The 111,371-nt window shown below is 61.2% G+C and carries 114 protein-coding genes and 2 tRNA genes (1 of these 116 running past the window's edge); 57 read left to right on the top strand and 59 right to left on the bottom strand.

Going from position 1 to position 111,371, the window contains the following annotated elements:
- The 7 genes in view from mraY to mraZ are tightly spaced (at most 57 nt apart) and all read right to left on the bottom strand, a layout consistent with a single transcriptional unit that may run on beyond the window.
- Positions 1-288: the beginning of a phospho-N-acetylmuramoyl-pentapeptide-transferase gene (gene mraY / locus Q0936_RS04835; protein ID WP_299140388.1), read on the bottom strand. The gene continues 795 nt to the left of window position 1, outside the view; 288 of the gene's 1,083 nt are visible here — the first part of the coding sequence; it begins with the start codon at positions 286-288; the stop codon falls past the left edge of the window.
- Between the two features lie 57 nt (positions 289-345).
- Positions 346-1,767, bottom strand: coding sequence for a UDP-N-acetylmuramoyl-tripeptide--D-alanyl-D-alanine ligase (gene murF, locus Q0936_RS04830; protein WP_299294024.1), 1,422 nt, complete (start codon positions 1,765-1,767; stop codon positions 346-348).
- Positions 1,764-3,239 carry a UDP-N-acetylmuramoyl-L-alanyl-D-glutamate--2,6-diaminopimelate ligase gene (locus Q0936_RS04825; protein WP_299294022.1) on the bottom strand — a complete coding sequence of 492 codons (1,476 nt, stop codon included), beginning with the start codon at positions 3,237-3,239 and terminating at the stop codon, positions 1,764-1,766. Before Q0936_RS04825 ends, murF begins: the two co-directional genes overlap by 4 nt.
- A 35-nt stretch (positions 3,240-3,274) precedes the next feature.
- Positions 3,275-5,062, bottom strand: a complete 1,788-nt coding sequence (locus Q0936_RS04820; protein ID WP_299294021.1) for a penicillin-binding protein 2 — start codon at positions 5,060-5,062, stop codon at positions 3,275-3,277.
- On the bottom strand, positions 5,059-5,406 hold the full coding sequence (locus Q0936_RS04815) for a cell division protein FtsL (RefSeq protein ID WP_299294020.1): 348 nt from the start codon (positions 5,404-5,406) through the stop codon (positions 5,059-5,061). Before Q0936_RS04815 ends, Q0936_RS04820 begins: the two co-directional genes overlap by 4 nt.
- Entirely contained in the window at positions 5,406-6,371 is a 966-nt protein-coding gene (rsmH, locus tag Q0936_RS04810; protein WP_299294018.1) for a 16S rRNA (cytosine(1402)-N(4))-methyltransferase RsmH, read from the bottom strand. The genes Q0936_RS04815 and rsmH overlap by 1 nt, the downstream gene beginning before the upstream one ends.
- Positions 6,372-6,373: 2 nt before the next feature.
- A complete protein-coding gene (gene mraZ / locus Q0936_RS04805; RefSeq protein ID WP_299294035.1) occupies positions 6,374-6,865 on the bottom strand; it encodes a division/cell wall cluster transcriptional repressor MraZ in 492 nt (163 codons plus the stop codon).
- A gap of 709 nt (positions 6,866-7,574) precedes the next feature.
- Between mraZ and Q0936_RS04800 the strand changes: the two genes are divergently transcribed.
- Positions 7,575-8,336 carry a hypothetical protein gene (locus Q0936_RS04800; protein ID WP_299298885.1) on the top strand — a complete coding sequence of 254 codons (762 nt, stop codon included), beginning with the start codon at positions 7,575-7,577 and terminating at the stop codon, positions 8,334-8,336.
- Here the strand turns inward: Q0936_RS04800 and Q0936_RS04795 are convergent, their stop codons facing one another.
- Complete coding sequence (locus Q0936_RS04795) at positions 8,337-9,410, bottom strand: Mrp/NBP35 family ATP-binding protein (protein WP_299298882.1); 1,074 nt, start codon at positions 9,408-9,410, stop codon at positions 8,337-8,339. It lies immediately after the preceding gene.
- A 225-nt stretch (positions 9,411-9,635) separates the two neighbouring features.
- On the opposite strand from Q0936_RS04795, the gene Q0936_RS04790 reads away from it, so the two are divergent.
- Positions 9,636-9,869, top strand: a complete 234-nt coding sequence (locus Q0936_RS04790; RefSeq protein ID WP_299140365.1) for a DUF1127 domain-containing protein — start codon at positions 9,636-9,638, stop codon at positions 9,867-9,869.
- 374 nt (positions 9,870-10,243) lie between these two features.
- Here Q0936_RS04790 and Q0936_RS04785 read toward each other — a convergent pair whose 3' ends face one another.
- Positions 10,244-12,673 carry an ATP-dependent helicase gene (locus Q0936_RS04785; protein ID WP_299377927.1) on the bottom strand — a complete coding sequence of 810 codons (2,430 nt, stop codon included), beginning with the start codon at positions 12,671-12,673 and terminating at the stop codon, positions 10,244-10,246.
- Between the two features lie 87 nt (positions 12,674-12,760).
- Entirely contained in the window at positions 12,761-13,249 is a 489-nt protein-coding gene (locus tag Q0936_RS04780) for a hypothetical protein (protein WP_299295322.1), read from the bottom strand.
- A 132-nt stretch (positions 13,250-13,381) separates the two neighbouring features.
- On the opposite strand from Q0936_RS04780, the gene Q0936_RS04775 reads away from it, so the two are divergent.
- The 5 genes from Q0936_RS04775 (at position 13,382) to Q0936_RS04755 (ending at position 20,709) form a co-directional block, all read left to right on the top strand.
- Entirely contained in the window at positions 13,382-14,521 is a 1,140-nt protein-coding gene (locus tag Q0936_RS04775; protein WP_299295326.1) for an alpha-hydroxy acid oxidase, read from the top strand.
- A 95-nt stretch (positions 14,522-14,616) separates the two neighbouring features.
- Complete coding sequence (locus Q0936_RS04770) at positions 14,617-15,165, top strand: superoxide dismutase family protein (RefSeq protein ID WP_299295320.1); 549 nt, start codon at positions 14,617-14,619, stop codon at positions 15,163-15,165.
- A gap of 145 nt (positions 15,166-15,310) precedes the next feature.
- A complete protein-coding gene (locus tag Q0936_RS04765) occupies positions 15,311-18,751 on the top strand; it encodes a pyruvate carboxylase (RefSeq protein WP_299140351.1) in 3,441 nt (1,146 codons plus the stop codon).
- A gap of 34 nt (positions 18,752-18,785) precedes the next feature.
- Positions 18,786-19,478 (top strand): phosphotransferase, encoded by a 693-nt coding sequence (locus Q0936_RS04760; RefSeq protein ID WP_299296046.1) that lies wholly within the window; start codon positions 18,786-18,788, stop codon positions 19,476-19,478.
- A 31-nt stretch (positions 19,479-19,509) separates the two neighbouring features.
- Entirely contained in the window at positions 19,510-20,709 is a 1,200-nt protein-coding gene (locus Q0936_RS04755) for an MFS transporter (RefSeq protein WP_299296044.1), read from the top strand.
- On the opposite strand, the gene Q0936_RS04750 is transcribed toward Q0936_RS04755, so the two are convergent.
- The gene (locus tag Q0936_RS04750) at positions 20,706-21,056 is read right to left on the bottom strand and encodes a nuclear transport factor 2 family protein (protein WP_299140342.1); all 351 of its coding nucleotides are present in this window, start codon (positions 21,054-21,056) and stop codon (positions 20,706-20,708) included. The two genes, Q0936_RS04755 and Q0936_RS04750, sit on opposite strands and share 4 nt — an antisense overlap.
- Positions 21,057-21,164: 108 nt before the next feature.
- Between Q0936_RS04750 and Q0936_RS04745 the strand changes: the two genes are divergently transcribed.
- A complete protein-coding gene (locus tag Q0936_RS04745; RefSeq protein ID WP_299296042.1) occupies positions 21,165-21,542 on the top strand; it encodes a VOC family protein in 378 nt (125 codons plus the stop codon).
- Here the strand turns inward: Q0936_RS04745 and Q0936_RS04740 are convergent.
- Positions 21,539-22,429: a YHYH protein gene (locus Q0936_RS04740; protein WP_299296040.1), complete on the bottom strand. Its 891-nt coding sequence runs from the start codon at positions 22,427-22,429 to the stop codon at positions 21,539-21,541. The two genes, Q0936_RS04745 and Q0936_RS04740, sit on opposite strands and share 4 nt — an antisense overlap.
- A gap of 21 nt (positions 22,430-22,450) precedes the next feature.
- Complete coding sequence (locus Q0936_RS04735; protein WP_299140333.1) at positions 22,451-22,837, bottom strand: hypothetical protein; 387 nt, start codon at positions 22,835-22,837, stop codon at positions 22,451-22,453.
- Between the two features lie 151 nt (positions 22,838-22,988).
- Between Q0936_RS04735 and Q0936_RS04730 the strand changes: the two genes are divergently transcribed.
- From Q0936_RS04730 to Q0936_RS04720, 3 genes are all read left to right on the top strand, one after another.
- Positions 22,989-23,063: transfer RNA gene (locus tag Q0936_RS04730), tRNA-Gly, on the top strand.
- Between the two features lie 353 nt (positions 23,064-23,416).
- Positions 23,417-23,647, top strand: coding sequence for a hypothetical protein (locus Q0936_RS04725; RefSeq protein WP_299296038.1), 231 nt, complete (start codon positions 23,417-23,419; stop codon positions 23,645-23,647).
- A gap of 18 nt (positions 23,648-23,665) precedes the next feature.
- Positions 23,666-26,833 (top strand): calcium-binding protein, encoded by a 3,168-nt coding sequence (locus tag Q0936_RS04720; RefSeq protein ID WP_299296037.1) that lies wholly within the window; start codon positions 23,666-23,668, stop codon positions 26,831-26,833.
- A 43-nt stretch (positions 26,834-26,876) separates the two neighbouring features.
- Here the strand turns inward: Q0936_RS04720 and Q0936_RS04715 are convergent, their stop codons facing one another.
- The 5 genes from Q0936_RS04715 to Q0936_RS04695 form a co-directional block, all read right to left on the bottom strand.
- Positions 26,877-27,062, bottom strand: a complete 186-nt coding sequence (locus Q0936_RS04715; RefSeq protein WP_299296036.1) for a hypothetical protein — start codon at positions 27,060-27,062, stop codon at positions 26,877-26,879.
- A 73-nt stretch (positions 27,063-27,135) separates the two neighbouring features.
- On the bottom strand, positions 27,136-28,458 hold the full coding sequence (locus Q0936_RS04710) for a HAMP domain-containing sensor histidine kinase (protein WP_299296035.1): 1,323 nt from the start codon (positions 28,456-28,458) through the stop codon (positions 27,136-27,138).
- A complete protein-coding gene (locus tag Q0936_RS04705; RefSeq protein WP_299296034.1) occupies positions 28,439-29,116 on the bottom strand; it encodes a response regulator transcription factor in 678 nt (225 codons plus the stop codon). The genes Q0936_RS04710 and Q0936_RS04705 overlap by 20 nt, the downstream gene beginning before the upstream one ends.
- Positions 29,097-30,416, bottom strand: a complete 1,320-nt coding sequence (locus tag Q0936_RS04700; protein ID WP_299296033.1) for a ferric reductase-like transmembrane domain-containing protein — start codon at positions 30,414-30,416, stop codon at positions 29,097-29,099. Before Q0936_RS04700 ends, Q0936_RS04705 begins: the two co-directional genes overlap by 20 nt.
- Positions 30,417-30,511: 95 nt before the next feature.
- A complete protein-coding gene (locus tag Q0936_RS04695; protein WP_299140313.1) occupies positions 30,512-30,751 on the bottom strand; it encodes an Lrp/AsnC ligand binding domain-containing protein in 240 nt (79 codons plus the stop codon).
- A gap of 150 nt (positions 30,752-30,901) precedes the next feature.
- Here Q0936_RS04695 and hisB point away from each other — a divergent pair, with 150 nt between their 5' ends.
- Entirely contained in the window at positions 30,902-31,489 is a 588-nt protein-coding gene (hisB, locus tag Q0936_RS04690) for an imidazoleglycerol-phosphate dehydratase HisB (protein WP_299296032.1), read from the top strand.
- Positions 31,486-32,127 carry an imidazole glycerol phosphate synthase subunit HisH gene (gene hisH, locus Q0936_RS04685; protein WP_299296031.1) on the top strand — a complete coding sequence of 214 codons (642 nt, stop codon included), beginning with the start codon at positions 31,486-31,488 and terminating at the stop codon, positions 32,125-32,127. The genes hisB and hisH overlap by 4 nt, the downstream gene beginning before the upstream one ends.
- Before the next feature lie 169 nt (positions 32,128-32,296).
- Here hisH and Q0936_RS04680 read toward each other — a convergent pair whose 3' ends face one another.
- Positions 32,297-32,605, bottom strand: coding sequence for a phosphoribosyl-ATP diphosphatase (locus tag Q0936_RS04680; RefSeq protein WP_299296030.1), 309 nt, complete (start codon positions 32,603-32,605; stop codon positions 32,297-32,299).
- Entirely contained in the window at positions 32,602-33,366 is a 765-nt protein-coding gene (gene hisF, locus Q0936_RS04675) for an imidazole glycerol phosphate synthase subunit HisF (protein WP_299140304.1), read from the bottom strand. Before hisF ends, Q0936_RS04680 begins: the two co-directional genes overlap by 4 nt.
- Positions 33,367-33,541: 175 nt before the next feature.
- On the opposite strand from hisF, the gene Q0936_RS04670 reads away from it, so the two are divergent.
- Positions 33,542-33,997: a DUF302 domain-containing protein gene (locus tag Q0936_RS04670; RefSeq protein WP_299296028.1), complete on the top strand. Its 456-nt coding sequence runs from the start codon at positions 33,542-33,544 to the stop codon at positions 33,995-33,997.
- 2 nt (positions 33,998-33,999) lie between these two features.
- On the opposite strand, the gene hisA is transcribed toward Q0936_RS04670, so the two are convergent.
- Positions 34,000-34,719 (bottom strand): 1-(5-phosphoribosyl)-5-[(5-phosphoribosylamino)methylideneamino]imidazole-4-carboxamide isomerase, encoded by a 720-nt coding sequence (hisA, locus tag Q0936_RS04665; protein ID WP_299140299.1) that lies wholly within the window; start codon positions 34,717-34,719, stop codon positions 34,000-34,002.
- Between the two features lie 134 nt (positions 34,720-34,853).
- Here hisA and Q0936_RS04660 point away from each other — a divergent pair, with 134 nt between their 5' ends.
- Positions 34,854-35,231, top strand: a complete 378-nt coding sequence (locus Q0936_RS04660; RefSeq protein ID WP_299140297.1) for a DUF2147 domain-containing protein — start codon at positions 34,854-34,856, stop codon at positions 35,229-35,231.
- Positions 35,232-35,290: 59 nt separating this feature from the next.
- Here the strand turns inward: Q0936_RS04660 and Q0936_RS04655 are convergent, their stop codons facing one another.
- The 3 genes from Q0936_RS04655 to rlmB all read right to left on the bottom strand — a co-directional run bounded on the left by Q0936_RS04655 (position 35,291) and on the right by rlmB (position 37,074).
- Positions 35,291-35,764: a CoA-binding protein gene (locus Q0936_RS04655; RefSeq protein ID WP_299296054.1), complete on the bottom strand. Its 474-nt coding sequence runs from the start codon at positions 35,762-35,764 to the stop codon at positions 35,291-35,293.
- Positions 35,765-35,994: 230 nt separating this feature from the next.
- Positions 35,995-36,288 (bottom strand): hypothetical protein, encoded by a 294-nt coding sequence (locus tag Q0936_RS04650; protein ID WP_299296052.1) that lies wholly within the window; start codon positions 36,286-36,288, stop codon positions 35,995-35,997.
- A 9-nt stretch (positions 36,289-36,297) separates the two neighbouring features.
- Positions 36,298-37,074, bottom strand: a complete 777-nt coding sequence (gene rlmB / locus Q0936_RS04645) for a 23S rRNA (guanosine(2251)-2'-O)-methyltransferase RlmB (protein WP_299296025.1) — start codon at positions 37,072-37,074, stop codon at positions 36,298-36,300.
- A 106-nt stretch (positions 37,075-37,180) separates the two neighbouring features.
- On the opposite strand from rlmB, the gene Q0936_RS04640 reads away from it, so the two are divergent.
- The 10 genes from Q0936_RS04640 (at position 37,181) to Q0936_RS04595 (ending at position 44,117) form a co-directional block, all read left to right on the top strand.
- Positions 37,181-37,264: transfer RNA gene (locus Q0936_RS04640), tRNA-Tyr, on the top strand.
- A 355-nt stretch (positions 37,265-37,619) separates the two neighbouring features.
- Positions 37,620-37,796, top strand: coding sequence for a hypothetical protein (locus Q0936_RS04635; protein WP_299140230.1), 177 nt, complete (start codon positions 37,620-37,622; stop codon positions 37,794-37,796).
- Positions 37,796-37,963, top strand: coding sequence for a hemin uptake protein HemP (locus tag Q0936_RS04630; protein ID WP_299140229.1), 168 nt, complete (start codon positions 37,796-37,798; stop codon positions 37,961-37,963). Before Q0936_RS04635 ends, Q0936_RS04630 begins: the two co-directional genes overlap by 1 nt.
- Positions 37,960-38,451 carry a hypothetical protein gene (locus Q0936_RS04625; protein WP_299140228.1) on the top strand — a complete coding sequence of 164 codons (492 nt, stop codon included), beginning with the start codon at positions 37,960-37,962 and terminating at the stop codon, positions 38,449-38,451. The genes Q0936_RS04630 and Q0936_RS04625 overlap by 4 nt, the downstream gene beginning before the upstream one ends.
- A 12-nt stretch (positions 38,452-38,463) precedes the next feature.
- Entirely contained in the window at positions 38,464-39,726 is a 1,263-nt protein-coding gene (locus tag Q0936_RS04620; protein WP_299296023.1) for an imelysin family protein, read from the top strand.
- Positions 39,727-39,747: 21 nt separating this feature from the next.
- A complete protein-coding gene (locus Q0936_RS04615; RefSeq protein WP_299296021.1) occupies positions 39,748-40,026 on the top strand; it encodes a bacterioferritin-associated ferredoxin in 279 nt (92 codons plus the stop codon).
- The gene (bfr, locus tag Q0936_RS04610; protein ID WP_299296019.1) at positions 40,001-40,486 is read left to right on the top strand and encodes a bacterioferritin; all 486 of its coding nucleotides are present in this window, start codon (positions 40,001-40,003) and stop codon (positions 40,484-40,486) included. The genes Q0936_RS04615 and bfr overlap by 26 nt, the downstream gene beginning before the upstream one ends.
- Entirely contained in the window at positions 40,473-42,011 is a 1,539-nt protein-coding gene (locus Q0936_RS04605) for a di-heme oxidoredictase family protein (protein ID WP_299377924.1), read from the top strand. The genes bfr and Q0936_RS04605 overlap by 14 nt, the downstream gene beginning before the upstream one ends.
- A complete protein-coding gene (locus tag Q0936_RS04600) occupies positions 42,008-43,018 on the top strand; it encodes an imelysin family protein (RefSeq protein WP_299296015.1) in 1,011 nt (336 codons plus the stop codon). Before Q0936_RS04605 ends, Q0936_RS04600 begins: the two co-directional genes overlap by 4 nt.
- Complete coding sequence (locus Q0936_RS04595) at positions 43,008-44,117, top strand: DUF1513 domain-containing protein (protein WP_299296050.1); 1,110 nt, start codon at positions 43,008-43,010, stop codon at positions 44,115-44,117. Before Q0936_RS04600 ends, Q0936_RS04595 begins: the two co-directional genes overlap by 11 nt.
- A 25-nt stretch (positions 44,118-44,142) precedes the next feature.
- Here the strand turns inward: Q0936_RS04595 and Q0936_RS20370 are convergent, their stop codons facing one another.
- On the bottom strand, positions 44,143-44,226 hold the full coding sequence (locus tag Q0936_RS20370) for a hypothetical protein (RefSeq protein ID WP_363323285.1): 84 nt from the start codon (positions 44,224-44,226) through the stop codon (positions 44,143-44,145).
- Positions 44,227-44,317: 91 nt separating this feature from the next.
- Between Q0936_RS20370 and Q0936_RS04590 the strand changes: the two genes are divergently transcribed.
- From Q0936_RS04590 to Q0936_RS04580, 3 genes are all read left to right on the top strand, one after another.
- Positions 44,318-44,677, top strand: coding sequence for an aminotransferase class I/II-fold pyridoxal phosphate-dependent enzyme (locus Q0936_RS04590; RefSeq protein ID WP_299296012.1), 360 nt, complete (start codon positions 44,318-44,320; stop codon positions 44,675-44,677).
- Positions 44,678-44,730: 53 nt separating this feature from the next.
- A complete protein-coding gene (locus tag Q0936_RS04585) occupies positions 44,731-44,865 on the top strand; it encodes a hypothetical protein (protein WP_299296010.1) in 135 nt (44 codons plus the stop codon).
- 113 nt (positions 44,866-44,978) lie between these two features.
- Entirely contained in the window at positions 44,979-46,535 is a 1,557-nt protein-coding gene (locus Q0936_RS04580; protein WP_299296008.1) for an endonuclease/exonuclease/phosphatase family protein, read from the top strand.
- 67 nt (positions 46,536-46,602) lie between these two features.
- Here the strand turns inward: Q0936_RS04580 and Q0936_RS04575 are convergent, their stop codons facing one another.
- The 5 genes from Q0936_RS04575 to Q0936_RS04555 all read right to left on the bottom strand — a co-directional run bounded on the left by Q0936_RS04575 (position 46,603) and on the right by Q0936_RS04555 (position 51,218).
- Positions 46,603-47,475 (bottom strand): ATPase, encoded by an 873-nt coding sequence (locus tag Q0936_RS04575; protein ID WP_299140207.1) that lies wholly within the window; start codon positions 47,473-47,475, stop codon positions 46,603-46,605.
- Between the two features lies 1 nt (position 47,476).
- Entirely contained in the window at positions 47,477-49,132 is a 1,656-nt protein-coding gene (metG, locus tag Q0936_RS04570; protein WP_299296006.1) for a methionine--tRNA ligase, read from the bottom strand.
- 66 nt (positions 49,133-49,198) lie between these two features.
- Entirely contained in the window at positions 49,199-50,317 is a 1,119-nt protein-coding gene (locus tag Q0936_RS04565) for a methionine adenosyltransferase domain-containing protein (protein WP_299296004.1), read from the bottom strand.
- 68 nt (positions 50,318-50,385) lie between these two features.
- Complete coding sequence (locus Q0936_RS04560) at positions 50,386-50,661, bottom strand: hypothetical protein (protein ID WP_299296002.1); 276 nt, start codon at positions 50,659-50,661, stop codon at positions 50,386-50,388.
- An 11-nt stretch (positions 50,662-50,672) separates the two neighbouring features.
- Positions 50,673-51,218: a GNAT family N-acetyltransferase gene (locus Q0936_RS04555; protein ID WP_299140200.1), complete on the bottom strand. Its 546-nt coding sequence runs from the start codon at positions 51,216-51,218 to the stop codon at positions 50,673-50,675.
- A gap of 374 nt (positions 51,219-51,592) precedes the next feature.
- Between Q0936_RS04555 and Q0936_RS04550 the strand changes: the two genes are divergently transcribed.
- The gene (locus Q0936_RS04550; RefSeq protein WP_299296000.1) at positions 51,593-55,246 is read left to right on the top strand and encodes a hypothetical protein; all 3,654 of its coding nucleotides are present in this window, start codon (positions 51,593-51,595) and stop codon (positions 55,244-55,246) included.
- A gap of 126 nt (positions 55,247-55,372) precedes the next feature.
- Here Q0936_RS04550 and Q0936_RS04545 read toward each other — a convergent pair whose 3' ends face one another.
- From Q0936_RS04545 to Q0936_RS04515, 7 genes are all read right to left on the bottom strand, one after another.
- Positions 55,373-56,419, bottom strand: coding sequence for a PucR family transcriptional regulator (locus tag Q0936_RS04545; protein WP_299295998.1), 1,047 nt, complete (start codon positions 56,417-56,419; stop codon positions 55,373-55,375).
- Entirely contained in the window at positions 56,416-57,873 is a 1,458-nt protein-coding gene (locus Q0936_RS04540; RefSeq protein ID WP_299295996.1) for a PucC family protein, read from the bottom strand. Before Q0936_RS04540 ends, Q0936_RS04545 begins: the two co-directional genes overlap by 4 nt.
- A gap of 95 nt (positions 57,874-57,968) precedes the next feature.
- A complete protein-coding gene (locus Q0936_RS04535; RefSeq protein ID WP_299140191.1) occupies positions 57,969-58,316 on the bottom strand; it encodes a light-harvesting protein in 348 nt (115 codons plus the stop codon).
- A gap of 12 nt (positions 58,317-58,328) precedes the next feature.
- Positions 58,329-58,484, bottom strand: a complete 156-nt coding sequence (locus tag Q0936_RS04530) for a light-harvesting protein (protein ID WP_299140188.1) — start codon at positions 58,482-58,484, stop codon at positions 58,329-58,331.
- 332 nt (positions 58,485-58,816) lie between these two features.
- A complete protein-coding gene (locus tag Q0936_RS04525) occupies positions 58,817-59,857 on the bottom strand; it encodes a betaine/proline/choline family ABC transporter ATP-binding protein (RefSeq protein WP_299140185.1) in 1,041 nt (346 codons plus the stop codon).
- 1 nt (position 59,858) lies between these two features.
- Positions 59,859-60,893, bottom strand: a complete 1,035-nt coding sequence (locus Q0936_RS04520; protein WP_299140182.1) for an ABC transporter permease subunit — start codon at positions 60,891-60,893, stop codon at positions 59,859-59,861.
- A gap of 80 nt (positions 60,894-60,973) precedes the next feature.
- Positions 60,974-61,939 carry a glycine betaine ABC transporter substrate-binding protein gene (locus Q0936_RS04515; RefSeq protein ID WP_299140179.1) on the bottom strand — a complete coding sequence of 322 codons (966 nt, stop codon included), beginning with the start codon at positions 61,937-61,939 and terminating at the stop codon, positions 60,974-60,976.
- A 246-nt stretch (positions 61,940-62,185) separates the two neighbouring features.
- Between Q0936_RS04515 and Q0936_RS04510 the strand changes: the two genes are divergently transcribed.
- From Q0936_RS04510 to Q0936_RS04485, 6 genes are all read left to right on the top strand, one after another.
- Positions 62,186-62,557 (top strand): hypothetical protein, encoded by a 372-nt coding sequence (locus tag Q0936_RS04510; protein ID WP_299295512.1) that lies wholly within the window; start codon positions 62,186-62,188, stop codon positions 62,555-62,557.
- Positions 62,554-63,627 (top strand): Rieske 2Fe-2S domain-containing protein, encoded by a 1,074-nt coding sequence (locus Q0936_RS04505; protein ID WP_299140175.1) that lies wholly within the window; start codon positions 62,554-62,556, stop codon positions 63,625-63,627. The genes Q0936_RS04510 and Q0936_RS04505 overlap by 4 nt, the downstream gene beginning before the upstream one ends.
- Positions 63,624-64,379 carry a hypothetical protein gene (locus Q0936_RS04500; RefSeq protein WP_299295510.1) on the top strand — a complete coding sequence of 252 codons (756 nt, stop codon included), beginning with the start codon at positions 63,624-63,626 and terminating at the stop codon, positions 64,377-64,379. The genes Q0936_RS04505 and Q0936_RS04500 overlap by 4 nt, the downstream gene beginning before the upstream one ends.
- Positions 64,376-64,639, top strand: coding sequence for a hypothetical protein (locus Q0936_RS04495; protein ID WP_299295508.1), 264 nt, complete (start codon positions 64,376-64,378; stop codon positions 64,637-64,639). The genes Q0936_RS04500 and Q0936_RS04495 overlap by 4 nt, the downstream gene beginning before the upstream one ends.
- Before the next feature lie 81 nt (positions 64,640-64,720).
- Positions 64,721-65,728, top strand: coding sequence for a hypothetical protein (locus tag Q0936_RS04490; protein ID WP_299295506.1), 1,008 nt, complete (start codon positions 64,721-64,723; stop codon positions 65,726-65,728).
- A gap of 127 nt (positions 65,729-65,855) precedes the next feature.
- Complete coding sequence (locus Q0936_RS04485; RefSeq protein ID WP_299295504.1) at positions 65,856-66,284, top strand: hypothetical protein; 429 nt, start codon at positions 65,856-65,858, stop codon at positions 66,282-66,284.
- Between the two features lie 28 nt (positions 66,285-66,312).
- Here the strand turns inward: Q0936_RS04485 and Q0936_RS04480 are convergent, their stop codons facing one another.
- Positions 66,313-66,897, bottom strand: coding sequence for a hypothetical protein (locus Q0936_RS04480; protein ID WP_299140166.1), 585 nt, complete (start codon positions 66,895-66,897; stop codon positions 66,313-66,315).
- A 166-nt stretch (positions 66,898-67,063) separates the two neighbouring features.
- Here Q0936_RS04480 and Q0936_RS04475 point away from each other — a divergent pair, with 166 nt between their 5' ends.
- Complete coding sequence (locus tag Q0936_RS04475; protein ID WP_299140163.1) at positions 67,064-68,356, top strand: O-acetylhomoserine aminocarboxypropyltransferase/cysteine synthase family protein; 1,293 nt, start codon at positions 67,064-67,066, stop codon at positions 68,354-68,356.
- 13 nt (positions 68,357-68,369) lie between these two features.
- Here the strand turns inward: Q0936_RS04475 and Q0936_RS04470 are convergent, their stop codons facing one another.
- The gene (locus Q0936_RS04470) at positions 68,370-69,032 is read right to left on the bottom strand and encodes an SIMPL domain-containing protein (protein WP_299377922.1); all 663 of its coding nucleotides are present in this window, start codon (positions 69,030-69,032) and stop codon (positions 68,370-68,372) included.
- Positions 69,033-69,216: 184 nt separating this feature from the next.
- Between Q0936_RS04470 and Q0936_RS04465 the strand changes: the two genes are divergently transcribed.
- The gene (locus tag Q0936_RS04465) at positions 69,217-71,766 is read left to right on the top strand and encodes a hypothetical protein (RefSeq protein WP_299377920.1); all 2,550 of its coding nucleotides are present in this window, start codon (positions 69,217-69,219) and stop codon (positions 71,764-71,766) included.
- Between the two features lie 13 nt (positions 71,767-71,779).
- Here the strand turns inward: Q0936_RS04465 and hppD are convergent, their stop codons facing one another.
- On the bottom strand, positions 71,780-72,874 hold the full coding sequence (hppD, locus tag Q0936_RS04460; RefSeq protein WP_299146501.1) for a 4-hydroxyphenylpyruvate dioxygenase: 1,095 nt from the start codon (positions 72,872-72,874) through the stop codon (positions 71,780-71,782).
- A gap of 136 nt (positions 72,875-73,010) precedes the next feature.
- Here hppD and Q0936_RS04455 point away from each other — a divergent pair, with 136 nt between their 5' ends.
- Both Q0936_RS04455 and Q0936_RS04450 read left to right on the top strand, forming a co-directional pair.
- On the top strand, positions 73,011-73,466 hold the full coding sequence (locus Q0936_RS04455; RefSeq protein WP_299297189.1) for an Lrp/AsnC family transcriptional regulator: 456 nt from the start codon (positions 73,011-73,013) through the stop codon (positions 73,464-73,466).
- A gap of 19 nt (positions 73,467-73,485) precedes the next feature.
- Positions 73,486-75,360 carry a cation:proton antiporter gene (locus Q0936_RS04450; RefSeq protein ID WP_299297190.1) on the top strand — a complete coding sequence of 625 codons (1,875 nt, stop codon included), beginning with the start codon at positions 73,486-73,488 and terminating at the stop codon, positions 75,358-75,360.
- A gap of 71 nt (positions 75,361-75,431) precedes the next feature.
- Here Q0936_RS04450 and cobT read toward each other — a convergent pair whose 3' ends face one another.
- Complete coding sequence (gene cobT, locus Q0936_RS04445) at positions 75,432-76,439, bottom strand: nicotinate-nucleotide--dimethylbenzimidazole phosphoribosyltransferase (protein ID WP_299297191.1); 1,008 nt, start codon at positions 76,437-76,439, stop codon at positions 75,432-75,434.
- Positions 76,440-76,510: 71 nt separating this feature from the next.
- On the opposite strand from cobT, the gene cobS reads away from it, so the two are divergent.
- Positions 76,511-77,275, top strand: a complete 765-nt coding sequence (gene cobS / locus Q0936_RS04440) for an adenosylcobinamide-GDP ribazoletransferase (protein ID WP_299297192.1) — start codon at positions 76,511-76,513, stop codon at positions 77,273-77,275.
- Between the two features lie 61 nt (positions 77,276-77,336).
- Here cobS and Q0936_RS04435 read toward each other — a convergent pair whose 3' ends face one another.
- From Q0936_RS04435 to Q0936_RS04415, 5 genes are all read right to left on the bottom strand, one after another.
- Entirely contained in the window at positions 77,337-77,849 is a 513-nt protein-coding gene (locus tag Q0936_RS04435) for a CarD family transcriptional regulator (RefSeq protein WP_299146506.1), read from the bottom strand.
- Between the two features lie 305 nt (positions 77,850-78,154).
- Positions 78,155-78,490 (bottom strand): ferredoxin FdxA, encoded by a 336-nt coding sequence (fdxA, locus tag Q0936_RS04430; RefSeq protein ID WP_299146507.1) that lies wholly within the window; start codon positions 78,488-78,490, stop codon positions 78,155-78,157.
- A 51-nt stretch (positions 78,491-78,541) separates the two neighbouring features.
- Positions 78,542-78,928 carry an RNA-binding S4 domain-containing protein gene (locus Q0936_RS04425; RefSeq protein WP_299297193.1) on the bottom strand — a complete coding sequence of 129 codons (387 nt, stop codon included), beginning with the start codon at positions 78,926-78,928 and terminating at the stop codon, positions 78,542-78,544.
- Positions 78,929-81,826 (bottom strand): helicase-related protein, encoded by a 2,898-nt coding sequence (locus tag Q0936_RS04420; protein ID WP_299297194.1) that lies wholly within the window; start codon positions 81,824-81,826, stop codon positions 78,929-78,931.
- Positions 81,827-81,847: 21 nt separating this feature from the next.
- Positions 81,848-82,405, bottom strand: coding sequence for a tetratricopeptide repeat protein (locus Q0936_RS04415; RefSeq protein ID WP_299297195.1), 558 nt, complete (start codon positions 82,403-82,405; stop codon positions 81,848-81,850).
- A 74-nt stretch (positions 82,406-82,479) separates the two neighbouring features.
- Here Q0936_RS04415 and Q0936_RS04410 point away from each other — a divergent pair, with 74 nt between their 5' ends.
- The 7 genes from Q0936_RS04410 to Q0936_RS04380 all read left to right on the top strand — a co-directional run bounded on the left by Q0936_RS04410 (position 82,480) and on the right by Q0936_RS04380 (position 89,667).
- On the top strand, positions 82,480-82,770 hold the full coding sequence (locus Q0936_RS04410) for an SCP2 sterol-binding domain-containing protein (protein WP_299146511.1): 291 nt from the start codon (positions 82,480-82,482) through the stop codon (positions 82,768-82,770).
- Positions 82,770-83,711 (top strand): alpha/beta hydrolase, encoded by a 942-nt coding sequence (locus Q0936_RS04405; RefSeq protein WP_299297196.1) that lies wholly within the window; start codon positions 82,770-82,772, stop codon positions 83,709-83,711. Before Q0936_RS04410 ends, Q0936_RS04405 begins: the two co-directional genes overlap by 1 nt.
- A 46-nt stretch (positions 83,712-83,757) precedes the next feature.
- A complete protein-coding gene (locus Q0936_RS04400) occupies positions 83,758-84,759 on the top strand; it encodes a ligase-associated DNA damage response exonuclease (protein WP_299297197.1) in 1,002 nt (333 codons plus the stop codon).
- Complete coding sequence (locus Q0936_RS04395; protein ID WP_299297199.1) at positions 84,756-86,348, top strand: ATP-dependent DNA ligase; 1,593 nt, start codon at positions 84,756-84,758, stop codon at positions 86,346-86,348. The genes Q0936_RS04400 and Q0936_RS04395 overlap by 4 nt, the downstream gene beginning before the upstream one ends.
- On the top strand, positions 86,341-87,198 hold the full coding sequence (locus Q0936_RS04390; RefSeq protein WP_299297200.1) for an amidohydrolase family protein: 858 nt from the start codon (positions 86,341-86,343) through the stop codon (positions 87,196-87,198). The genes Q0936_RS04395 and Q0936_RS04390 overlap by 8 nt, the downstream gene beginning before the upstream one ends.
- Before the next feature lie 135 nt (positions 87,199-87,333).
- A complete protein-coding gene (locus Q0936_RS04385; protein WP_299297201.1) occupies positions 87,334-89,154 on the top strand; it encodes a M3 family oligoendopeptidase in 1,821 nt (606 codons plus the stop codon).
- A 36-nt stretch (positions 89,155-89,190) separates the two neighbouring features.
- A complete protein-coding gene (locus Q0936_RS04380; protein WP_299297202.1) occupies positions 89,191-89,667 on the top strand; it encodes a GNAT family protein in 477 nt (158 codons plus the stop codon).
- Here the strand turns inward: Q0936_RS04380 and Q0936_RS04375 are convergent.
- Entirely contained in the window at positions 89,660-89,929 is a 270-nt protein-coding gene (locus Q0936_RS04375) for a DksA/TraR family C4-type zinc finger protein (protein WP_299146518.1), read from the bottom strand. The two genes, Q0936_RS04380 and Q0936_RS04375, sit on opposite strands and share 8 nt — an antisense overlap.
- A gap of 14 nt (positions 89,930-89,943) precedes the next feature.
- Positions 89,944-90,924 carry a Gfo/Idh/MocA family oxidoreductase gene (locus Q0936_RS04370; RefSeq protein ID WP_299297203.1) on the bottom strand — a complete coding sequence of 327 codons (981 nt, stop codon included), beginning with the start codon at positions 90,922-90,924 and terminating at the stop codon, positions 89,944-89,946.
- A 119-nt stretch (positions 90,925-91,043) separates the two neighbouring features.
- Here Q0936_RS04370 and Q0936_RS04365 point away from each other — a divergent pair, with 119 nt between their 5' ends.
- The gene (locus Q0936_RS04365) at positions 91,044-92,243 is read left to right on the top strand and encodes a dipeptidase (RefSeq protein ID WP_299297205.1); all 1,200 of its coding nucleotides are present in this window, start codon (positions 91,044-91,046) and stop codon (positions 92,241-92,243) included.
- Between the two features lie 11 nt (positions 92,244-92,254).
- Here the strand turns inward: Q0936_RS04365 and Q0936_RS04360 are convergent, their stop codons facing one another.
- The 3 genes from Q0936_RS04360 to Q0936_RS04350 all read right to left on the bottom strand — a co-directional run bounded on the left by Q0936_RS04360 (position 92,255) and on the right by Q0936_RS04350 (position 95,378).
- A complete protein-coding gene (locus Q0936_RS04360) occupies positions 92,255-93,175 on the bottom strand; it encodes a hypothetical protein (RefSeq protein WP_299297207.1) in 921 nt (306 codons plus the stop codon).
- A 65-nt stretch (positions 93,176-93,240) separates the two neighbouring features.
- Positions 93,241-94,137 (bottom strand): RNA polymerase sigma factor RpoH, encoded by an 897-nt coding sequence (rpoH, locus tag Q0936_RS04355; RefSeq protein ID WP_299297209.1) that lies wholly within the window; start codon positions 94,135-94,137, stop codon positions 93,241-93,243.
- 215 nt (positions 94,138-94,352) lie between these two features.
- On the bottom strand, positions 94,353-95,378 hold the full coding sequence (locus Q0936_RS04350; RefSeq protein ID WP_299297210.1) for an RluA family pseudouridine synthase: 1,026 nt from the start codon (positions 95,376-95,378) through the stop codon (positions 94,353-94,355).
- On the opposite strand from Q0936_RS04350, the gene Q0936_RS04345 reads away from it, so the two are divergent.
- From Q0936_RS04345 to mobC, 3 genes are all read left to right on the top strand, one after another.
- The gene (locus Q0936_RS04345) at positions 95,377-95,667 is read left to right on the top strand and encodes a DUF6476 family protein (protein WP_299297211.1); all 291 of its coding nucleotides are present in this window, start codon (positions 95,377-95,379) and stop codon (positions 95,665-95,667) included. The two genes, Q0936_RS04350 and Q0936_RS04345, sit on opposite strands and share 2 nt — an antisense overlap.
- 129 nt (positions 95,668-95,796) lie before the next feature.
- On the top strand, positions 95,797-98,802 hold the full coding sequence (locus Q0936_RS04340; RefSeq protein WP_299297212.1) for a calcium-binding protein: 3,006 nt from the start codon (positions 95,797-95,799) through the stop codon (positions 98,800-98,802).
- Positions 98,803-99,195: 393 nt separating this feature from the next.
- Complete coding sequence (mobC, locus tag Q0936_RS04335; RefSeq protein WP_299297213.1) at positions 99,196-99,639, top strand: plasmid mobilization relaxosome protein MobC; 444 nt, start codon at positions 99,196-99,198, stop codon at positions 99,637-99,639.
- A gap of 538 nt (positions 99,640-100,177) precedes the next feature.
- Here the strand turns inward: mobC and Q0936_RS04330 are convergent.
- Complete coding sequence (locus Q0936_RS04330; RefSeq protein ID WP_299297215.1) at positions 100,178-100,291, bottom strand: hypothetical protein; 114 nt, start codon at positions 100,289-100,291, stop codon at positions 100,178-100,180.
- Between the two features lie 79 nt (positions 100,292-100,370).
- Positions 100,371-100,619: a hypothetical protein gene (locus tag Q0936_RS04325; RefSeq protein ID WP_299297216.1), complete on the bottom strand. Its 249-nt coding sequence runs from the start codon at positions 100,617-100,619 to the stop codon at positions 100,371-100,373.
- A 487-nt stretch (positions 100,620-101,106) separates the two neighbouring features.
- Here Q0936_RS04325 and Q0936_RS04320 point away from each other — a divergent pair, with 487 nt between their 5' ends.
- Positions 101,107-101,427, top strand: coding sequence for an H-NS histone family protein (locus Q0936_RS04320; protein ID WP_299297217.1), 321 nt, complete (start codon positions 101,107-101,109; stop codon positions 101,425-101,427).
- Between the two features lie 573 nt (positions 101,428-102,000).
- Here the strand turns inward: Q0936_RS04320 and Q0936_RS04315 are convergent.
- Positions 102,001-103,845: a sigma 54-interacting transcriptional regulator gene (locus Q0936_RS04315; protein WP_299297218.1), complete on the bottom strand. Its 1,845-nt coding sequence runs from the start codon at positions 103,843-103,845 to the stop codon at positions 102,001-102,003.
- A gap of 82 nt (positions 103,846-103,927) precedes the next feature.
- Positions 103,928-104,146: a hypothetical protein gene (locus Q0936_RS04310; protein ID WP_299377918.1), complete on the bottom strand. Its 219-nt coding sequence runs from the start codon at positions 104,144-104,146 to the stop codon at positions 103,928-103,930.
- A 15-nt stretch (positions 104,147-104,161) separates the two neighbouring features.
- Here Q0936_RS04310 and Q0936_RS04305 point away from each other — a divergent pair, with 15 nt between their 5' ends.
- Genes Q0936_RS04305 through cynS form a run of 5 tightly spaced genes read left to right on the top strand, consistent with a single transcriptional unit; the run spans position 104,162 to position 108,132 of the window.
- A complete protein-coding gene (locus Q0936_RS04305) occupies positions 104,162-105,427 on the top strand; it encodes a CmpA/NrtA family ABC transporter substrate-binding protein (RefSeq protein WP_299297221.1) in 1,266 nt (421 codons plus the stop codon).
- A complete protein-coding gene (gene ntrB, locus Q0936_RS04300) occupies positions 105,427-106,263 on the top strand; it encodes a nitrate ABC transporter permease (protein WP_299297222.1) in 837 nt (278 codons plus the stop codon). The genes Q0936_RS04305 and ntrB overlap by 1 nt, the downstream gene beginning before the upstream one ends.
- A 9-nt stretch (positions 106,264-106,272) precedes the next feature.
- Positions 106,273-107,172, top strand: a complete 900-nt coding sequence (locus Q0936_RS04295) for an ABC transporter ATP-binding protein (RefSeq protein WP_299297224.1) — start codon at positions 106,273-106,275, stop codon at positions 107,170-107,172.
- Entirely contained in the window at positions 107,169-107,648 is a 480-nt protein-coding gene (locus Q0936_RS04290) for a nuclear transport factor 2 family protein (RefSeq protein ID WP_299297226.1), read from the top strand. Before Q0936_RS04295 ends, Q0936_RS04290 begins: the two co-directional genes overlap by 4 nt.
- Positions 107,649-107,679: 31 nt before the next feature.
- On the top strand, positions 107,680-108,132 hold the full coding sequence (gene cynS, locus Q0936_RS04285; RefSeq protein WP_299297227.1) for a cyanase: 453 nt from the start codon (positions 107,680-107,682) through the stop codon (positions 108,130-108,132).
- Positions 108,133-108,721: 589 nt separating this feature from the next.
- On the opposite strand, the gene Q0936_RS04280 is transcribed toward cynS, so the two are convergent.
- The 4 genes from Q0936_RS04280 to Q0936_RS04265 are packed head-to-tail and all read right to left on the bottom strand — an operon-like array spanning position 108,722 to position 111,301.
- Complete coding sequence (locus tag Q0936_RS04280; protein WP_299297228.1) at positions 108,722-109,606, bottom strand: VOC family protein; 885 nt, start codon at positions 109,604-109,606, stop codon at positions 108,722-108,724.
- Entirely contained in the window at positions 109,603-110,334 is a 732-nt protein-coding gene (locus Q0936_RS04275) for a serine O-acetyltransferase (protein WP_299297229.1), read from the bottom strand. The genes Q0936_RS04280 and Q0936_RS04275 overlap by 4 nt, the downstream gene beginning before the upstream one ends.
- Before the next feature lie 12 nt (positions 110,335-110,346).
- Positions 110,347-110,706: an aldehyde dehydrogenase family protein gene (locus Q0936_RS04270; RefSeq protein WP_299377984.1), complete on the bottom strand. Its 360-nt coding sequence runs from the start codon at positions 110,704-110,706 to the stop codon at positions 110,347-110,349.
- Positions 110,639-111,301, bottom strand: coding sequence for an aldehyde dehydrogenase family protein (locus Q0936_RS04265; RefSeq protein WP_299297232.1), 663 nt, complete (start codon positions 111,299-111,301; stop codon positions 110,639-110,641). The genes Q0936_RS04270 and Q0936_RS04265 overlap by 68 nt, the downstream gene beginning before the upstream one ends.
- Positions 111,302-111,371: the final 70 nt, after the last annotated feature.

Here is a 111,371-nt window from a genome sequence, read left to right as displayed (position 1 = left end):
CGGATTGTCCCAGCGCGCCCACAACAGCGTCGACGTGGCCAGTGCGCCCACGATCAACAGCCCACCCATCGTAGGCGTTCCGGCCTTGGCGAAATGCCCCTCGGGACCGTCGTCGCGGATTGGCTGGCCCTTGCCCTGTTTTCGCCGCAGCACCGCGATCAACGGGCGCCCAAACAGAAAGCCGAACACAAGCGCCGTCAAAAACGCCCCGCCCGCCCGAAAAGTGATGTAGCGAAAGAGGTTGAAAAAATCTCCGCCGTCCGAAAGTTCCGTCAACCAATAGAGCATTGCTGCCTGTCCCTACTCATCATCTTGTGGGGCTGTCTTTTTGTAGATTTTGCCCGGTTAACTCACCGGATGGCCCATTTTGCGGATCGCGTCAACGATTTGAGCCAATCGCATGCTCAACGACCCCTTGGCCAGCACCACATCGCCACTGTCCAGACTGCGCCGTATGTTGACCGCCATCTCTTGCGCGGTTTCCGTCCATTGACCCTGTTTGTCAGCGGGCAACGCATCGTACAGGTGCCGCATGAGCGGCCCCACGCAATGCACCTTGTCGATGGCATCCATCGCGGGCAACGCAGCCAGATCCGCGTGCATTTGTGGCCCCAGATCGCCCAATTCCTTCATGTCGCCGACAAAGGCAATCCGCCGCCCTTTGCTGACACGGCCAATGTCATGGGTGACCTGTGCTGCCGCCAAAACGTCCAAAGCCGCCGCTATCGACGTGGGGTTTGCGTTATAGCTGTCGTCGATCAGTTCAAGCGTCAGATGCGTCTCTACAGGGTCCAGCACGATGACTTCGCGCGCGCCACGCCCTTCATAAGGCGACCATCGGCCCAGGGACTGTGCGGCCAGCGCCAGATCGGCCCCCAAGGCCTCTGCCGCGGCCAGCGCGCCTAGACCGTTCATCGCATAATGCTTGCCCACCGCACCGATCTTGAACAGCAGTGGCGCCTCATGGGCGGTGGCTTGCACAACGGTGCTCTCGCGCTGCAGGTCCACTGATTTCAACACAAAATCAAAACCGTGCTCACCAAATCCAATGTCTCTGCGCTTGGCATCATGCGCCTTGGCCTGCAAAATTGCAGCCGTCGAACAGTCGTTGTTCAGGATCGCAGTGCCGCCATATTCCAGGCCGTCGATGATCGCCGCTTTTTCCAGCGCGATGCCTTCGATATTCTCAAATGCTTCCAGATGCGCCGCCGCGACCGTTGTGATCATCGCAACATGCGGGCGCGCCATACGCGCCAGCGGCGCGATCTCGCCCGGATGATTCATCCCGATCTCGATCACCGCGTATTCGGTGTCTTGCGGCATGCGCGCCAGCGTCAGCGGCACGCCCCAATGGTTGTTGTAGCTCGCCACACTTGCATGTGTGCGCCCCTGATCCCCCAGAATGGCGCGCAACATCTCTTTGGTCGACGTTTTGCCGACGCTGCCAGTGATGGCAACCACACGCGCATCCGTCCGCGCGCGCGCAGCGACGCCTAATGCCTCAAGGGCCGTCAGAACGTCCTCGACGATCAACAGCGGCGCGTCTTGGGCCACGCCATCAGGCACATGCGTCACAAGCGCCGCTGCGGCCCCTTTCTCCAGCGCCTGCGCCACAAACTCGTGCCCGTCCCGCGCGGCCTTGAGCGCGACAAAGAGATCGCCGGCCTGCACGGTGCGTGTGTCGATCGACACGCCCGTTGCGGTCCAGTTGGTCGTTGCCGTGCCAGCCGTAGCCATCGCGGCGGCGTCCGAAGTCCAGAGCGTCATGTCAATCGTCCTTCCAATGCGGCCACGGCCACGCTTGCCTGTTCGGCATCATCAAAGGGCAGCACATCATCCCCGACGATCTGGCCCGTCTCATGGCCCTTGCCCGTGATCAGCAAGGCGTCGCCGGGCTCAAGCGCGTCTACCGCCCTCAGGATCGCCTCTGCGCGGTCGCCCACTTCGGTCGCATCCGGGCATCCGGCCATCACAGCCGCCCGAATGGTCGCAGGATCTTCGGAGCGCGGGTTGTCATCGGTTACAAACACCACATCCGCATGGGTCGCGGCGGCCGCGCCCATCAAGGGCCGCTTGCCCGCATCCCGGTCACCACCCGCACCGACAATCGCCACCAGCTTGCCCATCACATGCGGACGCATCGCCCGCAGGGCTGTCGCCACGGCGTCCGGCGTGTGTGCGTAGTCAACAAAGACCGTCGCACCATTGTCCCGCGTGGCGGCCAACTGCATACGCCCACGTACGGTATCCAAAAACTCCAGCGTCTCGAAAACGCGCGCGGGTGCTGCGCCACATGCGATCACCAACCCACAGGCCAGCATCACATTGTCCGCCTGAAACCCGCCAATCAACGGCATGCGCGACGCATAGGCCTTGCCATCATATTCAAAGCGGACGTCCTGCCCGCGCGCATCAAACCGTTGCGCTGTCAGACGCAGATCGCCGCCATCCCGCCCCACGGCCAGCACCTGTTGCCCTCGCGCCTGCGCAATCGCGGCCATATCCACACCGCGTGCGTCGTCCAGGTTGATGACGGCCATACCATCCTCGGGCAACACACGGGCAAAAAGGCCCGCCTTGGCGTCAAAATAGGCCTCGAACGTCTCGTGATAATCCAGATGATCCTGGGTAAAATTTGTGAACCCAGCCGCTTTGAGCGTCACGCCGTCCAACCGCCGCTGGTCCAACCCATGCGATGAGGCTTCCATCGCCGCATGGGTGATGCCGTTGGCCGCCGCCTCCGCCAATGTCCGATGCAAGGTGATCGGCTCTGGCGTGGTGTGGGCCAGCGGGGCGCTCCACGCGCCCTCAACCCCAGTGGTGCCAAGGTTGACCGCGGCCAAACCCATCTCGATCCAGATCTGGCGCACAAAAGTGCTGACCGAGGTTTTGCCGTTTGTCCCGGTCACCGCCACCATGTGTTCGGGCTGCGCACCAAACCACAACGCGGCTGTCCTACTGAGCACCTCGCGCGGGGCATCGGTCACGACAACAGCCACATTGTCTAGCCATTCAGCCGCCAATGCAGCCCCTTCCGCATCGGTCAGCACAGCCGCCGCACCCATGCGGACGGCGTATTGGACGAACTCGGCCCCGTGCACCCGGCTGCCCGGCATAGCGGCAAAGAGAAAACCGTCGCGCACCTCTCGGCTGTCGACGGCGATGCCGGTGATCCCGGGATTGCGTCCCGCGCGGGCGGTCAGGCCCAATGACGAAAGGAAACGTGCCTGTTCACCCATAAGTCGGCCTTTTGGCTCGGGCGCGCACCGCGCCTCTAGTTGCTGCTGGTCAGCGTTATATCAGCCAATGTCGCGGGTTCAACGGTCGGGCGCAGCCCCAAGAGCGGCGCAATCCGGCCAATCATCTCGGCGGCCACCGGCACTGCTGTCCAACCCGCCGTGCGGCGCGGTTTGTCACCCGATGTCTCGACCGGTTCGTCCAGCGTGACAACCAGCACGTATTTCGGATCGTGGGCCGGGAACATGGTGGCAAATGTGGCGATCACCTTGTCATCGTAGTAACCGCCACGCGGTTTCGGCTTGTCCGCTGTGCCGGTCTTGCCACCCACTGCGTACCCCGGCACTTCGCCCATGCTGGCCGTGCCGGACGTCACCACTTTGCGCAACATGGCACGCGCGGCGCGTGCGGCACCCTCGCTCATCACGCGCTCACCGGTCTGCGCGCCAGACTGCTTGAGGATCGTGGGTTTGACCGCCATCCCGCCGTTGGCAATCGCAGCATAGCCCGCCGCCAAATGCATCGGCGACGACGACAGCCCGTGACCATAGCTCACCGTGACGGCGCTCAGGTCGGTCCAACGTTTGGGCAACAGCGGCTTGCCCGTGCGCGCCTCGACAATCTCGAACGGCGTCGCCTCAAAGAACCCCAACCGTTTGAGGAAATCCTGCTGGCGCTTGACCCCGATTTGCAACGCCATGCGTCCGGTCCCACGGTTCGAGGATTTGACGATGATGTCGGCCACACTCAGCTTGCCGTAGTTCTTGTTGCGGAACTCACCGATCTTGAACCCGCCAACCTTCATCGGTCCGGAGGTGTCAATGATGGTCGACGGCGCCACCAGCCCCAGATCCACCGCCTGTGCGGCCGTAAAGATTTTGAAGGCCGAGCCAAGCTCGTACACACCCTGCACCGACCGGTTAAAGAGCGGGCTGTCGCTCTGGTCGCCTTCGGTGGCCGGGCGCGGACGGTTGTTGGGATCAAAGCTGGGCAAGGACACGACCGAGATCACCTCGCCCGTGTGCACGTCCATCAGAACAGATGTAGCACCCTTGGCATTGAGCAGCCGCATACCACCATAAAGCACACGTTCAGCAGCAGCCTGCACCGTCAGGTCCAGCGACAATTGCAGCGGTTTCTGACCGTTAGACGGGTCACGCAAATAGTCGTCGAATTGCTTTTCAACACCAGCCACGCCAATCACCTCCGCGGCACTGACGCCTTCCTTGCCGAAGCTCGCACCACCCAGCACATGCGCCGCCAACGGCCCGTTCGGATAAAGCCGCATGTCACGTGGCCCGAACAACAGGCCCGGATCACCGATTTCATGCACGGCCTGCATCTGCTCGGGGCTGATTTTCTTCTTGATCCACAGGAACTTGCGCTTACCGGTGAAGTCCTCAAGCAGCTCGTCTTCCTTGAGGTCCGGGAACACAGCCGCAAGCCCCTTGGCGGCGGCGGCCGGGTCAACCATGTGCGGCGGTTGCGCATAAAGCGCGTGCGTTTCGAAATTCGTTGCCAACAGATGCCCGTTGCGATCCACAATGTCCGCGCGCGCCGCAGAGATGGCGGCCCCTTGGGCACTGGCACGCGGCTCGACCGGCTCGGATGTGGCCAGCGCACCCATGCGCAGCCCCACCGTCACAAAAGCACAAAGGAAAAACAGACCCAACACCAACAAACGCCCTTCGGCGCGTTGGCGCATCCGATCGCGCATCTCGTCGTGGCGTGCACGCAGATTCTCGCGCTCGATTGCGTCCGGGTTTTCGCCGGCATCGCGCGCAGGCAGGATACGCGCCAGAGGGCGCAGCGGGGTCCGGATCATTCGCCTGCCTCCCGTTCGCCGCGAACTTCGACGGCGTTATCGAAAATCAACTCAGGTGGCGCCGGATAGGCGACTTCGTCCACATGTCCGAACTGATCCGGGCGGAACGGCAACAGGCCCAGCCGGTCAAAGTTGATGTCTGCCAGATCGCGCAACCTGTCAGGGCGGTTCAGATAGGCCCATTCGGCCTTGAGCACTGCCAACCGCGCGTGCGCCGTGCGGATGTCATGGTGCAGCTTGTCGGTGCGCGCCAGTGACTCCTGTGTGGCATAGTTTTCACGGTAGGCCCAAAAGGCCAGGCCGATCACGCCCAGCGTGGTCAGAATGTACAAAACGGTACGCATCACGCGGCCCCCTTGATCTGTGGCATCCCAATGCTCTTTGCGTCGATGGCCCCGCTGGGCGCATCCGTGCGGATCGCGACTCGCAGCTTTGCCGACCGGCTGCGCGGGTTCGCGGCCAGCTCGTCCGCGTCCGGGCCGATGGCTTTGCGGCTTTTGACGGTGAATTGCGCCGGGGCCTGCGTGGTTTCCGGCGCATAGCGGTTGGCGTTGGCCTGTTTTCCCGCACGCGCGGTTAGGAACCGTTTGACCATCCGGTCCTCGACTGAATGGAACGTCACGACGGCCAGACGCCCGCCGGGTTTCAACGCGCGCTCGGCGGCCATAAGCCCCTGATAGAGCTCACCATATTCGTCATTCACCGCGATACGCAACGCCTGAAAACTGCGCGTCGCCGGGTGCGACTGGCCGGGCTTGGCGCGTGGCAGGCATTTTTCGACAATCGTTGCCAGCTCCAGCGTGGTGGTGATGGGACGTGCAGCAATGATGGCGCGGGCGATGCGCCGGCTCGCCCGCTCTTCGCCGTAGTGATAGAGGATGTCGGCCAGCACGGCCTCGTCTGCGGTGTTGACCAGATCGGCTGCCGAGGGGCCGTCCTGGCTCATCCGCATGTCGAGGGGGCCGTCCTTCATAAACGAAAACCCGCGTTCGGCCTGATCCAACTGCATCGAACTGACCCCAAGGTCGAGGACAACGCCGTCGAGGTCCTGCGCATAGCTGTCCATTTTGGAAAACACGCCTGCCTGCATCACGAGCCGGTCGCCATAGTCGCCCGCCCAAGGCGCGGCCATATCAAAGGCCAGCGGATCGCGGTCCACCGCGATCACACACGCGGCCCCTGCTTCCAAAAACGCGCGGGTATAGCCGCCCGCCCCGAATGTGCCATCCAGCCACGTGCCGCCAATCGGCGCGCACTGCGTCAGGATCGCGTCGATCAGTACCGGAATATGTGGCCCCCCAGCCCCCATGATCAGTCCATATCCCCGTCTAGGTAGACTGATGGGTCAACGTCCGGGTCAAACCCGTCATCGTCGAGGGCGGCAATGCTGGCGTCATAGGTCTCGGGCTGCCAAATCTCGAACGTATCGCCGGACGAGACGAAACGCGCCATGCCATCAAGGCCGATCTTTTCACGCAGTTTGGCGGGCAACACGATACGGCCCGTATCATCCACAACCGTCTCGATGGACTGCGCGCTATAGAGCCGCTCCATCGCCTTCCGCTTGGCCGAACCACGCGGGTGTTTCGAGATTTTCTCGTCCACCTCGTCCATGGCCTCGATGGTGAACCCTTCGAGGTAGTCGCGCGTGGCACCGCCGTAGACGATGATGATGCGTGGCGGCAGGCCGTCCGTCCAATCCGGATCACAGGCTTCGATCACACGACGAAACGAGGCCGGGATAGACACCCGCCCCTTTGCGTCCACCTTGTGGTCGCTTTCGCCTCTGAACCTGCGTGCCACTGTCTTGGCCCGTCCCTCTGTTTTTGCGCCTGCCTGCGCCTTGTCTCTGTCTGCGCCCCCGCGCCTGAATTCACCGCCCCCTGAAAATGGAAACGGCGGGTTGATCTGCTGCCACTGATCAACCCGCCGCCCTCGTCCCGCCTTGCGGGATGTCCAGCTGCGCGCGCCACCTGGGGGGATGTCTGCTCGCTCGCGCGCCGGATCTCTGGTCTGATGAAAGCGAGGTGCCTGTATGAAACCTGCTAGAGTTTTGTTGTTTGCTTGGGGTCGTTTGCTGCCCCGTGCTCGTTCTCATCTGATGTCATAAGGTATGACGTGGGAAAACATGGTACGCAATGGTTTTTTACGGCGCGCCAGGGCAATGACCAGCAGATCAATGCAAGAAAATAGGCGGATTGAAAGGCTATCTCAGTGATTTTCCGGCGGATACTGTTGCTCAATCACCAACACACACAATATCTAGTAGCCTGAAAATGACATCCTGAACCGCCCATAAATTCCCAAAAAACTTGGCAACCGAGGCCGAACATCTACGGTGTTTTTGCTTTGTTCTCAAGTGATTTCCAAAACTCCGGCGAAAATGATTCGAATCGAAGCGGAAATCCCGGTAATCGCCCATGATTTCCCATGCCGCCTCCCATTTCTGCCCACCCCCCTTGCATCCCGCGCCAAGGCACGCCACCTGACGCACATTCAGAAAGGGAACCCTATGTCCGACGCCATCCGTATTTTTAGCCATGCCATTTCAATGGTCTTTCGGGACTTCGGTGCCACCCTCCGCGCGACGTCGGTTGGCGTCGCCCTTGTGGCCCTGTCCGTCGTGGCGCTGATTGCTTCCGCACCCGCATCCTTTGGCACCTTGATCACTCAGTCCTTCGATACCGACGCCGTGATCCCGAATGTCGGACTGGTGGTGGCCGCCTTTTTGCTGATGGCGATTGGGTATCTGACCATGGTGGCCGCATGGCACCGGTATGTGCTGCTCCCGCAAGATCAGCGGAGCGGCGGCTTTACCCCAAGCGCCGGAATTGTACTTGGCTATCTGGGGCGCAGCATTCTGTTGGGCCTGTTGATGATGCTACTGGCAATCCCGGTGTTCATCCCCGTCGGGATCATCGCCGCCGCAACAAACAGCGTGCTGGTGTCCGCCATCGCGTCCATCCCGGCCATCGCCATCCTCATCTGGGTGTTCCTGCGGCTCAGCCTGATCCTGCCCGCCTGCACGATCCACCATGACATGAAAGTCCGCGCAAGCTGGGACGCCACCAAAGAGCTGTCGGGCACCATTGCCATGCTGACCATAATCATGGCGCTGGCCGATTTCCTGATCAATCAGGTTCTGGGCTTGCTCCCTTCGGCCAGCATCCTGGGCGGCGTGGTCTCGGTTGTGATCTCCGTGCTCTATGCCCTGGTCAGCGCAAGCGTCCTGACTACCCTATATGGCATCGCCGTCGAAGGGCGCGACGTCTGATCAGGCCATACCGCCCTTGATCAACCCTTCGGCAATGCGCGCATAGGCCTGCGCCATCGGCCCGTCGCCTACCGCGACGGGCGTGCCACCATCCCCGGCCAGCCGGGTCTCCAGGTCAATCGGCAAGGCACCCAGCAACGGAACACCCATCGCATCCGCCTGCGCTGCAACGCCGCCTTGCCCGAAAATCTCGTGCTGCGCACCGCAGTCCGGGCAGACAAACATCGACATGTTCTCAATCAGGCCCAGCACCGGTGTCTTCAGCGTTGTAAACATATCCAATGCCTTGCGCGCGTCGATCAAGGCCACATCCTGCGGGGTCGAAACAACAATCGCCCCAGTCAGCTCCGACTTGGTACACAGGGTCAGTTGCACATCGCCCGTGCCGGGTGGCAGATCGACCAGCAAGACATCCAGCTCGCCCCACTCCACCTGCCCCAGCATCTGCTGCAACGCGCCCATGAGCATGGGACCACGCCAGACCACAGCCTTGCCTTCCTCCAGCATGAACCCGATCGACATCAACGTGACCCCATGCGCGTGCAACGGAATGATCGTCTTGCCATCCGGGCTGGCGGGGCGCTTGTTGACACCCATCATGCGCGGCTGGGACGGACCGTATATATCTGCATCCAGCAGGCCCACCTTGCGCCCCTGCTTGGCCAGCGCCACGGCCAGATTGGACGACACGGTGGATTTGCCCACACCGCCCTTGCCCGAACCAATGGCCAAAATGCGCTGCACACCGCTGGGCTTGGTCGGCCCGTCCTGCGGTTTGGGATGACCACCAATCTTGAGGCTGGGCGGCGCGGGCGGCTTTGCCGCTGGTCCATGGGCCGTCAGCGCAACGCGCACCTCATTGATACCGTCCATGCCCCGCACGGCGGCTTCCGCTGCGGCACGCACCGGCTCCATCCGCGCGGCCAGTTCAGGACTTGGCGCTTCGATCACAAACTGAACCGCATCGCCCGACACCTGTACGGCGCGAATCAAATCGCGGCTCACAAGATCCCCACCATCCGGCATCGCCACGCGCGCCAGTGTTTCCAGAATATCGTCCTTGGTTCGCGCCATGTCTGTTTTCTCCGCTGAGCTGCCGCATTAACTGGCAGAAATCCCCAAAGAGGCAAGGCCCAGACCACACCCAACGGCACAACGCCAAAACCTTGTGCAACCTGCCCGCCTTTTCAACCCAAGGTCTATGCAAATGCTGCATAGCAGCATTGTATCCGTGTCTATTGTGCAGGCGCAGCATTCGCTTATGTTTGTCTCAACGAAATTGAGCAAGAGGCGAGAAAAATGGCCTACTACAATGACATAGCACAGCGCAGCGATCTGGTTGAACGCACCCTGGGTGCCGTTGCGCGTTTCTTCGAAGCCGCGGCCGAGCGTCATGCAACACGCCGCGTGTACCGCACAACACTGGACGAACTGAACACATTGACCAACCGCGAACTGGCGGATCTGGGCATGCACCGTTCGGAACTCAAGCGCGTGGCCTGGGAATCGGCCTACGGCACAGCGTCCAACTGAGACACAAGGATCAGGTGTTCCTCTCCTCCTCCCTGGGACATCTGTAAATTGGCGGCGGCGCCCTCCTCCTCCCTGGCGTCGTCGCACTTTTTCTTCCGCATCTGACCAGATGCACCGACATACATTGCCACCCGGTCCTCCTCCTCCCTGACCGGCGCGATGTTGCAAGAACGGCGGCGCCCTCCTCCTCCCTGGCGTCGCCGTTTTTTGCGTTTCGGGACAGCGCAACAGCGCAGGCTGCGCGCAGACCATCAGCCCGGCACAAACACCCACACCACGCATCGACCACTCGGGTAGTCAGCGCCCAAAATGGGTCGGTGGGCGGGCGCATTTGCCGTCAGGCGAACAGTCCCGCCCGACGACACAATCAGTTTTCAAAAAGGAATATCGTCACACCCGGAGACAAAGCGGGACACAACCTTCTTGGTCCCCGCCTTCTCAAAGGCCACTTCCAGCTTGTCGCCCTCGATGCCAATCACGGCCCCATAGCCAAACTTCTGGTGAAACACCCGCTCGCCCATGGTGAAACTCGACACTGCATTCAGGTCGATCACAGTGTTCTTGCTTTCTTTCGGCTGACTGATCGGCCGCGTGCTTGACCGCGCCTGCAACCGCCTCCAACCGGGGGAGTTGTAGACATTGGCCTCCGCCGCCGCTTCATGCAGGCGCGATTCCATCCCCATCGACGGGGCCGCCGCACCAAATCCGCCGCCATACAGCCCCGGAGGCGTCAAAACCTCCACATGCGCCTCCGGCAACTCGTCGATAAACCGCGATGGCATCGACGACTGCCACTGCCCGAACACCCGCCGGTTCGCGGCAAAAGACACGGTACAGACCTCTTCTGCCCGCGTAATCCCCACGTAGGCCAGCCGCCGCTCTTCCTCGAGCCCCTTGATCCCGCTCTCATCCATGGACCGCTGCGACGGAAACAGCCCGTCTTCCCAGCCGGGCAGGAACACGCAAGGAAATTCCAGCCCCTTGGCCGCATGCAGCGTCATGATCGACACTTTGGCCTCCGCATCCTCACTGGCATTGTCCATCACCAGCGAGACATGCTCCAGAAATCCCTGAAGGTTTTCAAACCCTTCCAGCGCCTTCACCAGTTCCTTGAGGTTCTCCAGCCGTCCCGGCGCCTCGGGTGTCTTGTCGTTCTGCCAATGCGCGGTATAGCCGCTTTCGTCCAGAATGATCTCGGCCAGCTCCACATGGCTGACTGGCGGCGGGCCGTACTCAACACGCAACGGCGCAACCCCGTCGTCCAGCACAGCGTCATCTTCGACCACTTCGATCCGCGGCCCGCGCAGCTTGCTGTGCCACCGCGCAACCCAGTCGACCAGGCTGCGCAGCTCGTTGCCGCCCTTGCCCTTGATCAACCCCTGCTCCACCGCAATCCGCGCCCCTTCAAGAAGCGACACACCGTTGGCCCGTGCCGTGATCTGGATCGTCTGTTGCGCCTTGTCGCCCAGACCACGCTTGGGCGTGTTCACGATCCGCTCAAAGGCCAGATCATCATCCGGGCTGACCACCACACGGAAATAGGCCATCGCATCGCGGATCTCCATCCGCTCATAGAACCGGGGGCCGCCGATGACACGGTAGGGCAACCCAATGGTCAGAAACCGGTCTTCAAACGCACGCATCTGGTGGCTGGCCCGCACCAGAATGGCCATGTCCTCCAGGGACAGGGGCCGCATCCCGCGCGTGCCCTTCTGCGCCGCCTCGATCTCTTCTCCGATCCAGCGCGCCTCTTCCTCACCATCCCAATGACCGATCAGGCGAACCTTTTCGCCCTCGTCCTTGTCCGTCCACAGTGTCTTTCCCAGTCGATTCTCATTGCCGTCGATCACACCCGACGCGGCCGCCAGAATATGCGGCGTCGACCGGTAATTCTGCTCCAGCCGCACCACATGCGCGCCCGGAAAATCCTTTTCAAACCGCAGGATGTTGCCCACTTCGGCCCCGCGCCAGCCATAGATCGACTGGTCGTCGTCGCCCACGCAACAAATGTTCTTGTGCCCCTGCGCCAGCAACCGCAGCCACAGGTACTGCGCCACGTTCGTATCCTGATACTCGTCCACAAGAATATACGCGAACCAGCGCTGGTACTGTTGCAACACGTCGTCATGGGTCTGAAAGATCGTGACCATATGCAACAACAAGTCGCCGAAATCGCAGGCGTTCAGCTCTTTCAGACGCGCCTGATACTGCGCATACAGCTCCACACCCTTGTGATTGTACGCCCCGCCATCTGCCGCAGGCACCGTTTCAGGCGTCAGCGCACGGTTCTTCCAGCCGTCGATGATGCTTGCCAACTGCCGGGCGGGCCAGCGCTTGTCGTCGATGCCCGCAGCCTGGATCAGTTGTTTCAGCAGGCGAATCTGATCGTCCGTATCCAGAATGGTAAAGTTCGACTTCAGCCCAACCAATTCCGCGTGCTGCCGCAACAGCTTTACGCAAATCGCGTGAAAGGTGCCCATCCACGGCATGCCTTCAATCGGCTGCCCCAGCATCTGGCCCACGCGATTCTTCATCTCGCGCGCGGCCTTGTTGGTAAAGGTCACGGCCAGGATCTCATTCGGGCGCGCACGCCCGGTGTTCAGCAGATGTACGATGCGCGCCGTCAACGCACGGGTCTTGCCCGTCCCGGCCCCCGCCAACATCAGCACAGGGCCGTCCATCTGCTCCACCGCTGCACGTTGCGCGGGGTTCAACCCATCCAGATAGGGCTGCGGCCGCGCCGCCATCGCGCGGGCCGACAGCGATGCGCCCTCAAAGGCGTCAAGATCGTCAAAACTGCTCATGGCGCACATGATAGCGCGCGCCATGACAAAGCGAAACCCGTTCCTGATCTGTTCCGCGTGTTTTGGCGCGTATCCCCGCGCCCGGTCTTACATCACTTCGGAAAAGATGTTGTCCGCCACAGCCGCACCCGCAGCATATGCGGCAGGCACCGGCATCGCCTTGACCGTTTTGGGCGCCAATCGCACCGCTCGCGCGGGCATTACCGACCGCGTCGCCTGCGCCCGCAGCGATGCCAGTCCCAGTTTGATCGCCACCTCATTCGACACGTCCTGCCCCACCACACAGTGCAGAGATGGGAAATGCGGCGACAGGCTGTCCTGATCATCCGCCACATCTGGCGTGCGCAGGATCGCGACCAGATTGGGATTGCGATCCTCGGCCATGCCAAGTGTGTCGCCCAACGCATCGCCAATGGTTGTCTTTTCAATGACCAACAGGTCAACGCCCATACGCGTGATGCAGGTTTCCGCCACCAGCAAACTGCCCGTGCCTGTCACCTGAACCCCCGCATTCATCAAAGCAATCTGGCAATGATCAAGGCGGGCAGCTTGGCGGTCGATGATGAGTGCTTGCATTTGGGTGTGTCCTCTTTGGGTGTTTTTGATGATGATTCCACTTTTGCAAAATTGCCGTTAAAATTTGCTTTAACAGTCCGCATGTTTTTGGCTTTGGGTGGACATAAATCCGTCAATCCCTACAGATGGCGCATGGACCTCAACAGCCGCTTTCCCGCCCTGACCGATCTGCGCGCCCGCGCACAGACCCGTATCCCGAAATTTGTGTGGGAATATCTCGACAGCGGCACGGGCGAAGAGGCCACACGCCGGCGCAACCGCGCGGCACTGGACCGCATCGGCATGATGCCGTCGATCCTGCACGGCGAATTTGATCCTGACCTGTCGACCACACTGCTGGGCCAATCCCGTCCGCTGCCATTTGGCATCGCGCCGGTGGGCATGTCGGGGCTGATGTGGCCCGACGCCGAACGGCATCTTGCGCGCGGTGCGGCCCGGCTGAACCTGCCCTATACCCTGTCCACTGTCGCCGCCGCATCCCCCGAAGACGTGGCCCCCGTGCTGGGCGACGACGCCTGGTTCCAGATGTACCCCCCCCGCGACGAAGGCATCCGCCGCGATATGCTCGACCGTGCGCGGGCGGCGGGTTTCAAGACATTGGTGCTGACGGTGGATGTGCCCGTGGCCTCGCGCCGCGAACGCCAGACCCGCTCCGGGCTGACCAATCCCCCACGCCTGACGCCGCGCCTTTTGGCGCAGGTCGCGATGCGCCCCGCCTGGGCCATGGCGATGGCGCGCAAAGGCATGCCGCATATGCGCATGCTCGACGCCTACACCACCGCCGCATCCCCCAACCTGCCCGTCACAGCGCACGTGGGCTACCTGCTGCGCACGTCGCCCGAATGGGACTATGTCTCGTGGCTGCGCGACGCATGGGACGGGCCGTTTGTGGTCAAGGGCGTGATGCGCGGCACCGATGCCGAGCGGCTCGAAACGCTGGGCGTCGACGCGATCTGGGTGTCCAACCACGCGGGTCGCCAGTTCGACGCCGCCCCCGCCACGATCGAGGTCCTGCCCGCCGTCCGGCGCGCCACCCGCCTGCCCATCATCTTCGACAGCGGCATCGAGGGCGGCCTCGACATCCTGCGCGCGCTCGCATCAGGCGCGGATTTCGTCATGTTGGGCCGCGCCTGGCACTACGCGCTTGCGGCGTTGGGACCGGACGGCATCGACCATCTGGTGCACATCCTGTCCGAAGACCTCAAGTCCAACATGGGCCAACTGGGCGCCCGCACTCTCAATGATTTGCCCAAGCCGTTTCAGCACCCCTAGGGGCTGCGACAACTTGGCCACCACCCGAAACCGCATAAAAGCACACCATCGCCCGTTGTCAGTGCAATCGAAACACACAGCAACGGAGCACTGCAATGACGACTTTCATTCGGACACTGATGGCCTCGACCGTACTGGTCGGCAGCCTCGCGATTGGCTGGAAAACAGCGCTGGCCGATGGCCACGCCACCACCGCCGCCACCGCAGACCTCGTTAACCTGACAGGCGACGTGGTCGGCACCGCCGATCTGCAAGAAACCCCGCACGGCGTGCTGGTTCACATTCGTGTGGGCGATCTGCCGCCCGGCGCCAAAGGTGTCCACTTTCATGCCAAGGCGCACTGCAGCGCCGACACCGGCTTCAAGTCATCCCACGGTCACCACGGCGAACCCGAGGGTGCGCACGGCCTCCTGAACCCGGCCGGTCCGGGCAAGGGTGATCTGGGCAACATCTATGTCGGCACGGACGGCATCGGCGAAATGCAGGTGTTCAAAACCGGGGCCCGCCTGTCCGGCGGGGACCTGCCGCTTCTGGATGCGGACGGTACGGCGATTGTCGTTCACGCTGGTCCCGACGACCAGATCAGCCAACCCATCGGCGGAGCAGGCGCGCGCATTCTCTGCGGTATCGTGACCGCAGGCTGACGCCAGAACACCCCACAAAACCGGTGCCCGCCCCCCGTGGGCACCGCGCGTCCCCGCCGCCTACCCAGAACTACGTGTTGTTTGCGTTACGTAAACGTCATAAAGGATGCTGCAACTGCACAATACTGCTCCGGGGGAAGCATTCATGCCCGAATTCAAAAAGATTCTCATCGCCAACCGCGGAGAGATCGCAATCCGCATCATGCGCGCCGCAAACGAGATGGGCAAAAAGACGGTCGCCGTCTTTGCCGAAGAGGACAAGCTGGGCCTGCACCGGTTCAAAGCCGACGAAGCCTACCGCATCGGCGAGGGTCTGGGACCTGTCGCGGCCTATCTGAGCATCGACGAAATGATCCGCGTCGCCCGCGAAAGCGGCGCTGACGCGATCCACCCCGGCTACGGCCTGCTGTCTGAAAACCCCGAATTTGTCGATGCCTGCGAGAAAAACGGCATCACCTTCATCGGTCCCAAGGCCGAGACCATGCGCGCCTTGGGTGACAAGGCCAGCGCGCGCCGCGTGGCCATCGAGGCCGGTGTGCCCGTCATCCCCGCAACCGAAGTGCTGGGCGACGACATGGACGCCATCCGCAAAGAGGCCAAAGAGGTCGGCTACCCGCTGATGCTCAAGGCGTCCTGGGGCGGCGGCGGTCGCGGCATGCGCCCGATCCTCAGCGCGGATGAGGTCGAGGAAAAAGTGCTGGAGGGGCGCCGCGAGGCCGAAGCGGCCTTTGGCAATGGCGAAGGCTATCTCGAAAAGATGATCACCCGCGCCCGCCACGTCGAGGTGCAGATCCTCGGCGACAAACATGGCGGCATGTACCACCTTTTTGAACGCGACTGTTCGGTGCAGCGCCGCAACCAAAAGGTCGTGGAACGCGCGCCCGCGCCCTATCTGACGCCCGAACAGCGGACCGAAATCTGCGACCTTGGCTACAAAATCTGCAAACACGTGAACTACGAATGCGCAGGCACCGTCGAATTCCTGATGGATATGGACGACGGCAAATTCTACTTCATCGAAGTGAACCCGCGCGTGCAGGTCGAACACACTGTCACTGAAGAAGTGACAGGTATCGACATCGTGCAGGCCCAGATCCTGATCGCCGAAGGCAAGACCATTCAGGACGCCACCGGCAAACCCAGCCAGGATGACGTCGTGCTGACCGGCCACGCGCTGCAAACCCGGATCACCACCGAGGACCCGCAAAACAACTTTATCCCGGACTATGGCCGCATCACCGCCTACCGCGAGGCGACCGGTATGGGCATTCGTCTGGACGGTGGCACCGCCTATGCGGGCGGCGTGATCACGCGCTACTACGACAGCCTGCTGACCAAGGTCACGGCCAAGGCCCCCACACCCGAAATGGCCATTGCCCGCATGGACCGCGCCCTGCGCGAATTCCGCATCCGGGGTGTCAGCACCAACATCGCCTTTGTCGAAAACCTGCTGAAACACCCGACCTTCCTGTCGAACGAATACACAACCAAGTTCATCGACGACACGCCCGACCTCTTCAGCTTCAAGCGTCGCCGCGACCGTGGCACCAAGGTGCTGACCTACATCGCCGACATCACCGTCAACGGCCACCCGGAGGTCAAGGACCGGCCCAAACCGCGCGCCGACCTCAAACCGCCAAAACCACCTGCCGCCCTCGGTGACGCCCAGATGGGCACCCGCAACCTGCTGGAGCAAAAAGGCCCGCAGGCCGTGGCCGATTGGATGAAGGCCCAGCAACAGCTCCTGATCACCGACACAACCATGCGCGACGGGCACCAATCGCTGCTCGCGACCCGGATGCGCAGCCACGACATGATCAAGGTCGCCCCGGCCTATGCCGCCAACCTGCCGCAGCTGTTCTCAATGGAATGTTGGGGCGGTGCGACATTCGACGTGGCCTACCGGTTCTTGCAGGAATGCCCGTGGCAGCGCCTGCGCGACCTGCGCGAGCGTATGCCGAACCTGATGACGCAGATGCTGCTGCGCGGTGCCAACGGCGTGGGCTATACCAACTATCCCGACAACGTGGTGCAGGAATTTGTGCGCGTGGCCGCGACCACCGGCATCGACGTCTTCCGCGTGTTCGACAGCCTCAATTGGGTCGAAAACATGCGCGTCGCCATGGACGCAGTGCAAGAGCAGAACAAGATCTGCGAAGGTACGATCTGCTACACCGGGGACATCCTGAACCCCGACCGCGCCAAGTATGACCTGAAATACTATGTCGACATGGGCAACCAGCTCAAAGCGGCTGGCGCCCATGTGCTGGGCCTCAAGGACATGGCCGGCCTCTTGAAACCCGCCTCGGCCCGCGTGCTCGTCAAGGCGCTGAAACAAGAGGTCGGCTTGCCGATTCACTTCCACACCCACGACACGGCCGGCATCGCCTGCGCCACCATCCTCGCCGCCGCTGAGGCTGGCGTGGATGCGGTCGATTGCGCCATGGACGCACTGTCGGGCAACACGTCCCAGGCCACACTGGGCACCGTGGTGGAATCGCTGCAACACACCGACCGCGACACCGGCCTCGACATCGACGCCATCCGCGACATCTCTGACTATTGGGAAGCTGTCCGCGACCACTACGCCGCGTTTGAGTCGGGCATGCAAGCGCCCAGCTCCGAAGTCTACCTGCACGAAATGCCCGGCGGTCAGTTCACCAACCTCAAGGCACAGGCGCGGTCCATGGGGCTGGAAGAACGCTGGCACGAGGTCGCGCGCACTTACCGCGACGTGAACCAGATGTTCGGCGATATCGTCAAGGTGACACCATCCTCCAAGGTGGTGGGCGACATGGCGCTGATGATGGTCTCACAGGGCCTCACCCGCGCCGAAGTCGAAGACCCCGACAAGGACGTGGCCTTCCCCGATTCCGTCGTGGACATGATGCGCGGCAACCTGGGCCAGCCTCCCGGCGGCTTCCCCATCGGGGTGCAGACCAAGGCGCTCAAGGGCGAGGCACCCAACACCCAGCGCCCCGGCGCAGATGTGCCCGCTGTCGACCTCGACGCGACACGCGCCGACCTGTCCGCGCAACTCGAAGGGCGCGAAGTCGATGACGAAGACCTGTCGGGTTACCTGATGTACCCCAAGGTGTTCCTCGACTACATGGGCCGCCACCGCACCTACGGACCCGTCCGGACCCTGCCGACCAAGACATTTTTCTACGGCATGCAGCCCGGCGAAGAGATCACCGCCGAAATCGACCCCGGCAAGACGCTGGAAATCCGGTTGCAAGCCGTGGGCGAAACCAACGAGGACGGCGAAGCCAAGGTATTCTTTGAACTCAACGGCCAGCCTCGCGTGATCCGCGTTCCCAACCGTATGGTCAAATCCACAACCGTGCAGCGGCCCAAAGCCGAACTGGGCAATGCGGGCCACATCGGGGCGCCCATGCCCGGCGTTGTGGCATCGGTGGGTGTGCAGGTCGGTCAGGAAGTCACCGAAGGCGATCTGTTGCTGACCATCGAAGCGATGAAGATGGAAACCGGCATCCACGCCGAACGTGATGCCGTGGTCAAGGCCGTGCACGTCGCCCCCGGCGGTCAGATCGACGCCAAGGACCTGCTGGTCGAACTGGAATAGCGACACGGCAGCGGCACCGCCCTAGACTGGGGCCATGTCGAATTGTGTCGCGCCTCCTCCACTGGACGCATGGGGCCTCTCTGGCCCCGTGCAACACCTACATGGCGGGCACCGCAACACCGTGTTGCGCTTGGGCGATCATGTGCTCAAATCCACCCGCCGGACCGAAGCGGCGATTGCCTGGCTTGTGCCGATATGCAGGGCGGCGGCCCGGTTTGGCCTCGCCGTCCCTGCGCCAATCGCGTCGCGTTCCGGGTCGCTCGTTGTCGACGGCTGGACATGCGAGCCCTTTGTAGACGGCGTCCCGACCCCGCCCAACCGTGTGGCCTCGGCGATGCGCGATCTGCACATCCGCTTGCGCAGCCACCCCCAACGCCCCGGCTTTGCCAGCGCCCGCGACCTTTGCACCATCGACGCGGGCGGCGACGTTGATCTGACGGACATGCCACCGCCCCTCGTGACCGCCTTGCGCGCGGCGTGGGCCACCCTGCCCGCCGAACGCACAGTCATCCACGGCGACCTCAACCCCTCGAACATCCTCACCGACGCCAACAGCACCCCGCACCTGATCGACTGGGACGAAGCCCGCAGCGACGCCGCAACCTTTGATCTCGCCACATGGTCCCAAACTCCAACCCCGCGCGCCGTTCTGGCCTGGGAAATCGCCTGCTGCTGGCACATCGAACCCGAACGCGCCCGCAGGCTCGCACAACAGTTTACAGACTGAAACATCAGCGCTCAAAGCGGTTTGATTGCGCTTGCCCGCGCCACTTATCCGGTCAAACCTGCGCGCCATGACGCCAAACCCCACAAACACCCACATGAACCGCACCGCATGGTGCGCCGTCTCAGCGATGTTTGCGCTCAACGGCGCGCTCTATGGCATCTGGGCCTCGCGCATCCCTGCCGTGGCGCAGACCCACGCGCTGGACAAGGCCGACCTCGGCTGGCTCCTCCTGCTGCTGGCCGCTGGCGCCATCACTGCCTTTCCACTGGCCGGACGGTTGGCGGACCGGCGCGGGGCGGCACCCGTGACGCTGACCATTGCAGTGGCCTATACGGTGATGCTGGTCGCCATCGGCTTTGCACCTTCGGTGGCCCTGCTGGCCGTCGCGCTTTTTTGCTTTGGGGTCACACACGGGGCGATGGATGTCACCATGAACGCCTGGGCGGGCGAGGCCGAGCACCATATCGGCCGCGCAGTCATGTCGTCCTTTCACGCCATGTTCAGCCTGGGCGCCGGTTTGGGTGCCGCAACAGGGTTTGCCGCGGAACACTGGGGCATCGGCACCGGCCCGCATTTCGCCGCTGTTGGCACGGTTACGGCCCTGCTGACCCTCTGGATCGCCCGCATCCGCTGGCAGTCGCCGCGCCATGCAACCACCACGGATGCGCCACTCTTTTCCCTGCCCAAAGGGCCGTTGGTTGCCGTGGGCCTCATCGCCTTTTGCACCTCGATGGGCGAAGGCGCGATGGTCGACTGGAGCGCCCTGCTCATCATCGAAACCACAACCCAAACCCCGGCCAAGGCCGCCTTGGGCTACACCACCTTTTCCGTCGCAATGGTGATCACACGCCTGCTGGGCGATCAGGCGACGCGCCTGATGGGGCCTGTTGCGACGGCACGTGTCGCGGGCCTCGTGGCAACCGCTGGCACGCTCTGCGCAGTTCTCTCGGGCAGCTTTGCCATGACCCTGACCGGGTTCTGCCTGATGGGCGTGGGCTATGCGGTGATTGTGCCGCTGGCATTCTCGCGCGCGGCCAGCGACCCCAACCTACCCCCCGGCACCGCCATCGCAAGCGTGGCGACGCTGGGCTATGGCGGGCTGCTCTTGGGGCCGCCGATCATCGGCTTTGTGGCCCATGCCAGCGACCTGCGCACCGGGTTTGGTGTGCTTGCCCTGCTGGCCGTGCTGATCGTCGTTCTGGCACCGGCGGTGCGCCGGTCCCGCGCCTAGCCCTTGTTGTAGTAAAAGACTTCGCGCACAACCTTGCCGTCTTTCCACGTCTGGAACGCCACCTGTCGCTGGGTGATGCGCGCACCGCCCTTGGGCGTCATCTCGAACTCCCACTCGACCGCGGCCTGATCGCCGTCCACAACCACCCGGCCCACACGGGCCGCATGAAAGGTCACGTTGGCGACAAACTGCTCTTCGAACACACGGTTGGCATCCTTGCCCACCCGGTCCTCGACACCGTTCTCGCTCATCACCACATCATCGGCATAATAGGCCTCGAACGTCTCGAGGATCTCGCCTCGCAACGTGCCATCAATCACCGCTTGTACATTTTCCCGGATCGACATTGTCTATACTCCTGATTTGCACGCCGCGATATGCGGTGGCTACAACCAGCAACATATATGTGTGAAAATATATATCAACGCATAGCTAAGCAGGGCATTGGTGCGCAAATGAACATAACCGCTTTCACATACATCATCCCCGATTACGACGCGGGCATCGCATTTTTCTGCGGCACATTGGGCTTTGACCTGGTAGCGGACATCGATCAAGGGCGCAAACGCTGGGTCGAGGTCAAGGCACCGGGCGCCAACACCAGTGTCATTCTGGCCCGCGCTGACGGCCCGACACAAACCGCCGCAATCGGGCAACAGGGCGCAGGCCGGGTGTGGCTGTTTCTGGAAACCGATGACTTCGACCGCGACCACGCCCACCTGACCGCACAAGGCATCACCTTCGAGGAAGCCCCCCGCCACGAACCCTACGGCACGGTGGCTGTCTTCCGCGATCCCTTCGGCAGCCGCTGGGATCTGATCCAAAAGGCCTAGCGCTTGGCAAATCCGCGCCCCGCCACGCCCATCAAACAACGCGGCACAACCGGGTAGCCTTGGGTCAGCACATAGGCATAGGTGCCGTCCGGATAGGCGTCGTTGGTGACAAAAGTGCCGTTGCAGGCGTCCAACGTGCCCGCCCCCGCGACATAGGCATAGTCCTGATGGAACGCGCCATCAAAGTTGCCGCCGGGCGCATCCCCACCGGGCCGCTCTCCGCGCCTCAACTGGTAGGATGACGTCATGGGCTGCACCACACCGTCCACCTCGGCCGTCAGCGCATAGATCGGAAACCCGTCTGCCGCATAGCCCAGCAGGGGCGATGGCCCCATGCGGGTCCACCCCAGTTCCTGCATCAAACCAATCGGCAGCCCGTGGTAGTGATAGGCCCCTGTCGCCTGCACATGGCCAAAATTCGCATCCAACCCCAGTGACACCGCACCGCCCAGCGCGGCGTAGTCCCAGCCCGAACGCGGCTGGCCCTGCCAAAACTCGGCGGCATTGGGATCGAACGGCACACCGTTGACCGCCACGCCAAACGCAGCCCCCCGCGCCAAGGGTGTGGCCGCGACCACCTGAGGGGTGAGCGGGACGTGGAACACATGGCTCTGGCCCGACAACCGGTTGGGGTTGCCCGAATTGGGAAAGACCCCAACCGGGTGTGTCGGCACACCGTTGGACCGGATCACCCGCCACGCGCCCGACACCTCGATCCGCACGGTCTGCGCATCCATGGCCCGCGTCGCAGGCGCGAGGCTCAGAGGTGCGGCTTCGGTTGCGGTGTGGACGCGCAACCGCGGCTGCGCATCGCTCTGCGCGGCGCATCCCAGCACGATGGCGATTGTCAGGATCAGCGGTTTGATCTGTGCAAATGTGATGGTCATGGGGTGATCCTCCTGTTCGTGTCAGTCAGGCACCGCCTGTTGCGGCACAACGCTGACTGCCCCACGCCCGGCCATGCCAAAGTCGAACACCAGCGTGAAAATATCCGGCACACCGCGCGCAAACCGCAGCGTGACATCGACCGGCACATCCTCCGCAAATCTCACATCGGCGGGCGGCATGGGCGGCGTCGCCGCACCCTCTGCACTGACAGCGATCAGGCGCAAAGGCCCGCCCAAGCCCGTCAGCGTGACAGAAACCGTCACCGCATCCCCCGACGCAACAGCCGACACAACGTCGGCCATCACGTCGGGACCATGCGCCCCATCATGCGCCAGCACCGGTAGGGCCAAAACCAGCCCCAAGGCACAGACAACACAGCGTCTCGGCAGGTGTGAGTGGTGCTTCATCTTGATCTAACGCCCTTCGATTGGATTTCCGTCGCGCCTTCCGGCCATCTTTTCGATAAACCGGGGCGCGCGGAGAAATATTTTGCCACTGGGGGTGTTTTTCCTCTTGCAGCGCAAGGCGGGGATAAGTATCTCCGCCTCACCCAAGGAAGCGGGCGTAGCTCAGGGGTAGAGCATAACCTTGCCAAGGTTAGGGTCGGGCGTTCGAATCGCCTCGCCCGCTCCAACAACCACACCACCCCATGTGGTATCGATAGGGTCGCCTCCGGGCGGCCCTTCGTCGTTTTGGCCACCCGTTTAAACGCCTGCGGCACGACGACGCCCTGCACCGTCGCAACGGCACATGCCCCCACAACATACCGCTGCCACCCCACGACAGGGGCGGTGCCTCGCCCCTCAAACCGGGCATACATCCACAGATAGAACCCGCACAAAGAGAGTATCTTTTCTGAAAAAGCCTGCTAGCGTCATTCCCATATTGTTTAACCTAAACCGCTCTCACGTTCATTTGATGCTCTGATTTCCGTCCACAGCATTGGCCTGTTTTGAGACTTTGAGCTCCGACGCACAGGATGAACCATGCGCATTTCGACGAACGGCCTTCAGGCCGCAAGCAACGCCGACCTGACCAATCAAGGCACCATCCCTCTTCAAAATGATATGCCGCCCGTCGCGGATGACACCGACAACCTCCTGCTCGGCACCGATGGCGACGATACGCTGTCGGGCCTTGGCGGGGATGACACGCTGATTGGCCTCGCGGGTGCGGATCACCTGATTGGCGGCTCCGGCTCGAACACGGCGAGCTAAGCAGGCTCAGACAGCGCTGTGACCGTCGATCTTGCAAATTTCTCGGGCAGCGGCGGACACGCCGAGGGCGATACCTATGTCCAGATCCAGAACGTGACCGGGTCAGACCACAACGACCTCCTGATCAGTCAGAACTTTGCCGACGGCCATCTGGTTGGCGGGGCCGGTGACGACACGCTACAGGGCGGCTTCCGGCAGCACCTGTTCGAGGGTGGAACGGGCGCCGACAGCATCGTTGGCGGGTTCAGCGGGCAAGATGCCGCCACTTATGCGAACTCAACCGCCGCCGTGCAGGTCAACCTCGAGACCGGCCTTGGCACCGGCGGCGAAGCTGAGGGCGACGTGTTGTCCGGCGTGGAAAACCTGATCGGATCGGCACAGGACGATGTGCTGACCGGGAATGCTGGCAACAACACGCTCGAGGGCGGCGCGGGCGCGGACACCTTGGATGGCGGCAGCGGCGGGACCGACACGGCTGCCTACGATGGTGCAACCAGCGGCGTAAACGTGAACCTGGCCACCGGTATCAACACGGGCGGTGACGCCGATGGCGACGTGCTGATCAACATCGACAACCTGCGCGGCAGCGCCTTTGACGACACCCTGACCGGCGACGATGCCAGCAACGGGCTGTCCGGCCAGAGCGGCGACGACCTGATCATCGGCGGCGCAGGTGCGGACATCATCGACGGCGGCGCGGACCAGGACACGGTCAGCTATGCAACCTCTGCCGAGGCGGTCATGGTGGACCTGTCGGCCTTTTTCGGATCGGGCGGCGATGCCGAAGGCGACCAGATCTTCAACATCGAGCACATCACCGGGTCCGCCGGTGACGACGTGCTGACGGGCGACTTTGCCGGCAATCGGATCGACGGCGGCGCGGGCGCGGACACCATGACCGGCGCAATGGGGGATGACACCTATACGGTCGACGATGCGGACGACATGATTGTCGAACTTGAGAGCGCAGGCACCGACGCCGTCCTGGCCTCTGTCACCTATGTGCTGGGCGACAACCTCGAAACCCTGACCCTGACGGGCACAGACGACATCGACGGGGCCGGAAACGGGCTGGACAATACGGTCACCGGCAACGCGGGCAACAACGGCATCTTTGGCGGGGGCGGCGCCAATGTGCTGGCTGGCGGTCTGGGCGACGACGCCTACTATGCAAGTGCTGCGGACACGGTCACCGAAGACGCCGACGCAGGCAACGACACCGTATACGCGGCCCAAAACGACAGTTTCACCCTCGCCGATAACGTCGAAAACCTGGTTCTGGATGGCACCGCTGATGTGTCCGGCACGGGCAATGCCGGTGACAACCTCATCGTGGGCAGCACAAACACCGGCGCCAACACGCTGATCGGCCTGGATGGCGATGACACCTACCGCGTGGACAGCGGCGACATCGTGGTCGAACAGGCGGATGGCGGCAGCGACACCGTGGTCAGCGACAGCGACTACACCCTTGGCGATCATGTCGAAACTCTGGTGCTGACCGGGGCCATGACCGCGAACGCCACCGGCAACAGCGGCGACAACACACTGATCGGCAACGCGGGCGACAACGTATTGAACGGCCTTGGCGGCGACGACGCCCTGATCGGAGACGGCGGCAACGACACCCTGAACGGCGGCGCGGGCAACGACACACTCGAAGCCAGCGGCACAGACACCACCACGATCAACGGCGGCGCGGGCGACGACCACATCCAGCACACCGGCCTGGGCGGCACCTTCGATGGCGGGGCGGACAGCGACACGCTGTTTATGGCCGGCAGCCGCGATGGCTATGCGGTGGTGCATGACGCCGAGGGCACGCCCACCGTAGCGACACAGATCGCAACGAACATAGGCGGGGAATCGAGCTCCATTGCAGGATTAGAGGTTATTGGCGGATGCGAATGGGGCTTTGCCCCCTGCGAAGCAGAGGACCCCGACGGCGTCGCTGGACCCATAGTGCTGGAAACGGTTGCCCTGTTGACCGACGCCACGCTGACGTCGGACCCGATCGAGCTGATGTCGATGGACGCAGGCGTCATGACCCCATTCGGCGACGGCACAACCGAGGACGGCTATACCGTAACCATCGCCTGGATGACCATCGAGGTGGACGGCAAGCGCCCGGAAACGCAGGAAGAGTTCGAAAGCATCTGGCTCGCCCTGAACCGGTTCTGGGAATACAACGACCTCACCGAAGAAGAACGCGCCGCCCTGACGGCCGAGCTCGAAGCGCTGGACATCACCGGCCTGCGCCTCACCGCCAACCACTTTGGCGAAGTCTACACCCTCACTGTCGGCGCCGAGGCGTTCTCGGTCGCAGCCACCGGCCAGGACGGTGATGACATCATGAACGGCAATATCGCCAGCGACGCATTCGCCGGGGCCGCAGGCAACGACGAATTGAACGGCGGCGGCGGGTTCGACACGCTGGACGGCGGAGCCGACAATGACCTGCTCCGCGGCAATGCGGGCAATGACCTGATGAACGGTGACAGCGGTCAGGACACGCTCTTGGGCGGCATCGGGTTCGACACGATGAACGGCGGCGACGGCGACGACCTGCTCGCAGGCGGCGATGGCAACGACCTGCTCTCGGGTGGTCTGGGCCTCGACACCCTGCGCGGCGACGCAGGCAACGACACACTCAACGGCCAATCCGGCTTTGACGTCCTTGATGGCGGGTCGGGCAACGACGTGCTGAACGGCAACGCAGGCGCGGACACCCTCAGCGGCGAAGACGGCAACGACGTGCTCAACGGCGGCATCAACAACGACCTGCTGTTCGGCGACGCAGGCAATGACACGCTGAACGGCGGCAACGGCACCGACACCCTGTTCGGTGGCGACGGCGACGACTTTGTCTTTGGGAACGCCGGCAACGACAGCCTTTATGGCGGCGCAGGCGACGACCTGCTCGATGGCGGCCTGGCGCGGGACACGTTCTTCTTTGATCTGGGCAACGACACGATCACCGACTTTGCCAACAACTTCGACACCATCGCGCTGAACATGAGCCTGCTGGATGAAACAGTCACCATCGACCTCAGTCCTGCAACCGTCGCGGATGTGTTCACCGTTGTCGGCGACAACCTCGTGGGCGACTTTGGCAACGGAAACACCCTGCAAATCAACGGCGTAACGGATTTCAACCTGCTGTTGGACGATCTGATCTTTTACTGAACCAGATGGCCAGAGGGCGTCATGCCTCCTGGCCGGTCGCGGTTTATGCGGATGCATTCTCTTGCGCGGGCGCGCCCCAGGACGCCACCCATGCAGCACCCGCAGCCGCCGCACCAATGGCCAGCAAACCACCCATCAGCACCAGCCCGACCGAGGCGAAAAAGCCCAGAAATACCAGCGCGGTGATGGTCCCGGCAGCGGTCAGGGCGGCGGATTTGATGCGGTTCATTGGGTTTTCCTTTGTCTCTCATTACGATGAGAAACAGATAGGCACCCCACCTCACCGGCGCCTGACGCGCGGTTTACAATTTTGTAAGCGTCGGAAACCGGACCGTCACAGCCAGCCCGCGCCCGCCGTCCCCGTCCGTCAGGCTCAACGTGGCGTCATGCAGGGCGCTGATGGCCGCCACCATCGACAGCCCAAGCCCGTAGCCCGTACCCTGCCGCGTGTCCTCAATCTGATACAGTGGCTCCCGCACCTTGTCGCGCGCATCCAGCGGGATGCCCGGCCCCTGATCCACCACCGCAACAACGGCCCCATGCACCATCAGGCGCACCACCTGCCCCGCCGCACCATAGCGCAGCGCATTCTGGATCAGGTTTGCCAACAGTTGCACCAACAGATCGCGGTCACCGCGCACCACGGCCGGGGCGGTGACCTCGACACTCAGTCGCTGGCCCGCATCCTCGATCACGGGCGCAAAGGTCTCGGCAACCTCATGGGTCAGACGCCCCAGATCCACGTCCTCAAACGCGGCCTTGCCCGCACCGCTTTCGACCCGCGCCAGACGCAACAGCGCGTTGAACGTGCCCACGATGTGGTCAATCTGGTCCAGTGCCGCCACAAGCGTGTCTGCGTCCACGGCGCGGTCATGGTCGACAAGATCGGTCAGGCTGGTCTCCACATGCGCGCGCAGCCGCGCCAGCGGTGTGCGCAAATCGTGCGCAATGTTGGACGACTGCACGCGCATCTGTTCCATGGACTGCGCCAGCCGCCCGGTTGTGGCATTGATGCGATCGGCCAACAGGCTCAGGTCATCACGCCGTCCCGGCAGCGTGATCTGCGCGTCCAACCTGCCCTGTGCCACGTCCGACAACCCGGCACTGATCAGATCAACCCGGCGCTGCGCGCGTGCGGCAAACCACAGGCCTGCCAGTATCCCCGCCGCCAGCATCCCCAACAACGACACCTGCAAACCACCGATGAGCGTATCCAGCAGTTCGTCCTGACGTTCGACGTTTTCGGCGACGATGATCCTGTCACCTGCTCCGGTCGTGCGCACAAGAACCCGGTAATCCGCGCCGCGCCGATCAAACAGATAGGCACCGTCGCCACGGGTCGGCATGGCAAACGGCAGCGCGCCCTGCACGCCCCCCCCTGTCTGAACTGCAATGTGCTGGCCAAACCCCGGATCCGGCAGCGCCGCCTGCTGTGTCAGTGCCTGCGCGACTTGATCCGCCTGCGCATTCAGGCGCGCATCGACCATCCGGTTCATCTCTTTCTGGACCAGCACATAGGTGGCCACCCCGGCCAGCGCCGTCACAACCGCAAACACCAGTATCAGGCTCAGCGTCAGGCGGACCGCAGACTGTTGGCCGAGCCGTTTAACGCGGTTCGAAAACATAGCCCGATCCCCTGATCGTGCGCAGGACCGTGTCCCCGAACGGCTTTTCGATCTTGCTGCGCAAACGGCTGATGTGGGTCTCGACGACGCTGGTGGTGGGGTCGAAATTCATGTCCCACACCCGCTCCAGCAGCATCGTGCGGGTCTGCACCCGCCCCTTGGCGCGCATGAACACCTCCAGCAGCAGAAATTCCTTGGGGTTCAGGTCGATCTCGCGGTCCTGCCGGGTGCAGGTCCGCTTGTGCAGGTCCAGCACAATGTCCCCCGCGCACAGCTGCGATGTCTGCGCTTCCGGCATGCCCTGCCGACGGGTCAGCACCTCGATCCGCGCCACCAACTCGCGAAAGGCAAAGGGCTTGACCAGATAGTCATCGCCTCCCGCCTGCAAACCTTCGACACGGTCCTCAATGTCGCCCAGCGCGGACAGGAAGATGGCTGGCGCCGTGACCTTGGCCTGCCGCAGCGCCTTGAGCACCGCCAGACCATCCAGCCCCGGCACCATACGGTCCAGCACCAGCACGTCATAGTCCTGCGCCATCGCCGCAATCATCGCGTCCTTGCCGTCGCCAAACAGGTCCACCACATGCCCTGCCTCACGCAGCCCCTTTTCAATCCACGGACCCAGCGTTTTGTCATCTTCAAGAACGAGAAGGCGCATGTGTCTGTCCTGTGATCCGGGCCTTTTGCAGCACAGACTTGCCGATATAGATCATTTCGGTCAATCCAATTGCCCCCCGAAAATCAAAGCGTTCGCTGTGTATGCGGCCCGTCTTGCCCAAATGGGTCCAGATCCGCGTCACCATGCCCTTCAACCCCTCGGGTCCACACAGATAGACCTGCGTGCCAGCGGGCAATGCACTTGCGATCTCTGCAAAGCGCGCCGGCGTCAGACCCTCGCCACGGTCGTTGGACAGCACCACCAGATCCAGCTGCGGCAACCGGCGGGCATGGGCCTCGACTGCAGCGATGCCACCGGCGGTCTCCCGCGAGCGGATGCAATACAACAGCGTGACACGCGCCCCGTCATCGGGCTGCATCCGCTCCATCGCGGCCATGAACGGCGTGATCCCCACACCGCCCGCAACCCACAACTGTTCCTTGCGGGCGGCACCCACCTGCGGCAGGAACCGGCCCACCGCTCGGCTGATGCGAAACCGATCCCCCGCCGCGACAGTATGCACAAACGCACCGGTCCAATCCCCCGCATCGCGAATGACAAACGACCGCGACCGCGCATCCCCGCCCGAAATGGTGAACGGATGCGCCTCGGCCCGCGCGCGATTGTGCGCCAGCGTCGCAAACTGGCCGGGCCGAAAGGCCGACAGCGGCGCATCGGACACAAACCGCACCTCGACCCCACCCTCAAAGGGCGTGACCTGCTCCACCGTGACCAGCCGCGTCGGCACAATCTTGCGCCACAAGGTCTGCCCCCAGGCCAGCAACCCAACCCCGGACACAACCGCCACCAGGGTCCACGGCACTGCCCCCACAGCCAACGGGCTGGCCACGAAAAACGTATGATAGGCCGCCAGCACAAACACCGGACCCATCAGCATATGGCTCGCCTTCCACAAGTGATACGGGATCGCGCGCACCATTGCCGCCCCCGTCATGACCAGCAATCCCATGGCCGCAAGCGTGCCGACCTCTTCGCCGCTCTCGGCCAACAGCGGCGCCAGACCCGCACCAATGGACTCGGCTGTGGCCCAATGGCCCATCGCACCAAAGAGCGCAAAAAACCCCAGCCACCGATGCGCCCCATAGGACTTGTCCGGCCCGCCCATGATCACATCCACCACACGCCACCGCGCCGCCAGAATGAGAGTCAGCGCCATCGACGTCATGGCCAACATGCCAAGGGCCGCAGGCACAACACTCGCCAACGGGACAAAGGGGGCAACAACAGCCACATGCAGACCAGCAAAGGCTGCAGCGATAGAGAGGGACGTCTTGTTCATTTCAGGCTCCGATCGATGATCCGACCGGATGTAGACACCCCACCTGCCCCGCGCCTGACGCGTGGCTTACAATTTTGTAAGACTGCCGCGGGTGCCTAGAACACCTTGAACGTCATCGTGGTCAGCGACCGCTCGATCCCGTCAATGTCCAGCAACTGCTCGTTGATGTACTTGCCCACGTCCTGCCCCTCGGGGATGTAGACCTTCATCATCAGATCGAAATCACCGGAGGTGGAATACAGTTCGGAATGGATCTCGCGCAGCGCGATCTCGTCGGCCACCTTGTAGGTCGTGCCGGGGCGACAACGGATCTGGATAAAGACACAGGTGGTCATGGGCGGGCCTCTCTAGCGTGGCGGACATTGCCCACCCGTAGTGACATGTCTGCACTGGCGCACGCAAGTCGCGTGGCCGCACCCTTGGCGACAGCCGCCCGCCTGCCTATAGAAGGCCCAAGACCGCAACACCCCAAGAGGAGCCGCGCAATGCGCAGCAGCACCATCACGCGCACCACCGCCGAAACAGACATCTCGGTGTCCCTGAACCTCGATGGCACCGGCGTATATGACAACCAGACCGGCGTGGGGTTCTTTGATCACATGCTGGACCAACTGGCCCGCCACGCCCTGATCGACATGACCGTGCGCTGCACTGGCGACCTGCACATCGACGACCACCACACCGTCGAAGACGTGGGCATCGCCATCGGCCAGGCGCTGACACAGGCGGTTGGGGCCAAAACGGGCATCCGCCGCTACGGGTCCTGCCTGCTGCCGATGGACGACGCACTGGTGCGCGCCGCACTCGACCTCTCGGGTCGGCCTTTTCTGATCTGGAACGTGGACCTTCCCACGCCCAAGATCGGCACCTTTGACACCGAACTGGTGCGCGAGTTCTTTCAAGCCCTCAGCACCCATGGCGGCATCACGCTGCACGTGGACATGCTGCACGGCCTCAACAGCCACCACATCGCCGAAGCGGCGTTCAAATCCGTGGCCCGCGCCCTGCGCGACGCGCTCGAAGTGGATCCGCGCCAGGCCAATGCCGTTCCCTCGACCAAAGGCACGCTATGAGCCTCACCGCCCTGATCGACTACGAAAGCGGCAACCTCCACTCGGCCCACAAAGCCTTTGAGCGCATGGCCCGCGAGGCGGACGCAGGCACCGTCGTCGTGACGTCGGACGCCGACGTCGTGGCACGCGCCGACCGGATCGTGTTGCCCGGCGACGGCGCTTTTCCGGCCTGTGCGGCGGCGCTGCGCGGTGCGGGTGGCGTCTATGACGCGCTGGTCGAGGCTGTGGAACACCGCGGGCGTCCCTTTCTGGGCATCTGCGTCGGCATGCAACTGATGGCCAGCATGGGCCGCGAATACACCGACACGCCCGGCCTCGATTGGGTCGGCGGTCAGGTGGTGCCAATCGCGCCTTCGGACCCCGGTTTCAAGGTGCCGCATATGGGCTGGAACGATCTGGTGCTGGATGCGGATCACGCCCTGTTTGATGGCGTGTCCACCGGCGATCACACCTATTTCGTCCACTCCTACCACTTCGAAGTGGCCGACCCCGCCCTGCGTCTGGCGCATGTGGACTACGGCGGTGATGTCACCGCAGTGGTCGGGCGCGACACGATGGTGGGGATGCAGTTCCACCCCGAGAAAAGCCAGGATGTCGGCCTGCGCATGATCCGCAATTTCCTGACCTGGGCCCCCTGAGGCGGCCTGCCGCCCCGGTTCGGGGTGCAGCGTGCCATAGGGCGGCTTAATATCCCCCTAGGGCACCGTGCGCCGCACAAGCCTCTGTTATTCGGTCTGAAATTGCAGGTGGCAAAGATGTCGTGAACACACCGCACACCCTGTCCCCGCGGGGACAGACCGGCCCGGCTCAGGTTCGCGCCGCCTTTTCGGCGATCCCCGACGTGCCCTGACGGCGCGCCAGCTCGTCCATCACGTCGCCCAGCGCCACGTCCCGCGCGGCCAGCATCACCAGCAGATGATAGAGAACGTCCGCCGCCTCCGATGTCAGCCCGGCCTTGTCGTCCTTCACCGCCTCGATGATCGCCTCAACGGCCTCTTCACCGAATTTCTCGGCGCATTTCTCCGGCCCCTTGGACAACAGCTTGGCGGTCCACGAACTCTCGGGGTCCGCGCCCTTGCGCGCCTCGATCGTGGCAAAAAGATCGTCGAGCGTCATGTGGTCAACCTCATCGGGATACCCGCCGCAGCCATGTGCGCCTTGGCCTCAGCAATGGTGTAGTCGCCAAAGTGAAAGATCGACGCCGCCAGCACCGCCGACGCCCCGCCTTCGGTGACGCCGTCCACCAGGTGATCCAGCGTGCCGACTCCACCACTCGCAATCACGGGAATGGTCACGGCATCGGAGATCGCACGGGTCAGCGGCAGGTTGAACCCCGCGCGCGTGCCGTCGCGGTCCATCGAGGTCAGCAGGATCTCGCCCGCGCCCTTGGCCGCAGCCGTGCGCGCAAATTCCACCGCGTCAATGCCCGTGGGCTTGCGGCCGCCGTGGGTAAAGATCTCCCACTTGCCGGGGCTGACCGTCTTGGCGTCAATGGCGCAAACGATGCACTGGCTGCCAAACTGGTCCGCCGCGCGCGTCAGCACGTCGGGGTCCGCGACGGCGGCCGAGTTGAACGACACCTTGTCCGCCCCCGCCAACAGCAGCGCCCGCACATCCGCAACCGTCCGCACGCCGCCCCCGACCGTCAGAGGGATAAAACACTGCTCTGCGGTGCGCTGGACCAGATCGAACATGGTGCCGCGGTTTTCGTGGGTCGCATGAATGTCGAGAAAACACAGCTCGTCCGCACCGGCGGCATCATAGGCCCGCGCCGCTGCGACCGGATCGCCCGCGTCGACCAGATCGACAAAGTTCACGCCCTTGACCACACGGCCATCAGCGACATCGAGACAGGGAATGATACGGGTCTTCAGCATGGGTCATCTCGTAACTTGCTTTCCCGGCGGGGAAAAGGGGCTCTGCCTCCGGCCCGCGTCCCGGCCCCCAGATTATCCGACAGGAAACGGGAATATTTCCGCCCATCACGGAAAGGTGCATGGCGTCCGCTCGTCTGTGTGACAGGTTTGGCCTATTGCAAAAAATAGGAGACGCATGATGCGGATTTTGATGGCTCTGGTGATGGGCGCTTTTTTGACGGGGGCTGCGATGGCAGGCGAAAACGGGATTGTGCGCAAGGAAGCGGCAGCAGGTGTGACCGAGACGGTGGACCAGTTGATCGCAACGATGGAAGGGGCCGGGCTCAAGATCTTTGCTCGCGTGGACCACGGCGCAGGCGCGCAAAGCATCGGGGTCGACATCGGCGCGTCGCAACTGGTGATCTTTGGCAACCCCAAGGTCGGCACACCCGCCATCCAGGATGATCCGGTGTCGGGTCTGTTCTTGCCGATGAAAGTGCTCGTCTACGAAGACGGGACCGGCAAAACCATGATCGCCTACGAAGAGCCCGCCAAGATGCTGGGCCGTCTGGGCGGCGTGTCCGAAGACGCGGCCTATATCCAGACCATGACTGGCGCCTTGGGCAAGTTCACCGGCAGCGTCGCCAAGTAGGCCTAGCCCTTGAGCACTGCCAGAGCGGCGGTCAGATCAATTGCACCATCGTAAAGCGCGCGTCCAGAAATGGCACCGGCGATCACGCCGGTGTCTTTCAACGCGGTCAGGTCCGCCAGCGACGACACCCCACCGCTGGCAATCACAGGGATGTTGACCGCCTCGGCCAGCGCTTGCGTGGCAGGGATGTTGGGGCCACCCATCGCGCCGTCACGGTTGATGTCGGTATAGATGATCGCCGCCACACCCGCGTCCTCGAACGAGCGGGCCAGATCGGTTGCATCCACATCCGTTTCCGTGGCCCACCCTTTGGTCGCCACCTTGCCGCCACGTGCGTCGATGCCCACCGCCACATGTCCGGGAAAGGCGCGCGCCGCTTCGCGCACCAGGTCGGGGTCCTCGACCGCGACGGTGCCCAGGATCACACGTTGCAGCCCCTTGTCGAGCCATGCCTCGATCGTGGCCATGTCGCGGATGCCCCCGCCCAGTTGCGCGGGCACCTTGCAGGCCTTGAGGATCGCTTCGACCGGGGCGGCGTTGACAGGTTGGCCGGCGAACGCGCCGTTCAAATCCACCAGATGCAACCACTCACAGCCCGCATCCACAAAGGCACGCGCCTGTGCTGCGGGGTCATCGTTGAACACGGTTGCGCGGTCCATATCCCCATGCACAAGGCGCACGGCCTGCCCGTCTTTGAGGTCGATGGCGGGGTAGAGGATCATGGAAATCAGCCCTTTTTCTGCAGTTATCCGCCGTTTGGCACCTTACGTCACGATTTGCAACGCGACCCTAGGTCATTCTTGATTTGCAACGCCCCCCTGCCCCAAGGTTCCGGGCATAACGGAGGAGACACTCAATGAAACACCTGTTTGCAGCCGCGTGTGTGGCCGTCATGGGCGCCGGTATGGCAATGGCAGAGCCCGCCACCGGCACATGGAAGACCGAGACCAGCGACGAAGGCGCATTCCTGCACGTCAAGATCGCGCCCTGCGGCTCGAACATCTGCGGCACCATCACCAAGGTCGTTGGCAGCGATGACACGTCCAGCGTCGGCAAGCCGATCATCTGGGACATGAAAGCCAAAGGCAACGGCAGCTATTCCGGTGGCAAGATCTGGGCCCCGGACACCGACAAGACCTATCGGTCCAAGATGTCGCTGAGCGGAAACGCGTTGAAAGTGTCGGGCTGTGTCGGCCCAATCTGCCGCGGCCAGACCTGGCAGCGCCTCAACTGAGGCCTGCCGCATACACGGCTACCTGCACCCGCGCCCCACTCGGCGCGGGTGTTTGCGTTTCAGAGCTTGGACGAGATGATGCCGGTGTTGAACCCGCCCATCCTGAGTTCGCCAAAGAGACGCTGGTATTCGATCTTGGGGCAGCGGTTTTGGATCACGGTGATGCCTTGCGCACGCGCCTTGGCTGCGGCGTCCGGATGGGAGACGCCGATCTGCATCCAGATGGTGCCAAGACCCGGCAGATGTTCCAACGCCTCGTCCACGATCTCTGGCACTGCGTCAGAGCGGCGGAAGATGTCGACCATGTCGACGGGTGTTTCAATCTCTGCCAGTGACGCTACCGTGGTGTGGCCAAAGAGGACCTGACCGGCATAGACCGGGTTGACCGGGATCACCGAAAACCCCTTGAGCGTCAGATAGCGCGCCACGAAATAGCTGGGGCGCACCTGGTTTGCCGACACCCCCACGACGGCCACCGTTTTGGTCCGCTTGAGCACATCGCGCAGCAGCGCGTCAGGATAGGTTTCGTCCATCATTTCCCCGTTTTTGGGCATGCTGACAAAAAAGCGCCCCAATCGCAAAGCGAAAGGGGCGCGCAAGGTACGGAACGAGGGACAGTGAATTAACCTGCAGGAGTTCCAAGCCTGCGGTTCACAACTCCAGATATGGTGGTCTGGGCTCTGTTAAAGACCCTCTCTCAAACCTGTGAACGAAGGGTTAAGTCGCGGTGGCGAATTTCTGCCGGGCGCAGGTTTTTTGCGCGTCAGTCCAGAATGTCCTCGATCAGGTCAAAGGCCTCTTCGAAGAAGTCACCCCAGCGCGATTTCCGCTTTTTGAATTTCTTGGATTTTTTGGGGGTCTGTGCGCGCAGAGCCGAGGGTTTGACCAATTCGCGGTCGCCCTTGGCGGCCTTGGATTTCTTGGGCAGCATTTTCAGGTCGTGCAGCGGCGCGCCACAGCTCGAACAGGCCAGTTCGTGACGGTCGCGCCCGCGCAGCACCAGTGCCGCGCGCGTGCCGCAATAACAGCAAGTGGCGATTTTCGTGGGGTAAGCGATGGCCGCCTCCTATGCGTGGTCCTTGGACGCATATAAGGCGATGGCGGCCGCATTTGAAACATTGAGTGAGCCAAAGCCGCCCGCGGCGTCGATTTTGACCAATCCGTCGCAGGTTTCACGGGTTTTCTGGCGCAGGCCCGGCCCTTCGGCCCCCAGCACGAGGGCCACGGCGCGGTCCTTTTTGCCGGCGAGCGCTGTTTCGATGGTCTGTTCAGCCTCGCCGTCGAGGCCCAGCACGAGATAGCCCATGCCTTGCAATTCGACGATCGCGTCCGACAGGTTGCGTACCCGCACATATGGTTGGCGTTCCAGAGCGCCAGAGGCGGTTTTCGCCAATGCGCCGGTTTCAGGGGCGGCGTGGTGACGGGTGCCGATGACAGCGGAGGCCCCCAACACTTCGGCGGAGCGGAGGATGGCGCCCACGTTGTGCGGATCGGTCACGCGGTCGAGCAGGATCAGGCGGGGCGCATCAGCGCCGATGGCCACGTCGGCCAACCCACCCCAATCGAGCGGCTTGACCTCGAGCACTGCGCCTTGGTGGACCGAGCCGGGGTCGATGGGCGGCTTGAAGCTGCGGGGGTCGACCACCTCGGCTGTGATGCCCGCATGGTCGATGGCGTCGGCCAGTTTGGTCTGGGCATTGAGCGTCACCATGAGGCGCAATTTCTGCCGCGCGGGGTTCATCAGCGCGTCACGCACGGCGTGCAACCCGAACAGCCAGACGGTCGCCGCGGCATCCGCCTTTTTGGCCTGTTCCTTTTCAACGACCCATTTGGGTTTTTTCATCTGTGCACCTTTGCTGGCATCGGCCCGATTTTGTGCCTTGACCCCTGATATTCGTCCCGGTAATCACGCGCTCACGCCATCGGGCTTTGCGCCCTAATGACGTAGTGGGCGACAGGCCGCAAGGTGTGGCAGGGGACTGTAACTCCCTCGCGGAGACGCACGCCTGGTTCGATTCCAGGGTCGCCCACCAAATACTCTTTCATTGATTTGTCAGTTCGGAACGTGACGGGATCGCGCGCGTTTTTTCGGTCTGTGCTTAGCTTTTGAAGAATCGTGTCGGCGGTTGTGTTGCTGCGTCATCCCGCATTTTGATGAATAATTCCGCGCGCTGCATCCATCCTGCGTGGGCGTTCCCGCCAAGATCAACTGGGGCACGGCAGCCTCGGCGACCTGTCTGATTAAAAGAGTCAACAAAACAATTTTATTTCCGACTAAAAAAGTCGGGTTGACTATTCTGATCGAATTACTCAGGTTTAAGACAGCATCCAGCCACCCCGCTCGACCATGGGGAAGCCCGACAATCGTCAGATGAAAGGACTTCCAAGATGAGAGACCAAGTGGACCATTTGAAAGACCTGAATCGTGAACGCTGTACGCCGCGCCCTGACCGATCTGAGGTGGCCGATATCTGGCTTCAGTCGGGGTTTACCGGAGGCTTCAGCATGGAGTGGGTTCTGGACCGTTACGACCACACGGTCACGCCTGCGCGGAGACACCTGTGATGACCTATCATTCAGCGAGAGAAACACTGAAACCTGCCCCGATCACCCTGCCGACATATGCCGCAGAGGATCTGACCAAGGGCGCGGATCAAGCCCATATCGTGCTGGGCGATCAAACCTACACGCTGCGGATCACGCGGGCGGGCAAGTTGATCCTGACCAAATGAGCAACGCAGCACAAAAACGCGGCGGCGCGCCTGTTGGCTTTGTCACCGAACTGGACGGCATCGAGGCCGCGTCTGTCATCTACTTGCGCCTTTGGAGCGACGGGGCTGACAGCCGCGACAACGTATGGGGCGATTTTGCCGCGAGCCTGGGCGTGGAACAGGGGCGCAAGGCGCTGACATCGTTCGAAAACCTGTGCAGCCTGTGTTCAAAGTTCGGGCGGCGGCCACTGATGCGACATGCAGTGAACTGCAAGTGCCTTGGCGCGGACGAATCCTGTTTCGCCAACTTTATCGGCACGGCAGTCACCGGGGACCGTGACGACGCCATGCTTATTGCGACGCTGCTTGTGCGGGCTGATGTTGCGCCGCTGCTGACATCGCTTGCGACGGATTTCGGGTTGGCGCTGAAGCGTATGAACCTGCGCGCGCCCAGACATTTGGCTGGCGAAGACCATGCCATGCACACACCTCCTACCACCCTTCACTGACAGGACCATTTCATGAAGAACGCCTTTCTATCATCCACGGCTTTGATTGCCTCCCTGGCGACCCCTGCCCTCGCCGTTGAAAAAGCCGAGGTTTTGGCGACCTATGCGGACATTGCCGCCGCCAAATACGAAGACAGCCTGACCACCGCGCGGACCTTGCAAGTGGCGGTGAATGCGCTGGTCGCGGCACCCTCGGCTGAGGCGCTGCAGGCCGCCAAGACCGCGTGGTTGGCCGCGCGTGTGCCGTATCAGCAGACGGAGGTGTACCGGTTCGGCAATGCCATCGTTGATGATTGGGAAGGCAAGGTGAATGCCTGGCCGTTGGACGAGGGTCTGATCGACTATGTGGACGCGTCCTATGGCGGGCCATCGGATGAAAACGAGTTTGCCGCGTTGAACGTGATTGCGAACCCTGTGTTCACGCTGTCGGGCACGGAGGTGGATGCGCGCCGGATCACGCCTGCTTTGCTTGAGGACACGCTGCAAGAGGCGGACGGGATCGAGGCCAATGTCGCCACGGGCTATCACGCGATTGAATTTCTGCTTTGGGGTCAGGACCTGAATGGTCATGCGGCGGGTGCGGGCAACCGGCCCTGGACGGATTACGCAGCGGGCGATGCCTGCACAAATGACAACTGTGATCGCCGCGCCGAATACCTTGTTGCCGCGACCGATCTGCTGATTTCTGATCTGGAATGGATGACCTCGCAATGGGCCGATGAGGGCGCCGCGCGTGGCGCGTTGACCGCAAATGCCGATGCCGGGCTGGCTGCGATCCTGACGGGTATGGGGTCCCTATCCTATGGCGAGGTTGCCGGGGAACGGATGCGCCTTGGCGTGATGCTGAACGATCCGGAGGAAGAACATTCCTGTTTTGCCGACAACACGCACAACGACCACTACTATGATGGGTTGGGTGTTCAGAACATCTACCTCGGTGCCTATGTCCGCGTGGATGGCACGGTGATTTCAGGGCCGTCCCTGTCCGATCTGGTTACTGAGGCCGACGCTGCACTGGATGCCGAGATGCGTGGCAAACTGAGCACGACGATGATGTCGCTTGGTCGGATCAAGACCGCCGCAGAGGCGGGATTTGCCTATGATCAGATGCTGGAGCGCGGCAACGACGCGGGCGAAGCCCTGATCATGGGGGGCGTGAACGGTTTCATTGATCAAACGCGGTCCATTGAGCGGGTGGTTTCGGCCCTTGGCCTGGACCAGATCGCGTTCGAAGGGTCCGACAGCCTCGATGATCCGGACGCTGTTTTCCACTAAATCAAACAAGGTCTTGTCGTCATGATCATCTGTCATTGTCAGAACATCACGGATCACGACATCAACGCAGCCATCGACTGGATGCGGGCGTCGGATGACAAGACCATCATCACCCCAGGCAAAGTCTATCGGGCATTGGGCAAGGCAGCGGATTGCGGCGGATGTATGCCGCTGTTCCTGTCGACCATGCGCAGCAACGACAACCTGGAAGTTCCCTCGACCCTCCCCATGCACCTGCGGAATTTGAAAGCCGCAGCCACACAGGACACAGCACATGAACGGCGACACGAAAGTTATTGAATATCTCAACGATGCCCTGCGCAGCGAACTGACCGCAGTCAGCCAATATTGGCTGCATTACCGGATGCAGGAGGATTGGGGCCTTGGGCATATGGCCAAGAAATCGCGTGAGGAAAGCATCGAAGAGATGAACCATGCGGACACCATCATCGCACGCATCCTGTTCCTGGGCGGGCATCCAAACCTGCAAAAGCTGGACCCGCTGCGCATTGGGCAGACGCCCAAGGAAACGCTGGAATGCGATCTGGCCGCCGAACATGGCGCGCGGGATTTGTATATGAAGGCCCGCCAACACTGCGAAACAGTGGGTGATTTCGTCACCAAGAACATCTTTGAGACGCTGTTGACCGACGAAGAGGGTCATATCGACTTTCTTGAGACGCAGCTCGACCTCGTGGCAAAACTCGGTGAAGAAAAATATGCGCAGCTCAATGCCTCGAAGATGGATGAAGCCGGGTAACCTGCTGGTTGTCGTGCTGGCCGGTGCCACGGTGGCATTGGCGGAACCATCTGCCGAGGGCCCCATGTGGGACCTTGGCGATCCGCATCTGAACACGGTCCCCCGTGCGGCTGAGGAAGCGGCGCGCATTGCGACGGTGACAGCACTGGCGACCGATTTCGATGCGCCGCAACGGTTCGAGGACAAACCCGGCGGGGCCGCGACTGTGCGGGCCATGACAAATGCCGATGCGTTTTCGCAACCGTCGGGCAATATCAGTTTTGAAGATCAGCTGGACTTTCGCGTGGGCAACGGCCTGTTTCGAAAGCTTTGGGTTTCGTCACCGTCTTCGACACTGGCCTCGGACGGTCTGGGCCCGCTTTACAATGCGCGGTCCTGTCAGCGGTGCCACATCAAGGACGGGCGCGGCCACCCGCCCGAGACTGCGGACGACAACGCGATTTCGATGTTCCTACGGGTTTCGATCCCCGGACCGGTGGATGCCAGCGAGGCCGCGATCAAGGACTACATCGCGACCTTGCCGGAACCGACCTATGGCACGCAGTTGCAGGATTTCGCGGTGCAGGGTCACGCCGCGGAATACCGGCTGGACATCACTTACGAGGAAGAGGTGGTGGTGCTGGCCGATGGGACAGAGGTTGCGCTGCGACATCCGACCTATGCGGCGGCTGACCTTGGGTATGGCCCATTGCATCCCGACGCGATGCTGTCGCCCCGCGTTGCGCCACAGATGATCGGCCTGGGCCTGCTCGAAGCGATCCCGGCGGCAGACATCCTTGCCAGAGCCGACCCCGATGATCTGAACGGTGACGGCATTTCGGGGCGGCCCAACGTCGTGTGGTCCGTGGAACATGACCGCCCCATGCTTGGCCGCTTTGGCCTCAAGGCGGGCAGCCCAACCGTCATGGAACAATCGGCCGCTGCCTTTGCCGGCGATATCGGCATTTCCAGCCCCCTGTTCCCGGCAGGTGCCGGGGAATGCACCGCCACGCAAAGCCGGTGCCGGGATGCCATTCACGGCGACAAGGACGCGCGCGGCACCGAGATTGACGCCGAGGGCATGGACCTGGTGACCTTTTACAGCCGCAATCTCGCGGTGCCTGCGCGCCGTGGGGCGGGTGACCCTGAGGTGTTGCGTGGCAAGCAGGTCTTTTATGCGACGGGCTGTGTGGCCTGTCACAGGCCCAGCTTTGTCACTCACCGCCTTGTGGATCAGCCCGCACAGAGTTTTCAGTTGATCTGGCCTTACACCGACATGTTGTTGCACGACATGGGTGCGGGTCTGGCCGACAATCGTCCCGAGGGGCGCGCCAACGGCCAGGAATGGCGAACGCCGCCGCTGTGGGGCATTGGACTGACCAAACAGGTGAGCGGACACACCTATTTCCTGCACGACGGTCGCGCACGATCGCTGCTGGAGGCGCTGTTGTGGCATGGCGGTGAAGCGCAGGCGCAACGGGATACAGTGGTGGGCATGGCCACCGCTGACCGCGAAGCCCTGATCGCATTTCTGGAGAGCCTATGAGACATATATGCCTGACACTTGCGCTCGTTGCAGCCCCGGTCGTGGCCCTGGCTGACACGCGAGACGACAAAATCGAAAGCATCGTAGCGGGTCATATCCTGCCACGGTTCGAGGCGCTCGCAGATGGCGCAGACGCCTTGTCAGTCGCGGCACAGCAGGATTGCGACCCGGCATCCGCCCCCCTCAAAGCGGCCTATGGCACAGCCTTTGATGCGTGGATATCGGCAAGTCACTTGCGCTTTGGTCCAACCGAGGTCGACGACCGGGCATTTGCGCTGGCCTTTTGGCCCGACAGCCGTGGGGCAACGCCGCGTGCGTTGAACGCGTTGCTTGCGGATCAGGACCCTATCGCAGCCTCGGCGCAGGGCTATGCTCAGGTCTCTATCGCGGCGCGTGGATTCTACGCGTTGGAGTTTCTGCTTTTTGACGATGCGCTGAGCGCGGAAAGCGATGCGCGCTATCACTGCCAGTTGGTTCGGACGATCAGCGCCGACATTGCGGCGACGTCCCGGAGCATCCAAGACGATTGGACAGCGTCCTATGCCACGGTGATGCTGACCCCTGCGCCGGACGGCGTCTACCGCAGTGACGCGGAGGTGCTGCAAGAGATGTTCAAGGCGCTTTCGACGGGGCTTCAATTCACATCCGAATCTCGTCTGGGGCGGCCCCTCGGCACGTTTGACCGCCCTCGACCGGCGCGGGCAGAGGCGCGTCGCTCGGGTCGCTCCGCTGCCCATGTTGCGCTGAGCCTGCGGTCCTTGCGCGATCTCGCTGCCCGTCTGGCAGAGGGCGATATGTCGAACAGGCTGGACGCCCGTTTTGATCATGCGCTGTCGCTGCTTGCCGCGCTGGATGACCCGACCTTTGCCACGGTTGCGGCACCTCAAACCCGGTTGAAGATCGAGATCATCCAGCAATCCGTTGACGCCATCCGCGCCGCTGTGCGCGATGATCTTGGACCGACGCTTGGCGTGGCGGCGGGGTTCAATGCGCTGGATGGGGATTGACGTGACGGTGACCGATACAGGACGCCGCCGGTTTCTGGGCGGTTTGATTGCTGTGGGCGTGGCGCCCGGTGTGACATGGGCGGATGCGGGCTCTCCGGCGTTTTTGTCGGCGGCTGCGCAACCGGACGGGCGTTTTGTGTTGTGCGGAATTGGTCGTGAACTCGACATCCGGTTTACACTGTCCTTGCCCGCCCGTGGTCATGCCGCTGCGGCGCATCCATTGCGCCCCGAGGCGGTTGCCTTTGCCAGACGGCCCGGCACCTTTGCGCTGGTCATTGATTGCGTGTTGGGGACGCAAATGGCGGTCCTTGAAGCGCCGGAGGGGCGGCACTTTTACGGGCATGGGGTGTTTTCATCGGACGGGCGTTATCTGTTCACCACTGAAAACGATTATGAGGCGGGACGTGGGCGCATTGGGGTGTGGGACGCGGGCCATGGGTATCGGCGCATCGCGGACTGGGACAGCGGCGGGATTGGCCCCCATGATATTGCGTTGCTGCCTGGATCGGACACCTTGGTTGTTGCCAATGGCGGCATCGACACGCATCCGGACACGGGCCGCACCAAACTGAACATCGCCACGATGGCGCCCAACCTTGCCTATGTCCAAGACGGCGTGGTGGTCGAGACCGCAGCCTTGCCAGCCCATCTGCACAAGAACTCCATCCGGCACCTGTCTGTGGGCCATGACGGGCATGTGGCGTTCGGGATCCAGTGGCAGGGGGACGGTCCAGCACCGGTGCTGGCGGGTGCGCATCGCATGGGTCAGACGCCCAGGCTGATGACCGCCCCCGAAGCGGCGATGCGGGACATGCAGGGCTATGTTGGCAGCATTGCTTTGTCGTCCAATGGGCGGACCATTTCGGTCACGTCACCGAGGGGGGGCGTGTTGCAGCATTACGACGTTGCCACGGCGGAGCTATTGGCGTCGCTGGCCATGCCAGATGTGAGTGGTGTGGCGGTGATGGGTGGCGCGCTTGCCGTGAGTGCGGGAACGGGTGCCTTGCATTTGATCGGCGCGGACGGCACCGCCCGAGAGCGGCAGACCCGGTTGCAGTGGGACAACCATCTGGTTGCGGTGGGTACGACGTCAGCGTGATGGAACCGGTTTGGGGCGTGCTGGCCTAGCCCGCGTAATGGGCGGCCAGCACCACATTTGCGATTGCGATGTCTCGCGCCGCGATGCCCGTCAGATCGGCCAGAGTGATCTGTGTGTCTGAGGTGCGACCGGACGCTGCGCCGCTCAGGATTTGACGGACCTATGGCATCTACATCCTGCACGACGAGATTTTCAACGGGTTGGGGCCAACGGGTGCGCGCCATCTGCCCTTTGTTGCGGATGTGTACGAGCGCGGGCTGTGGTTGAACGTGATGTCCAAGTCCTATGGTCTGCCGGGGGTGCGGGTTGGGTGGATCGCCTGTCAGGATGCCGACATCCTGTCGAAAATGGAACGGATGAAGCATTCCCTCTCCATCTGCCATTCCGGCCCAAGCGAGCAACTGACGATGATCACGTTGCAGAACTGCGACCGGCTGTTGCAGCGCAATTGCGGCATCGTGGACCAGACCCTGCCCAAGTGGGAGGCGTTCTTTGCCCGGCATCCCGACCTGTTCGACTGGCGACGCCCGGATGGGTCGTTCGTGGCTTTTCCGCGCTAAGTGGGGCCGGGGCGTTCTGTAAGTCGCTGGTCGAGGACAGTGGTGCGCTGCTTTTGCCCAGCACGAATTACCGGTCCGACCTGCAAGAGACACCGGATGATCGGTTCCGTCTGGGCTTCGGCCGCTGCGGGCTGGACGAAGGGTTGGCCGCGCTGGAGGCGCATATCCTGCGCAACAAGGGCGGCTGACGCGGCGCCTATTTGACCGTAGTGGACGCAGGTTTTGCTTGACCTGCCGCCTGTTCCTGCGCTGCCCTGTGAGCGTGTGGTGTGCGCCACGGGGATGCAGGGGAGAGTGCGCAGTGAGACTGAAGATCGGCCGGGTTCTTTTGGTCTGTGCCATAACGCTGTGCATTGTCGTGGTGGCCTATTCTGTCGCGGTGACGGCAGAGGTTGGGCAGCGGGCCGCATATGCGTTGGCCGCTGTGGGCACGGGAATTTTGGCGCTGCTGGTGCTGGTGGGGGTCATCGACGCAGACAGGGCGGACGACGGGGTGGTGACCACCATCGTGTCGTTGTTGCCACGGACGCTGAAACACGCGGACACCTCGCCCGTGCGGGCTGTGGTTGTGAGCCTGGGGCTGGGCGGGATCGCCGCCCTGTCCTATTGGGCGGGACCTGCGGGGCTGGGCACGCTTGTGGTGGCGTGCGGCGAGGCGGAAAAGGTCCAGCCGGTCACGGACGCGGTTCCAGCCGATTGCAAGGCCAGCTATGCCGAACGGTATTGGCGCGCGCCCTGGCAGCGGGCGGAACGTCCGGCGCTGGTCTGCTATGATGCCGCGTTGATCAGTTGGCCCGGAACCTGGAGCGCACCGGGGCGCGGAACCTGCGGCGCGCGGCCATTGGAGGCGCGGTTTGCACAGGTGGGCATCCCCTTTCCCGACGCGCTGGACACCGGTGCAACATCCGTTCATGACCGCGACCGCGCCGCATTTGACCGGCTGGCCGCAGGGTTGCAGAACGAAATCCCGGATCTGCGCCGGATGGACGACACGCTGCTTTTTGCGACGTGGAACATGCGGTGGCTGGGGCGCGCCAATCGGTTGGACATCTCTTATGTCCACATGGCGCAGATCATCTCGCATTTTGACGTGGTCGCCTTTCAGGAATTGCAGTCGCAAGACGGGTTGGACCGTATTCTGCGCTATCTCGGTCCGGCATGGCGGGCGGAATACGGGCTGGAATCGCCCGGCCCCCAAGGCAATCGGGAGCGGCTGGGGTTTCTCTATGACTCCAGTAAGGTACAGGTGGACCCTGTCTCGTCCAACATGGTGCTGGCGTCCTCTGACCTGCGCCACACAGAGACAGGGCAGCCGGCCCGCCCACCGTTTGTTGCCGCGTTTTCCGTGAATGGCCGCAAAGTACTGGTGGCCAACACCCATATCGTCTTTGGGCGCCCTGATGCCCGCGCGGACCGCATTTCAGAGCTTGAGGTGATAGCGCAGAACCTTGGCAATCATGCAAAGCGGTCCTTTGGTGGCATTCCCGCGCTGTTGGTTGGCGACATCAATGCCGAAACGCCGGACGGCCCCGTGATTGCTGCGGTCGAAGAGGCCGGGTTCTATACCGATGCGGCGTTGCGGTCTGCGCCAAGCTCGGTGTTCACCGACAAGGTTTATGATCAGATTTTCGTCCAGAACGACGCGGCTAAACGGTTGGTCTTTGGTCAGACGGGCACGTTCAATCCGTTTGATCACGTGATGCGGCGCGAGGATATGCCGCTGTTCCAGACGGATCTGGCGCGGGCCACGACCCTGACGCAGAGCGAGGATCGCAACCGCAACCTCTATACGCGTTGGCGCAGTTCTCAGTTGTCGGATCACAAGGTGAAATGGGCCGCATTCCGCATGGATTGGTAGCGGCCCCTGCCCCGGTGTTTTGCGGCGACCTGCATGTAAGAGCCCGTCGCCGCATCGCCCCGCGCGCTCAAGCGTTGCCCTGTGCGACAACCTCGCCGATCAGGCCCACAAAATCCTCGGCAGTGTTGATGCCCACCAGATCGCGTGCAGGTATCGTGTAGCCCCAGTTTTTGGCAATCTGGCGATAGATCGGCAGGCGAAATTCGATCAGCCGACGAAAGGCCCAGATCGCAAAGCCGTTTGGATCGACATCGCGCCAATCGGCATCCGCCCCCTGCGTTTCGAGATAGACGTTTTCAGCCGCCTCAAAGAACGCATCGGAGTAGTAGATCGGCTTGGGCCGTTCACAGAAACGGTCGATCAGTTCCTGGCGGGCGGCATCGTCGCCTTCGATGTAGAGCAGGACGTGATCGCGGGCGAGCTTTTGCAGGATCGGATCGTTGCGGTCGTTGGGATCGACCACGCTGCACAGGCTGCCGGACGTGTCACAGACGAAGTGGTTGTAGTTCAGGATGCCGCGCGCGCGGTCCTGAAAGGCGCGGATGTCCTGCATCGCAGCCGTTTCGGCACGTTTGTGGACCGCCTGCCGCGCCAGAAAGGCGCAGCGATCCATGCCGCCCTTGGCCGGGTCGCCGATCTGACCCAGATAGGCCGACATGGCATCCAGGTTGTCGATCCCGAACTTTGCCTTGATCGTGACCGCATCCGCCCGCAACAGGTTCGGGAACGGTGCCAGTTCCATCGCAGCGCGGCGCAGGTCATCGTCGATGTGGGACGCCAGATAGGCCGATCCGATGCGGTAATCGACCGAGTAATGGAACCAGTCACCCGTGGCGCGCAACATGTTGGACAGGTGCGTCTTGCCCACGCCGCTCATGCCGATGAGGGCGATGTTCTTGATCTCCAGGCTGCGAAACTCCTGGGCTGTGCTCATTTTCATGTCAGGCCTCCTTTGGTGTGGCGGGTTGGTTGAACAGGGCGGCGATCCCGCCCGCGTCGAGCCGGTCCATCAGGTGTGTGGGCAGGGCCGCAGTTGTGCCCAGCACTGGCGTGCTCAGGTCAGCCCAAGCGACGGCCTCGGTCCCAAAGACCGCAAGGCAGCGTTGCGCGAAGCGTGGCGAAACGGGCTGCAACAGGGCGGCGATCAGGCGGAACTGGCATAGCGCCTGCGTGGTGACCGCATTGCGCGCCACCAGATCGGTTTGCGCCCACGGCGCATGCGACTGGATAAAGCCGTTGGTGCGGGTTGCGATGTCGACGATCCGGCGGATGGCCTGCCCCGGTTCAAAGGCGTGGAATTGCGCAACCGCATCGTCGGCAAGTGCGGCGCACTCGGCCCAGAGTGCGGGGTCCAGCAGGGTGTCAGACAGGTGCACCGCCTCCGGGTCCTGCACCAGACCGCGCAACCGCACGGGGATGTTGGCGATCTTGCCCACCAGTTCGGCATTGACCCGATCCACCACGTCGCGGGCGGAAAAGTCGATATCGGTGGTGAAATCGCCCAAGCGCGACAAGAGCGCATAGCGCACCGCGTCGCTGTCCACATGTGCCGCCAGATCGCTGGCCAGCAAGAAGGTGCCGCGCGATTTGCTCATCTTGGCGCCCTCAACCGTCAGGAAGCCGTGCGCTTGCACGCGGCTGGGCAACCGGCATTTGCCGGCCGTCAGCAAGGCGGGCCAGAACACGGCGTGAAACGAGATGATGTCCTTGCCAATGTGGTGGATGATTTCGGTGTCCGACCCCTCGCCCCAATCATCGCGCCACGTCCGGCTGCTGCCAGTGGCGTTCAGATAGGCGATCAGCGACGCGATGTAGCCGAGCGGTGCATCGAGCCAGACGTAGAAGAACTTTCCCGGCTCGTCCGGGATCGGAAAGCCGAAATACGGCGCGTCACGCGAGATGTCCCAGTCGCGCAGACCATCATCGAACCAGTCGCTGATTTTGGCCAACACACCGGACTGCAACGTCCCCGATTGCGCCCATGCACGCACGATGGGTTCCAGCGCGCTGACGCGAAAAAACAGGTGCTCGGAGTCGGCAATGACAGGTGTCGCGCCCGTCAGCGTTGAAACGGGATGCGCCAGTTCGGTCGCCTGATAGGTCGCGCCGCAAGCCTCGCAATTGTCGCCATACTGGTCCAGCGCCCCGCATTTCGGGCAGCCCCCTTTGACGTGCCGATCACTGAGAAAACGGCCTGCGTCCGGGTCGAAGAGTTGCGCGACATTGCGGCGGTCGATCAGGCCCGCCTCCTGCATGTGGCGGTAGACTTCGGCGCACAGGGCCTCGTTTTCGGGGCTGTCGGTGCTGTGATAGTGGTCCAAGGAAATGTCGAAGGCGGCATAGTCCGCGCGGTGGCGCGCGCCGATGTCGGCGATCAGTTCTTGTGGGGTCTGGTTCTGGGCTGCGGCTTTGATCTCGATCGGCGTGCCGTGGCAATCATCGGCCCCGAGAAAGACGACATCGTCGCCGCGGGCGCGGCGGTGACGGGCGTGGCAGTCGGCAAAGATTGCCTCGACCAGGTGCCCGACATGCAGGTCGCCGTTGGCATAGGCCAGAGCGATGGTTTGCACCACGCGGGTGGGGGTGTTCTGTGTCATTGGATGTCCTTTGGATGTGCTGAGGTCGCCAGCCCCACCGCGTGCGGGCAGAGCTGGCAAAAGGTGTCAGAGAAGCGATTTTTCCCAAGGCAGGCCCGCGCGGCCGAAGTGGCCAAAGCTCGCGGTTTGCTCGTAGGTCCAGCCGTCACGTTCCCACAGGCCCAGACGGTCCTGAATGGCGCGGGGCGACAAGTCGGGGAACTGTGACGCGATCCAGTCGGAGACGTCGTGGCGCCCATCAACCACCGCCATCACGGCCTCTGGTTGGACCTGGCCAATGCCGTAGGCAAGCGCCACCTGGCAGGTCTGGCCGTCGGCAAAGCCGTTTTCCAGAACCGTGCGTGCCAGCGCCCGCGCCATGTAGGCACCGGACCGGTCAACCTTGGACGGGTCTTTGCCCGAAAACGCGCCGCCCCCTACGGACCAGTATGGCCCAAAGGCGTCCACCACGATCTTGCGCCCGGTCAGCCCGGCGTCGGCGTCTGTGCCGCCTTCGACAAAGCTGCCCTTGTGGTTGATCTTGGCAATCTCGCGCGGCACATCGCCCAGAACCGGCACGACGACCTTGTCAAAGATGTCCTGACGCAGCTGATCCAGCGCGATGTTCGGGTCGTGCTGTGCCGACACGATCACGCTGGTGATGCGACCGTCAGGCGCCACCGAGACCTGCGATTTGGTATCGCGGCGGATGTAGGGCAGCGTCCCATCGGCGCGGGCTGCATCCAGTGCCTGGATCAGGTTGCGCGCAGCCGCGTATTCCACCGGCATCATTTCGGCGGTGTCGCGACAGGCCATGGCGACCATGATGCCTTGATCCCCTGCCCCGTCATCACCGGTGATCGCGGCAATTTCGCTCGCCTGCGGCTGGATATGGTTCATGATGACCAGATCGACGCGCGTGGCGTAGCCCAGTTCGGCACGGACACGGCGAACGATGGCGGGCACGTCAATCGCTTCGAGGACACCGGCGGGCGCGCGGGCCTCGCCCGACACCACGACGAGACCCGCCTTGGCAAAGACCTCGATGGCGGCGCGGCATGTGTGCGGCGGGTGGCCCTGACGTGCGCCTTCGATATAGATCGCGTCGTGGACAGCATCCGAAATCTTGTCGCAGGCCTTGTCCGGGTGGCCAGCGCCAACATGTTCGGCGGTGGCGATGGTATTCAGTTGGATTGGAGTGAACATTGGATATTTCCTGTGTGTAGGTTGGATTTTGGGATGGGCGGGGCCACGCACGCGGCCCCGCGCCGTTCTCAGCCTCGAGGCGGGCTGAACTTGCGCGACAGTTGCTGGCAAAGCAGGACACCGATCAGCAGGCAGTTGATGCTGCAGAACAGCGGGACCGCGGTCAGGCCGTTTTGCACGCCGTAAAACGTCCAGGCGGCATTGCCCGCGACCATCAGGGCGTTCCTGCTGATGCTCTGTTTCTTCGCAGCCTCGGGATCAGTGAGGTTGGTCCAAATCTGCGGGATGCTGGCCAGGGTAATGGTCGCCCCGGCCAGCAGCGCCAGATTTTCGTATTCCATCACTGTACTTTCCATCATGCGGCCTCCCGCTCGGCGGGCAGTTCGCGCACGTATTCGAGCGAGACGTAGCCGCCGTTGTAGTCCGCCGTGAGGTGGCGGCACTTTTGCGCGTCGGTGATGGTGCTGAAACAGAAATGGCCGGTGGGGTGCCATCCGAGCCCACGGTAGAGCCTGTCGGGGCCGGGGCTGACAACGCCGTGCCAGACACGGACCACCAGAAACACCCACTCCCCGCCACGGTCGCGGACGGATTGCACCGCCTCTTCGATGGCGCGTGTGGCCAGACCCTTGCGCACAAAGCGCGGATCGGTGACGACACCGCACAGATCAAATGCGTTGCCCTCACCGCGCGAGGCGGTTGTGCAGGCGCTGACGAGCTGACCGTTGCTGTCCAGAACCGCGTGAATCCATGCGTTCGCGTCGATCAGGTCCTGGGCCGTGGTGTTGTACAGGTTCTCCGCGGCTTCGGTTTTGCAGAGCTCTTGCAACACGGATGCGTATGCCTCCGCGATCTTGGGGCGCATGCGCGCCCGTGTTGTGAGTGTGGAAAATGTGGTCATTTGGTTCCTCCTGTTCGGTGAGGAACTTGGTAAGCCGCTGATTTTGCACTTAGAACCGTCAGAAAGTGACTTTAATCCAGGTTTTTATTCCTGATTAAATCAGTGCCATTTTGCCTGTATTTTCCGGCGCATTTTCGGGTCGCGAAAATACCTAGAAAACCGTCATAAAAGTGAAATTAATTCCTGCGAATCTTTCGCGTCTGTATAACGGCTCCCAACCGATCCACAGAGAATCGGGACGAGGAGGCGCAGTGACGGACCAACAACACCCTGAATCGGCCCGAAGAAGAGGGCGCCCCGCAAATCACGAGCGGTGGTTCAACGCATCAGACGCGGCCATCGCGCTCGAAACCCTTCACACTGCGCAGCGAGACATGGACGAGCTCTGCACCGAGCCATGGCACAACGACTGGCCGTTCGAAACAGAAACCCGCGCGCACCACAATACCCACTTTGGCCAGCGAAACATGATGTGGGCCATCATGTTGCTGTGGCGCCATACGTCCGACAAGGTGCTCAAGCCTGTTGAGTTCGCCAGGTGCTTTCTTGGTGGTAAACGCAACACGGATTTGCAGGAATTCGCCGCCGCAATCCTGAGCGAGGTCACCAGTTCGAAACCCGCCAACTACGATCAGGCAAGTGTGCAGACTGGCGTGCAAAACCTGATCAAGGCCACCGCAGCGCGTCTGGTCCGGCCCAACGCGCCACTTGCCAGGCAGCCAGTGACCGACGTGGTAAACAAGATACAGGCCGCGCTGACCGACCCGGCTGCGCAGGTCGATACCGAAACCGCTTACTATCATCTTGTCGCGCAGCTCGGTCTCGCCGGTTCTTACACAGCACCGGAGGGCACATCGCGCGCGGTGCAGCCTTTGCAATTGCCGCCGCCGGAGCCTGTTCTGGAGGATCTGAACGACCTGCCCGAAGGCATTGTGCAATACCTGTCCGAAGACGCGGTCACCAACCTGCCCAATTCCCGCGACATCACCAAACTGGGCGCGGAGACCCTGTTTGGCAAACTGTCCGACATGGTAAGACCGAAGCGCATCGCCATTCTGACTGGCCCACCGCACGCTGGCAAAACGGCGGTTCTGGTCAGCTTTCTGCGGCGGCTGGATCCGAAATTCAACGGCACGGCCCGTCTGAACCTGAACGATGACGGACACATTGAGCGGTTGCCTGTCCTCATGCTGAACGCGCAGCGGTTTTCCTATCGGGATTTGCTGATGCGGACACTGGCGTTCCTGCGCCGTCTTGCAGACCCGTCCATGTCAGCGGCCGCGCATCTGGATCAGGCTCAGGCGGATTTTCCACAACGGGTTGCGTTGGACAACGTCTCTGACATCCTGAACGAAATCCGCGACCTGCATGCACATGATGCCGAAGGCACCCGCGGCCACCCGGCTGTGTTCATCTTCACAGACTGGCAGGACTTTGCCCCTGACCAGAACCGGATCGTGCTGCGGGATGCCCCAAGGGCGAATTTGATCGAGCTGCTGATCAAGTCCAACCCCTTGTCGCGGGTTGTTCTGTCGGCCTTGCCCGACGTCGCTAAGGTGAAGATCCCCCGAAACATGCCTCGGTTCTTCATCGAGAGCATGGAGCATCCGGATTTCAAAGAAATCCTCCGCTATTTCGAGGACGAGCGGACCGTCGACCGTACCAAGGAACCTTGGAAGAGCGTGTTCCGAGACAACATGGCCAAGAAGATTCCCGGCGACATCCTGTTGTTGGCTGCGGCGACATATCAGCTCTGCGCCAACCGCCCGGAGGTGCAAACGTTGGTCGTTGAGGCGCTGGGGCGTTTCTGTGCGTTGATCCGAGAGGAGAAGACCGAAGGGGCCGAGGACGAGCTGATTTCGATCCTGTTGAACGAATTGAAAGCGCGCAAGGTCCTTGGCATGTTCTTTGTGGTGGCCGCGTCCGATGATGGTGTGCGCCGCGCGTCATTGGAACGTATTTTCGACCAGTGGTCGCGCGAGAACTACGCAAAGGATGCACCCACGTGGGACACACGCATCGCGACCTTTGAAGCGCTCAAGGACCTCGCCATCCGGTTTTTCGTGAAGTACGAGCCGTGCACGAATTATGACCCGCGCGAATACGACATCGGCGAAGAGCACAAGGCCGATGACCGCGTTTGGGAAGTCGACATCGCGATTGCGTCCCGGATCACCGACGCCATGTACCGGGCCGAAAGGGGCGGGGAAGATCCGCACCGTCTGACGGTCCACGCGGATTTGTTGCGCGATGCGCGCAGGCAGTTGGCGAATTTTGTACGTTGGCGGGCGCGCACCCGGCGCCTGCACACCAGCACAATCGCCGAACCCCGCAACATCCGGCTGATGCGCCGCGACATGCAGTGCCACGAAGCACTGCTGGCCAGCATCCCGCCGCAGGCATTTGACGGGCAGCCTGATTTTGCGGCGGACGCGCCGATTGCCGATCTGGTGCAAGGCACGGGTCTGTCCCCGAAACTGCCCCGGTTGCTGAGCATTTCCGAAGACATCGTCTTTTCGACCAACACGCAGGTGTTCCAGCCACAGACGGCGCTGCGATATGCGTTGCTGCAAATTCTGCGCCGCGAGATTGATCACGATCACGAGCTGTCCATGCTCTATGATTTTGACCTGATCCGGCTGCGCCTTTATTTGCTGACGTGGTTGCCGCTGGGGCGGCGCTATGGCGGGTCGGTGGATGAGATTTGGGATGTGGTCAGCACCCTGCCTGCTGACAAGATCCCGGACCAAATCCGCGCGAGTTTCACCCCGACCGAGATCATTGAATTGCTCACAACCATTGCGCTGGCCAGCTATCACAGCCAGCGCCCTGCGATCATCGACTGGGCGCGCGGACAGTTTGAGCTGCTGCTGGATCACTATGCACCTGCGGATGATCCAGATGCGCTGCCTTTGCGTCGCAAGCTGTTGGGCCGCGGCGTACGCATCTATTGCTCGATCCTCGACAGCCGTATTCAAACTGGTGGCATCCGGGCCGCCGGGACCTTTTGCGATGAGACGGTTGACCAGACACACTATGGCACGCTGGCTATGCTGCGGTCGTGGCTGGAGGCGCACTACGATGACTATGAGGCGGTGGCGGGCGACCCGAAGGCGCTGGCCGCGCTCAGCCTTGCGGGGTTCCGTCGGTGCAAGGCGTGGATGCGCCTGAAGGCCAGAGAGGCCGAAGTGCTGTCCTTGCTGGCTACGGATCAGGGATTTGATCGCAGCAGGCCCGAGATTGCCAAGGCCCACGAGATCTATTCGTGCCTTGTCGCCGCCGAAGAAGCGATCGCAAAACCCGCCTCGAGCAAGACGTCCGTCATTTTCAGCGGGCGCACTGCGCGACGCTACATCCGGTTCCTCATCCGGTCGCAAGACTATGCCGTCCCCGAGGACAATCCCGCGCTGCGCGACGCGGTGGACAGCGCAATTTGCAGCCTGATTGATATCAACATTGCCCGGTTGCGGCACTATGGCGGTGCCGATCAGGTTTGCGCGTTTATCGACCGGTCGATGTACACCTACAGCCGAGTGACCAAGCACACGGATGCCGATCAGGCCGCGCGCTGGAAAGACAGCGCGTTGTCCTATGCCGAAGAGGCGCTGGAATTGTGCCGTCAGGGTAATGCGAGCCATGCGATTGAGCTGGAGGTGTTGCAGATCCTGATTGCGCAGACGCTTGAGAAAATTCAGGTGCTGGGGGAAGCCGGTACAGCGCGGCGCACTCTGAAGCCCATACTGGACAAAGTGTGCGCGCATTTGGAACGGGCAGAGCTGCTTGCCGGTCAGTTGGATTTCCTGCCGTCACTGGGCGTGGCGCAATACTTGCGGGCCAAGTGCAAATACGTGTCTTGTCTGGTGGAAAAGCCCAGGAACGTCGACGACCACCAAACCGAAATGGTGAACAAGCTCGACGAGGCGCGAGAAAGTTTGGGACGTGTGCGCGACATCAGCTTTGCCCGCGAAATCACGCAACTCTATACGGACATCCATGATCTGGATGAGCGTCTGAAACAGATGGCCTAGTGGCCCACGCCGCACATATTGGGCGGTGCTGATCAGCGTTCTTTGCCAAATGTTCACCAGTGGATCATTGAAATCCACTGGTGAAGAGATGTTTGCAATTTTGGGTCGAGGCCTGCGCCCCCCGCGTCAGCGCCGTAGGATCGTGGGCATGCCCAAGAGACGAGACAGCGAAAAGCCCTGCCCTTGCTCGGCTTGTTTGGCCGCGCCGTGTTTGATGACCAGCGGCAGGAACAGATCGGCCATGCGGCCGTGCCGCGAGATCATCGAGCCGGTGAATGGCTTGCGCCGACTGGTCAGACCAATTGGAAAGTTGGCCATCCGCGCGTGACGGGGAAAGGCAAACTTGTCCTTTGGGGTGCGACGACTGATGAGCGAAATCGGAAAGTTCGCCATGCGTGCGCCGTTGGGGACCAGCGCGTTGGTGCCGGGTTTGCCGTTGATGAGATGCGGAAAGGGCCAGTTGGCCATGCGGGTGTGGCGGCCAATCACGGTGCCGGTAAACGGCTTGCGACGGCTGATCAGCGAGATCGGGAAATTTGCCATCCGGGCGTGACGTGGAAAGGCAAAGGCATCCCAGGGTTTGCGCTTGCTCAGCAGCGGGATCGGGAAGCGCGCCATGCGGGCATGGCGGGGAAAGGCGAATTTGTCCTTTGGTTTGCGGCGGCTGATCAGACCCATCGGGAAGTCCGCCATCCGCGCGTGACGCGGGAAGGCAAAGGCATCAACGGGCTTGCGACGGCTGATCAGGGGAATCGGCCAATCGGCCATGTGCACCGTGTCCCCCATCTGTCCCAGACGGCGGGTCAGGTAGTGGGGATGATCGCTGAAGACGGACAGGCTGCGGCCCGGTGCGGTTTTGACCGACACCTCTTCGACCAGATCGCCCATGTCGGCGGCGCCCATCTGAGCGGTCATGTCGCGGGTCAGCTGTGCAGCCCCAAGCGGTTTGTAGGTGGCGCGCGCCACCAGAACGGCACCGCCGTCTGCCAGCTTTTTGGCATAGGCACTGACGGTGGCCGGATCAACCTGTGCCGCGGTCAGCGCGTCACCTGCCGTGTCCGCGTCGGTCAGCACCTCAAGGTCGCTGCGTGGAAAGCGTTCGATTTCAAGAGATCGCTTGACGACAAAAGCCTGTGACGCGTTCTCGAAATATCGCGTGATGACTTGGGTCATGATGCCTCCGCCGGATTGTTTGGCAGGCCCGTCGCGGGCCGCTGTGTTGTGTCAGGTATCGGGACATGGCCCCGACGGTTTTTGCGCACCAGTGGGACAAGGATAGCGCACGCAAGCGCGAGGAAAACCATTTCGATGAGGAAAACTGCATTGTAGGGCACATGCGCGGGCATTGCGCCTTGGTCCGGCAGGGCGACGATGATGTCACGCACCACCCCGGCCAGCGCCACGCCGATGCCTGCAGAGGTCGCCTGAACCGCGCCCCATGTGCCAAGCGCCAGTCCGATTTGGTCGGATGCCGCAGACCGGATGGTCGCCGTCAGTGTCGCGTGACCAAAGAGCCCCGCCCCCAGACCGGTTGCGATGGTGCCCAGCAGGAACATCAGCGCACCGCCCCCCATCGAAGACAGGATGATCCCCGCAAAGCCCGGAATACCGATCAGCGCACCAATCAGGCCTAGCCGCGCCGGTTGACCGCCCTTGCCCAAAACGCGCGATGCTATGCCAAAGCCGATGAGCGTCCCTCCGGCCAGCAGGGCCGTCAGTTTCGTCGTTTCGGCCACGGTAAAGCCAAGCGCCTGTCCCCCGTAGGGTTCCAGCAACACGTCGGCAGCCCCGAACCCGAAGGTGCCCAGCGCAATCACTGCCAGCAGGCGCATCTTGCCCGGTTGCCGCACAAAGGCGCGGCAGGCGGTTTCGAACGGTACACGGGGTGTGATCTGCATCTGTTGTGCGCGTGCGCGGCTGCGGGCCTCTTGTTTCCAGAGAGCAGCCAGGTTCAGCGTCACGGTGACAACCGCCGCGCCCTGGATCACCTGTATCAGGCGGCCGGGCGTGTAATCGGCCAAGAGCGCTCCAAAGACGAGCGCACTGACCACCATCCCGACCAGCAACATGACATACATCAGGCCCACGACCTTGGGTTGATCCTCTTCGCGCACAAGGTCGGTGGCAAGCGCAAGGCCCACGGTCTGCACCATATGCACACCCGCCCCAACCAGAAGGAAGGCGAGAGCCGCCGAAGACAGGCCCATCCAGCGCGGGGCATCGACCGCCTCGCCGTAGCCCGACAGCACCAACAGCGCAAAGGGCATGATCGCAAAGCCGCCGAACTGATACAGCGTGCCTTTCCAGATATAGGGCACACGGCGCAGGCCGAGGGCAGAGACATGGGTGTCGGATTTGTAGCCCACCAGCATGCGCAGGGGCGCAAACAGCAGCGGCAGTGCCAGCATCAGCGCCACGAGGCTGGCCGGCACGTTCAGCTCAACGATCATCACGCGGTTCAGCGTGCCGACCAGCAGCACAACAGCCATACCCACAGTGATCTGAAACAGAGACAGGCGCAGCAGGCGCGACAGCGGCACATCGTCGGTCGCCACATCCGCAAAAGGCAGGTAGCGCGGCGCTATCGAGACCAGTTTGCGCAAGGCAAATGTGCGATAGTCAAACATGGCTCCCCCGCCGTGGAAATTCTGGATCGCGGCACCGGGTTGCGGGCACGCGATCTTGTGCGGGTCCCTCGCCGATCATGACGAGGGACCTCGCGTCACTGTTCGACTACGCGCGGCAGCACCGCACTGGCGTGAACGGTCGTCGATGGCTGCAACACAGCCGATTGCGTCGTGCCATCCGGCATGATCACAAGCACCTGCTGGCCGCCGTCTGCATGCGGCAGCACATATGACGCCTTGGCGACATTGTCCTGCTTGAGCATTTCGGCTGCAGCCTGTGCATCCCCTGTTCCCAGCTCAACACCGGACAGGAAGTCAGCAACCCAGGATGTATTGCTCAGGACAGCGACGTGGACCGCGAACGATCCAACGGCGACGGCGCCGAGAAAGACGGGAACGCCAACCGCTGGTGGCACAACAAGCCACATTTTTGCGTTGTTCATGGTGTTCCTCCTTTAGCCGAGCCAGGGCGTGGACGCCGCGACCAGCATGTGTGCGATCAGGGCAATGGCACCAAAGACGCGCGTGCCATCAATCAGATAGCTGTGCACCTCTTCGGCTTCGTGAAGGTTGAGACCAGTTGGCCAAACCTTATCGGGATCGTCGGACATATAAATGTTCCTCCAAGTCTGCTTCGATTGAAGTGCGACGACGGCCCCAGAAATAGAGACGTGGTGCTGCCGCGCAGCTCCTGGTCGCGACACGCACACTCGGACCATGGGAGCAATATGTCACACATTATTGACAGTGAAAAGTGTCTATTTTTACTGACACTTAAATCACTCAGGACACAAATACCCCGGCAGCCGTGAGAAAAGGCGCAATATAATTCAACGCTGTAACGGACATTCCGGACCAATGCGCGCACGCGCCAAAAAGGCGCGCAGGGCCAGCCCAAGCACGCGCGCCTTCTCCAAGGTACTGAAATCAGGCGAATCAAAGCCTAGCGTGCGGCGGTGCGCCCTTCGGACACGCGCGGCACCAATGCCTTGACCAGATCGGTCATTTCCAACTGCCCCACCGCCGTGCCATTTTCGACGACGCGGTAGACCTGTTCGGTGTCCCCGCCAGATTGCGCAATCAGATCTTCAAGCGTGCTGGACGGGCTAACATCGTTGGCAAAGCTCGTGCCGGTCAGCGGCTGCATGACCGACCGCACCCGAAGCACCCGCGCGCGGTTGATGTCACTGACAAAGTCTTCGATGTAAGGATCGGACGGGTTGAGCAGGATGCCCTGCGGCTCGCCCTGTTGCACCACCGCGCCATCCTTGAGGATCACCAAGTGGTCGGCAAGTTTCAACGCTTCGTCCAGGTCATGCGTGATAAAGATGATGGTCTTGGACAGCTCTTTTTGCAGCTCCAGCAAGAGGTTCTGCATGTCCGTGCGGATCAGCGGATCAAGGGCCGAGAACGCCTCATCCATCAGCATGATGTCGGTGTTTGCGGTCAGCGCGCGGGCGATGCCCACCCGTTGCTGCATGCCCCCGGACAGTTGTGCGGGATAGCGATCCTCGAACCCTTCGAGGCCAACGCGGGCCAACCATTTGCGACCCTCCGCGTCACAGGTCGCCGCATCCGCCCCCTGCACGCTGAGCGGCAGTTGCGCGTTTTCCAGCACCGATTTGTGTGGCAGCAACGCGAATTTCTGGAACACCATCGACATCTTCTTTTGCCGCAGGTCGCGCAGGGCGCTTTGGCCCAGCTTCATCACGTCGCCGCCGTCGACCAAGATCTCGCCCGCCGAGGGTTCGATCAGGCGGTTGAGGTGGCGGATCAGCGTCGATTTGCCGGACCCGGACAGGCCCATGATCACGGTGATTTCGCCCGGCTGCATGTCGACATTGATGTCCTGCAGACCCAGCACGTGGCTGTGACGCTCAAGCAGCGTGGGTTTGTCCATGCCGCCCCGGACGTGGTCCACCATCGCCGCGTCATTCGGCCCAAAGATCTTGTAGAGTCCGCGAATGGATACTTTGGCTGTCATGTCAGGCGTCCTTGCGTTGCGTGTCGACACGGGCCAGTGCGGCCTTGGACACCCGGTCGAGGATCACGGCGAGCAGCACAATACCGAGGCCCGCGACAATGCCCACGCCCAGTTCCAGATTGCGGATGCCGCGCAGGACCAGCACGCCCAACCCCGGTGCAGACACCAGAGAGGCGATCACGACCATGGCGAGGCTCATCATGATGGTCTGGTTCACGCCCGCCATGATGTTGGGCAGCGCCAGCGGCAACTCGACCCGCGCCAGTTTCTGCCACGCGGTTAGGCCAAAGGCGTTTGCCGCCTCGATCACGTCCTTGTCCACAAGGCGGATGCCCAGATCAGTCAGGCGGATCACCGGTACGATGGCGTAGAGGATGATGGCGATGCCATAAAGCTTTGATTCCGTGACGGAAAACAGGAAGATCAGCGGGATCAGGTAGACAAATGTCGGCAAGGTCTGAAGCAGGTCAAGGATTGGTACAATGGTGCGCTGTGCGGTGTCGGATTTCGACATCCCGATGCCAATGGGCACCCCCAGAACAACCGAGAGACCGGTGCAGACGAACACGATTGCCAGCGTCTGCATCGCAACTTCGTAGTGGTCGATCAGACCAAAGAACAACAGCACCAGTGCCACGAAACCCGTCACGGGCCGCGAGCGGCTGACCCAATAGGTCAACGCAAGCAACGCCGGGATCATGACCCACCACGGCGCGCTTTCGAACACCCAAAGCGCCCCGTCCAACATCCAGCTCAGCGGTTGCGTGATCGGGTCGAGGACAAATTTCAGCTCGGCGCGGATGGCGAGAAAACCCGCCTCGATGCCAGCGGTCAGGTCGCGGGTCTGGGGCACGGCGGCGCAGCTTTCGTGCAGCGCGTCAAGCGACGGGAACGGCAGACCGCCGCCCTCTTCGGTGCTGTCGCTCGCGCCACTCTGGGCCAGCAATTGCGCCATGGACATGGGCGCGTCTTGCTTGTCCGCGTCGCACCAGTCGCGCAGGCCCAAACCGTCAAAAAGGCCGTCATACTGTGCCATTGTCGTCCCCGGATGTGTTGGATGTGGTGCCTAAAGAGGCGATCCGCGCCAAGGCCCCTGCCCCGGCGCGGAAGGTCGTTTTACTTGAGCAGCGCCGCCAGCTTGCCGCGCGCGTCGTCGTTCAGCCACGCACCCCACACATCGTTGTAGGTGGTCAGGAAGTAGACAGCCGCCTCTTCGTTCGAGGCCTCATTGGCTTCCTGCCAGGCCAGCACCTCGCCCATCTGGGCGTTGGTAAAGGTCAGGTTCTGCATCAGCGCCGCCGCATCAGGTTCGCGGTCAACAAAGGTCTGCGTCGCAGCGGTCACCACGTTGGACACCGGATAGGACGACAGAGCGGGTGTGCCGCAGTCCTCAAGACCGTTGCAGGTGTGCTTGTCGGCGTCATAGGCGGGCATTTCCACCTGCACCATCGGGTATTTGCCCAGAACGGATGTGGGGGCCCAGTAGTAGCCGAACCATGGTTCTTTGGCCTCGTAGGCGGCGGCGATGGCAGTAGCCAGTGTCTCGCCCGAGCCGTGCTGGAAGCGTTCGACGCCGGCATCGGCCAGACCTGCGGCCTTGAAGTTGTTGTGGTTGGTGATGTCACAGCCCCAGCCCGACGGGCAGTCGTGGAACCGGCCACCGACCAGTTCGGGGTTGGCCTTGATGCCGTCCAGCGTTTTCAGCTCGGGATGGGCCGCCGCGAGGTAGTCGGGGATCCACCATGCTTCGACACCGCCATCGGACAGCACCTTGGACATTTCAACCAGTTTGCCCTCGTCGCGCAGCTCTTCGTAGACCTCGGTATAGCTGGTCCACAGCTCGGTCAGGATGTCGGGTTCGCCGGTTTCGGCCACCGACGCCATGGCGGGCACGGTGGTGGTTGGCACCACAGTCACGTTACAGCCATAGCCCTGTTCCAGCAGGAACTTGGCGACGTTGGTGACCACGGCGGCCGAGGCCCAATCCATTTCGGTGATCGACACCGCGCCACAGTCGGCGGCAGCGATGGACGCCGCGCTGGTGCCCATCATAAGGGTGGCGGCAAATGCGAGTTTCTTCATCTTGGTTCTCCCTGTTCTTGCGTCAGTGTCGCAGAAGATGGCCAAAGTGATAGCCCCAAACCGGAGCGACATAACAGTCCAATTTCCCCCACAGACCCGCAGGCCGCATTTTTTGATCAACCTGCCCAATGGCAGATCACAATTTTGCCCAAGCGAGCGAATTGAACAATTTGCCCTTGGGTCCGGGCCTCTGGGCTTGTTAGGGTCCAGCAACTTGGAACGACGACGACGCATGAAAGGTTCAACATGGACGTTGCACAGGCCCTGGTGATGGGGATGCAGACATGGGGGATCATCGGCGCCATCGTGGCCCTGATTTTCCTGACGATTGGCATTGACCGCATCGACGAAGACGCGCGCGGTGCCTACGTATTCCGCCCCCTGCTGATCCCGGCGGTACTGCTGATCTGGCCGATTGTGCTGTGGCGCTGGTGGCAGATCGAGACAGAACGCGCCGCCTGGGCCGCACGTTACCGCCCGGTGCGCGCCTACTACGGCGCGGCTGTGTGCCTGATGAGCCTCGGCATCGTCGTGATCGTGTTCTCCGGCCTCAGCATCCGCCAGACCTGGCCCGGTGACGTGGCGCCTGTGCAACTCAGTGAAGGGGTCACGCAATGAGCGTCAAATACACGCCCGTCCAGTGGAACCGGAACAAGTGGATCTATGACGCCGTGATGCTTGCAGGCGTTGCCGCGTTCTTGTGGGTGTTTCTCTATGTGACGCCCGACGTGCTGAACCACGAACGCGCGATCAACCCGCAGATCCACAATGCGCGCGCCTTTGGGGCCTGTGCGTTCATGATGCTGACCGTGATCCTGTGCATCGGCCCCGCCGCGCGGCTGGACCGGCGGTTCTTGCCGCTGCTTTACAACCGTCGGCATTTTGGGGTGATGACCGCCTTTGTGGCGATCACCCATGCGGGCTATATCCTGAACTGGTACTTCAATTTTTCCAGCTCTGACAAATATGTGGGCCTGCTCTATGCCAATTCGAGCTTTGGCCAGATTGCCGGTTTCCCCTTTGAACTCTTTGGCATTTTTGCACTGGTCTGCTTGCTGATCCTTGCGGCGACCAGCCACGATTTCTGGCTCAAGTTCCTGACCCCACCGGTGTGGAAGCGGCTGCACTATCTGATTTATGCAGCCTATTTTTCAGTGGCCGCGCATATCAGTCTGGGCATCCTGCAGGATCAGCAGAACCACCTGTTCACACTGCTGTTCATGGCAGGTGCGGCGGCGGTGATCGTGCTGCATGTGGCTGCGTGGCTGTCGGAACGGTCGGAGGCCGCGGCCAAGGACGGTGCCTGGGCCGAAGTGGCGCGGGTCGGCGATTTCCGCGAAGGATTTGCCAAGATCGCAAAGCTGGCCAATGGCGAACGTGTCGCCGTGTACCTGATGGAGGGGCAACTGAGCGCCATCTCGAACGCCTGCGCGCACCAGAACGGGCCGCTGGGCGAGGGCAAGATCATCGACTGTCTGGTCACCTGCCCCTGGCACGGGTTTCAGTATGATGTACGGTCGGGTCGGTCGCCTGCGCCCTTCACCGAAATGGTGCCGACATACCGTTTGCGCATTGTCGAAGACATGGTCGAAGTCCACCCCGACGCGAACCCGCCCGGCACCTATGTCGATCCCGTGCCTGTCCCTGCCCCCGCGGACCCCCTGCCCGAAGAAGGAACACCGGCATGAGCGAGAAACCCTTTTTCGTCGGATACCTGCCTGCGCCGGGCCCTTTGCGGGTCTTTCTGCTGGCGGCGTGTATGCTGGTGATCGCGGGCCTTGGCACGGCGGGTTACCTGATGGGCGCCGCGCAGGATGATCCCGGTCCGGGCGCGTTCCGGTTCGACTATGGCCGTCAGACCGTGACGGGCGTGGTCGAGATGACACCCTATCCGGTGATCCACGTGACCGAGGGCAATGACCGGATCAAACCCGGCGACAGTTTTATGATGACGGCAGGCGGGAAATCCGGCGTGGACAGCCGCGCCATGCCGCTGAACGGCCAACTGGCGCAAGTCTCCGGAATCGTGCTGGAACGCGGTGATCTCTACATGATGCAGTTGCGCGGCGGCCGGAACGGTTTGCGCGCAGCCGAAGGCGACGCCCCGGCCATCCCCATCGAACCGCAAGGGCGGTGGCAACTGACGGGCGAGATATGCGACGGCAAATGCCTTGCAGGTGCGATGCGCCCCGGTCGCGGGTTGGCCCACAAGGCCTGCGCAAACCTTTGCCTCTTGGGGGACGTACCGCCGATCTTTGTGTCGTCGCAGCCCGTTTTGGGATCCGAGTTCCTGCTGGTGACGGGCCCGGATGGCACCCGCCTGCCCCGTGACGCCTATGACTATGTGGCGCAATTCATCACCGCCGAGGGCGAGATCACCAAACGCGGCGACCTGCTGGTCTGGGAAATCGACGTGGACACAATCGAGGTGACGGAATGAAACGTGTCATCTGGCTGATCATCGCGGGCGCTGTGACGGCTGCACTGTTCTATGTCTCGCGGTTCTGGGATTTCCGTCTGTGGTCGCGCGATGGCCTTTTCGGGATCGAAGCACTGCGCCCGCAGGGCGGGTTGGTGGGCCAATGGGTGCGCGGCACCGATCTGGCCCCGTTTGAATTGCTGATCTGGGCCGTGGGCGCGTTTCTGGTGCTGACCGCACTGCAAAAGCTGTACGATCTGCTCAACCCGCCGCCAGAGTGACCGCAAGCAGGTCTTTTGCGCGCGGTCGAACCGTTCTATAGTTTGCGTAACTCAAACAGACCCAGCACGGGCGACAGGCATATGGCACGCACAACCAAAGCACCCCCCACACCCGCGTTCAACGTGGCCCTTGTCGGGCAATCCGGTCGGCTGGGCTATGAGGCTATGCTGTTTGTGGCGTCCTTGCGCGCCAAGAGCCCGAATTTCGCTGGCCGTGTATTGATTGCAGAGCCGCAGCCCGGCCCGCTGTGGACCAAGGACCCGCGGATGACGGAGGATGTGCGCGACGCGCTGGCCGCGATGGACGCAGAAGTTGTCCCCTTTGACAGCGTTCATTTCGGCGAGGCCTATCCCTACGGCAACAAGATCGAAATGCTGACCGCCCTGCCCAAGGACACGCCTTTTGTGTTTTTCGACAGTGACACCCTGATCACCGGGGACCTGATGTCGGTGCCCTTTGATTTCGATTATCCCAGCGCGTCGCTGCGCCGCGAAGGCACCTGGCCACAGATCGAACTCTATGGCCCCGGCTACGGTGAAATCTGGCAGTCGCTCTATGACGCCTTTGGTCTGGATTTTGACAGCAGCCTCGATATGTCCGAGCCAGACGAATATTGGCAGCGGTATCTCTATTTCAACGCGGGCTTCTTTTTCGGCACTTGCCCGCATGTATTCGGAACCAAGTTCCTGGACTATGCGCTTGCGATCCGCGACACGCCACCCGCCGCACTGGTCTGTCAGTCGCTGGACCCCTGGCTTGATCAGGTGGCCCTGCCCTTGGTGATCCATGCGCTTGGCGGTGGGCGAGACAGCGCGGTGCACGACCATCTGGATGGGCCCGTGAGCTGTCACTACCGCCTGCTGCCCCTGCTCTATGCGCGCGAAAGCGAGGCCGTGATCGACACCCTCGAAGAGATTGCAGCCCCCAACAAGATCAAGAAGGTGCTCAAGGGCTACGACCCGATCAAGCGGATGGTGTTCCAGGGGCGCGGCGAAAAGGTGCGTGCCTTGTTCGACCAAAACGACATGCCTCGGCGTGAACAGGCGATCCGCAACCGGATCAAATCCAACGGTTTCTGGATGCGCTGAAACTGACGCTGCGGAACATAGCGGGTATGCGCGCGCCACCATGGCCCCGCCCCGTGACGCCGTCCTATCCCGTCCTTATGTGACCCGTAAGGCAAATACCTTTTTCAACATGATACGGAGGGACGTCATGTCCGCCTCCCACCAACAGTTTCTGGAGCGGCTTGCGCACGCCTTTTGTGCGGGACATCTGGTTCAGGTGGCCGAACATTTTGTCTACCCCATGCCCTATTACTCGGATCATGGGTTGGTCGTTTTTGGCAGCACAGGCACATTGTCCGAAGGCCTGGCATTGTACCATCAGGCCTGCAAAGCGAATGGCGTTGATCGGATCACGCCACGCATCGTCGCCGAAGGCATGACGATCCGGGGATACTCAAATGTCTGGGTGGAATGGGACCACTTTGACCACGCAGGCGTCTGCATGCGCACAAGCCAAGTCCGCTATGTCCTGTTTCAGGAAACCGGCGCGCTGTTTCCCAAGATCGAAATGGTCGACTACACCGTTCAGGCCTTTCCCGAGGTGAACGACGACATGCCAGCCATGGCGACCGCGTAATCGCAGCCGCCACGCCGTTTGGTTTGACTCAGGCGGGTTTGGCCAGCAATGTATAGGTCGCGATCAACGCATCCGTGGCCGTTCCACGTGCAATACCGCCCGTTTCCTTGCGTACACTTTTGGCACCCACTGTGCGTTTGATCACGCGCCCCAGCTGTTGGTTCAGCGCGGTGCGCACGCGGCGCGCCCGTGCGACGGCCTTCTCGCTCTCGCCGTCCGCTGCGGTCGCAGTCTCGTAGGCTGTGGTAAACGCAGCATCCGCCGCCGCCGTGTTCACGACCTTCAGGATGAAATCCGCGTCGAAGGCGCCATCGGCATCCAGTTTCGTGGCCGTCGCCTGCACCGTGTCGATCACAGTGCGCTTGGCCGCCAGTCGTTTGGACAGGGCCAGATCCGCAGGCGCGGTGTCGATCACATAACCTTCGACGATTTTCTGCATCAGGTGCGACAGGTCGAGGCCCTCGGCCTTGGCTGTCTGCGCGAGATACGTGCGTACCGCAGGATCAACGGCAAAGTTGATGGTGTCCGCCTGTTTCAGTTTTTCCAGCTTGGCCGCGCGTTTGCCGCGTGACGGCGTGGCGGTGTCTGGGGTCAGAGTTTCCGTATCGGCCATTTCCAGGCTCCTTTTGACGATAACTGGCACGATTCATACATGATGCATATGCAGATTGCAACATATATGATGAGTATGCGCACAGCATTATTCCCGCTCTGCCTTGCTCCGCCTCGCGCCATTGCCTAACGATGGTGCAGAAATTGCCTGGCAGAGGACAGACGACATGAACGACGGCCCAAAATACGGTTTTGACACCCTTCAGATCCACGCTGGCGCGCGGCCAGACCCCGCCACCGGTGCGCGGCAAACACCGATTTACCAGTCCACAGCATACGTGTTCCGCGATGCCGAACACGCGGCGGCGCTGTTTAACTTGCAAGAGGTTGGCTATATCTACTCGCGTCTGACCAACCCCACTGTGGCCGTATTGCAGGAACGCATTGCCACACTCGAGGGCGGCGTTGGCGGTGTGTGCTGTTCATCGGGCCACGCGGCACAGATCATGGCACTGTTCCCGCTGATGGCACCGGGCCTGAATGTGGTTGTGTCAACGCGCCTCTATGGCGGCACGGTCACCCAGTTCAGCCAGACCATCAAACGGTTTGGGTGGGAGGCGACCTTTGTCGACTTTGACGATCTGGACGCGGTCAAGGCCGCCATCGACGAAAACACGCGCGCCGTGTTCTGCGAATCCATTGCGAACCCCGGCGGCTACATCACCGACCTCGACGCCATTGCCGCCATCGCGGATGCGGCCGAAATCCCGCTGATTGTCGACAACACGTCGGCCACGCCGTACCTTTGCCGCCCCATCGAACATGGCGCGACGCTGGTGGTGCACTCGACAACCAAATACCTGACGGGCAACGGCACCGTCACAGGCGGTTGCGTCGTCGACTCCGGCAAATTCGACTGGTCCGCGAATGACAAGTTCCCGTCCCTGTCGGCCCCGGAACAGGCCTATCACGGCCTGAAGTTCCACGAGACCTTTGGTCCGCTGGCCTTCACCTTCCACGGTATCGCAATCGGTTTGCGCGACCTGGGCATGACCATGAACCCGCAAGCGGCGCACTATACGCTGATGGGAACAGAAACCCTGTCCCTGCGCATGGACCGCCACGTGGAAAACGCCGTCAAAATCGCCAACTGGCTCGAAGCAGACGACCGCGTGGACTACGTCACTTACGCAGGCCTCGAAAGCTCGCCCTATTTCGACCGCGTGGCCAAGATTTGCCCGCGCGGTGCGGGTGGCCTGTTCACCTTTGCGGTTAAGGGTGGCTATGACGCCTGCGTCAAACTGGTGAACGCGCTGGAGATCTTTAGCCATGTCGCCAACCTCGGCGATGCGCGTTCGCTCATCATCCACTCGGCCTCGACCACGCACCGCCAGTTGACCGTCGAACAGCAACGCGCAGCGGGCGCCGCACCCGAAGTGGTGCGCGTGTCTATCGGTACAGAGGATGCCGACGACCTGATTGCCGATCTGGATCAGGCGCTGTCCAAGGCCGTCAGCTGACTATAGCGCCCGTTCAGGGCAGCAAACCAAAGGTGACCGCGACCCGCGCGGTCACCGACACTTCGCCACTTGCAATGGGCACATCCGCAGACCGCGCGGCGGCGAACATTTCCGGGCGGCCACCTGCGCCCGCTTCGGACATCGTGACAATGGGGCCCAGCGCGACCTCTGCCGCCGCGGCCATCTGGCTGGCGCGTGCGCGGGCGTCACGCACCGCTGCCGCCCGCGCCTCTGCCATCGCAGGGGCCGGATCGGACAGCTGGAATTGCACCCCGCCAAAGTCATTTGAACCGACATTCAGGGCCGCGTCGATGACCGCACCCAGTTGGGACAGGTCGCGGACACGCACCGACACACCGTTGCGCGCCACATAACCCGCGATGTGACGGTGCCCGTGGTCGTTGTTCCACAGCGGTTGCACACCCACCTGCTCGGTCTGGACATCACGTGGCATGACGCCGAACGCTTCGAGCACCCCCAAAAGCGCCCGCGCGTCGGCGCTGACCCGGTCCATTGCCGCCTTGGCCGACGCATCGCTGTGCGTCACCCCAAGCGAGATCACAGCCATGTCCGGCACGGCTGTCGACTGGCCTTCGCCCACCACCGACACGGTGCCCGTCGCGTCCTGCGCCAGCCCCGCCGTTGTCATCGCCAGCGTCACGATACCGGCCATCATCCATGATCTCATATTCATCCTGCTCCTGTGTGGTGCGCCATGCGCAGCCGCATGTGAGCCTGTCCCGACACAGAACTCAACCACATCGGTGGGCTTTTGCTTTGCATGGGCAAAGTCCTGCTTTATCCTGACCGCGACGATGGATGCCATTCCATCCATGACTTGAAATTGCTAAAGGCCCAGTATGAAGCCTAATTTCGCGCTATCCTTGTCCTTTGACGGGATCCGTCTGCTGCACCGCGCAGCAGGTGGGTGGCATTTGGTGGGCGAAGTGTCGGTGACGACACCCGACCTGCCAGCCGCGCTGGCCGACCTGCGCAAGAGCGGCGCACGGGTCAAGACCAAGCGGTTCCGCTCAAAACTGATCATTCCCGACGACCAGATCAAATATCTGACCATCGACACCGGAGACGTGGACGCTGATGCCCGCCGGGCTGCGGCAGAGCTGGCGCTGGACGGTGCCACACCCTATACCGTCGATGCGCTGGCGATCGACATTTCGCCCGAAGGCGCGCAGACCCACGTGGCCGCCGTCGCCCGCGAAACCCTGGCCGAGGCCGAAGCCTTTGCCGTCGAGCACAAGTTCAATCCCGTCAGCTTTGTCGCCGCACCGGAGACCGCCGGTTTTCTGGGCGAGCCGTTCTTTGGCCAGACCTCTTTGTCGAAAACGCTGCTGGCCGAAGGTGCCACCGTCCGCCCCGACGGCGTGCGCGTGGTTGTCGTAGGCGATATCGACAGCGCCGAGGCACCGCCCGCCACCGTTGTGCCAGAGCCCGCAGATACATCGGACACGGCGGATCAACAGGACGCAATCGTTGATCAATCGCCAGAGGTTGTGCCGGACGCGCCGAAGCCGGATGAAGTGTCGGACGTTACGGCAGATGCCGAACCAGACACCCCGTCTCAACCGGAACCGGACGTAAAAGCCGAAACGACGCCCCAAGCACCTGAGCCTGAGCCTGAGCCTGAGCCTGAGCCTGAGCCTGAGCCTGAGCCTGAGCCTGAGCCTGAGCCTGAGCCTGAAGAAACGCCCGCTTTGCTGGGCTTTGCAACCCGCCGCAGGCAGGACCCCAGCTCGACACCTGCACCGGCAAAGCTGGGCGGTGTGACGCGCACGCCACCTGCCCCCGGTGCAGCCACACCGCCGCCTTTGAGCACACAAGCGCCTGCCGGGCCTGCGACCCCCTTGGCCCCACCCAAAGAGGCCGCCGACAGCCTGCGCCCCGTCGCTGCACCCACGCCCGTTGATCCGCCCGGCGCTGCCGCTGCTCCAGTCGCGGCCCGCAAGGGCGGGTTCCTGTCGCGCCGCAAACCGCCCAAGGCTACGCCCGCAGCGGCCCTACCACCTGACGCAGGAACGGCGCCCAGCAAAGCGGCGGCACTCGAATCCGAACGCATGACCATTTTCGGCGCGCGTGGCGAAACGGCGGTCGGTGGCAAACCGCGTTTCCTGGGGCTGATCCTCACCGCCGTCCTGTTGGTGTTCCTTGCCGGGGTTGCGGCATGGGCTTCGGTTTTTCTGGACGAAGGGCTGGCCAAACTGTTTCCCGGCCGCGAGCGCACGTTGGCCTCGACCCTGCCCGATGACACCCAAGCGGCACTGGCCGAAGATGTGGGTGCGACCACGACGCTGGCACCGGACGAGGCCGCGGCGGATGGTGTGGTGGTGGCCGCGCTCAACGACAGCCTCACCGATGGCCTGACCGCAGAGGATGCCGCAGTGCTCGACGCCCTGCGCGACCCGCAACCCGACCCCATCGCCCCCGAAGAATTGGATGCCGAGGCACTTGAGGCGCGTTACGCCGTGACGGGCATCTGGCCAAAGGCACCGGACGGCGCGGCATCACCCGTGGGCAGGGTCGACATTGACGGGCTCTACGTCACCGGCATCGACCCGGTGAGCCCCGCACTCGACGCCGTGGCCATGGCGGGCGAGGACAGTTTTCAAACCGATCAGGCGCTTCCCGTGATTGCATCACCGCTTGCGGCGGGCACCACGCTCGCACTGGACGAAAATGGTCGCGTGATCCCTAGCGTGGATGGCACCCTCAGCCCCGATGGGTTCACAGTGTTCCTGGGACGCCCGGCTGTGACACCGCCCGCCACACGCGCCCGGCCCGAAGAGGCGCCAACAATTGATCCGCTGATCGCACAGATACGCCCCCGCCCGCGCCCCACGGATCTGGTTGAGCAAAACGAACGCGCCACGCTGGGCGGCTTGTCCCGCACGGAACTGGCGGCGCTGCGCCCACGCCTGCGCCCCGCCGCCCCCCAAGAAGAAGCGGCCCCCGAGGTTGCAACAACCGCACCCGAAGAAACGATCGAAACGCCGGAGCCCACCGTTCTGGCCACGGCCCCGATGCTGCGCCCCGCGACGCGGCCCCGCAATTTTGACCGCATCGTCGCACGGGCCGAACGCGCCGCCCGGCCCAGCACCACAACACGCACAGCCGCCATTGCACCGCGCACGGTGACACCCGCCATCCCAACCGTGGCGTCCGTCGCGCGCGAGGCCACGGTGCGCAACGCCATCAATCTGCGACGTGTAAATCTGATCGGGGTCTACGGCACACCGTCGAACCGCCGCGCGCTGGTGCGGTTGTCGAACGGGCGTTACCAAAAGGTCAAAGTGGGTGACCGCGTCGACGGCGGGCGTGTGTCCGCCATCGGCGACAGCGAATTGCGCTACCAGAAAAGCGGACGCAACGTCGTCCTGAAGATGCCGCAGGGCTGACGCCCAAGCCGTCTCAATCCGTCACCAATTCGCCGCTGTCAATCTGCTCTTGCTCGATGCTTTCAAACAGCGCCTTGAAGTTCCCCTCGCCAAATCCGTCATCACCCTTGCGCTGAATGAACTCGAAAAAGATCGGGCCAATCACCGTTTTGGAAAATATCTGAAGCAGGATCTTTGTTTCTCCGCCATCCACGACGCCTTCGCCATCAATCAGGATGCCGTGACGCTGCATCCGGTCCAGCGGCTCGTCGTGTCCCACCACGCGATCCTTGCTGAGCGCGTAATAGGTGGCAGGTGGGCCAGGCATGAACTTTAGCCCGTTGCCCGCAATCGCATCGGTGCTGTCATAAAGGTCATCCGACCCAACTGCGATGTGCTGAATGCCCTCGCCCTTGTACTTCTTGAGGTACGCCACGATCTGCCCGGTTTCGCCACGATCTTCGTTGATCGGGATACGGATGCGCCCACAGGGCGACGTCAGCGCGCGACTGAACAGCCCGGTGAATTTGCCCTCGATGTCAAAGAACCGGATTTCCTTGAAGTTGAACAGGTCGCCGTAGAACCGGAACCATGTGTCCATATTGCCCTTGTGGACATTGTGCGTGAGGTGATCGAGGTAAAAGAACCCCACGCCGCGCGGCTTGGACTGCTCCAGCCATTCGTAGGCGTCGTTGTAAGGCGATGTTTCGTAATACTGGTCCACGAAATAGATCAGGCTGCCGCCGATGCCGTAGATGGCAGGCACGTCCAGCACCTTGCCCGCACCCTCATAGGGTTTGGCGCCCAGCTGCACCGCCCTTTCAAAGGCGTGCTGTGCATCCACAACCCGCCACCCCATCGACGGCGCGCAAGGCCCGTGCGCATCCACGAACTGCGCGCCAAAACTGCCTGGGTCCGCGTTCAGGACATAGGTGATATCCCCTTGCTGCCACAGCTCAATGTCACGTGTCTTGTGCCGCGCCACACGGGCATAGCCCATCTGGGTGAACACCTCGCGCAGGGCCTCCGGCTCAGGGTGCGCAAATTCGACGAACTCAAACCCGTCTGTGCCCATCGGATTGTCTGCGGTGATCTTCGACTTGGGGGCGTTGTGCGGAAAGGGTCCCATTTGCTGTCTCCTGCTCGGGTGTCTGCGCACAGAATACCCCGTGTGCCGCGGCAATAGCGCGCATTCTCCCAGTGTGGTCTTTCAAAAGATGCGCGAAACCCGCACATTTCTGTTATTTAACGCGAGACTACCGCACATGCTGGACAGCACAGACACCCGCCTTTTGGCCGCCTTGCAACGTGACGCCTCTCTGACCGCGCAGGAGCTTAGCGAGGCGTTGAACCTGTCGGCCAGCCAGATTGGCCGCCGCAAGCAACGTCTGGAGGCCGAAGGATACATCGAGGCCTATGTCGCCCGGCTCGACGCGGCCAAACTGGGCCTCGGGGTGCAAGGGTTTGTTCAAGTGCATCTGGCCACACATGGGCCAGAACACGCCGTAGGCTTTGCCCGGTTGATCAATGCACAACCACAGGTCACAAGTGCTTGGACATTGACCGGCGATGCGGATTATCTGTTGCGCGTGTACTGCACCGATCTCGCCGCCCTGAACACGTTAATACACGACATCCTGCTGCCCCATCCCGCTGTCGCGCGGGTGCACAGCCAGATCGTCATGGACCACCTCAAACGCGACGGGCCGCTGCCGACCTGATCCGACGACGGAGACCGACATGGAAAGCTTCCTCTACCAGGCGTCAATCTACCTCGCTGCCGCTGTCATCGCCGTACCCATCGCCGCGCGGCTGGGCCTCGGATCGGTATTGGGCTATCTCGCCGCCGGGATCATTGTCGGGCCTGTCCTGGGCCTGGTCGGGTCCGAAACCGAAGACCTGCAGCATTTTGCAGAATTCGGCGTGGTGATGATGCTGTTCCTCATCGGGTTGGAGCTGGAACCGCGCGCGCTCTGGGACATGCGGCACAAGCTGCTGGGCCTCGGCGGGATGCAGGTGACAATCTCGGCGCTGGCCCTGATGGGGGTTGCCATGGCCTACGGCCAGCCTTGGGGCGTGGCGCTCGCCATCGGGCTGACACTGGCGCTGTCGTCCACGGCCATTGTGCTGCAAACCCTGTCGGAAAAGGGGCTGATGCAAACCAATGGCGGGCGCAACGTGTTCTCCGTGCTGCTCACTCAGGATATCGCCGTCATCCCCATCCTCGCCTTTCTGCCGCTGCTTGTCGTCACGCTGCCGATGACAATCAGCGCAGATGGCTCGATCGCGCGTAACGCCGCCGACGGACATGGCCACGGCCACGCCGCGATGAGCCTCGTTGACGGCCTGCCCGCCTGGGGCGTGACCCTCGTTACAATCGCGGCAATCGGTGCAGTGATCTTTGCAGGTGTGTTCCTGACACGCCCGGTCTTCCGCTTTATCCACGCTGCACGCTTGCCGGAAATGTACACCGCGCTTGCGTTGTTGATCGTGGTATCGATCTCGTTCCTGATGATGTTGGTGGGCCTGTCGCCTGCGCTCGGCGCCTTCCTCGCGGGCGTCGTGCTGGCCAGCTCAGAATTCCGGCACGAACTGGAATCCGACCTCCAACCGTTCAAGGGGCTGCTGCTGGGCCTCTTCTTCATCACAGTGGGCGCAGGCATCAATTTCACGCTGCTGTTCGAAGACTGGCCCGCCCTGCTGTCCATGGCCATCCTTGTGATCACGATCAAAGGTGCCGTCCTCTACGGTCTGGCCCGTGCCTTTGCCATAGCCGGCCGCGACCGCTGGCTCTTTACCTTGGGCCTTGCTCAGGCGGGCGAGTTCGGCTTCGTCCTCGTCGCCTTCTCCGTGGGTCAGGGCATCCTGCCCCGCGGGGTCGCTGAGACGCTGCTGCTCGTGGTGGCACTGACCATGCTGATCACGCCGCTGCTGTTCATCCTCTACGAATTGATCACACGCCGCATGGGCGACACGTCCGAAGAAGTCGAGGCCGACACCATCGACACCGAAGGCCCGGTGATCATCGCAGGCATCGGCAGGTTCGGCCAAATCGTAAACCGACTGCTGCAAGGTTCAGGCTTCAAAACCGTTGTGCTGGATCACGACATGGAAACCATCGCACTGATGCGCCGCTTTGGGTTCAAGGGGTTTCTGGGCGACCCCAGCCGCCCTGACATCCTGCACGCGGCCGGCCTGCACCACGCGCGCATCCTGGTTGTGGCGCTGGACGATCCGAACGTGGCCACCAAACTCGTGGCCTATGCCCGCAAGGAACGTCCCAACCTGCACATCATCGCCCGCGCCTATGACCGGGTGCATGTCTACAAACTCTACCAGGCAGGCGCTGACGACATCGTGCGCGAAATGTTCGACAGCTCGCTGCGCGCAGGCCGCTATGCGCTCGAAAATCTGGGCCTCACCGAATACGAAGCCGCCGAAGCCGAGCGCGTGTTCTACGCCCATGACCGCGATGCTGTCCGGCAACTGGCCGAAGTCTGGAACCCAGACATTCCCGCATCCAAAAATGACGCCTATGTCGAACGGGCCAAGTCCCTTGAAAAGACCCTCGAAGCCGCGTTGTCCGCCCGCCAGGAAGAACCTAAGCGCGCCTGAAAACTAAACTTGCCCCAAAAGGGTCGGTGGGTGGGCGCCTTTTGCGTCAGCAAAACAGAGCACCCACCGGCTCAACCGTCTGACACACCCGCCTCTGCAAAGGTCGACATGCCGGAGTGACAGGCAATCGCGCCTTTCAAAACCCCGATTGCCAACGCAGCACCTGACCCCTCGCCCAGTCGCAACCCAAGCGACAAGAGCGGCGCCTTGCCCAAAGCCTCCAACATCCGACCATGCGCCCCTTCAGCACTCTGATGGCCAGCCACCACGTGATCCAGCGCACCGGCCACCGTCTTTTCCAAACAGGCCGCAGCTGCCGTACAAATAAACCCGTCCATGATCACCGGAATGCGCAGCGCACGCGCCCGAGCTATGGCCCCAGCCATACCGGCCAACTCGCGCCCGCCCAAACGCATCAAAACATCCAAACCATCGGTCGCAGCACCATGTGCAGCCAACCCATCGTCGACGACCTGCGTCTTCAACGCCAGCGCATCATCCGCAACACCAGTCCCACGCCCGGTCCAGTCCCCGGCAACACCGCCAAAGAGGCGCGCCGCAATGGCCGCAGCCGAGGTCGTGTTGCCAATCCCCATCTCACCCACAACCAACAGGTCCGCGCCCGCATCCACCGCGTCCCAGCCCGCGCGCAAGGCAGCAACGGCTTCGACCTCGTTCATTGCAGGACCCGTCGTGAAATCAGCCGTTGGCACGTCCAGATCGAGCGCCACCACATCCATCCGCGCGCCAAAGGCCTGCGCCAATTGGTTGATCGCCGCGCCACCATGTTCAAAATTCGCCACCATCTGCACAGTGACTTCCGGCGGAAAGGCAGACACGCCCCGCGCCGCAACACCGTGGTTTCCGGCAAAAACGATGACCTGAGGCGCTGTGATCTGCGGGCGTGCGTCGCCGCGCCAGCCTGCATACCAAATCGCCAGATCTTCCAGCCGTCCCAACGCACCCGGTGGCTTGGTCAGTTGTCCGTTCCGCTCCGTGGCCCCTGCCACCGCTGCATCATCTGCCACAGGCATGTCTGCCAAAAGAGCGCGAAGCCCGTCCAGTGTGTCAAAACTCATGTGCGTCATCCTTGCCTGTTGCTGTCACGCTCTTTACCCAATGCGCACGCGCCCGCAAGTCAGGACCGGACATGCCACAGAAAGAAACCGACATCCCCGTTGCGGCCCGCCTTTGGGACGTACCGGCCGCGCTTGTTCTGCTGACACGGCTGCCGCTGCCCGCATTGCCGGACCGGGCCTTTGCCAACGGTGCACGCGCTGTTTGGGCCTATCCGCTGGTGGGCCTCATACTGGCGCTGATCCTCTCGCCCTTATTTGGTGGCCTTGCCGCAATGGGGGTGCCCGCGCCGCTGACTGCCGGTGTGACCTTGGGCGCGCTGGCAATGCTGACAGGTGCCATGCACGAAGACGGGTTTGCCGACACCGCAGATGGGCTTTGGGGCGGACACGACATTACGCGACGCCTTGAGATCATGAAAGACAGCCGCATCGGCGCCTACGGCGTTCTGGCCCTGATCATCGCCATGGGACTGCGCTGGACCGCATTGGCTGACATCTCTTGGGTCGGCTTGCTGGCGGCATTGATGGTCAGCCGCGCGATGATGGTGCCGCTCATGTACGCCCTGCCCCATGCTCGCGACGTCGGGCTGTCGCGCTCCGTCGGCAGCGCCAGTTTTGGACCGACATGCGCCGCAGTGCTGATCGGCGCTGTTGGCGCGATTTTATGCGCAGGTGCTGCTGGACTTGTCGCTGTGGCGGCGGCGGGATGTGTCATGGGCGGCATGGCCAAACTGGCGCGCACGAAGATCGGCGGTCAGACAGGTGACATTCTCGGCGCGACCCAGATCGCCACCGAGATCACCGTCTTGGTCATTCTCGTGACCCTTGCCGCATGAAAAAGGCGTGTCCCCGCGGGGACACGCCTGATTTCAAACGATTTTTGATCCGAAGATCGCGTTACGCAGCCACACGGCTGGTCAGGACGTCGCCGACTTCCTTGGCGGCGGCGATCTCGTCACCGCCGGATACGGCGGCCACTTCGCGGGTCAGCCGCTCCAGCGCCGCTTCATAAAGCTGACGCTCGGAATAGCTCTGCTCGCGCTGGTCGTCGGTGCGGTGCAGGTCGCGAACCACTTCGGCGATGGCGATCAGGTCGCCGGAGTTGATCTTTTGCTCGTATTCCTGCGCCCGGCGCGACCACATGGCGCGTTTGACCTTGGCCTTGCCCTTGAGCGTCTTCATGGCCTGGCTGATGACATCGGGGCTGGACAGAGCGCGCATCCCGATCTCGGTCGCCTTGTGTGTCGGCACACGCAGCGTCATCTTGTCTTTCTCGAACGAGATGACGAACAGTTCCAGCTCAAGGCCGGCCACTTCCTGCTTTTCCACCGACGTGATCTGGCCAACGCCATGGGCGGGATAGACCACGTATTCGTTGGGGCGGAAGTCGAGTTTTTTAGATTTTGTCATTCCTGATCCTCATGCGACCACGGCACCTCCGGCAAATTTCGACAGTCAAAAACCGCATAAGGCGGGGCATCCTCTGCCCCGTCCAGGTGCGGTTTACGGTCAAAGATTTTATCAGGCCCACCAGCAAGTGCGGCGGGTCAGGGCGGCATCCGTATGTCAGTTGTTCAAGCAGCATAGCACAAAAACGACGCATTCGAAAGTTGACCTAGGGTCATTTTCCGAAAACCATGGCGTTTTCAGGCCGTTATATCCCGCAATTCATACCGCAGGCGCAGCGTTACCACGTCAAAAGCCGAATCGGTGCCTCAGCCGCCTTCGCCAGCATTTTCGGAAAACAGATCAATCTTGCCGGGTTTACCGTCCATGTCCTCGGCCGTTGGCAGCGGGTCTTTCTTGGTAATGATGACCGGCCACATCTCGGAATACTTGCGATTGAATTCGACCCACTGTTCCATGTCCGGCTCGGTGTCCGGGCGGATCGCGTCGGCGGGGCACTCGGGTTCGCATACACCACAGTCGATACATTCGTCCGGGTGGATCACCAGCATGTTCTCGCCTTCGTAAAAGCAGTCCACCGGACATACCTCGACGCAGTCGGTGTATTTGCAGGCAATGCAGGCATCGTTGACGATATAGGTCATGCGAGTTGTCTCATGTGTCAGTCAGAGGCCTAGCTAAATCAGCAGACCCAATCATTCAAGATGGCGCGCGCGCGAAAGATCACCCTGCCTGCGGTCCCGCTTGGTCGGGCGGCCTTTTCCCTCGAAACGTGGATTTTCCGGAACGGGCGTCTCTTTTGGCGGCGGTGGCGGGGACATATCCGTGTAAAGTGCCTGCGCTTCGGGCGCGGGTCCCCGGCGCGTACCGATGGCCACGACCTCGATGATGCGCACCACACGACCTTGTGAAAAGGTGAGGATGTCGCCGGGTGTGATGGTCGTGGACCGTTTTGTCACCCGGTCACCGTTGACCCGCACATCGCCTGCCGCAACACGTGTGGCGGCCAGAGATCGTGTTTTGAAGAAACGGGCGAACCACAGCCACTTGTCGAGGCGCAGTTTACCCGTGTTTTCGGCCACTTACTTGCCGTCCTTGAGCCCCATGAGGGCTGCGGCAAAGGGGTTGTCGGGGTCGATCGCCTTTTCCTTTTTGGGCGGGCGCGCCGAGAAGTTCTGGGCCTTGTTGCCGCCATCGCGGCGCGGACCACCTTTGCCCTTGGGTTTGCCTTTGGGTGCGCCCTTGCCACCCTGGTTGGGCCGGCGGTTGCCACCTTGCTGCGGGCGGCGGTTGCCACCTGCGTTGCGCCCCCAGGTGAAGGTGTAAAACACTTCCATCTCAGTCTCGGACGTGGCCGCATCAGGTGCCGTGCCGGGATCCGTTTCAGTCTCGGAAGACTGCGGGATGTCGGCGGCCACTTCGGGTGTTTCGGCGGCCTCGGCGATGATGGGCGCCTGCCCTGCATCGGCGATGTCTGCCGTACCCTCGTACACATCCGCGGGCGCGGGTGTTTCGCCCCCTGCCGTGGCAGGTGCTGTGTCGCCCGCATCCATCACCGGCGTGTCTGCTTCGGGCTTGGCGGCAATCACGGTATCAACCGCTTTGACCTTTTCGCGCTCACCCTTTTCAGCCTTGTACCCAAGACCTTCCATCAGACCAGAGAACTGTTCCAGCGTCATGCCGGTGATCGACAGCATGTCGGCCTTGGCCTCGAAACCGCCGCGCGAATCTTCGGAGCGGAGCATGTCCGCCAGCCGTTCCAACATGTCGATGCGGATGGCCCGGTCGCCCGCATTACGGTAGCCTGACATCGTGTCCACGCCGCGCGGTCCATCGGTCATCGCAGGCACGGTCACCAGACCGGGGGGCGGCGATTCCGGGAATTCTGACAGGCCGTTGACCAATGACCACAGCACCAGGCGCAGCCGTGTTGGTGCGGGTTTCAGCAGGAGCGGCATGAAGATCGTGAATTGGCCAAAGCGGATGCCATGTTTGCGCAGCGCACCGCGCGCATCCTGATCCAGCGCCTTGACGTCATCGGCCACCGTGGCACGGGGCAACACGCCCAGACCCTCGACCATCTGAAAGGCAAAACCCTTGGCCAGACCGGTCAGCGTCTCGTCGCGCTGGATATTCATCAGCGGTTCAAACTGTGCAGCAACCTTGCGGTCGATGAAGTGTTGCAGGCGGCGTTGAACCTTTTGCGCGACCTCAGGGCCGGCCACGTCGTCCACGAACACCTCGACCATGGGTTTGAGCGCGTCCGCGCCCGCCACCAATTTGCCGACTGCCGATGCGCCCCACATGAGGCCACCCTGTTCGGTAAAGTCCAGTTCGGTGTCCGGCGCGTTATAGAACCGATCAGCCCGAAGGTGGAAATGCGGTGCAAGCGCCTGAAGCGCCGCCGTCTTGATCGTCTTGGCCTCGGCCGCGCCCGCCCCCTTGTCCTGAGAGAACCGGAACCCGTCCAACTTGCCGACGAACTCGCCTTCGACAGTCACTTCACCTGCGTCATTTACTTCGGCCACCATGGCCTCCTTCTGGCCTAGCCGGCGCAGCAAAACAGATGTGCGCCGGTCTACAAATCTTTGTGTCAGCTTTTCGTGAAGAGCATCTGACAAGCGGTCTTCTACATGGCGTGTTGCGTCCCGCCAATGGCTTTCGTCATCGACCCAGCCCTTCCGCTGCGCCACGTAGGTCCATGTGCGGATAAACGCCAATCGTTTGCTGATGGCGTCGATGTCGCCGTCGGACCGGTCGATGCGCTTGATCTGGCGCGCCATCCAGTCGTTCGGGATCGTGCCGCGTTCGTGCAAATAGCGGAAAATGACGTCGAGCAGATTGGCGTGTTCCTGGTGGCTGATACCGCGAAAATCGGGCACGCGGCACACATCCCAAAGCAACCGGACCGACAGCGCGTCCGTGCAACGCGCGGTGACTTCGGCGGATTCAGCGAGCGATTTGAGCGCCTGAAGGTCGTCCGCCTCGCGCGCCTTGACCAGCACCTCGTGATCCGAGGGCGCCTCGAGACTGCGGATCAGGGCGTCGATGGTGCCAAATTGCAGCGCGTGGTTGCGCCATTGCAGTTTGGACAGCGGGGTAAAGCGGTGGTCCATGATCGCCTGGGCCACGCCATCGTCGAGCGGGCGCACGTCGCCTGTCACGCCAAACGTACCATCCTTTTGCCCGCGCCCTGCCCGGCCTGCGATCTGGGCCAATTCGTTGGGCGCGAGCGGACGCATCCGTCGTCCGTCGAATTTGGTGAGCGAGGAAAACGCCACGTGGTCAATGTCGAGGTTGAGGCCCATGCCAATGGCGTCGGTGGCCACAAGATAGTCGACCTCACCGTTTTGGTACATATCAACCTGCGCGTTGCGGGTGCGCGGGCTGAGCGCGCCCATGACCACGGCGGCCCCGCCCTTTTGGCGGCGGATCAGTTCGGCGATGGCATAGACGTTGTCGACGGAAAACCCGACGATGGCGCTGCGCGGGCGCATGCGGCTGATCTTTTTCTGCCCGGAATGGACCAATTGGCTCATCCGTTCGCGGCGCATGAACTGCGCCTCTGGCACCAGCGCCGCGATGGGGCCACGCATTGTGTCGGACCCAAGAAACAAGGTCTCGTGCAGTCCACGACTGCGCAGCAGCCGGTCGGTAAAGACATGCCCGCGCTCAGGGTCGGCGCAGAGCTGGATTTCGTCTATGGCCAGGAAATCGCATCCCATCCCTTCGGGCATCGCCTCAACAGTGCAGACCCAGTACTGGGTCCGGGGCGGGACGATTCGTTCCTCGCCGGTGACAAGTGCCACGACGGACGGGCCACGCAACGACACGATGCGGTCGTAAACCTCGCGCGCCAGCAACCGCAACGGCAGGCCGATCACACCTGTGCGGTGGCCCAGCATCCGTTCGATGGCATAGGTTGTCTTGCCTGTGTTGGTGGGGCCGAGAACGGCCACCACGCGCGTGTCGCCCGACATGGGCAGTCCCCCGATCCCTCGTCAGAGCGTGCGGCCAATGCCCTTGGCTTGCAGCTGCTTTAGCGCCTTGGTGGCGTTTTCGTGGTTGGGATGCAAGTCGAGCACCTCACCAAAGGCCTGTTCGGCGCGCACGTAGTCGCCGAATTCCTGTAACATTACGCCCAGTCCAAAGATCGCGTTGTAATTGTCGGGATTGAGAATCAACGCGCGCTGCAGATCGTCGAGCGCGGGGCCATAAAGGCCCTTCATGTAGTAGGCAGTGGCACGGGCGTGCCAGCCTTCGGCGAAATCTGGCGCATGGTCGGTCACCGCGGTGAGGTGTTCGATGGCCACATCGATGTCCTCTTCTTCGAGGGCGGCGCGGCCCCGGCGCAGAAGCATATCCAGCGATGTCGAGCCCGATTGCGCCCATGTGCGCTCGATCTCGCGGGTGAGGTGTGTGGCCTCGGCCGGTTCGGCGTCACGCAAGGCCTGCATCATCTCGTCAAGCGTGGATTGCGCCTGTGCAGGTAAGGAATTCCCTACTGTCAGTAAAAGTGCCGTGACGACAGGGTAGAGTTTGCGAATACGAGTGCCCATAACGGTGAATGTAACAGGCCGGGCTGCAAATTCCAGACATGCCTCCCGTCCACTGACCAAAAAGGGCATCAAAGATGAGTGACACAGTGACCGAAGCCGTGGCCGTGCTGAATGAAAAGCTGGCCAATGCCGATTTCAGCGGCACCGCGAAATTCGACATCGACGGCGAAGGTGCCATCATGATGGATGCAAATGGCGCGCGTGCGGCTGACGAAGAGGCCGATGTGACCCTGTCGGCGGATGCAGACACGTTCCGGTCCATCCTTGAAGGCGACACCAACCCGACAGCCGCCTTTATGACCGGCAAGCTGAAAGTGGACGGCGATATGGGGATGGCCATGAAATTGGCATCTGTGCTGGCCTGATGACCCTGACGGCTGCCCCTCTTTTCACCGATGTGAGCCCTGCGCCGATCGACGGGGCAGCTTATTGGACACATGCGTCCGACGGCGTGCGCCTGCGCGTCGGCGTGTATCAGCCCGACGCGCCCAAGGGGACAGTCCTGCTGTTTCCGGGGCGCACGGAATACGTGGAAAAGTACGCACCCGCCGCAGGTGATCTGGCGGCGCGCGGCTATGCGACGATTGTGATCGACTGGCGTGGCCAGGGGTTGGCGGACCGGCTGCTCGACGACGCCCGGATTGGACATGTCGAGACATTTGGCGACTACCAGTTGGACGTGGCGGCCATGGTTGCCGCCGCGCAAGAGCTGAACCTGCCAAAACCCTACTACCTGCTGGCGCATTCGATGGGCGGCTGCATCGGCCTGCGGTCGTTGCATGACGGCCTCGATGTGCGATCCGCAGCGTTTACCGGGCCGATGTGGGGCATCCGCATTTCTCCACACCTGCGCCCTGTGGCCTGGGCGCTGGGGCGGATGATGCCTGCGATCGGGCAAGGGCACCGTTTGCCGCCGGGGACGATCCTAGATTCCTATGTGCTGACTGCGGATTTCGACGACAACGTCCTGACCACCGATTTCGAGATGTTCGACATGATGCGGCAGCAGCTGCAGGCCCATCCCGAACTGGCCTTGGGGGGACCAAGCTTTGTCTGGTTGCGCGAGGCGCTGGACGAAACGCTGGCGCTGGCGCGTATGCCCGCGCCTCAGGTGCCTTGCGACGCTTTTCTCGGCACAAACGAACGGATCGTGCACACCGGGCGGATCGAAGCGCGGATGGACACCTGGACCCACGGCACGCTGCACATGATGCAGGGCGGTGAGCACGAGGTGCTGATGGAAGACGCCACGACACGCGCCGGCATCTTTGACACTATGACCACACGCTTTGCCGAGGCCGCCTGACCACGCGCCACTGGCCCCCGGAAAATAGCATGCTAGGTTTGCGCACATGGCTGCGCTGACCTTTACGCCTTCGGGCATCTATTGCCCCGCCGGGGATTTCTACATTGATCCGTGGAAACCGGTTGATCGGGCTTTGATCACGCATGGACATGCGGATCACGCCCGGTGGGGCATGGGGCACTATCTGGCAACCGATATCGCAGCGCCGGTGATGCGCCACCGTCTTGGTGACGTGTCCATCGACACGGTACGCTACGGCGAAACGCGCCGCATCGGTGGTGCAACCGTGTCGTTCCACCCCGCCGGTCACGTACCCGGCTCGGCGCAGATCAGGGTCGAGGTTGGCGGCGAGGTCTGGGTGGCATCGGGCGACTACAAGGTCGTGGGCGACGGGTTATCCACGCCCTTTGAGCCGGTGAAGTGCCACCATTTCATCACTGAGAGTACATTCGGCCTGCCCGTGTTCCGCTGGCAAAGTCAGGACGTGATTGCGGCACAGATCAATGACTGGTGGCGCGGATGTGCCGCCAACGACAAGACCGCATTTCTGGGCTGCTATGCCCTGGGCAAGGCGCAACGGCTGATGTCGATGCTGGACCCTGACATCGGCCCGATCCTGACGCACACGGCAATCGAGAACACAAACGCAGTGATGCGCGCGCAGGGTATCCCGTTGGCCGCAACCATTCAGGCGGGTGGCGACCTTGTTCACAAGGATCATCCGGGCGCTATTGTGCTGGCCCCGCCTTCGGCACTTGGATCCGCATGGGCGCGCAAATTTGGTCCACAAGAGACGGCATTTGCCTCTGGATGGATGGCGGTGCGCGGCATCCGTCGGCGACGCGCGGGCGACCGGGGATTTGTCATCTCTGACCATGCCGATTGGTCGGGCCTGTTGTCCGCGATCCGGGAAACGGGCGCAGAAAACATATACGTTACGCACGGTTATACGGATATATTTACGCGCTACCTGAATGAACAGGGGTGGAATGCGCAGGTCCTACAAACCGAATTTGGCGGCGAAGACGCAGAGGAAGACGCCGCATGAAACGCTTTGCTGCGTTGTTCAACGCCATCGACCAATCGACCAAGACAACCGTAAAAGTCGCGGCCTTGACCGACTATTTCCTGACCGCACCCGAAGAGGACCGGATCTGGACCATTGCCATATTCTCTGGCCGTCGCCCCAAGCGGGCGGTCAACTCGACCCGGTTGCGCGAATGGGCCGCTGAGGTTGCGGGCATACCGCTGTGGCTCTTTGAAGAGGCCTATCCCATTGTTGGCGACTTGGCAGAGACCATCGCCCTTGTCCTCCCCCTGCCGGACACGGACACAGATCACGGATTGAGCCATTGGATCAATGCGTTACGCAATCTTGCAAATGTGGAAGAACCCGCGCGCAAGGACTTTGTGCTGGAGGCGTGGCGCAGCCTCGACACCACGCAGCGGTTCCTGTTCAACAAGTTGCTGACGGGCGGGTTTCGGGTGGGTGTCAGTCAAAAACTGATGACCCGCGCGCTGGCTCGTGCGACCGGCAAGAACGAGGCCGAGATGGCGCATCGCCTCATGGGCGATTGGGATCCGGCCCGCATCACGTGGGCGCAGCTGACAGTCGACGATGACCCGGCGGCCAACGCATCGCGGCCCTATCCGTTTTACTTGGCGTATGCGTTTGATGACGCGCCGGAATCCCTCGGGAATCCAGAGGATTGGCAAGCAGAGTGGAAGTGGGATGGCATCCGCGGGCAATTGATCCTGCGCGACGGTGCGCATTACGTTTGGTCGCGTGGCGAAGAGTTGATGACCGACCGGTTTCCCGAATTGGCGCGGGCGTTGGATTTCATCCCGAATGGCACCGTTCTGGACGGAGAACTGCTGGCCTGGGGTGACGGCGCGCCGCAAAGCTTCAACGCCCTGCAAAAGCGTATTGGGCGCAAAACGGTTCCCAAGAAGCTGTTGAGCGAAGCGCCCGTGATCCTCTATGCCTATGATCTGCTTGAATGGGGTGGTGTTGATTATCGACAAGAGCCGCTTGAGGTGCGGCGTGCAACCCTCGAAGAGGTATGCGGAAACCTGCCCACAGATGCTCCTGTGAAACTGTCCCCGACAGTGCCGTTCGACGCTTGGGAACACTTGGCCGACCAGCGCGCCACGGCGCGCGCGGCACAGGCCGAAGGTCTGATGCTCAAGCGTCGCGACAGCCCCTATTTGACCGGACGCAAGAAGGGCGATTGGTGGAAATGGAAGCTGGACCCGCTGACCATCGACGCGGTCATGATCTATGCGCAGTCGGGGCATGGCCGCCGGGCCAACCTGTTCACCGATTTCACCTTTGCGGTATGGAACGGCAACGATCTGGTGCCATTTACCAAGGCCTATTCCGGGCTAACCGATGAGGAGTTTCGCAAGATCACTGCATGGGTGAAAAAGAACACGCAACAGCGCTTTGGACCCGTGCGGCAGGTCACGCCGGAACATGTGTTCGAGATTGCATTTGAGGGCATTCAAGCCTCCAGCCGCCACAAGTCAGGCGTCGCGCTGCGGTTTCCGCGCATGTCGCGCTGGCGTCACGACAAACCGATCCAAGAGGCCAACAGCCTCGACGACCTGAACGAGATGTTGAATACCTATGGATAGTGCCCAAGCTCCTTTTGCCGCGTCTGCGCCCACTATTGCCCTGCCGGAAAACGCGTGGGACGCCCATGTGCACATGCTGGGTGGGCCACAGCATCCCCTGTCGCCTACCCGCGCCGAGGACCCCGCGCCGGGCCATGACTTTGACGATTGGCTGAGGCTCTTTCGTGCGCATCTGGGCGCATTGGGATGTACGCGCAGCCTGATTGTCCATTCGATCATCTATGGAACGGACAACAGCGTGACATTGGATGCGGTGCGCGCGCTCGGACGGGGGTTCAAGGGCGTGGGCTTGTTGCCCGATGGCGCCAGCCAGGCGGAGGTGGCGCATCTGGCGCAGAACGAAGTTGTCGCCGTGCGTCTGAACTATGTGCATGGCGGTGTTCTGACCTGGGACGGGGCGCGGGCGATGGCACCGATGCTGGCCGATCAGGGCATGCACATCCAGATGCTGCTGCATGCAGATCAGCACATTGTTGAATTGTCAGATGATATACGCGCCCTGCCCGTGCCGCTGGTGATCGACCATTGCGGTTGGCCCACCAACCTCGACCCTGACACGCCAGCAATCGATACGTTGTGCAATTTGATGGCGGAGGGGCATGTGATCGTCAAACTGTCTGCGCCCTACCGGCTGACGAATGACATCGCGCTGGCCGCCCCCCTGATGCGCCGTCTGATCGACGCCAATCCCGATGCGTGTCTGTGGGGATCAGACTGGCCACATATCATGTTGAACGGTGCGGGCATGCCGCGGGCGGCGGCCCTTGCCGACGGCCTGAGCGCCATCACCACCGCCGAGGAACGGCAGAAGATCTTTGTGGACACGCCAACGGGCCTTTTCTGCCCTTGAATTGAACAATATTCACACGGCGGTGTTTTAAAGACAGAGCCTTGGTGCGACGCCAGACGGCCTGCACCGCGAAACCCTTGCCCCCGCTGACGGCACCTCATACCTATGACGCAACGCCCAACAAAAGGTACGCACATGTTCCACCTTCCCTTCCCTGTCCGAGACGCAAACGCCGCATCCGGGGATCAACCCTTGGGCAATTTGCCCGAATGGAACCTTGATGATCTCTATGCCGGCGAGGACGCGCCCGAACTCAAGCGCGATCTGGACTGGTTGGAGCAGGCCTGCACCAGTTTTGCCGCCGACTACGAAGGTAAGTTGGCCGCGTTGGACGCGGCGGGTCTGCTGACCTGTATCCAGCGTCAGGAACGCATCAACCAGATTGCGGGCCGCATCATGTCCTATGCGGGACTGCGCTATTACCAGCTGACCACGGATGCGGATCGGGCAAAGTTCATGTCCGACTGCCAGGAAGACATCACCAACTTCACCACGCCGCTCGTGTTCTTTACGCTGGAACTGAACCGGTTGGAGGACGACCATTTGAGCGCGGCCATGCAGCAAAGCGCCGAACTGGCCCGCTACAAGCCGGTGTTTGACAAGATCCGGGCGATGAAGCCCTACCAACTGTCCGACGAGATGGAAAAGTTTCTGCACGATCTGGGTGTGGTGGGCGATGCCTGGGAACGCCTGTTTGACGAAACTATTGCCGGTCTGACCTTTGACATCGACGGTGAGGCGCTGAACATCGAGGGCACGCTCAACTTTCTCACCGACCCGGACCGCAAAAAGCGCGAGACCGCGGCCCGCGAGCTGGCCGAAGTGTTTTCGAGCAATATCAAGACCTTTGCCCGCGTTCACAACACGCAAGCCAAGGAAAAGGAAATCCTGGACCGTTGGCGTGGCATGCCGACTGCCCAATCTGGCCGACACCTCAGCAACCAGGTGGAACCCGAGGTGGTCGAGGCGCTGCGCAACGCGGTCGTTGCGGCCTATCCCAAGCTGAGCCACCGCTACTATGAGCTGAAGCGCAAGTGGCTGGGCCTGGAAACGATGCAAGTCTGGGACCGCAATGCACCGCTGCCGATGGAAGACCCGCGCATTGTCGGCTGGGACGAAGCGCAACAGACCGTGATGGATGCCTACAATGCCTTTGATCCCCGGATGGGAGAGTTGGCGCACCCGTTCTTTACCAAGGGGTGGATCGACGCGGGCGTGAAACCCGGCAAGGCGCCCGGCGCTTTTGCGCATCCGACCGTCACCGATGTGCACCCCTATGTCATGCTGAACTACCTCGGCAAACCGCGCGATGTTATGACGCTTGCCCACGAATTGGGGCACGGTGTGCATCAGGTGCTGGCCGCCGGTCAGGGCGAGATGCTGTCGTCGACGCCTTTGACACTGGCCGAAACCGCGTCTGTGTTCGGTGAGATGCTGACATTCCGCAAGATGCTGGATGGGGCCAAGACAGATGCCCAGCGCAAGGTGATGTTGGCCGGCAAGGTCGAAGACATGATCAACACCGTCGTGCGCCAGATCGCGTTCTATGACTTCGAATGCAAACTGCACGAGGCACGCCGCGGGGGCGAATTGACCCCGGAGGACATCAATGCCTTGTGGATGTCTGTTCAGGCGGAGAGCCTTGGGCCTGCCTTTGAGTTCATGGACGGTTACGAGACGTTTTGGGCCTACATCCCGCACTTTGTGCACTCGCCGTTCTATGTCTATGCCTACGCCTTTGGCGACGGCTTGGTGAATGCCCTGTATTCGGTCTATGCCGATGGTGCCGAAGGGTTCGAGGACAAGTATTTCGACATGCTTAAGGCTGGTGGCTCAAAGCACCACAAAGAGCTGTTGGCCCCCTTCGGGCTGGACGCCTCTGATCCCAAATTCTGGGACAAGGGTTTGAGCATGATCTCGGGCTTTATCGACGAGCTGGAGGCCATGGAGGGGTGACCCCACTCCTGCGAAATCAGCTGCTTTGGTGATCGGATGATCACCCTCGCCCCGCTTTCGCCCCAAGACCTGGACCGCGTGGCGCACATTGAAGTGCGCCACGACCAAATCCGCTATTCCGGCACCGTTTCAGAGGCGTTTGACGCCGCAGAACCGGACGTCGATTTTCACGCCATCCTAAACGACGCGACCCCGGTTGGTTTTTTCAAGATCGACCGGGCATATGCCACACGGTATCCGTTTGCAGCACCCGATGGTCTGGGATTGCGCGCCTTCATGATCGATACAGCGCATCAGGGGTGCGGTTTCGGCACACGGGCCTGCCACGCGCTGCCTGCGTATATGACCCGCCAGTATCCGGGGCGCAGTGCGCTGTGGCTGACTGTGAACATTGGCAACCCGGTAGCCTACAGGGCCTATTGCAAGGGCGGCTTTGTGGACACCGGACAGATATGGCCGCATGGGGATGCTGGCCCGCAAAACGTCATGGTGATGACGCTGGTGTCTATTTGAGCTGACTGTCTTTTGACCCACGTCGGTTGATGCCACCCCGCGCCTGGAACGCGGCATCGCGTTCGGCGACACAATCAACGCAGAGTTTGACCCCTGGCAAGGCTGCCCGGCGCGCTTCGGGAATGGGTTCTTCACATTCAGCGCAGTGGGTCAGGCTTTCACCCACGGGGCGGCGGCGTGCCTGCATCCGTGCCAATTCATCTGAAACCGATGCTTCGATCTGTTCCGATACTGCGCCGTCTTTTGCCCAACCGCCTGCCATCGTCACCTCGCTGTTCAGCCGTTGTCATTCCTCGCCTTGTCAAAGATCGCGTCTATCATGGCTTGCGTGCCGCGCGCGTCCTCCAACGTCCACGGATATGGTGCAACGTCGCGCACATGCGCCGTGAACGCCTCAACCTGTAGCACATAATGGTCCACGCCGGGGAACCGTTCTTCGGTCATGACGCTGCCCTGATGCAATTCAAGCCGTGCCGTGGCAAAGCGCGCCGGGTTGAATGGCGCGGTCAGGCGGATCACCCCCGCATCACCGACAAAGGTCATGTCCTGCACCGGGTGGGTGCGCATCGAGTTCACCCAATGGGCGGTAAAGCTGGGGAACCGTGCCGAAACACGCGCCACGACGTCCACGCCGTTTTCAAAATCGACATCCGTGTGCGTGATGGCTTCCGGCTCTTCTCCGGTCATCCAGCGGGTTGCGCCATAGGTGTAGACGCCAATGTCCGGAATGCCGCCCCCACCGGTTTCCGGCCGGTTGCGCACATTGCCGGTATCAGTCGCATTGTTGTAACCGAACGTGCCTTCGACGTGGATCAACTTGCCAATCGCACCGTCGCGCAAAAGCGTGCGCGCGCGTTGCCATTGCGGGTGGTTGACGATCATATAGGCCTCTGTGGCGAACAGGCCCGAGCTGTCGCGGGCGGCAATCAGCGGCGCGTATTCATCCGCCGCCATCGCCATCGGTTTTTCACACAGCACGTGTTTGCCAGCCGCCAGTGCCTTGAGCGACCATTCCACATGCAAGTGGTTCGGCAGGGGAATGTAGACCGCGTCGATGCCCGGATCGGCCAGCATCGCGTCATAGTCCTCGAAAACCTGCAAACCGGGGCAAAACGCCTGGAACGGCTCGGCTTTGGCGGCAGCGGACGTGGCCAGAGCGACCAGTTCGGCGCCCCGTGCCGCGTGGATCGCGGGCGCCATGTCGCGCCGTGCAAAGGCGCTGGCGCCCAGAATACCCCATCGGATTGGATCTGACATAGCTGAACGCCCTCTTTCATGGTCACTGTTTGCGCTACCATACCCAAAGGCGCGCGCCCCACAACCCCGACCTGCCGCCGGGTCAGGGTTGGTGCTTTGACCCGACCGGGGCTACACTGATGTTTCACAGCAGAGGTGTCGCCATGCGTCTGGTCAAACGTATTCTTGCAGTCTTGCTGGCCCTTGTCGTCGTCGCGGTTGGTGCGTTTCTGGCGATCGCGCCGGGCTATGTGGAACGCAGCCGCAACGAAGTTGTGCCGCATGATCCCTACCCTGTTTCTGACACGGCGCGGGCACTGCACAACACACTGATGGTGGGTGACTGGCACGCGGACAGCCTGCTGTGGCAGCGCGATATTTCCAAACGCGCCACGCGTGGTCATGTGGACCTGCCCCGCCTGATCGAAGGGGGTGTGGCGCTGCAGGTGTTTTCTGCTGTGACGAAATCTCCTGCGGGGCAAAACTACAGTTCGAATTCAGCCGACACGTTTGACAACATCACGCCCTTGGCTATCGGTCAGCTTTGGCCGCCGCGCACGTGGGATTCGTTGCTGGAGCGGGCCGTTTACCAGGCCGAACGGCTGCACCGCGTCGCCAAACGTGCGCCAGACCGGTTGAGCGTCATCACCTCGCGCGCTGACCTGGAGGCGCATCTGGACATGCGCGCCAACGGTGGAACGGCCGTGGGTGGCTTGCTCGGGATCGAAGGCGCGCATGCGCTCGAAGGCGAGATTGCGAACATGGAGCGACTGGAGGCCGCGGGACACAGGATCATCGGATTGCATCATTTCTTTGACAATGAGCTGGGCGGATCCTTGCACGGCGTGAGCGGAGAAGGATTGACCGATTTTGGTCGCGCTGTGGTGCGCGAGATCGAGGCGCGCGGCATGGTGCTGGACCTTGCACATTCGCACGCAAACGTGGCGCGCGATGTGATCGCCATGACGGACATGCCCGTGATTGTCAGTCACACGGGGCTACACGGGTTTTGCCCGGTGCAGCGTAATTTCGAGGATGAAGTGATGATCGCGGTCGCCCAGACAGGTGGTGTGATCGGGCTGGGTTACTGGGGTTCGATCCTGTGCCGTGACGCAACGCCCGACGCCATTGCCGCCATGATCGTGCAGGCAGTGGATACGGTGGGGGCGGATCACGTGTCGCTTGGGTCCGACTTTGATGGATCGGTCAAGACGGCATTCGACACATCCGAATTGCCCGCGTTGACCCACGCACTGACCGCTGCAGGGTTGGACGACGACACCATCGCCAAAGTCATGGGCGGAAACATGATCCGCGTGCTGCGTGCACGGCTGAATTGACGTCTAGGGGTTCACGCGAGGCCACACCGTCCCAACACGCGGTCGGCCAGATCGGGATCCGTGCTGCTGAGGCAGCGGTCGCCAAAGTACCACCAGATGAACTTGTCATAGGCCCGTTTGCGGGGCGGGCGGGACAGGATTTGTGAGAGGTCTTGCGGGCTGCGGGCCACGTCGGCGATGTGGTGAAAATCCGACTGGCCGCACAGAACGACAGGCTTGCGGTGCAAATAGGCCTCGACCCCCACAGCAGAGTTGATCGTCACCACGCGGTCAGTGGCCGCAATCAGGTCATGGATATTGCCGGAACTGAGCGTCATATGCGGAAACTCGTCCGCCAATGCCCTCAACATCTCATGTGTGGTGGGGTCAGTGTCGCGTGGGTGCGGCTTGACCAACACTGGCCCGTCCGTGTCCGCGCAGACGCCGCGCAGCATCTGCCAGCGGTCCAGATAGCAGGTTTCACCAACGATGCGGTGCCCTTCGGATTGCAGAAACACAGCAGCCTTGGCCGGGTTTACTGCCGCCGCATCTGTGGGCTGTTCATAGCGGGACGTCCGTCCACCAACGATCCGCTTGCGCAATCTGCGAAAGAACGGGCGGGCCACCTCGGGGTCAATGTCGTCTTGTGGAAAGGCGGTCTTTCCAATCGAGGAAAAAGCCCGAATGCCCTGCGCGTCGAAATTCCAGAACGGATAGATGTACGCCACGTCGGCATTGCGCGCGCGCGGGTGTGCAAACCGCCCGTGATGCACCACATGGATGGCGCTGTCCGCCTCGACCCGTTGTGGCAGGGTGTCCCGGTCCAGCACCTCGACCTCATAGGCCACGCCACGCGCATCCAGCCCTTTCATCAGGCGGACATAGAACGGGCGAAACCCCTCTCCGCTCAGCGAAAACCAGGATCGGGGGACGTGAAAAACGAGGTCGGACATGGCATCAGATAGGCAAAAGCCCCGCCCGAAGGCGAGGCTTTTCGTTTTCTGTCGGTCGCGTTGGGTCAGGCCGTTGCCAAAAGACCTTTAGTCTTGGCGATGTCGCGCATCTTTTTCTGCAGCTTTTCGAACGCGCGCACCTCGATCTGGCGGATGCGTTCACGGCTGACGTTGTACTGGGCCGACAGGTCCTCAAGGGTGACGGTCTTGTCGCTCAGACGGCGTTGGGTCAGGATGTCTTTTTCCCGGTCGTTCAGCACGCCCAGCGCCTCGGCGAGCATCTCGCGGCGCACTTCCAGCTCGTCACGAGCCTCGTAGTCGCCCGCCTGGTCAGCGCTTTCGTCTTCCAGCCAGTCCTGCCACTGAATGGACCCTTCGCCCTCGGAGCCGACGGTCGCGTTCAGGGACGCGTCACCACCGGACAGACGCCGGTTCATGCTAACAACTTCGGCTTCTGTCACGCCCAGGTCGGTCGCAATCTGTGCCACGTTCTCGGGGCGCAAATCGCCTTCTTCCAATGCGCCAATCTTGGCCTTGGCCTTGCGGAGGTTAAAGAACAGCTTCTTTTGTGCCGAGGTGGTGCCAAGTTTCACAAGGCTCCACGAGCGCAGGATGTATTCCTGGATCGAGGCGCGGATCCACCACATCGCATAGGTCGCAAGGCGGAACCCTTTTTCGGGGTCAAACCGTTTGACCGCCTGCATAAGGCCCACGTTTGCTTCGGAAATCACTTCGGCCTGCGGCAGACCATAGCCGCGATAGCCCATCGCGATCTTGGCTGCGAGACGCAAGTGGCTTGTGACCATTTTATGCGCAGCGCCTGTGTCTTCTTTCTCGACCCAGGCTTTGGCCAGCATGTATTCCTCTTCCGGCTCCAGCAGCGGGAACTTGCGGATTTCCTGCATATAGCGGTTCAGACCGCCTTCGGGTGTGGGTGCGGGCAGATTTGCGTAGTTGGCCATGATGTCCCTCCTGTACCCCTGTTCCTTTATGTTTAGGGGCTTAACATTGCATATGGGACGGCGATCTCGTGCGTTCAAGGGGCACGGGTCGTCGCAGATGTGAATATCGCACGCCCCGCACCGGTTTGGCAGGGCATTGCCTGCGCTCTCACGCGCATGTGCTGTTCGTTACAGCCGCATCTTAACAAAACGTAAATAATGAGCGCAGTGGCCCGTCAGGCGGCCAGATGGTCCAACAATGCGCTGAAATCTTCCGGCAAAGGTGCCTCAAATCGTAACAGTTCACCCGTCACGGGATGCTCAAATCCCAGAACTGCGGCGTGCAGAGCCTGCCGCGCAAAGTTTTGCACCGCCGCCGCTGCATTGTCGCTAACCGCACCGCGCGCCAGTTTGCGCCGCCCGCCATAAACAGGATCGCCGACCAGTCCGTGACCGGCATGAGCCATGTGAACACGGATCTGATGTGTGCGCCCGGTTTCCAGCCAGCATTCGACCTGCGCCAGTACAGCGGGTGTCCCGTACCGCGCCACGACACGCGCGCGCGTCACGGCATGGCGGCCACCGTGAAACAAGACGGCCTGCCGTTGGCGATCAGTCTTGTGGCGCGCCAGTTGCGTGGTCAGTTTCAGCACATTGCCCGGTTCGAAATTCGTGCCTTTGATGCCGCGCAAACGGGGATCGTTGGCGTCCGGCACTCCATAGACCAGCGCCCGGTAGTACCGTTCGACACTGTGCGCCGCAAATTGCGCGGCCAAACCGTGATGGGCGGCATCGCTTTTGGCGACAACCAGTAAACCGCTGGTGTCCTTGTCGATGCGGTGCACGATGCCGGGGCGTTTCAGACCGCCGACACCAGACAGATCATCACCGCAATGAAACATGAGCGCATTGACCAGCGTTCCCGAAGGCGAACCCGGTGCCGGGTGCACAACCATACCTGCGGGCTTGTTCACCACGATCAGTGCGTCGTCCTCGAACACGACATCAAGTGGAATGTCCTCAGCCGCGATGTGGCTTTCCGTGGCTTCCTCGACGCGCACCTCGATGGTGGCCCCTTCGGACACCCGCGCCTTGGGGTCAGTCGCAACGATGCCGTCTACGGTCACCGCACCGTCCGCCAACAGCCGCGCGAGGCGCGTGCGCGACAGGGCGGCACCCTCTGGCACGTCCCGTGCAATCGCCTTATCAAGGCGCGGCGGCGGATCGGCAGCAATCACAAAGGACACGGACGTGGACGACATGGACACCCCAGAAGAACCCGCCAACCTCGCGTTCCTGCGCCGGTTGGTCACGGTGTTGACGATCATCATGATCGGGGGCGTTGTAACGGTGGTTGCGCTGCTTGTCATCCGGTTGAACGCAGGGCCCGCTCCCCTGCCCTTGCCCGAAAAAGTCACCCTGCCGGGCGGCGCTACGGCAACAGCGTTTACGGTTGGATCAGACTGGTTTGCCGTCGTCACCGAAGACGATCAAATCCTGATCTTTGATCAAGTCACGGGCACATTGCGAAACACCCTGACAATCGACTGACGCCCCGACCAGCCCCTCTCATTTTACAAAAATTTTCTTTCCAGACTCCGCAATTCTGCGTAGCGTTTTGGAATACTGAAAATTTTTCTTAACGTGATTCATTGGAATTGCATTTAAATAGAGGGTGTTATGGACACAATTACGTTCAGCGAACAGGGATTCGGCACGGTCGACCCCACATATGTATTTGACGACAATACGGTCACATTTGATGGCGTGATCCTGGGGGATAGCGCACAACCCGCTTCGCCCGTCATTGCCGCGAATTTCAGTTATCTCGGGCCCGTTTTCATCAATTTCGACATCCCCGTTGATTTCGTATCATTGGACGTTGGTTTTTTTGACAATCTGGGCAGCACTCGTATTGAATTTCGCAATGCCGCCGGGGAATTGCTGTTCTCGACCAACAATGACGACCTTGGTGTTCTGACCTTTTCATTCGCATCGGAGGAAGGGATCGCATCCGTTGCGGCCATCGACGAATCCTTCGACGCGTCGGGCTTTTCGGTCGATACAGTTGTTTTTGGCGAAAACGTAGAACAATTGCCGCCACCTGCCGTTAGCCTGCTGGACAGTGCGCCCGCAACAATTGACCGGAATTTCGGCACCGTAGATGAAGGAGCCACATTCTTTTACCAAGGGTCTGTTGGCGGAACCGACACCGAGGACGCATTGCGGATCAATGTGGCCGAAGACATGGTCGCCACATTCAATGTCTTTCTGGCCAGCAATTCCGGTAACGTGTCGACCTTTACGGTCAATCTGACCGAAGGCGTCAATTTCGTGAACGTCGCGCCCCTCGAAGCTTATGAGAACGCCGAAGACTACGTGGTCACCTTTTCCGTGGTGGACGCCGAAACCACACCGCGCGAAGAGATCATCGACGACCTGCTCGAAGAACTGCTGGGTGGTGTGTTCAACTTAGCAGAAGTCTCGGCTGACCTGGCGACCTATTTCCGTACGAATGCTGGCAACATCGACGAATTGACAGGCTTCCTGGATGATTTCGGCAAGAAGTTGGGATTGATCGGCCTGGCCCTCGACATTGCCGGGCGGATCGACAACGTCATCGCAGCCGAAGAGCCTGACCAGCAGGCCTTTGTCGAAACAATTGACATGCTTACTGGGATTGCGATCACCGGGGTGGTCAGTGCAGGTGCTACCTACGTCGGCACACCGCTGGCCGGTATTCTGGGCGGCGTTGTATCGGGCGTCGTCTATACCAACTTCATCAGTGACGGTGTGCGCGACGAAGCCGGAGACTTCTACGACGATCTCGTGGGCAACCCGAGCCAACAATTGAACCTCAACACGTTGCTCAGTGCGCAGATTGATCTGACTGACTTTACCTTTGACGCAGAGTTTTACCTCGCAACCTACCCGGACGCGGCAGAAGCCGTAGAATCTGGCGAAGCGATCAGCGCGATTGTTCACTACCTCACCACAGGTATCGGCCTCGGCTATGAGATCAACGCAGGCGGTGCAGTTGTCGATCCCGGCGACCTCGCCGGTGATTTCGAAATCGCCAATGCCGCCAACCTCTACAACTTTGGTGTATTCACAGCGGCGGCAGGCGACCTGGCCGGAGACGCCGTGTCCACCGGCGAAAGCGCACTGGCCGATTTCATCAACGAACAGCGCACCGAAGGCACCGAGTTTGCCTTCAACGCGGCGCTGTCTGCCTTGGCAAACCGCGTGGCCATTGACCTGGTCGTCAACCAGAACGGCGCCCCACTGGGCGGTGCCATTTCCGAAAACGCTGCGGGATGGATCACCGAACTGTCCAATGGCGAGATCTGGAACGACGCATTGGCGGATTTGGCCACCGAAAGCGGCATTTTCCTCGGGCAAGCCTCGATCCTCGGTGCGTTTAATCCCGGCACTTCTATCGAAGAGGTCTATGAGTACATCAACAACTCGCTGGCGGGCACGGCCTTGCTTGTCGGGTTGGACAACAACAGTGTGGGCATTGCCGAATTTGGCGGCATTTGGGTGGTCATTGTCACGCCTCAAATCCTCGACGACGATACGGTGATCGACGACACGGATGTGTTGCGTCTGTTTGGCGACGCCATGGCGGATTTCCTGCTCGGGACAGGCATTTCCGACCTGATCGAAGGGCTGTCGAACGCGGACCAGTTGTCCGGGCTTGGGGGCGACGATGATATCTCTGGCAATGGCGGCAATGACACGCTGGATGGCGGCGAAGGTGACGACATGCTGTCCGGTGGCTTCGGCTTTGATGATGTAACGGGCGGCGCGGGCAACGACACGATCGACGGTCAGAACGGTGCCGATACGCTGAACGGTGGCGACGGCGATGACCAGGTGTCAGGTGGCGCGGGCAACGACAGCGTCGACGGCGGCGCCGGAGACGACGTCATCAGCGGCGGCATCGGTTTCGACACGATCAACGGCGGACAGGACGATGATGTTCTGACAGGACTTGCGGGTTTTGACGCCCTGAACGGTGGCGGCGGAGACGACGTGTTGAACGGCAATGACGGCTTTGACCTGTTGTCAGGCGGCGTCGGCAACGACACGTTGAACGGCGGCATCGGGACTGACACGCTGAACGGCAATGCAGGCAATGACCTGCTTGTCGGCGGCGCAGGTTCTGATGTGCTGAACGGGGGCGCTGACAATGACACCCTGAACGGCAATGCGGGTGCTGACCTGCTCGAAGGCGGCGCAGGCGATGACCGCCTGAATGGCGGGATTAACCAGGACACGTTGCGCGGCGGTGAAGGCAACGACACCGTGCTGGGCGGCAATGGCGCCGACATGCTGGACGGCGGCGGCGGCAATGACCGTGTCGAGGGCAACGCTGGCAGCGACACGCTCACCGGTGGGGCGGGTCAGGACACGCTCAAGGGCGGGATCGGGGCAGACACGTTTGTGTTCTCTGCCGGTGACGACAATGACAGCATCACCGACTTCCAGGTTGGTGTGGACGCAGTCGAATTGGATCTGGACCTCTTTGGAGGTACGGCGCCCACCGCTGCTGCTTTGTCCGCCCTCGCATCAACAAGTGCGGACGGTTTCCTGGTCCTGACATTTGGCGGCGGCGACAGCCTCACCTTCAACGGGGTAACATCCCTCGCTCAGATCGACGATGATCTGACCTTTGTCTAAGCAATGAGGTGTAGGGCGTTTCGGCGCCCTGCACATGCCTGGCGCTGCGTTTCCTGAAACGGTTCTCACGCGCAAGCGAAGACGGTTCAGTCGCCTATTTCGAATTGAACATATAGTGCTCGTTGGAACTCAGATCATTCCAAGGTCGTACAACATGATAGTGAGAAGATGGTGCACCGGAGAAGAACAACCTAGAACCTTTTTCGAGCGATGAGCTGCTGTTAGAACTGGAGAACTGGAGAACTGGAGAACGGTTCTGCGGGCGGAGCCAGAGGTTATTGCGAAGCTTTCGGAGTTTCAGGCGGCGGCAACAGGGGTGAAACCGGACGACGAAGTCGCAGATAATCTGTTGGAAGAAACTGTGCCGCACGCTCCGCCAGAGGAGCCGTAGCCATGACGAGTGCCTCTCAAAACACTACGTGCGCTTTCAACGATACGGCAAAGCCGGCAGCCATTTCTGATCCGAAGCGCAACCGCAGCAAACGCCGTGAACCCTTGCCTCTTGTCATCCGCCTGACAGTCGGAGCGGTCGCGACTGGAGGAACTGGCCGCAGGCATAACTATGTCGGCCTATGTCCGGGCGTGTGTGCCTGCTCAGGGAGCCAAGCGGGAAAGAGACGGCCCAAAGATGCTGTTGCCGACAAGAAAGCAGCGGCTGAGGCGCTGGCCCTGCTTGGGCAGTCACGGATTGCGAACAACCTCAACCAGCTTGCCTATCACGCTAATATCGGGACGCTGGATGTTGTGGCGACCGAGCGTGCGAAGATCGATGAAGCCTACGCGCATGTGCTGGCGATCCGGGCACTGCTGGTCACCGCGTTAGGGAAATCCTCGTGATCCTCGAAGGCAACACGCGCGGTTTTTGGCGCAAAGTCGGCCCTGCATCTGCTCAATCCGCGCGACAATGACCATGTGACCGTGCACGGCATTGAAGTCTTTGTGGCTGACGATCTCTTTGGAGCCTTTGCGGAGACAGAAGCCATCGCACAGGCCACGCAATGCCAAAAGTAGCTGTTCTCGCTGTCGCTCAATCCGCCTCCGGATCAATCAGTCTCCATCGATCTGTTTGAAGCGACCTTTGCAGAGGCGGAGAAACAGCTTGGTCTGGCGGGCCAGCCCCGCGCGGTTCTTTTCCATGAGAACAACGGACCTCGGCATACTCATGTGGTGTGGTCGCGCATTGATGCGGCGTCCATGACAGCCATCAACATGCGCCATTTCAAGCGCAAGCTGACACGGCAGGCGCATGAGATTTATCTGAAACAGGGCTGGGACGTGCCCAAAGGCTTTGAGCGATTTAAAGAGCGTGATCCTCTCAACACTTCTCGGCAAGAGTCGCAACAGGCCAAACGCACAGGCCGGGATCGTGCGGCGCTTAATCGACGCTCAAATCCCGCGCGATGGCGTCATAGTCGATGTAGAAATGCAGCGGCTCAGGAATGTCGCCAAACAGGCCTTGTTCAACAAAGTCCTCGGTAAGCTCACGCATCGTATCGACATGGTAGATATCAAGGTCGAAATCGCCTGGCTGGGTATTGTCTTCAACTGATACCCGCACTCACCTACCGCTAGAATGACACGGGTTTGTCGTCCTCGTCCCAGTCTTCAACCACATCCAAATACTGCTTGAGATTGGCCTGAATGATGCCTAAGGCCTTTGCCAGATCGCAATCAATGAACTGGATTTCGAACTCTTCAACGGGATCATCGTAGTCATTCCGCAGCTTTACTGACTTCTCAGCGTCGCCGTCATAGCTGTCAAAATAGAACCCTGTCGCTGCAAGGTCATAGGGTTGTGCAGGTAATTGAACGGTCATTGTCTTGTCCTTCTCTTTTTCCTCCCTTGGGGAGGGGTTGCGCCTGCAACCCTTGGCTCTCTCCGAGAGTGGAGATGGGAGGGGACACGAAAAATCGGCGAAAGGATCTCTTCCTTGTGGGAGGCACCCGCAGATGAAAGCTGCGGGAGGCACCGGCAACGAAAGATCCTGAGCGCTCTGTTTTGCTTGCGGGGAGAGAAGAGGCAAAGCCTCTCGACCTCCCCGATGAATGGAGGAAAGTGGCGGTGATAACCGCCGCAATAAATGCGTCAGGGAGCAAAGCCCGCAGGGTAGAAACAAGCGCAGCGCAGGTTCCGTTCACGCGCACCCGGCCCGGCATGGGAGACGCCCAAAAGAAATGGAACGTTTGGGACTGAGTCAGCAATCTATCGCCCGTAAAAGGCGAAGCAATACACTCTATACGATCCTTGCCTTGAGACATTCCCGCAATTGGCATAGCGCGGACCAATCAAAAGAGGGACAGAACATGACGGAAATCAACTGGGACGCGTTTTCGCTGGATGAGCTGAGGAACATCCAAAAGACCGCGACAAAAGCCATCGAGAGTTTTGAAGCCCGCAAGCGCAACGAAGCACTTGCGGCAGTCGAAGCCAGAGCGGCTGAACTGGGCTTTTCCCTGAGCGAGCTGACGGGCGGTGCCAAAGCCAAAGGCATTAAATCCACGCCCAAATATTGCCACCTCGAAAACCCAGCCAAGACCTGGACCGGCCGTGGCCGTCAACCGAGCTGGGTCAAAGACGCGCTCGCCAATGGCAAGTCACTCGAAGACCTGCGGATCGCAAAGTAAACTCATCTGATACAGCAAATAAGAAAGATGCGTACCTCTCGGCACGCCTCTTCCCAACACGCAACGACGCAGAATGCTAGGCGGGGCCATCCATGGATGGTTCTACAAACTCATTGCCCGGCTGCTGATCGCCCTTGACGGTCCGGAGGACTAAGCGCCCGTCGAAGGGGTAACGCATCCATGCGCGCTTCATAGCCTTCACTGTCTTTATGCGCCCAGGCGGCTGCAATCTTGCTCCAGAAAGACGTTTGGCCATCACCAATGGCCGTCACGGTGTAGCCCAACATGAACGGTTTGTTGCTGGCGGATTTGGTTCCTGATCTGTGTTCGTTACTAATAAATGTACTCCTTACTAAAAAACATTGAACGAATGAAAACATATAAGGAACAAAAATCCATGCGAGTGCAAAAAAAATTTAGCAAAAACATACTGATGTATGTAGTGAATACTAGCGTGGACGGTGGAAAGCAGTATTTCGCTGCGCGCGCGCTTTAATTGGGAAGGAGGTGCTAAGCGGCCATTCGGTTTTGGCCTGCAGACCTGTCTCTTCTCCGCCTTCATTCAGGTACGATCTATGAGAATTGGTTCATCTGGATGCCAAGCGATTTGACCTTTGAATAGGCGGTTGTTGGCGCAAGCCCGAGGATCGCTGCTGCGCCGAACTTGCCTGAAATCTTGCCTTTGGCACGGCGCAGCGCTGCCTCGAAGTTCGCAATTTCCAATTGGCGCAACTCTTTCTGGGTCAGGACGCGGTTTGTTTGCGTGGGCGCATCTGATGGGCCGCTTTGGATGTCGAACTGCAACCGACCACCCTGAGCAAGGATCGCTGTGCGCTCTATAACGTTTTCCAGCTCCCGCACGTTTCCCGGCCAGTCATAGGATTGTAGCGTTTCTATGTTGGCTTTGGTCAGTGTCATCTTTGGCAGGCGCAGACGGCGCATCGTGCGATCGAGGTAGTGCCGCGCGAGGTAGGGGATGTCTTCGGGCCGGTTCTTGAGGGGTTCGGTCATGATCGGCAGCACGTTCAACGCAAAATAGAGGTCTTGCCGGAACCTTCCGGCCCGCACCTCGGCCAGCAGATCATAGCTTGTGGTGGCGATAACCTTGGCCGCGACGGGAATGTCAGAGCCGTCACCCAGACGCCGGAAGTGGCCCGTTTGAAGAACGTCGTGCAGGCTCGCTTGCACCTTGGCGGGTAGGCTCGCGACCTCGTCCAGATGTAGGGTGCCGTTGTGGGCCATGAGCAATTTGCCCGTCATATCCCGCGTGGCACCTGCAAAGGCACCGCGGCGATACCCGAAAAGCTCTGCTTCTAGATCGGCGGCCTTTTTCTGATCACAGTTGATGCGCACGAGGGGGCGGTGGTGACGGTCGCTTGCTTCGTGGATCGCCGAGGCTGTCATACTTTTGCCGGATCCAGACGGGCCAGAGACCAGCACATGGGCACCGCTTTGCGCGGCCAGATCAATCTGAGCGTTCAGCGATTTGATTGCGGGTGACACGCCAACCACACCCGTGTGCGACCGCGCCGAGCGTATCTCTGTCAGAAGGTATTCGTTTTCCTGTTGCAGCTTCACCTTCAACTCTTCGACCTGCGCCAGAGCATCCCGCAGCCTGCGTTCATTTTCTTTGCGCTCGGTCACATCGCGAAAGATCACCACGGCACCGGCCAGGACATCGTGGTCGTAGATCGGGGTCGAAACATATTCCACAAGGATCGGCTTGCCGTCTTTGCGCCAAAACACATCATCTTCCACGCGCATGGTCTGGTCGCGGCGGAACGATTTGTAGATTGGGCATTCATGGGCGGGGAAGTGATCACCACTCAGGTGTTTGTGGTGGATGATTGAATGCAATTCGCGCCCAATCAGATCGTCCGACGACCAACCCAACATTTCCTGCGCCGCGCGGTTCACGAAGGTGGCCTGCCCTTTGGAGTTGATGCCATAGATGCCTTCGCCAGCAGCTTCGAGGATCAGATGGTTCTGGGCCTCGACCTCTTGAAAGAAGCCATAAATGTTTTGCCATTGGGAAAGGCCTGCGTTCTGATGCGCCTCCCGTTCTGCTTGCTGGTTGCGACGGTCGTGTTCGTCAAGGTCCAGAAAGCTGAGCAGCACCAACCCCGACTTGAGTTGCGCCCCATAGGTCTGAAGCCGCAAAGGCATCCCCTTCGCGTTCGTCAGTGAGAGGCTACGGTCCACATACGATCCGAAATGCGCAACAGCATCGAAAAACACCATGGCGACCGAGAGGTCATTTTCCATGTGGCGAGAGAGCGGCACAGACAGCGCCGTCTCCCCCAACAAGGCACGCCCTGCCTCATTGGCAGCGACGATACTGTCGCAGCGGGTGTCGACAATGATCGTTGGCATCGGATGATGGGCGATTAGATCTGCAGGTTCGGTTTCATCGAGCATGAGCAGATGATGTGAGTCCGCAGGCACCGAGCAAATTACGAAATCCCGTAACTTACGATAATTCGTAACGCTCGCTCAAAAATTAACCAACAAAATCAATACCAACCTGCTTTGAAGGCATTTGGAGGAAGGTCTTCTGCACCGCGGCGTCGCGTGAAAACATCTTGTTAACCAATGACAGGAGACGGACATGACGATCAAAAGCCTTGGAAATCCATTTTCCGTAAAGACCGACCTGAGACATGGCGCTGATTGCGGGTGCGATAGCTGCCTGACGGGTCACGGACACGACAAGAACCACAAAGAACCGACATCCATGTCTTCAGAAGAGATGATGGAACGGGCGGTTGAAAGTGCGGTCGTCCGATCCGTTTTCGGTCAGAACGACATCGCGCGGCGGTCTTTTATGGGCATGCTGGGCGGCACATCCGTTGCGGCGGCGCTGGCTTCTGTCTTTCCTGTCAAACAGGCGGTGGCCAATATTCTGGATGATCTCGGCCCTCCAGAAAAGACTGACCTGAACATCGGCTTTGTACCGATTACCTGCGCCACGCCGATCATCATGGCGCAGCCCTTGGGCTTTTATGAGCGTTACGGTTTGAATTCTCAGGTTATCAAGACTGCGGGCTGGGCCGTGGCACGCGATAAATCCCTGTCCGGTGAATACGACGCTTCACACATGCTGACGCCCATGCCTTTGGCGATGACGATGGGGGCAGGTTCCGTGGCCGAACCCTACATCATGCCAGCCGTGGAAAACATCAACGGGCAGGCGATTGTTCTCTCCAATGAACACCTCGACAAGCGTGACCCGAGCCAGTGGAAGGGCTTCACCTTTGGCGTGCCGTTTGAATACTCCATGCACAACTTCCTGCTGCGCTACTATGTTGCTGAATTCGGGCTGGACCCTGATGTGGACATCCAGATCCGCGTTGTGCCCCCGCCAGAGATGGTCGCCAACCTGCGGGCCGGAAATCTTGATGGCTACCTGTCGCCTGACCCGTTCAACCAACGTGCCGTGTACGAAGGCATTGGCTTCATACACATCCTCACCAAAGAAATCTGGGAAGGTCACCCATGCTGTGCCTTTGCTGCGCCTTTGTCTTTCGCGACCGAATTGCCAAATACCTACGGCGCTTTGCTCAAGTCGATCATTGACGCGACACAGTACGCATCAAACCCCGAGAACCGCAAAGAAATCTCGGCGGCCATCGCGCCGACGAACTATCTCAACCAGCCGGTCACGGTGATCGAACAGGTCCTGACGGGCACCTATGCCGACGGTCTGGGCGAAGTTCAGCGTGTGCCGGACCGTATCGATTTCGATCCCTTCCCATGGCATTCGATGGGCGTCTGGATCCTCACTCAGATGAAACGTTGGGGCTATATCGAAGGCGATGTCGATTACAAAGGCGTAGCAGAACAAGTCTACCTCGCCTCCGACGCCCGCAAAGTCATGACCGATCTGGGGTATGAAGCACCGGCTGAAAGCTACAAATCGCACATGATCATGGGCAAGACCTTCGATCCGGCACAGCCCGAAGCATATGTCGACAGCTTTGCGATCAAAGCGGGCGACTGATGGAGCGTTTATCAGAAAACAGGCGTGCAGCAATCTGGTCGGTCGTCTTGCTGTTTGTTGGTCTGTTTGTGTGGGAAATCTCGATTTCCGCGCAAACGGTCAACACCGGCGAGCTCACCGAATATGAATTGCTGACAGGGGCGGGCACGGCGAAAGCGGGCGTGCCGCCCCCCAGCGAAGTCGTAGTCAAGGCGTGGCAGGAGCTGTCCAACCCTTTCTATGATGCAGGGCCAAACGATAAGGGCATTGGCATCCAGATCGGCTATTCGATCTACCGTGTCCTGACTGGGTACTTTCTGGCAGCAATCATCGCGATCCCGCTTGGATTTCTGATCGGCATGTCATCGGTGGCCTACAAGGCGCTTAACCCGTTCATTCAGGTTCTGCGGCCAATTTCGCCGCTCGCGTGGATGCCATTGGCGCTGTTCATCATTCAGGATTCTGAGGCGTCGGCTATTTTCGTCATCTTCATCTGCTCTATCTGGCCAATGCTGCTGAACACAGCCTTTGGCGTGGCTGGCGTGCGCGAAGATTGGGTGAACGTGGCCCGCACCCATGAACTTGGGGCGTTCAAAACCGCCTTTACGGTTGTCTTGCCCGCCGCTGCACCCACCATCGTGACGGGCATGCGGATTTCTATCGGGATCGCATGGCTGGTCATTGTTGCGGCAGAGATGCTCGTCGGCGGGACCGGGATTGGCTACTACGTCTGGAACGAGTGGAACAACCTCGATCTGACCTCCGTAATCTTCTCAATTCTCATGATCGGCATTGTTGGCATGTTTCTAGACGCGGCCTTTGGCCTGCTTCAGCGACGCGTCGCTTACGTCGAATAAGGTAAACCAATGGCCAATTCATTTCTGAGCATCGAAAAGCTGACCCAGCGCTATCCCGACGGCAAAGGCGGCGAGTTCACGGTTTTCGAAAACGCCAGCTTTGGCATCGAAAAGGGCGAGTTTGTTTGCATTCTAGGTCATTCGGGCTGCGGTAAATCCACCATTATGAACATCCTTGCTGGGCTTTCTGAGCCGACTGAGGGCGTCGTAAAAATGGACGGTTATGCAATCTCCGGCCCCAGCCTGGACCGGGGCGTGGTCTTTCAAAACTATTCGCTGCTGCCGTGGCTGACAGCCTTGAAAAACGTGACGTTCGGGGTGGCCGCGCGCTTTCCCGACTGGAGCAAACAAAAGATCGAGGACCACTCGATCGCGTTTTTGGACAAAGTCGGTTTGTCGGGCGATGCCATCCACCGCAAGCCCAGCCAACTGTCAGGGGGCATGCGGCAGCGTGTGTCAATCGCCCGCGCTTTTGCCAATGAACCCAAACTTTTGTTGTTGGATGAGCCCTTTGGCGCGTTGGACGCGTTGACCCGCGGCACCATTCAGGAAGAGCTGCTCAAGGTTTGGAGCGGCACCGATCAGACGGTATTTATGATCACCCACGACATCGACGAGGCGATCCTGCTGGCGGACCGCATTTTGTTGATGACAAACGGACCGCTGGCCCGCGTCGCAGAAAGCGTGGAGATCACCATCCCAAGACCACGCGTGCGCACCGACATAGTGGAGCACCCGAATTACTATGCCATCCGCAATCATCTCGTCCAGTTTCTTGGGAAACGCTCAGCGGAACTGGCAGGTCAAACAAGTGCGGAAGGCGAGACCCATGCGCCGGAAACTGTTCTCATTGAAAAGACAGATCATGCGGCGGATGAGCAGCCGTTGTTGCAGGCGGTCAAAACATGACGGACCAGCCGCAGCGCGCGCCCATTCCACCGTTCAGCTACGATGACGCTGTGCAAAAGGTGCGGATGGCCGAGAACGCCTGGAACGGGCGCGACCCTGCCAAGGTTGCGCTGGCCTATACGCCTGACACCAAATGGCGCAACCGATCAGAGTTTCTGAACGGGCGGGCCGAGGTGGAGGCTTTCCTAACCCGCAAATGGGCCACCGAAAATGGCTATCGCCTGATCAAGGAAATCTGGACCCACAGCGACGACAAAATCGCGGTTCGGTTTTGCTATGAATGCCACGACGCCAATGGGCAGTGGTTTCGCGCTCATGGGAATGAAAACTGGGAATTTGACGCCTTTGGCTACATGGCGCAGCGTCACGCCTCGATCAACGATGTTCCCATCAAAGAAGCAGAACGCCTGTTTCACTGGGACGCCTCCGGGCCCCGCCCCCATGATCACCCCGGCCTGACAGAGCTTGGGCTGTAAGACATCAATACAAAAGAAGGACACCACACCAATGACCGACATGATGACCAAAGAGGACGTCACAGCAATGATCCTTTCGGCCAAAAAGACCGCCGGAATGACATGGGAAGGCATTGCCGAAAAGATAGACATGTCTCCCGTCTGGACCCATTCGGCGGCGATGGGCATGAACGCCTTTCCCGCGGAAAAAGCAGCGTTGATGGTCAAGGTCATGGGCCTGCCACAAGAGGCCGAAAGCATCCTGGCCGAAAGCCCCACCAAGATCTGGGAACAGGCGGTTCCGACCGACCCTTGCATCTACCGCTTTTACGAAATCGTCGGAGTCTACGGACCAACTCTCAAGGCGTTGATCCAGGAAAAGTTCGGCGACGGCATCATGTCCGCGATTGATTTTGATATGTCTGTCACACGGGTCGAAAACCCCAAAGGGGACCGCGTGAAAGTTGAAATGTCGGGCAAATACCTTGGCTACAACAGTTGGTAGGACTGAATTGGGGTCGCCTTCTTAGGCGGCTCCCATTGCCTTGAATTGATCCATTTTGCAGACGCTAGGTATTCCAGTCTCAAGACACAAACGCCAGTTACCCTGCCACATCAACGCCAATTCCGACTTTTCGTGGGTCGATCGCCACGATCCACGGCAAGGTGGATGCATCGGGTCAGTCCAAAACAGCGCTATCCAAGAGTAGTACCATGGGGCATGCTCAAGTTTGAGCAATTCACGCGAGTGCCAAGGCGGATTGCAATCGTAGGCTTAGAAATTTCCTGACAATTCTCACGTGCAGAACAAAGAGTGGTGGGTGCAAACCGAAGGTCTGGGCGCCCTGAAATGCCGCAATATCAGCCGAGGTTTGCTCTGAACCTCGCGGCCAAAGCATTGCAGCATTGACATCAAGGTCCCCCTAGGACGCCCATGCACCGCCGGACGCCCCAGACTAAGCACGATGCCGCGGCGCCTCCGAGGTGGACATTTAGCCCATTCTGACCGTTGCTGCATACAAAATTGCGAAGCAGTCATCACATGTTTGGACGAGCTCACACGCCGGTCTTCGATCTGTCTTTCGCAGTGAACCCTACTGGCGTTCAAAAAAGCGCATGATTGTGTTTGCAGTAAGTGATTGGTTGGTCAAAGCCACACCGTTTTCGACAGCACGATGCTCGACTTCACTGTTGGCAATATAGCCCATCAAAGCATTCAGGTCGCCGGCCGTGAAATCCATACCGGCAATACATGGGCTGTCTTCTTTTCGAATTTGATCGGAAAGAGGTCCGATGTCGTCTTCAAAGGCATCGGCGCTCAGGACCCTTAACATCCCATTTGCCGTGACGCATTGAAAGCCACCTTTCAAAACCTCGAAGCCTTGGTACAAGTTGCCAAACTGTGTCCGCAGGGCTTCGTGATGCTTTTCATGCGCAACGACATTTACACCGCGGATGCCATCAACTGTGTTGGGGTGCTCTAACCATTCAGGCACATAAATCAGATCCGGGCGATGTTGTTGGCACAGAAAAAGCGACAAACGTGGGAAGTTGTTATCAGGCAAAAGCGCCAGCGTGGTTTTTGTACGCCCCTCAGTACCGTCAGGCAGGATCACATCGCGACCAAACTCCAAGTGCCCCGCGACGACCAAACCCGCTTTCTCTGCATGCTTGGCATCCTCAACAGAATTGGTGCTGTGCAACGCCGATAGGGCAACGCCTTCGCGGATATTCAAATGCTTATGGATATGCCGTCCAAACCGAAAATGACCTGCGGGCACTTCGTCCAACAGCGTGTCATCATAGATGCCCATGATCTCGAGGAGACATCCGTCAAACATCGCAAGGCTGGTACTGGTGCCCCACGGATGCTTGCCGATAGCCGTCATGTTGAAACCCAAAAGTATCAAGCGTTCGCGCAACGCAACAATATCGTTGGTCGCAAGCAGTGGGTGATCAATTCCAAAAGAAGCGTTCATGAGGGGGTTCCTTTTGTCGGAACGAAACTGACGCGGGATGAACCACGAACGCAGGCCTTTGATCCAACGGCAACCATCCCTTCCGGAATGTCGTCCACAACAATTGAACCCGCCGCGATATTGGCGTGTGCCCCAATGGAGATACCGCCCAATAGGACAGCACCTGCACCTATCACCGCCCCCGTGCCGACATGGGGATGCCGATGCGCACCACTGTCATTCAGAGTGCTGCCTAAGGTGACGTTGTGCCAAATCGATACGTCTTCTTCGATCACGACTGTCTCGCCCACAACAAAGCCTAAGCCATGGTCAAGCCACAGCCCAGCGCCGATCTGCGCGGCAGGATGAATGTCCGTCGCGAATGCGCGACCGCAACTGGCCTTGATCGCCAGAGCGAGGTTCGTGTCACCGCCCACCCAAAGTTTGTGGGCAACGCGGTGCGCCATAATCGCCTGTACCCACCGCGAGAACAGCGCTGTTGCGGCCTGGCCGCCGGGCTCGAAATTGCGACGCGCGGTTTCGGCAATATCGTAAAGCGTGATTTCAACCAGCAGGCTATCTTCAGCATAAACCGATTGAAAAACACTCCCAATGGCATCGCTGTTGCAGAACTGACTGAACAAGGCCCCCGCAAATTGCGGAAAATCCTCGAATGGGCCAAGGTTAAGGACCTGCACCAATGGCGGATTGCCGTTAAGGAGTGCTTGGACGTCATCAACCAGTTTCATCAGATTTACCCTCTAAGAAACATACCCAAACGCGATGCGTGGCTTTGGTGCGCTATCAAGCCAAACGCTTTTGGCAGAGGTATATTCCATCAACGCATCTGTCCGGCTGGAGCGCCCAAAACCAGAGCTAAGTGAGCCACCAAAAGGCGAGGAGACGTGGATCGCCTTGTAGCTGTTGATCCAAAACGTACCCGCACGAACGGCATCGGCCATTCGGTGTGCCCGTCCCACATCGGCGGTCCAAACAGCGCCGGCCAGTCCAAAATTGGTGGCGTTCGCAAGCGCGATAGCATGAGCTTCGTCCTCAAACGGTATTGCGGTGACGACAGGACCAAAAATCTCTTGCTGCGCGGCCTTTGCAGCATTGGACAATCCGTTCAAAAATGGTCGGTGGGACGAAGTAACCTGTTTCCTGGATATCGGTGCGCGTGAGAACCGACGCGCCTTCGTTCTCGGCCAGTGCAACCATGTCACTGACATGTGCGAATTGGCGACCATTGCTGATAGGGCCAACTTCCGTGGCTTCATCCAGTGGATCGCCCAGTTTGATGTTGTTCATGCCCTTCGACAGCATATCGACCAGCTCTGCGTGAACGGATTTATGCACGAGCAGGCGTGACCCAGCCACACAGCTTTGCCCTGCCCCAGAGAAGATCGCCGCTTGGGCACCAAGACATGCATGTTCGAGATTTGCATCATCAAAGACGATGTTCGCAGATTTGCCGCCAAGTTCCAGGACCGCCGGCTTCAACGCTTCGGCTGCCGCAATCGCAACACGTTTTCCGGTTTCAGGAGAGCCAACAAAGACGACCTTGCGAACCGCCTCGTGCGCGATCGCAGCCTGTCCTGATGTTGGACCCAGACCACAAAGCACGTTGACCAAGCCCGCAGGCAAGCCCACACTTTCTGCGAGTTTTACAAGGGCGACAGTTGTGATTGGCGTCAGTTCACTAGGGTTATGACCCATTGATTTCCGCTTATTGTGGTGATTCACGATTCACAAACGAGCGGTTAGTATGTCTGATCTTTTCTGGTTG

Source organism: uncultured Tateyamaria sp. (genome assembly GCF_947488715.1).
Lineage (GTDB): Bacteria > Pseudomonadota > Alphaproteobacteria > Rhodobacterales > Rhodobacteraceae > Tateyamaria.
This window is presented reverse-complemented; position numbering and strand designations above follow the sequence as displayed.

Excerpts from the sequence above, each read along its gene's own strand:
- murF (WP_299294024.1), bottom strand. The coding sequence starts at position 1,767 with ATGACGCTCTGGACTTCGGACGCCGCCGCGATGGCTACGGCTGGCACG.
- Q0936_RS04825 (WP_299294022.1), bottom strand. The coding sequence starts at position 3,239 with ATGGGTGAACAGGCACGTTTCCTTTCGTCATTGGGCCTGACCGCCCGC.
- Q0936_RS04820 (WP_299294021.1), bottom strand. The coding sequence starts at position 5,062 with ATGATCCGGACCCCGCTGCGCCCTCTGGCGCGTATCCTGCCTGCGCGC.
- Q0936_RS04815 (WP_299294020.1), bottom strand. The coding sequence starts at position 5,406 with ATGCGTACCGTTTTGTACATTCTGACCACGCTGGGCGTGATCGGCCTG.
- rsmH (WP_299294018.1), bottom strand. The coding sequence starts at position 6,371 with ATGGGGGCTGGGGGGCCACATATTCCGGTACTGATCGACGCGATCCTG.
- Q0936_RS04800 (WP_299298885.1), top strand. The coding sequence starts at position 7,575 with ATGTCCGACGCCATCCGTATTTTTAGCCATGCCATTTCAATGGTCTTT.
- Q0936_RS04795 (WP_299298882.1), bottom strand. The coding sequence starts at position 9,410 with ATGGCGCGAACCAAGGACGATATTCTGGAAACACTGGCGCGCGTGGCG.
- Q0936_RS04790 (WP_299140365.1), top strand. The coding sequence starts at position 9,636 with ATGGCCTACTACAATGACATAGCACAGCGCAGCGATCTGGTTGAACGC.
- Q0936_RS04785 (WP_299377927.1), bottom strand. The coding sequence starts at position 12,673 with ATGAGCAGTTTTGACGATCTTGACGCCTTTGAGGGCGCATCGCTGTCG.
- Q0936_RS04780 (WP_299295322.1), bottom strand. The coding sequence starts at position 13,249 with ATGCAAGCACTCATCATCGACCGCCAAGCTGCCCGCCTTGATCATTGC.
- Q0936_RS04775 (WP_299295326.1), top strand. The coding sequence starts at position 13,382 with ATGGACCTCAACAGCCGCTTTCCCGCCCTGACCGATCTGCGCGCCCGC.
- Q0936_RS04770 (WP_299295320.1), top strand. The coding sequence starts at position 14,617 with ATGACGACTTTCATTCGGACACTGATGGCCTCGACCGTACTGGTCGGC.
- Q0936_RS04765 (WP_299140351.1), top strand. The coding sequence starts at position 15,311 with ATGCCCGAATTCAAAAAGATTCTCATCGCCAACCGCGGAGAGATCGCA.
- Q0936_RS04760 (WP_299296046.1), top strand. The coding sequence starts at position 18,786 with ATGTCGAATTGTGTCGCGCCTCCTCCACTGGACGCATGGGGCCTCTCT.
- Q0936_RS04750 (WP_299140342.1), bottom strand. The coding sequence starts at position 21,056 with ATGTCGATCCGGGAAAATGTACAAGCGGTGATTGATGGCACGTTGCGA.
- Q0936_RS04745 (WP_299296042.1), top strand. The coding sequence starts at position 21,165 with ATGAACATAACCGCTTTCACATACATCATCCCCGATTACGACGCGGGC.
- Q0936_RS04740 (WP_299296040.1), bottom strand. The coding sequence starts at position 22,429 with ATGACCATCACATTTGCACAGATCAAACCGCTGATCCTGACAATCGCC.
- Q0936_RS04735 (WP_299140333.1), bottom strand. The coding sequence starts at position 22,837 with ATGAAGCACCACTCACACCTGCCGAGACGCTGTGTTGTCTGTGCCTTG.
- Q0936_RS04725 (WP_299296038.1), top strand. The coding sequence starts at position 23,417 with ATGCGCATTTCGACGAACGGCCTTCAGGCCGCAAGCAACGCCGACCTG.
- Q0936_RS04715 (WP_299296036.1), bottom strand. The coding sequence starts at position 27,062 with ATGAACCGCATCAAATCCGCCGCCCTGACCGCTGCCGGGACCATCACC.
- Q0936_RS04710 (WP_299296035.1), bottom strand. The coding sequence starts at position 28,458 with ATGTTTTCGAACCGCGTTAAACGGCTCGGCCAACAGTCTGCGGTCCGC.
- Q0936_RS04705 (WP_299296034.1), bottom strand. The coding sequence starts at position 29,116 with ATGCGCCTTCTCGTTCTTGAAGATGACAAAACGCTGGGTCCGTGGATT.
- Q0936_RS04700 (WP_299296033.1), bottom strand. The coding sequence starts at position 30,416 with ATGAACAAGACGTCCCTCTCTATCGCTGCAGCCTTTGCTGGTCTGCAT.
- Q0936_RS04695 (WP_299140313.1), bottom strand. The coding sequence starts at position 30,751 with ATGACCACCTGTGTCTTTATCCAGATCCGTTGTCGCCCCGGCACGACC.
- hisB (WP_299296032.1), top strand. The coding sequence starts at position 30,902 with ATGCGCAGCAGCACCATCACGCGCACCACCGCCGAAACAGACATCTCG.
- hisH (WP_299296031.1), top strand. The coding sequence starts at position 31,486 with ATGAGCCTCACCGCCCTGATCGACTACGAAAGCGGCAACCTCCACTCG.
- Q0936_RS04680 (WP_299296030.1), bottom strand. The coding sequence starts at position 32,605 with ATGACGCTCGACGATCTTTTTGCCACGATCGAGGCGCGCAAGGGCGCG.
- hisF (WP_299140304.1), bottom strand. The coding sequence starts at position 33,366 with ATGCTGAAGACCCGTATCATTCCCTGTCTCGATGTCGCTGATGGCCGT.
- Q0936_RS04670 (WP_299296028.1), top strand. The coding sequence starts at position 33,542 with ATGATGCGGATTTTGATGGCTCTGGTGATGGGCGCTTTTTTGACGGGG.
- hisA (WP_299140299.1), bottom strand. The coding sequence starts at position 34,719 with ATGATCCTCTACCCCGCCATCGACCTCAAAGACGGGCAGGCCGTGCGC.
- Q0936_RS04660 (WP_299140297.1), top strand. The coding sequence starts at position 34,854 with ATGAAACACCTGTTTGCAGCCGCGTGTGTGGCCGTCATGGGCGCCGGT.
- Q0936_RS04655 (WP_299296054.1), bottom strand. The coding sequence starts at position 35,764 with ATGGACGAAACCTATCCTGACGCGCTGCTGCGCGATGTGCTCAAGCGG.
- rlmB (WP_299296025.1), bottom strand. The coding sequence starts at position 37,074 with ATGAAAAAACCCAAATGGGTCGTTGAAAAGGAACAGGCCAAAAAGGCG.
- Q0936_RS04635 (WP_299140230.1), top strand. The coding sequence starts at position 37,620 with ATGAGAGACCAAGTGGACCATTTGAAAGACCTGAATCGTGAACGCTGT.
- Q0936_RS04630 (WP_299140229.1), top strand. The coding sequence starts at position 37,796 with ATGACCTATCATTCAGCGAGAGAAACACTGAAACCTGCCCCGATCACC.
- Q0936_RS04625 (WP_299140228.1), top strand. The coding sequence starts at position 37,960 with ATGAGCAACGCAGCACAAAAACGCGGCGGCGCGCCTGTTGGCTTTGTC.
- Q0936_RS04620 (WP_299296023.1), top strand. The coding sequence starts at position 38,464 with ATGAAGAACGCCTTTCTATCATCCACGGCTTTGATTGCCTCCCTGGCG.
- Q0936_RS04615 (WP_299296021.1), top strand. The coding sequence starts at position 39,748 with ATGATCATCTGTCATTGTCAGAACATCACGGATCACGACATCAACGCA.
- bfr (WP_299296019.1), top strand. The coding sequence starts at position 40,001 with ATGAACGGCGACACGAAAGTTATTGAATATCTCAACGATGCCCTGCGC.
- Q0936_RS04605 (WP_299377924.1), top strand. The coding sequence starts at position 40,473 with ATGAAGCCGGGTAACCTGCTGGTTGTCGTGCTGGCCGGTGCCACGGTG.
- Q0936_RS04600 (WP_299296015.1), top strand. The coding sequence starts at position 42,008 with ATGAGACATATATGCCTGACACTTGCGCTCGTTGCAGCCCCGGTCGTG.
- Q0936_RS04595 (WP_299296050.1), top strand. The coding sequence starts at position 43,008 with ATGGGGATTGACGTGACGGTGACCGATACAGGACGCCGCCGGTTTCTG.
- Q0936_RS04575 (WP_299140207.1), bottom strand. The coding sequence starts at position 47,475 with ATGAAAATGAGCACAGCCCAGGAGTTTCGCAGCCTGGAGATCAAGAAC.
- metG (WP_299296006.1), bottom strand. The coding sequence starts at position 49,132 with ATGACACAGAACACCCCCACCCGCGTGGTGCAAACCATCGCTCTGGCC.
- Q0936_RS04565 (WP_299296004.1), bottom strand. The coding sequence starts at position 50,317 with ATGTTCACTCCAATCCAACTGAATACCATCGCCACCGCCGAACATGTT.
- Q0936_RS04555 (WP_299140200.1), bottom strand. The coding sequence starts at position 51,218 with ATGACCACATTTTCCACACTCACAACACGGGCGCGCATGCGCCCCAAG.
- Q0936_RS04550 (WP_299296000.1), top strand. The coding sequence starts at position 51,593 with ATGGACGAGCTCTGCACCGAGCCATGGCACAACGACTGGCCGTTCGAA.
- Q0936_RS04545 (WP_299295998.1), bottom strand. The coding sequence starts at position 56,419 with ATGACCCAAGTCATCACGCGATATTTCGAGAACGCGTCACAGGCTTTT.
- Q0936_RS04540 (WP_299295996.1), bottom strand. The coding sequence starts at position 57,873 with ATGTTTGACTATCGCACATTTGCCTTGCGCAAACTGGTCTCGATAGCG.
- Q0936_RS04535 (WP_299140191.1), bottom strand. The coding sequence starts at position 58,316 with ATGAACAACGCAAAAATGTGGCTTGTTGTGCCACCAGCGGTTGGCGTT.
- Q0936_RS04530 (WP_299140188.1), bottom strand. The coding sequence starts at position 58,484 with ATGTCCGACGATCCCGATAAGGTTTGGCCAACTGGTCTCAACCTTCAC.
- Q0936_RS04525 (WP_299140185.1), bottom strand. The coding sequence starts at position 59,857 with ATGACAGCCAAAGTATCCATTCGCGGACTCTACAAGATCTTTGGGCCG.
- Q0936_RS04520 (WP_299140182.1), bottom strand. The coding sequence starts at position 60,893 with ATGGCACAGTATGACGGCCTTTTTGACGGTTTGGGCCTGCGCGACTGG.
- Q0936_RS04515 (WP_299140179.1), bottom strand. The coding sequence starts at position 61,939 with ATGAAGAAACTCGCATTTGCCGCCACCCTTATGATGGGCACCAGCGCG.
- Q0936_RS04510 (WP_299295512.1), top strand. The coding sequence starts at position 62,186 with ATGGACGTTGCACAGGCCCTGGTGATGGGGATGCAGACATGGGGGATC.
- Q0936_RS04505 (WP_299140175.1), top strand. The coding sequence starts at position 62,554 with ATGAGCGTCAAATACACGCCCGTCCAGTGGAACCGGAACAAGTGGATC.
- Q0936_RS04500 (WP_299295510.1), top strand. The coding sequence starts at position 63,624 with ATGAGCGAGAAACCCTTTTTCGTCGGATACCTGCCTGCGCCGGGCCCT.
- Q0936_RS04495 (WP_299295508.1), top strand. The coding sequence starts at position 64,376 with ATGAAACGTGTCATCTGGCTGATCATCGCGGGCGCTGTGACGGCTGCA.
- Q0936_RS04490 (WP_299295506.1), top strand. The coding sequence starts at position 64,721 with ATGGCACGCACAACCAAAGCACCCCCCACACCCGCGTTCAACGTGGCC.
- Q0936_RS04485 (WP_299295504.1), top strand. The coding sequence starts at position 65,856 with ATGTCCGCCTCCCACCAACAGTTTCTGGAGCGGCTTGCGCACGCCTTT.
- Q0936_RS04480 (WP_299140166.1), bottom strand. The coding sequence starts at position 66,897 with ATGGCCGATACGGAAACTCTGACCCCAGACACCGCCACGCCGTCACGC.
- Q0936_RS04475 (WP_299140163.1), top strand. The coding sequence starts at position 67,064 with ATGAACGACGGCCCAAAATACGGTTTTGACACCCTTCAGATCCACGCT.
- Q0936_RS04470 (WP_299377922.1), bottom strand. The coding sequence starts at position 69,032 with ATGATGGCCGGTATCGTGACGCTGGCGATGACAACGGCGGGGCTGGCG.
- Q0936_RS04465 (WP_299377920.1), top strand. The coding sequence starts at position 69,217 with ATGAAGCCTAATTTCGCGCTATCCTTGTCCTTTGACGGGATCCGTCTG.
- hppD (WP_299146501.1), bottom strand. The coding sequence starts at position 72,874 with ATGGGACCCTTTCCGCACAACGCCCCCAAGTCGAAGATCACCGCAGAC.
- Q0936_RS04455 (WP_299297189.1), top strand. The coding sequence starts at position 73,011 with ATGCTGGACAGCACAGACACCCGCCTTTTGGCCGCCTTGCAACGTGAC.
- Q0936_RS04450 (WP_299297190.1), top strand. The coding sequence starts at position 73,486 with ATGGAAAGCTTCCTCTACCAGGCGTCAATCTACCTCGCTGCCGCTGTC.
- cobT (WP_299297191.1), bottom strand. The coding sequence starts at position 76,439 with ATGAGTTTTGACACACTGGACGGGCTTCGCGCTCTTTTGGCAGACATG.
- cobS (WP_299297192.1), top strand. The coding sequence starts at position 76,511 with ATGCCACAGAAAGAAACCGACATCCCCGTTGCGGCCCGCCTTTGGGAC.
- Q0936_RS04435 (WP_299146506.1), bottom strand. The coding sequence starts at position 77,849 with ATGACAAAATCTAAAAAACTCGACTTCCGCCCCAACGAATACGTGGTC.
- fdxA (WP_299146507.1), bottom strand. The coding sequence starts at position 78,490 with ATGACCTATATCGTCAACGATGCCTGCATTGCCTGCAAATACACCGAC.
- Q0936_RS04420 (WP_299297194.1), bottom strand. The coding sequence starts at position 81,826 with ATGTCGGGCGACACGCGCGTGGTGGCCGTTCTCGGCCCCACCAACACA.
- Q0936_RS04415 (WP_299297195.1), bottom strand. The coding sequence starts at position 82,405 with ATGGGCACTCGTATTCGCAAACTCTACCCTGTCGTCACGGCACTTTTA.
- Q0936_RS04410 (WP_299146511.1), top strand. The coding sequence starts at position 82,480 with ATGAGTGACACAGTGACCGAAGCCGTGGCCGTGCTGAATGAAAAGCTG.
- Q0936_RS04405 (WP_299297196.1), top strand. The coding sequence starts at position 82,770 with ATGACCCTGACGGCTGCCCCTCTTTTCACCGATGTGAGCCCTGCGCCG.
- Q0936_RS04400 (WP_299297197.1), top strand. The coding sequence starts at position 83,758 with ATGGCTGCGCTGACCTTTACGCCTTCGGGCATCTATTGCCCCGCCGGG.
- Q0936_RS04395 (WP_299297199.1), top strand. The coding sequence starts at position 84,756 with ATGAAACGCTTTGCTGCGTTGTTCAACGCCATCGACCAATCGACCAAG.
- Q0936_RS04390 (WP_299297200.1), top strand. The coding sequence starts at position 86,341 with ATGGATAGTGCCCAAGCTCCTTTTGCCGCGTCTGCGCCCACTATTGCC.
- Q0936_RS04385 (WP_299297201.1), top strand. The coding sequence starts at position 87,334 with ATGTTCCACCTTCCCTTCCCTGTCCGAGACGCAAACGCCGCATCCGGG.
- Q0936_RS04380 (WP_299297202.1), top strand. The coding sequence starts at position 89,191 with ATGATCACCCTCGCCCCGCTTTCGCCCCAAGACCTGGACCGCGTGGCG.
- Q0936_RS04375 (WP_299146518.1), bottom strand. The coding sequence starts at position 89,929 with ATGGCAGGCGGTTGGGCAAAAGACGGCGCAGTATCGGAACAGATCGAA.
- Q0936_RS04370 (WP_299297203.1), bottom strand. The coding sequence starts at position 90,924 with ATGTCAGATCCAATCCGATGGGGTATTCTGGGCGCCAGCGCCTTTGCA.
- Q0936_RS04365 (WP_299297205.1), top strand. The coding sequence starts at position 91,044 with ATGTTTCACAGCAGAGGTGTCGCCATGCGTCTGGTCAAACGTATTCTT.
- Q0936_RS04360 (WP_299297207.1), bottom strand. The coding sequence starts at position 93,175 with ATGTCCGACCTCGTTTTTCACGTCCCCCGATCCTGGTTTTCGCTGAGC.
- rpoH (WP_299297209.1), bottom strand. The coding sequence starts at position 94,137 with ATGGCCAACTACGCAAATCTGCCCGCACCCACACCCGAAGGCGGTCTG.
- Q0936_RS04345 (WP_299297211.1), top strand. The coding sequence starts at position 95,377 with ATGGACACCCCAGAAGAACCCGCCAACCTCGCGTTCCTGCGCCGGTTG.
- Q0936_RS04350 (WP_299297210.1), bottom strand. The coding sequence starts at position 95,378 with ATGTCGTCCACGTCCGTGTCCTTTGTGATTGCTGCCGATCCGCCGCCG.
- Q0936_RS04340 (WP_299297212.1), top strand. The coding sequence starts at position 95,797 with ATGGACACAATTACGTTCAGCGAACAGGGATTCGGCACGGTCGACCCC.
- mobC (WP_299297213.1), top strand. The coding sequence starts at position 99,196 with ATGACGAGTGCCTCTCAAAACACTACGTGCGCTTTCAACGATACGGCA.
- Q0936_RS04330 (WP_299297215.1), bottom strand. The coding sequence starts at position 100,291 with ATGCGTGAGCTTACCGAGGACTTTGTTGAACAAGGCCTGTTTGGCGAC.
- Q0936_RS04325 (WP_299297216.1), bottom strand. The coding sequence starts at position 100,619 with ATGACCGTTCAATTACCTGCACAACCCTATGACCTTGCAGCGACAGGG.
- Q0936_RS04320 (WP_299297217.1), top strand. The coding sequence starts at position 101,107 with ATGACGGAAATCAACTGGGACGCGTTTTCGCTGGATGAGCTGAGGAAC.
- Q0936_RS04315 (WP_299297218.1), bottom strand. The coding sequence starts at position 103,845 with ATGCTCGATGAAACCGAACCTGCAGATCTAATCGCCCATCATCCGATG.
- Q0936_RS04305 (WP_299297221.1), top strand. The coding sequence starts at position 104,162 with ATGTCTTCAGAAGAGATGATGGAACGGGCGGTTGAAAGTGCGGTCGTC.
- ntrB (WP_299297222.1), top strand. The coding sequence starts at position 105,427 with ATGGAGCGTTTATCAGAAAACAGGCGTGCAGCAATCTGGTCGGTCGTC.
- Q0936_RS04295 (WP_299297224.1), top strand. The coding sequence starts at position 106,273 with ATGGCCAATTCATTTCTGAGCATCGAAAAGCTGACCCAGCGCTATCCC.
- Q0936_RS04290 (WP_299297226.1), top strand. The coding sequence starts at position 107,169 with ATGACGGACCAGCCGCAGCGCGCGCCCATTCCACCGTTCAGCTACGAT.
- cynS (WP_299297227.1), top strand. The coding sequence starts at position 107,680 with ATGACCGACATGATGACCAAAGAGGACGTCACAGCAATGATCCTTTCG.
- Q0936_RS04280 (WP_299297228.1), bottom strand. The coding sequence starts at position 109,606 with ATGAACGCTTCTTTTGGAATTGATCACCCACTGCTTGCGACCAACGAT.
- Q0936_RS04275 (WP_299297229.1), bottom strand. The coding sequence starts at position 110,334 with ATGAAACTGGTTGATGACGTCCAAGCACTCCTTAACGGCAATCCGCCA.
- Q0936_RS04265 (WP_299297232.1), bottom strand. The coding sequence starts at position 111,301 with ATGGGTCATAACCCTAGTGAACTGACGCCAATCACAACTGTCGCCCTT.